Origin of the sequence: Microbacterium gallinarum, assembly GCF_014837165.1 — a bacterium.
GTDB classification, from domain to species: domain Bacteria; phylum Actinomycetota; class Actinomycetes; order Actinomycetales; family Microbacteriaceae; genus Microbacterium; species Microbacterium gallinarum.
In genome coordinates, this window is record NZ_JACSPM010000003.1 from 112714 (window position 1) to 226808 (window position 114095).

At 69.8% G+C, this 114095-nt stretch carries 113 protein-coding genes and 1 pseudogene (2 of these 114 only partly in view); 76 read left to right on the forward strand and 38 right to left on the reverse strand.

Annotated elements, in window-relative coordinates:
- The 5 genes from dnaE to H9622_RS10060 form a co-directional block, all read left to right on the forward strand.
- Positions 1–2045, forward strand: the 3' portion of a protein-coding gene (dnaE, locus tag H9622_RS10040; RefSeq protein WP_191766260.1) for a DNA polymerase III subunit alpha. The gene continues 1474 nt to the left of window position 1, outside the view; 2045 of the gene's 3519 nt are visible here — the last part of the coding sequence; its start codon lies off the left edge, out of view; it ends in the stop codon at positions 2043–2045.
- Positions 2046–2131: 86 nt separating this feature from the next.
- Positions 2132–3229: a hypothetical protein gene (locus H9622_RS10045; RefSeq protein ID WP_318247083.1), complete on the forward strand. Its 1098-nt coding sequence runs from the start codon at positions 2132–2134 to the stop codon at positions 3227–3229.
- Positions 3230–3306: 77 nt separating this feature from the next.
- Positions 3307–4617, forward strand: a complete 1311-nt coding sequence (gene hisD, locus H9622_RS10050; RefSeq protein WP_191766261.1) for a histidinol dehydrogenase — start codon at positions 3307–3309, stop codon at positions 4615–4617.
- Positions 4618–4640: 23 nt separating this feature from the next.
- Positions 4641–5117 carry a transcriptional regulator NrdR gene (gene nrdR, locus H9622_RS10055; RefSeq protein ID WP_191766262.1) on the forward strand — a complete coding sequence of 159 codons (477 nt, stop codon included), beginning with the start codon at positions 4641–4643 and terminating at the stop codon, positions 5115–5117.
- 45 nt (positions 5118–5162) lie between these two features.
- The gene (locus H9622_RS10060) at positions 5163–6188 is read left to right on the forward strand and encodes a quinone-dependent dihydroorotate dehydrogenase (protein ID WP_191766263.1); all 1026 of its coding nucleotides are present in this window, start codon (positions 5163–5165) and stop codon (positions 6186–6188) included.
- A gap of 47 nt (positions 6189–6235) precedes the next feature.
- On the opposite strand, the gene H9622_RS10065 is transcribed toward H9622_RS10060, so the two are convergent.
- Positions 6236–6823 carry a DUF3043 domain-containing protein gene (locus H9622_RS10065; RefSeq protein WP_191766264.1) on the reverse strand — a complete coding sequence of 196 codons (588 nt, stop codon included), beginning with the start codon at positions 6821–6823 and terminating at the stop codon, positions 6236–6238.
- 48 nt (positions 6824–6871) lie between these two features.
- Between H9622_RS10065 and H9622_RS10070 the strand changes: the two genes are divergently transcribed.
- The 6 genes from H9622_RS10070 to H9622_RS10095 all read left to right on the forward strand — a co-directional run bounded on the left by H9622_RS10070 (position 6872) and on the right by H9622_RS10095 (position 12819).
- On the forward strand, positions 6872–8272 hold the full coding sequence (locus tag H9622_RS10070) for a dipeptidase (protein ID WP_191766265.1): 1401 nt from the start codon (positions 6872–6874) through the stop codon (positions 8270–8272).
- Between the two features lie 104 nt (positions 8273–8376).
- Entirely contained in the window at positions 8377–8742 is a 366-nt protein-coding gene (locus H9622_RS10075; RefSeq protein WP_191766266.1) for a HesB/IscA family protein, read from the forward strand.
- Positions 8743–8903: 161 nt separating this feature from the next.
- A complete protein-coding gene (gene ctaC, locus H9622_RS10080; RefSeq protein ID WP_191766267.1) occupies positions 8904–9788 on the forward strand; it encodes an aa3-type cytochrome oxidase subunit II in 885 nt (294 codons plus the stop codon).
- A gap of 2 nt (positions 9789–9790) precedes the next feature.
- The gene (ctaD, locus tag H9622_RS10085) at positions 9791–11554 is read left to right on the forward strand and encodes an aa3-type cytochrome oxidase subunit I (protein ID WP_191766268.1); all 1764 of its coding nucleotides are present in this window, start codon (positions 9791–9793) and stop codon (positions 11552–11554) included.
- The gene (locus H9622_RS10090) at positions 11555–11989 is read left to right on the forward strand and encodes a cytochrome c oxidase subunit 4 (protein ID WP_191766269.1); all 435 of its coding nucleotides are present in this window, start codon (positions 11555–11557) and stop codon (positions 11987–11989) included.
- A gap of 8 nt (positions 11990–11997) precedes the next feature.
- Positions 11998–12819: a PP2C family protein-serine/threonine phosphatase gene (locus H9622_RS10095; RefSeq protein ID WP_191766270.1), complete on the forward strand. Its 822-nt coding sequence runs from the start codon at positions 11998–12000 to the stop codon at positions 12817–12819.
- A 7-nt stretch (positions 12820–12826) separates the two neighbouring features.
- On the opposite strand, the gene H9622_RS10100 is transcribed toward H9622_RS10095, so the two are convergent.
- From H9622_RS10100 to ctaE, 5 genes are all read right to left on the reverse strand, one after another.
- On the reverse strand, positions 12827–13246 hold the full coding sequence (locus H9622_RS10100; protein WP_191766271.1) for a rhodanese-like domain-containing protein: 420 nt from the start codon (positions 13244–13246) through the stop codon (positions 12827–12829).
- Between the two features lie 176 nt (positions 13247–13422).
- Positions 13423–15264 (reverse strand): cytochrome bc1 complex cytochrome b subunit, encoded by a 1842-nt coding sequence (gene qcrB, locus H9622_RS10105; protein ID WP_191766272.1) that lies wholly within the window; start codon positions 15262–15264, stop codon positions 13423–13425.
- Positions 15261–16340, reverse strand: a complete 1080-nt coding sequence (gene qcrA, locus H9622_RS10110; protein WP_191766273.1) for a cytochrome bc1 complex Rieske iron-sulfur subunit — start codon at positions 16338–16340, stop codon at positions 15261–15263. Before qcrA ends, qcrB begins: the two co-directional genes overlap by 4 nt.
- A 34-nt stretch (positions 16341–16374) precedes the next feature.
- Positions 16375–17175 (reverse strand): cytochrome bc1 complex diheme cytochrome c subunit, encoded by an 801-nt coding sequence (gene qcrC, locus H9622_RS10115; RefSeq protein ID WP_191766274.1) that lies wholly within the window; start codon positions 17173–17175, stop codon positions 16375–16377.
- 20 nt (positions 17176–17195) lie between these two features.
- Positions 17196–17837, reverse strand: a complete 642-nt coding sequence (gene ctaE, locus H9622_RS10120; protein WP_191766275.1) for an aa3-type cytochrome oxidase subunit III — start codon at positions 17835–17837, stop codon at positions 17196–17198.
- A 186-nt stretch (positions 17838–18023) separates the two neighbouring features.
- Between ctaE and trpD the strand changes: the two genes are divergently transcribed.
- The 4 genes from trpD (at position 18024) to H9622_RS10140 (ending at position 21230) form a co-directional block, all read left to right on the forward strand.
- Positions 18024–19085: an anthranilate phosphoribosyltransferase gene (gene trpD / locus H9622_RS10125; protein WP_191766276.1), complete on the forward strand. Its 1062-nt coding sequence runs from the start codon at positions 18024–18026 to the stop codon at positions 19083–19085.
- A gap of 88 nt (positions 19086–19173) precedes the next feature.
- A complete protein-coding gene (locus tag H9622_RS10130; protein ID WP_191766277.1) occupies positions 19174–19671 on the forward strand; it encodes an aromatic ring-opening dioxygenase LigA in 498 nt (165 codons plus the stop codon).
- Between the two features lie 25 nt (positions 19672–19696).
- Entirely contained in the window at positions 19697–20692 is a 996-nt protein-coding gene (locus H9622_RS10135; protein ID WP_191766278.1) for a PHP domain-containing protein, read from the forward strand.
- A gap of 31 nt (positions 20693–20723) precedes the next feature.
- On the forward strand, positions 20724–21230 hold the full coding sequence (locus H9622_RS10140; protein ID WP_191766279.1) for a ClbS/DfsB family four-helix bundle protein: 507 nt from the start codon (positions 20724–20726) through the stop codon (positions 21228–21230).
- Between the two features lie 102 nt (positions 21231–21332).
- Here H9622_RS10140 and H9622_RS10145 read toward each other — a convergent pair whose 3' ends face one another.
- From H9622_RS10145 to H9622_RS10155, 3 genes are all read right to left on the reverse strand, one after another.
- Positions 21333–22262: a 5'-3' exonuclease gene (locus tag H9622_RS10145; RefSeq protein WP_191766280.1), complete on the reverse strand. Its 930-nt coding sequence runs from the start codon at positions 22260–22262 to the stop codon at positions 21333–21335.
- A gap of 43 nt (positions 22263–22305) precedes the next feature.
- The gene (locus H9622_RS10150) at positions 22306–22785 is read right to left on the reverse strand and encodes a hypothetical protein (protein ID WP_191766281.1); all 480 of its coding nucleotides are present in this window, start codon (positions 22783–22785) and stop codon (positions 22306–22308) included.
- 293 nt (positions 22786–23078) lie between these two features.
- Positions 23079–23597: a hypothetical protein gene (locus H9622_RS10155; protein ID WP_191766282.1), complete on the reverse strand. Its 519-nt coding sequence runs from the start codon at positions 23595–23597 to the stop codon at positions 23079–23081.
- A gap of 338 nt (positions 23598–23935) precedes the next feature.
- Here H9622_RS10155 and H9622_RS10160 point away from each other — a divergent pair, with 338 nt between their 5' ends.
- From H9622_RS10160 to H9622_RS10170, 3 genes are read left to right on the forward strand one after another with little or no spacing between them, the layout of a single operon-like run.
- Complete coding sequence (locus tag H9622_RS10160) at positions 23936–24328, forward strand: TraR/DksA family transcriptional regulator (RefSeq protein ID WP_191766283.1); 393 nt, start codon at positions 23936–23938, stop codon at positions 24326–24328.
- Position 24329: 1 nt separating this feature from the next.
- The gene (locus H9622_RS10165; protein ID WP_191766284.1) at positions 24330–24767 is read left to right on the forward strand and encodes a YchJ family protein; all 438 of its coding nucleotides are present in this window, start codon (positions 24330–24332) and stop codon (positions 24765–24767) included.
- Positions 24768–24820: 53 nt separating this feature from the next.
- A complete protein-coding gene (locus tag H9622_RS10170; protein ID WP_191766285.1) occupies positions 24821–25597 on the forward strand; it encodes an isocitrate lyase/PEP mutase family protein in 777 nt (258 codons plus the stop codon).
- 4 nt (positions 25598–25601) lie between these two features.
- On the opposite strand, the gene H9622_RS10175 is transcribed toward H9622_RS10170, so the two are convergent.
- On the reverse strand, positions 25602–25769 hold the full coding sequence (locus H9622_RS10175) for a methionine/alanine import family NSS transporter small subunit (protein WP_191766286.1): 168 nt from the start codon (positions 25767–25769) through the stop codon (positions 25602–25604).
- A complete protein-coding gene (locus tag H9622_RS10180) occupies positions 25769–27376 on the reverse strand; it encodes a sodium-dependent transporter (protein WP_191766287.1) in 1608 nt (535 codons plus the stop codon). The genes H9622_RS10175 and H9622_RS10180 overlap by 1 nt, the downstream gene beginning before the upstream one ends.
- A 128-nt stretch (positions 27377–27504) precedes the next feature.
- Between H9622_RS10180 and H9622_RS10185 the strand changes: the two genes are divergently transcribed.
- Complete coding sequence (locus H9622_RS10185; protein WP_191766288.1) at positions 27505–28599, forward strand: NAD(P)-binding domain-containing protein; 1095 nt, start codon at positions 27505–27507, stop codon at positions 28597–28599.
- A 64-nt stretch (positions 28600–28663) separates the two neighbouring features.
- On the opposite strand, the gene H9622_RS10190 is transcribed toward H9622_RS10185, so the two are convergent.
- A complete protein-coding gene (locus H9622_RS10190) occupies positions 28664–29689 on the reverse strand; it encodes a serine hydrolase domain-containing protein (protein ID WP_191766289.1) in 1026 nt (341 codons plus the stop codon).
- 99 nt (positions 29690–29788) lie between these two features.
- Between H9622_RS10190 and H9622_RS10195 the strand changes: the two genes are divergently transcribed.
- Together H9622_RS10195 and H9622_RS10200 are read left to right on the forward strand one after the other, a co-directional pair.
- The gene (locus H9622_RS10195) at positions 29789–31249 is read left to right on the forward strand and encodes an APC family permease (RefSeq protein ID WP_191766290.1); all 1461 of its coding nucleotides are present in this window, start codon (positions 29789–29791) and stop codon (positions 31247–31249) included.
- 62 nt (positions 31250–31311) lie between these two features.
- Entirely contained in the window at positions 31312–31956 is a 645-nt protein-coding gene (locus H9622_RS10200) for an SDR family oxidoreductase (protein WP_191766291.1), read from the forward strand.
- 4 nt (positions 31957–31960) lie between these two features.
- Here H9622_RS10200 and H9622_RS10205 read toward each other — a convergent pair whose 3' ends face one another.
- Positions 31961–32254 carry a DUF503 domain-containing protein gene (locus H9622_RS10205; protein WP_191766292.1) on the reverse strand — a complete coding sequence of 98 codons (294 nt, stop codon included), beginning with the start codon at positions 32252–32254 and terminating at the stop codon, positions 31961–31963.
- A 129-nt stretch (positions 32255–32383) separates the two neighbouring features.
- Positions 32384–32593, reverse strand: a complete 210-nt coding sequence (locus tag H9622_RS10210) for a DUF1653 domain-containing protein (RefSeq protein ID WP_191766293.1) — start codon at positions 32591–32593, stop codon at positions 32384–32386.
- Positions 32594–32646: 53 nt separating this feature from the next.
- Between H9622_RS10210 and H9622_RS10215 the strand changes: the two genes are divergently transcribed.
- From H9622_RS10215 to H9622_RS10255, 9 genes are all read left to right on the forward strand, one after another.
- Positions 32647–33696 (forward strand): zinc-dependent alcohol dehydrogenase family protein, encoded by a 1050-nt coding sequence (locus H9622_RS10215; RefSeq protein WP_191766294.1) that lies wholly within the window; start codon positions 32647–32649, stop codon positions 33694–33696.
- A gap of 125 nt (positions 33697–33821) precedes the next feature.
- The gene (locus H9622_RS10220) at positions 33822–34562 is read left to right on the forward strand and encodes a glucose 1-dehydrogenase (protein WP_191766295.1); all 741 of its coding nucleotides are present in this window, start codon (positions 33822–33824) and stop codon (positions 34560–34562) included.
- A 54-nt stretch (positions 34563–34616) separates the two neighbouring features.
- Complete coding sequence (locus tag H9622_RS10225; protein WP_191766296.1) at positions 34617–35201, forward strand: TetR/AcrR family transcriptional regulator; 585 nt, start codon at positions 34617–34619, stop codon at positions 35199–35201.
- 132 nt (positions 35202–35333) lie between these two features.
- Positions 35334–35501, forward strand: coding sequence for a hypothetical protein (locus H9622_RS10230; RefSeq protein ID WP_191766297.1), 168 nt, complete (start codon positions 35334–35336; stop codon positions 35499–35501).
- On the forward strand, positions 35498–36256 hold the full coding sequence (locus tag H9622_RS10235) for a PH domain-containing protein (RefSeq protein WP_191766298.1): 759 nt from the start codon (positions 35498–35500) through the stop codon (positions 36254–36256). The genes H9622_RS10230 and H9622_RS10235 overlap by 4 nt, the downstream gene beginning before the upstream one ends.
- 252 nt (positions 36257–36508) lie before the next feature.
- Positions 36509–37957 carry a 30S ribosomal protein S1 gene (rpsA, locus tag H9622_RS10240; protein WP_191766299.1) on the forward strand — a complete coding sequence of 483 codons (1449 nt, stop codon included), beginning with the start codon at positions 36509–36511 and terminating at the stop codon, positions 37955–37957.
- 124 nt (positions 37958–38081) lie between these two features.
- Positions 38082–38615, forward strand: a complete 534-nt coding sequence (locus tag H9622_RS10245; RefSeq protein ID WP_191766597.1) for a GIY-YIG nuclease family protein — start codon at positions 38082–38084, stop codon at positions 38613–38615.
- Between the two features lie 102 nt (positions 38616–38717).
- Positions 38718–40409 (forward strand): sensor histidine kinase, encoded by a 1692-nt coding sequence (locus tag H9622_RS10250; protein WP_191766300.1) that lies wholly within the window; start codon positions 38718–38720, stop codon positions 40407–40409.
- A complete protein-coding gene (locus tag H9622_RS10255; protein WP_191766301.1) occupies positions 40406–41572 on the forward strand; it encodes a hypothetical protein in 1167 nt (388 codons plus the stop codon). Before H9622_RS10250 ends, H9622_RS10255 begins: the two co-directional genes overlap by 4 nt.
- A 60-nt stretch (positions 41573–41632) precedes the next feature.
- Here H9622_RS10255 and H9622_RS10260 read toward each other — a convergent pair whose 3' ends face one another.
- Positions 41633–42478 carry a response regulator transcription factor gene (locus tag H9622_RS10260; RefSeq protein WP_191766302.1) on the reverse strand — a complete coding sequence of 282 codons (846 nt, stop codon included), beginning with the start codon at positions 42476–42478 and terminating at the stop codon, positions 41633–41635.
- A 306-nt stretch (positions 42479–42784) separates the two neighbouring features.
- On the opposite strand from H9622_RS10260, the gene coaE reads away from it, so the two are divergent.
- The 3 genes from coaE to uvrB are packed head-to-tail and all read left to right on the forward strand — an operon-like array spanning position 42785 to position 46220.
- Positions 42785–43417 (forward strand): dephospho-CoA kinase, encoded by a 633-nt coding sequence (gene coaE, locus H9622_RS10265; RefSeq protein WP_191766303.1) that lies wholly within the window; start codon positions 42785–42787, stop codon positions 43415–43417.
- A 55-nt stretch (positions 43418–43472) separates the two neighbouring features.
- Entirely contained in the window at positions 43473–44078 is a 606-nt protein-coding gene (locus H9622_RS10270) for a hypothetical protein (RefSeq protein WP_191766304.1), read from the forward strand.
- Positions 44079–44138: 60 nt separating this feature from the next.
- Positions 44139–46220 (forward strand): excinuclease ABC subunit UvrB, encoded by a 2082-nt coding sequence (gene uvrB, locus H9622_RS10275; RefSeq protein WP_191766305.1) that lies wholly within the window; start codon positions 44139–44141, stop codon positions 46218–46220.
- A 33-nt stretch (positions 46221–46253) separates the two neighbouring features.
- On the opposite strand, the gene H9622_RS10280 is transcribed toward uvrB, so the two are convergent.
- Positions 46254–46505 carry a hypothetical protein gene (locus tag H9622_RS10280; RefSeq protein WP_191766306.1) on the reverse strand — a complete coding sequence of 84 codons (252 nt, stop codon included), beginning with the start codon at positions 46503–46505 and terminating at the stop codon, positions 46254–46256.
- A 41-nt stretch (positions 46506–46546) separates the two neighbouring features.
- Between H9622_RS10280 and H9622_RS10285 the strand changes: the two genes are divergently transcribed.
- From H9622_RS10285 to whiA, 6 genes are all read left to right on the forward strand, one after another.
- Complete coding sequence (locus H9622_RS10285; protein WP_318247084.1) at positions 46547–47011, forward strand: MarR family winged helix-turn-helix transcriptional regulator; 465 nt, start codon at positions 46547–46549, stop codon at positions 47009–47011.
- A gap of 133 nt (positions 47012–47144) precedes the next feature.
- Positions 47145–49145, forward strand: a complete 2001-nt coding sequence (locus tag H9622_RS10290; protein WP_191766307.1) for a bifunctional metallophosphatase/5'-nucleotidase — start codon at positions 47145–47147, stop codon at positions 49143–49145.
- A 152-nt stretch (positions 49146–49297) separates the two neighbouring features.
- Positions 49298–52198, forward strand: a complete 2901-nt coding sequence (gene uvrA / locus H9622_RS10295; RefSeq protein WP_191766308.1) for an excinuclease ABC subunit UvrA — start codon at positions 49298–49300, stop codon at positions 52196–52198.
- Between the two features lie 5 nt (positions 52199–52203).
- Positions 52204–54114: an excinuclease ABC subunit UvrC gene (gene uvrC / locus H9622_RS10300; protein ID WP_191766309.1), complete on the forward strand. Its 1911-nt coding sequence runs from the start codon at positions 52204–52206 to the stop codon at positions 54112–54114.
- 25 nt (positions 54115–54139) lie between these two features.
- Positions 54140–55018, forward strand: coding sequence for an RNase adapter RapZ (gene rapZ, locus H9622_RS10305; protein WP_191766310.1), 879 nt, complete (start codon positions 54140–54142; stop codon positions 55016–55018).
- Positions 55019–55089: 71 nt separating this feature from the next.
- Positions 55090–56067, forward strand: a complete 978-nt coding sequence (whiA, locus tag H9622_RS10310; RefSeq protein ID WP_191766311.1) for a DNA-binding protein WhiA — start codon at positions 55090–55092, stop codon at positions 56065–56067.
- Between the two features lie 6 nt (positions 56068–56073).
- On the opposite strand, the gene H9622_RS10315 is transcribed toward whiA, so the two are convergent.
- On the reverse strand, positions 56074–56913 hold the full coding sequence (locus tag H9622_RS10315) for a PhzF family phenazine biosynthesis protein (protein WP_191766312.1): 840 nt from the start codon (positions 56911–56913) through the stop codon (positions 56074–56076).
- A gap of 146 nt (positions 56914–57059) precedes the next feature.
- Here H9622_RS10315 and H9622_RS10320 point away from each other — a divergent pair, with 146 nt between their 5' ends.
- The 6 genes from H9622_RS10320 (at position 57060) to H9622_RS10345 (ending at position 61470) form a co-directional block, all read left to right on the forward strand.
- The gene (locus H9622_RS10320; RefSeq protein ID WP_191766313.1) at positions 57060–57686 is read left to right on the forward strand and encodes a superoxide dismutase; all 627 of its coding nucleotides are present in this window, start codon (positions 57060–57062) and stop codon (positions 57684–57686) included.
- A gap of 103 nt (positions 57687–57789) precedes the next feature.
- On the forward strand, positions 57790–58800 hold the full coding sequence (gene gap / locus H9622_RS10325; RefSeq protein WP_191766314.1) for a type I glyceraldehyde-3-phosphate dehydrogenase: 1011 nt from the start codon (positions 57790–57792) through the stop codon (positions 58798–58800).
- A 9-nt stretch (positions 58801–58809) separates the two neighbouring features.
- Positions 58810–60024, forward strand: a complete 1215-nt coding sequence (locus H9622_RS10330) for a phosphoglycerate kinase (RefSeq protein ID WP_191766315.1) — start codon at positions 58810–58812, stop codon at positions 60022–60024.
- Positions 60015–60806, forward strand: coding sequence for a triose-phosphate isomerase (tpiA, locus tag H9622_RS10335; protein WP_191766316.1), 792 nt, complete (start codon positions 60015–60017; stop codon positions 60804–60806). The genes H9622_RS10330 and tpiA overlap by 10 nt, the downstream gene beginning before the upstream one ends.
- A 59-nt stretch (positions 60807–60865) precedes the next feature.
- Complete coding sequence (secG, locus tag H9622_RS10340) at positions 60866–61114, forward strand: preprotein translocase subunit SecG (RefSeq protein WP_191766317.1); 249 nt, start codon at positions 60866–60868, stop codon at positions 61112–61114.
- On the forward strand, positions 61114–61470 hold the full coding sequence (locus H9622_RS10345) for an RNA polymerase-binding protein RbpA (protein WP_191766318.1): 357 nt from the start codon (positions 61114–61116) through the stop codon (positions 61468–61470). The genes secG and H9622_RS10345 overlap by 1 nt, the downstream gene beginning before the upstream one ends.
- 172 nt (positions 61471–61642) lie before the next feature.
- Here the strand turns inward: H9622_RS10345 and pgl are convergent, their stop codons facing one another.
- Genes pgl through tkt form a run of 6 tightly spaced genes read right to left on the reverse strand, consistent with a single transcriptional unit; the run spans position 61643 to position 69802 of the window.
- On the reverse strand, positions 61643–62422 hold the full coding sequence (gene pgl / locus H9622_RS10350; protein WP_191766319.1) for a 6-phosphogluconolactonase: 780 nt from the start codon (positions 62420–62422) through the stop codon (positions 61643–61645).
- 21 nt (positions 62423–62443) lie between these two features.
- On the reverse strand, positions 62444–63403 hold the full coding sequence (locus tag H9622_RS10355; protein WP_191766320.1) for a glucose-6-phosphate dehydrogenase assembly protein OpcA: 960 nt from the start codon (positions 63401–63403) through the stop codon (positions 62444–62446).
- The gene (gene zwf, locus H9622_RS10360; RefSeq protein ID WP_191766321.1) at positions 63400–64950 is read right to left on the reverse strand and encodes a glucose-6-phosphate dehydrogenase; all 1551 of its coding nucleotides are present in this window, start codon (positions 64948–64950) and stop codon (positions 63400–63402) included. Before zwf ends, H9622_RS10355 begins: the two co-directional genes overlap by 4 nt.
- Before the next feature lie 15 nt (positions 64951–64965).
- Positions 64966–66588 carry a glucose-6-phosphate isomerase gene (locus H9622_RS10365; protein ID WP_191766322.1) on the reverse strand — a complete coding sequence of 541 codons (1623 nt, stop codon included), beginning with the start codon at positions 66586–66588 and terminating at the stop codon, positions 64966–64968.
- Positions 66585–67706, reverse strand: coding sequence for a transaldolase (gene tal, locus H9622_RS10370; protein WP_191766323.1), 1122 nt, complete (start codon positions 67704–67706; stop codon positions 66585–66587). Before tal ends, H9622_RS10365 begins: the two co-directional genes overlap by 4 nt.
- Positions 67703–69802 (reverse strand): transketolase, encoded by a 2100-nt coding sequence (tkt, locus tag H9622_RS10375; RefSeq protein WP_191766324.1) that lies wholly within the window; start codon positions 69800–69802, stop codon positions 67703–67705. Before tkt ends, tal begins: the two co-directional genes overlap by 4 nt.
- Before the next feature lie 317 nt (positions 69803–70119).
- Between tkt and H9622_RS10380 the strand changes: the two genes are divergently transcribed.
- Entirely contained in the window at positions 70120–71061 is a 942-nt protein-coding gene (locus H9622_RS10380; protein ID WP_191766325.1) for a heme o synthase, read from the forward strand.
- Positions 71062–71116: 55 nt separating this feature from the next.
- Positions 71117–72319 (forward strand): glycoside hydrolase family 3 N-terminal domain-containing protein, encoded by a 1203-nt coding sequence (locus tag H9622_RS10385; protein WP_191766326.1) that lies wholly within the window; start codon positions 71117–71119, stop codon positions 72317–72319.
- A 1-nt stretch (position 72320) separates the two neighbouring features.
- Here H9622_RS10385 and H9622_RS10390 read toward each other — a convergent pair whose 3' ends face one another.
- From H9622_RS10390 to H9622_RS10405, 4 genes are all read right to left on the reverse strand, one after another.
- Entirely contained in the window at positions 72321–73202 is an 882-nt protein-coding gene (locus H9622_RS10390) for a 3-methyladenine DNA glycosylase (RefSeq protein ID WP_404802866.1), read from the reverse strand.
- A gap of 65 nt (positions 73203–73267) precedes the next feature.
- Complete coding sequence (locus tag H9622_RS10395; protein ID WP_191766327.1) at positions 73268–73981, reverse strand: SOS response-associated peptidase; 714 nt, start codon at positions 73979–73981, stop codon at positions 73268–73270.
- A 38-nt stretch (positions 73982–74019) separates the two neighbouring features.
- Complete coding sequence (locus tag H9622_RS10400) at positions 74020–75054, reverse strand: App1 family protein (protein WP_191766328.1); 1035 nt, start codon at positions 75052–75054, stop codon at positions 74020–74022.
- 4 nt (positions 75055–75058) lie between these two features.
- Entirely contained in the window at positions 75059–75745 is a 687-nt protein-coding gene (locus H9622_RS10405; RefSeq protein WP_191766329.1) for a DedA family protein, read from the reverse strand.
- 42 nt (positions 75746–75787) lie between these two features.
- Between H9622_RS10405 and pabB the strand changes: the two genes are divergently transcribed.
- The 4 genes from pabB to H9622_RS16170 all read left to right on the forward strand — a co-directional run bounded on the left by pabB (position 75788) and on the right by H9622_RS16170 (position 80862).
- Entirely contained in the window at positions 75788–77092 is a 1305-nt protein-coding gene (pabB, locus tag H9622_RS10410; protein WP_191766330.1) for an aminodeoxychorismate synthase component I, read from the forward strand.
- A 71-nt stretch (positions 77093–77163) separates the two neighbouring features.
- Positions 77164–79755: a leucine--tRNA ligase gene (leuS, locus tag H9622_RS10415; protein ID WP_191766331.1), complete on the forward strand. Its 2592-nt coding sequence runs from the start codon at positions 77164–77166 to the stop codon at positions 79753–79755.
- Positions 79756–80170: 415 nt separating this feature from the next.
- Positions 80171–80677, forward strand: a complete 507-nt coding sequence (locus H9622_RS10420) for a hypothetical protein (RefSeq protein WP_191766626.1) — start codon at positions 80171–80173, stop codon at positions 80675–80677.
- Positions 80599–80862 (forward strand): META domain-containing protein, encoded by a 264-nt coding sequence (locus tag H9622_RS16170; RefSeq protein ID WP_191766332.1) that lies wholly within the window; start codon positions 80599–80601, stop codon positions 80860–80862. Before H9622_RS10420 ends, H9622_RS16170 begins: the two co-directional genes overlap by 79 nt.
- A gap of 158 nt (positions 80863–81020) precedes the next feature.
- Here H9622_RS16170 and H9622_RS10430 read toward each other — a convergent pair whose 3' ends face one another.
- Entirely contained in the window at positions 81021–81464 is a 444-nt protein-coding gene (locus H9622_RS10430; RefSeq protein WP_191766333.1) for a hypothetical protein, read from the reverse strand.
- A gap of 91 nt (positions 81465–81555) precedes the next feature.
- A complete protein-coding gene (locus tag H9622_RS10435) occupies positions 81556–81759 on the reverse strand; it encodes a hypothetical protein (protein ID WP_191766334.1) in 204 nt (67 codons plus the stop codon).
- Positions 81760–82353: 594 nt separating this feature from the next.
- Between H9622_RS10435 and H9622_RS10440 the strand changes: the two are divergent.
- Positions 82354–82857 (forward strand): annotated as a pseudogene (locus tag H9622_RS10440) (DUF1990 family protein).
- A gap of 565 nt (positions 82858–83422) precedes the next feature.
- Here the strand turns inward: H9622_RS10440 and H9622_RS10445 are convergent.
- Entirely contained in the window at positions 83423–84028 is a 606-nt protein-coding gene (locus H9622_RS10445) for a TetR/AcrR family transcriptional regulator (RefSeq protein WP_318247085.1), read from the reverse strand.
- A gap of 110 nt (positions 84029–84138) precedes the next feature.
- Between H9622_RS10445 and H9622_RS10450 the strand changes: the two genes are divergently transcribed.
- Positions 84139–85002, forward strand: a complete 864-nt coding sequence (locus H9622_RS10450; protein ID WP_191766336.1) for an SDR family NAD(P)-dependent oxidoreductase — start codon at positions 84139–84141, stop codon at positions 85000–85002.
- A 47-nt stretch (positions 85003–85049) separates the two neighbouring features.
- Positions 85050–85442, forward strand: coding sequence for a carboxymuconolactone decarboxylase family protein (locus tag H9622_RS10455; protein WP_191766337.1), 393 nt, complete (start codon positions 85050–85052; stop codon positions 85440–85442).
- A 46-nt stretch (positions 85443–85488) separates the two neighbouring features.
- On the opposite strand, the gene H9622_RS10460 is transcribed toward H9622_RS10455, so the two are convergent.
- Positions 85489–85959, reverse strand: coding sequence for a hypothetical protein (locus tag H9622_RS10460; protein ID WP_191766338.1), 471 nt, complete (start codon positions 85957–85959; stop codon positions 85489–85491).
- A 136-nt stretch (positions 85960–86095) separates the two neighbouring features.
- On the opposite strand from H9622_RS10460, the gene H9622_RS10465 reads away from it, so the two are divergent.
- From H9622_RS10465 to holA, 4 genes are all read left to right on the forward strand, one after another.
- Positions 86096–87019 (forward strand): phosphotransferase family protein, encoded by a 924-nt coding sequence (locus H9622_RS10465; RefSeq protein WP_191766339.1) that lies wholly within the window; start codon positions 86096–86098, stop codon positions 87017–87019.
- Between the two features lie 309 nt (positions 87020–87328).
- Positions 87329–87928, forward strand: coding sequence for a ComEA family DNA-binding protein (locus H9622_RS10470; RefSeq protein WP_318247086.1), 600 nt, complete (start codon positions 87329–87331; stop codon positions 87926–87928).
- 1 nt (position 87929) lies between these two features.
- Positions 87930–90266 (forward strand): ComEC/Rec2 family competence protein, encoded by a 2337-nt coding sequence (locus H9622_RS10475; protein WP_318247087.1) that lies wholly within the window; start codon positions 87930–87932, stop codon positions 90264–90266.
- 27 nt (positions 90267–90293) lie between these two features.
- Complete coding sequence (gene holA, locus H9622_RS10480; RefSeq protein ID WP_191766340.1) at positions 90294–91331, forward strand: DNA polymerase III subunit delta; 1038 nt, start codon at positions 90294–90296, stop codon at positions 91329–91331.
- A gap of 93 nt (positions 91332–91424) precedes the next feature.
- On the opposite strand, the gene rpsT is transcribed toward holA, so the two are convergent.
- Together rpsT and H9622_RS10490 are read right to left on the reverse strand one after the other, a co-directional pair.
- Complete coding sequence (gene rpsT / locus H9622_RS10485) at positions 91425–91685, reverse strand: 30S ribosomal protein S20 (protein WP_191766341.1); 261 nt, start codon at positions 91683–91685, stop codon at positions 91425–91427.
- 112 nt (positions 91686–91797) lie between these two features.
- Entirely contained in the window at positions 91798–92517 is a 720-nt protein-coding gene (locus H9622_RS10490; protein WP_191766342.1) for an alpha/beta fold hydrolase, read from the reverse strand.
- Between the two features lie 118 nt (positions 92518–92635).
- Between H9622_RS10490 and lepA the strand changes: the two genes are divergently transcribed.
- From lepA to era, 11 genes are all read left to right on the forward strand, one after another.
- Positions 92636–94486, forward strand: coding sequence for a translation elongation factor 4 (gene lepA / locus H9622_RS10495; RefSeq protein WP_191766343.1), 1851 nt, complete (start codon positions 92636–92638; stop codon positions 94484–94486).
- Between the two features lie 10 nt (positions 94487–94496).
- Complete coding sequence (locus H9622_RS10500) at positions 94497–95147, forward strand: DUF1990 family protein (protein ID WP_191766344.1); 651 nt, start codon at positions 94497–94499, stop codon at positions 95145–95147.
- Positions 95148–95154: 7 nt separating this feature from the next.
- On the forward strand, positions 95155–96372 hold the full coding sequence (gene hemW, locus H9622_RS10505; RefSeq protein ID WP_191766345.1) for a radical SAM family heme chaperone HemW: 1218 nt from the start codon (positions 95155–95157) through the stop codon (positions 96370–96372).
- A 96-nt stretch (positions 96373–96468) separates the two neighbouring features.
- Positions 96469–97509, forward strand: a complete 1041-nt coding sequence (gene hrcA / locus H9622_RS10510; RefSeq protein WP_191766346.1) for a heat-inducible transcriptional repressor HrcA — start codon at positions 96469–96471, stop codon at positions 97507–97509.
- 54 nt (positions 97510–97563) lie between these two features.
- The gene (dnaJ, locus tag H9622_RS10515) at positions 97564–98679 is read left to right on the forward strand and encodes a molecular chaperone DnaJ (RefSeq protein WP_191766347.1); all 1116 of its coding nucleotides are present in this window, start codon (positions 97564–97566) and stop codon (positions 98677–98679) included.
- Positions 98680–98681: 2 nt separating this feature from the next.
- A complete protein-coding gene (locus tag H9622_RS10520) occupies positions 98682–99416 on the forward strand; it encodes a 16S rRNA (uracil(1498)-N(3))-methyltransferase (RefSeq protein ID WP_191766348.1) in 735 nt (244 codons plus the stop codon).
- Between the two features lie 65 nt (positions 99417–99481).
- Positions 99482–99829, forward strand: a complete 348-nt coding sequence (locus tag H9622_RS10525; protein WP_191766349.1) for an HIT domain-containing protein — start codon at positions 99482–99484, stop codon at positions 99827–99829.
- 52 nt (positions 99830–99881) lie between these two features.
- Positions 99882–100910 (forward strand): PhoH family protein, encoded by a 1029-nt coding sequence (locus tag H9622_RS10530; protein WP_225221998.1) that lies wholly within the window; start codon positions 99882–99884, stop codon positions 100908–100910.
- On the forward strand, positions 100907–101377 hold the full coding sequence (gene ybeY / locus H9622_RS10535) for an rRNA maturation RNase YbeY (RefSeq protein ID WP_191766350.1): 471 nt from the start codon (positions 100907–100909) through the stop codon (positions 101375–101377). Before H9622_RS10530 ends, ybeY begins: the two co-directional genes overlap by 4 nt.
- Positions 101374–102735 carry a hemolysin family protein gene (locus H9622_RS10540; protein ID WP_191766351.1) on the forward strand — a complete coding sequence of 454 codons (1362 nt, stop codon included), beginning with the start codon at positions 101374–101376 and terminating at the stop codon, positions 102733–102735. Before ybeY ends, H9622_RS10540 begins: the two co-directional genes overlap by 4 nt.
- Complete coding sequence (gene era / locus H9622_RS10545; RefSeq protein WP_191766352.1) at positions 102732–103628, forward strand: GTPase Era; 897 nt, start codon at positions 102732–102734, stop codon at positions 103626–103628. The genes H9622_RS10540 and era overlap by 4 nt, the downstream gene beginning before the upstream one ends.
- A 25-nt stretch (positions 103629–103653) precedes the next feature.
- Here era and H9622_RS10550 read toward each other — a convergent pair whose 3' ends face one another.
- Complete coding sequence (locus H9622_RS10550; RefSeq protein ID WP_191766353.1) at positions 103654–104301, reverse strand: hypothetical protein; 648 nt, start codon at positions 104299–104301, stop codon at positions 103654–103656.
- A gap of 205 nt (positions 104302–104506) precedes the next feature.
- Here H9622_RS10550 and leuA point away from each other — a divergent pair, with 205 nt between their 5' ends.
- Positions 104507–106267 carry a 2-isopropylmalate synthase gene (gene leuA, locus H9622_RS10555; protein ID WP_191766354.1) on the forward strand — a complete coding sequence of 587 codons (1761 nt, stop codon included), beginning with the start codon at positions 104507–104509 and terminating at the stop codon, positions 106265–106267.
- Positions 106268–106361: 94 nt separating this feature from the next.
- Here the strand turns inward: leuA and H9622_RS10560 are convergent, their stop codons facing one another.
- Genes H9622_RS10560 through H9622_RS10570 form a run of 3 tightly spaced genes read right to left on the reverse strand, consistent with a single transcriptional unit; the run spans position 106362 to position 108177 of the window.
- Complete coding sequence (locus tag H9622_RS10560; RefSeq protein WP_191766355.1) at positions 106362–107048, reverse strand: trimeric intracellular cation channel family protein; 687 nt, start codon at positions 107046–107048, stop codon at positions 106362–106364.
- 20 nt (positions 107049–107068) lie between these two features.
- Positions 107069–107713 carry a hypothetical protein gene (locus H9622_RS10565; protein ID WP_191766356.1) on the reverse strand — a complete coding sequence of 215 codons (645 nt, stop codon included), beginning with the start codon at positions 107711–107713 and terminating at the stop codon, positions 107069–107071.
- Entirely contained in the window at positions 107710–108177 is a 468-nt protein-coding gene (locus H9622_RS10570; RefSeq protein ID WP_191766357.1) for a MarR family winged helix-turn-helix transcriptional regulator, read from the reverse strand. Before H9622_RS10570 ends, H9622_RS10565 begins: the two co-directional genes overlap by 4 nt.
- Positions 108178–108276: 99 nt before the next feature.
- Between H9622_RS10570 and H9622_RS10575 the strand changes: the two genes are divergently transcribed.
- From H9622_RS10575 to H9622_RS10590, 4 genes are read left to right on the forward strand one after another with little or no spacing between them, the layout of a single operon-like run.
- Positions 108277–109464, forward strand: coding sequence for an aminotransferase class I/II-fold pyridoxal phosphate-dependent enzyme (locus H9622_RS10575; protein ID WP_225221951.1), 1188 nt, complete (start codon positions 108277–108279; stop codon positions 109462–109464).
- 51 nt (positions 109465–109515) lie between these two features.
- A complete protein-coding gene (gene recO, locus H9622_RS10580) occupies positions 109516–110256 on the forward strand; it encodes a DNA repair protein RecO (protein ID WP_191766359.1) in 741 nt (246 codons plus the stop codon).
- Positions 110253–111077 (forward strand): isoprenyl transferase, encoded by an 825-nt coding sequence (locus tag H9622_RS10585; RefSeq protein WP_191766360.1) that lies wholly within the window; start codon positions 110253–110255, stop codon positions 111075–111077. Before recO ends, H9622_RS10585 begins: the two co-directional genes overlap by 4 nt.
- Positions 111078–111107: 30 nt before the next feature.
- A complete protein-coding gene (locus tag H9622_RS10590) occupies positions 111108–111788 on the forward strand; it encodes a DsbA family oxidoreductase (protein WP_191766361.1) in 681 nt (226 codons plus the stop codon).
- A gap of 78 nt (positions 111789–111866) precedes the next feature.
- Here the strand turns inward: H9622_RS10590 and H9622_RS10595 are convergent, their stop codons facing one another.
- Positions 111867–112370 (reverse strand): glutathione peroxidase, encoded by a 504-nt coding sequence (locus tag H9622_RS10595; RefSeq protein ID WP_191766362.1) that lies wholly within the window; start codon positions 112368–112370, stop codon positions 111867–111869.
- 52 nt (positions 112371–112422) lie between these two features.
- On the opposite strand from H9622_RS10595, the gene dusB reads away from it, so the two are divergent.
- Together dusB and H9622_RS10605 are read left to right on the forward strand one after the other, a co-directional pair.
- Positions 112423–113598, forward strand: a complete 1176-nt coding sequence (gene dusB, locus H9622_RS10600; RefSeq protein WP_225221952.1) for a tRNA dihydrouridine synthase DusB — start codon at positions 112423–112425, stop codon at positions 113596–113598.
- Positions 113588–114095, forward strand: the beginning of a protein-coding gene (locus H9622_RS10605; RefSeq protein ID WP_191766364.1) for a deoxyguanosinetriphosphate triphosphohydrolase. It continues 833 nt past the right edge of the window; 508 of the gene's 1341 nt are visible here — the first part of the coding sequence; the start codon lies at positions 113588–113590; its stop codon lies beyond the right edge, outside the window. Before dusB ends, H9622_RS10605 begins: the two co-directional genes overlap by 11 nt.

Sequence of the window (114095 nt, forward strand, 5' to 3'; positions counted from 1 at the left end):
ACAAGAGCCATCCGCGCTTCAAAGAGGCCTCCGAGTTCCGCGCGCTGATCGAGACCGATGCCGAGGCCAAGACGGTCTTCGACACTGCGGTCGGGCTCGAGAACCTGAAGCGCCAGTGGGGCGTCCACGCCGCCGGCGTCATCATGTCGTCCGAGCCGCTGATCGACATCATCCCGATCATGAAGCGCGAGCAGGACGGCCAGATCGTCACGCAGTTCGACTACCCCGCGTGCGAGTCCCTCGGCCTGATCAAGATGGACTTCCTGGGGCTGCGCAACCTCACGATCATCAACGACGCGCTCGACAACATCGAGGCGAACCGCGGCCACCCTCTCGTGCTCGAAGACCTCACGCTCGATGACGCCGAGTCGTACGAGCTGCTCTCGCGTGGCGACACCCTCGGCGTCTTCCAGCTCGACGGCGGGCCGATGCGCTCGCTTCTGCGGCTGATGAAGCCAGACAACTTCGAAGACATCTCGGCCGTCATCGCGCTGTACCGTCCCGGCCCCATGGGGGCGAACTCGCACATCAACTACGCCCTGCGAAAGAACGGTCAGCAGGAGATCACGCCGATCCACGAGGAGTTCCGCGAGTCCCTGGCCGACATCCTCGACACCAGCTACGGCCTGATCATCTACCAGGAGCAGGTCATGGCGATCGCGCAGCGCGTCGCCGGCTTCAGCCTCGGTCAGGCCGACATCCTGCGCCGCGCGATGGGCAAGAAGAAGAAGTCCGAGCTCGACAAGCAGTTCGAGGGCTTCCAGGCCGGCATGCACGCGAACGGGTACTCCGACGAGGCGATCCAGAAGCTGTGGGAGATCCTCCTCCCGTTCTCGGACTACGCCTTCAACAAAGCGCACTCGGCCGCGTACGGACTCGTGTCGTACTGGACGGCCTACCTCAAGGCCCACTATCCGGCCGAGTACATGGCCGCGCTGCTGACGAGCGTCGGCGACTCGAAGGACAAGATGGCGGTGTACCTCAATGAGTGCCGCCGCATGGGCATCAAGGTGCTGCCGCCCGACGTCGGGCAGTCGATCCGCTACTTCGCAGCCGTCGGCGAAGACATCCGCTTCGGCCTGGGCGCCGTCCGCAACGTCGGCGCCAACGTGGTCGACGGCATCGTCGCGGCGCGTGCCGACGACGGGTACGTGAGCTTCCACGACTTCCTGACGAAGGTGCCCATCCATGTCGCGAACAAGCGGACGGTCGAGTCGCTCATCAAGGCCGGCGCCTTCGACTCGCTCGGCTCGACCCGCCGGGCCCTCATGGAGATCCACGAGGACGCCACCGAGGCCGCGGTCGAGACCAAGCGCAAGGCGGCGACCGGCGCGATCGGATTCGACTTCGACAGCCTCTACGACGAGGCCGAGGAGGTCGTGCCGGCCAAGGTGCCCGAGCGTCCAGAGTGGACGAAGAAGGACAAGCTCGCGTTCGAGCGCGAGATGCTCGGTCTCTACGTCTCGGACCACCCCCTGGCCGGGCTCGAGATCGCGCTCGCCAAGCATGCGTCGACAAGCATCCACGACCTGCTCTCGTCCGAAGACGTCAACGACGGCGACCAGGTGACCATCGCGGGGCTCGTGACGAGCGTGCAGCACCGCGTGGCCAAGGCCAGCGGCAATCCGTACGGCATGATCACCGTCGAAGACTTCAACGGCGAGGTGACCGTGATGTTCATGGGCAAGACCTACACCGAGTTCAGCTCGATGCTGGTGGCCGACTCGATCCTCGTGGTGCGCGGTCGCGTGTCGCGGCGCGACGACGGTCTCAACCTGCACGCGCAGTCGGCCTTCGCACCGGATCTGGGGGCGATGGACGCCTCGGGGCCGCTCGTGCTCCTGCTGCCCGAGCGCCGGGCGAGCGAGGCGACGATCGGCGAACTCGCGCGGATGCTCGAGCGTCACCGGGGCGAGACCGAGGTGACGATCAAGCTCCACAGCGGGTCGGCGGCCAAGGTGTTCGAGATCCCGCACCAGGTGCAGCTCACCGCCGATCTCTACGGCGAGCTCAAGGGACTTCTCGGTCCGCAGTGCCTCGGCTGAGAGGCATCCCATCTCATTTCCGTCTCATGAGGCGTGAGTAGCATGACAACGACGTATGCCGCCGTGCGCGGCCGGAAGGGAACATCGTGACCGACGATCAGCGTGCTGAGGAATTCGACGTCGCCGCAGGGCAGAACCACCAGGACGAACCGCCTCAGTACGGGGTCGGACCGTTCTCGATCCGCGAGGTCGCCCTCGTCGGCGTGTGGCTGATCGCGTTCGTCGTCTCGTTCTTCTCGATCGACGAAGGACGCTTCAACTCGGTGTGGACGGCGAGCATCCTCTGGATCCTCTCGATCGGTGTGCCGACCGTCGCCGTCTTCCTCATCGTCCTCCGTCGCCTCTCGCCGACCGGCATCCGCCGTGTGGGCTCGCTGGGTATCGACCAGTTCGCATCGGTGGCGTTCTCGGTCGCAGCGATCGTCTGGCTGCAGCTCGTCTGGGAGACGGTCGCGTTCGGGATCGACAGCGGGCGCTGGGTGCGCACGTGGGTGATCTGGGTCGAGCTCGCACTCATGCTCATCGGCGTCGTGCTCACGGTGTTCGCCCCGCTCCTGCCGACGCTCGGCCAGGACTTCCGCGGTCGCGCCGAGGTGCCGGCACACCGCAACGCGCGACCGATCCGCCCTGTCTCACCGCGCCCCGCCGCGCCGCGCGCGGAGGGGCCCGCGGGCGCCGATTTCGCCGAGTACGCACCGCCTGCGGCCGAGGCCACGGCGGCGTACGACACCACGACCGCGTACGACACCACGACCGCGTACGACACCGGCTCGGCCCACGGGACGGAGCATGCCGGTGCCGCTCCGGCAGCCGAGGCTGCACCGCGTGGCGAGGCCGCTCCCGTCACCGAAGCTGCACCGGCCGTCGAGACCCGTGCCGAGCAGGAGCCCGCCGCCGCGACGACGGCGTTCGAGCCCGCGCACACCCGCGACACCTACGAGGCCGTCGAGACGCCGAGCAGCACCGCCGAGCCGGCGGCCGAGTCCTCCTCGCGTCACCAGGCCTTCTGGGCGCTCGTGCCCGAGGAGCGCGACGTCGTCGACGAGATCGGCATCCCGGTGTTCCGCATCGGTCCGACCGCGTGGGCGCTCGTGATCGAGGACCGCGTCGACGTGTTCGTGGTGCGCCATGAGGACGGCCGGATCGGCTACCTGCACGACGTCTCCGGCGTCACACGCGGCTGATCTCGATACACGTCCGCGCTTCGCGGGGTCGCACTCGATCCGGCGGACCGCGACAAGGAACCCGCTACCGTAGAAGGATGCTCCGGACGATCGATCTGCGGGGACGCACGCTGTCTCCGGCCGAACTCCTCGCCACCGTGCCGCGGGCGACCGCTGCACGCGAAGAGGCGCTCTCGACGGCCGCGCGCATCGTCGCCGACGTCGCCTCGCACGGCGAGACGGCACTGCGCGACCAGGCGGAGAAGTTCGACGGCGTGACGGGTCACGCCATCCGGGTTCCGGCGTCGCACCTCGATGAGGCGCTCGAATCGCTCGATCCGGCCGTGCGCGACGCGCTCGAGCAGGCGATCGAGCGCGTGCGAGAGGCATCCGCCGCACAGGTGCCGGCGCCGGTCACCACGCAGCTCGCGCCCGGCGCGCGGGTGATGCAGCGGTGGCAGCCGGTTCGGCGCGTGGGTCTCTACGTTCCGGGCGGAAAGGCGGTTTACCCGTCGAGCGTCGTGATGAACGTCGTGCCGGCGCAGGTCGCCGGTGTGTCTGAGATCGCGGTCGCCTCTCCGCCGCAGCGCGACCAGGGCGGCCGCGTGCACCCGGTGATCCTCGGGGCCGCGAAGCTGCTGGGGGTCGACGAGGTCTACGCGATGGGCGGTGCCGGCGCGATCGGCGCACTCGCGCACGGCGTCGGCGTGCTGGGTCTCGACCCGGTCGACATCGTCACCGGCCCCGGCAACAACTTCGTCGCGGCGGCGAAGCGCGCCGTGGCGGGATTGGTGGGGACGGATGCCGAGGCCGGCGCCACCGAGATCCTCATCGTCGCCGACGACAGCGCCGACGCGCGTCTGGTCGCCGTCGATCTGATCAGCCAGGCCGAGCACGACGAACAGGCATCCGCCGTGCTCGTGACGGACTCCGAGAGCCTCGCCCAGGCTGTCGCGGCCGAGATCGCGCCGCGCGCCGCGGCGACCCGACACGCCGAGCGCGTCCAGGCGGCGCTCGCGGGTCCGCAGTCGGCGATCGTCCTGGTCGACGACCTCGACGCCGCGACCGCCTTCAGCAACGCCTACGCGCCCGAGCACCTCGAGCTCCACCTGCGTGATCCGAAGCCCGAGCAGTTCGTGCACGCGGGCGCCGTCTTCGTCGGCGCCGACTCGCCGGTGAGCCTCGGCGACTACCTCGCGGGCAGCAACCATGTGCTGCCGACCGGCGGGCAGGCCCGCTACTCGGCGGGGCTGTCGGCCTCGACGTTCCTGCGCCCGCAGCAGGTCATCGAATACGACCACACCGCGCTCGAGGCCGTGCGCGACGCGATCGTGGTCCTCGCCGAGGCCGAGGCCCTCCCCGCCCATGGCGAAGCCGTCGTCGCCCGCTTCGAGACGCCGGCCGGCTGACCCGGGCGTAGGCTGTCTCTGCCATGCACTGTCCGTTCTGCCGCCACTCCGACTCGCGCGTCATCGACTCCCGTACCAGCGACGACGGCCTCAGCATCCGTCGCCGTCGTCAGTGCCCCGAGTGCGGAGGCCGCTTCACGACGATCGAGACCGCCAGCCTCAACGTGATCAAGCGCTCGGGCGTCATCGAGCCGTTCAGTCGCGAGAAGGTCATGTCGGGGGTGCGCAAGGCGTGCCAGGGGCGACCGGTGACGGAGGCAGACCTCGCCGTGCTCGCGCAGACCGTAGAGGAGACCGTTCGTCAGACCGGCGCCTCCCAGCTCGACACGAACGAGATCGGACTCGCGATCCTCGGCCCGCTGCGCGAGCTCGACGAGGTGGCCTATCTGCGGTTCGCGAGCGTCTACCAGGCGTTCGATTCGCTCGAGGATTTCGAATCGGCGATCGACCAGCTGCGGGCCGATCACCAGGACCGTCCCGTCCGCGCCGTCGCCGATTAGCTCCCGGGTCCGGGCGCGCCCGGCCGACCGGATAGCCTGGACGGGATGTATCCCCTCCTCTTCCGGACCGTTCTGTCGCGCATGGACCCCGAGACCGCGCACCACGCGGCGATGGCGGTCATCCGGGTGCTCGGCGTTCCGCCCTTCTCGTGGGCGGCCCGCGGCCTGACCCGCCCCGACCCCGGACTCGCGACGCCGGCACTCGGCCTCTCGTTCGACTCGCCGTTCGGCGTGGCCGCGGGCTTCGACAAGGACGTCAAGGGCGCGGCCGGGCTGTTCGCGCTCGGCTTCGGCCACGTCGAGGTGGGCACCCTCACGGCCATCCCGCAGGAGGGCAACCCGCGACCGCGGCTGTTCCGGCTGATTGCCGACCGCGCCGTGATCAACCGCATGGGCTTCAACAATCACGGCGCCGAGGCCGCTGCGCGCCGGCTCGAGAAGCTGCGCCGGCGGAAGCGCCGCGGCGTCATCGGCGTCAACATCGGCAAGAGCCGTGTGGTCGACGTCGACGACGCGACCGCGGACTACGTCCGCAGCGCGACGCTGCTCGCGCCGCTCGCCGACTACCTCGTCGTCAACGTGTCGTCACCGAACACGCCCGGCCTCCGCGGGCTGCAGGCGGTCGAGACGCTCCGCCCGCTGCTGCAAGCGGTGCACGCGGCCGCGGGCGCGACGCCGCTGCTCGTGAAGATCGCCCCCGATCTGCCCGACGACGAGGTCGTCGCCGTCGCACAGCTGGCCGTCGGCCTCGGCCTGGCCGGACTCATCGCGACGAACACCACGATCTCCCGCGAGGGCCTCGTGACCGAGCCCGCCGTCGTCGAGAAGGCCGGCGCCGGGGGACTGTCGGGCGCTCCCCTCAAGGCGCGCGCCCTCGACGTCCTGCGCCTGGTGCGCACCGCGGTGCCCGCGGACTTCTGCGTCATCTCCGTCGGCGGCGTCGAGACCGCCGATGACGTGGAGGAACGATTGGATGCCGGAGCCACGCTGGTGCAGGGATATACCGCGTTCCTCTATCGCGGTCCGCTGTGGGCGCGGCAGATCAACCGCGGACTCGCGCGCGCACGCTGAGGTGCGGCATCCCGCACCGTCTTGTCGGCGCGGGGGGATGACCCGGTTCAGACGGGACGCTGGCCGCGCTTGACCTGCGGCTTGGGCAGCCGCAGGAAGCGCATCTGGACGGTGCGCATCGCCGCGTACCAGCCGAGGCCCTTCTCGATCTTGTCTGCGCCGAACTTGGCCTTGACGGCGCGCTTGGCGTTGATCGACGTCAGGACCATGTCGCCGACGACGAAGAGGATGAAGATCCACAGCGCGACGAACGAGTAGTACTGCACCTCGGGCACCGGGATGAACGTCGCGAGGATCACGACCACCATTGCGGGCATGACTGCCTCGCCGAGGTGCCATCCGGCGTCGACGTAATCGCGCACGAACTTGCGCTGCGCCCCCTGGTCGCGCGCGGGGAGGTAGCGCGGGTCGCCCGCGGCCATGCCGACGCGGGCCTTGTCGCGCTGCGCCTGAAGCTCGGCGCGGGCGCGTGCCTTGGCCTCTTTGGTGTCGGGGACGAGGGGGCGCTTGCGTGCCGCCTCCTGCTCCGCTCGGCTGGGAGTGGCGCGCCCCTTGCCGGTCACCGGCACGCCGTTGAGGACCGTTCCGTCGGAAGGAGCGTCGTTCGACGCGGGTGCTGCGGGGTTCTTGGCCACGATGATCCTCGGAAGTCCGGGTGCGGGGGTGCACTTAAGATTACCCGCATGACGACTGAGCTCTCCCGACAGGATGCTGTGCGTGACGCCGCGGCCTCCGGCATCCCCTCCGCCCTCGCCGACCTCGGTGCGCTCGTGCGTATCCCATCGGTCGCGTTCCCCGGCTTCGACACCGCTCCGGTACAGCGCAGCGCCGAGGCGGTCGCCGATCTCGTGCGTGCCACCGGGCTCTTCGAGACCGTCGAGATCCGCCGGGCCGCGATCCCGGGCACCGACGAACAGGGTCAGCCGGCCGTGCTGGCGACGCGCGCCGCTCGCAACGGGCGCCCGACGATCCTGCTGTACGCGCACCACGACGTCCAGCCCGTCGGCGACGAGGCGCTCTGGGAGTCGGCGCCGTTCGAGCCGACCGTCCGAGGAGGCCGCCTGTACGGCCGCGGCGCCGCCGACGACAAGGCCGGCATCATGGCGCACATCGCGGCCCTCCGCGCTCTGAAGGAGGCCGTCGGCGACGACTTCGACCTCGGCGTGGCGCTGTTCTTCGAGGGCGAGGAGGAGGCGGGCTCGCGGTCCTTCGCGCAGTTCCTGTCCGACAACGCAGACGCGCTGCGCGCCGACGTGATCGTCGTCGCCGACTCGGGCAACTGGGACGACAAGACCCCAGCGCTGACGGTGTCGCTGCGCGGCAACACGCGCTTCACGATGCGCGTGAAGACGCTCGACCACGCGTCGCACTCCGGGATGTTCGGGGGAGCGGTGCCCGACGCGATGATGGCCACGGTGAAGCTGCTCGCCACGCTGTGGGACGCCGACGGGGCGGTCGCGGTCGCGGGACTTACCGAGAGGGAGGCCGAGACCCCCGCCTACAGCGAGGAGACGCTGCGCGACGAGGCCGGCCTGCCCGCCGGCGTCTCGCCGATCGGTCGCGGCACGATCCTGAGCCGGATCTGGAACAAGCCGTCGATCACGGTCACCGGCATCGACGCGCCCAGCGTCGCCAACGCCTCCAACACGCTGAGCCCGGAGATCTCCGTCGTCATCAGCGCCCGCATCCCGCCCGGGCAGCCTGCGCGCGACGCGTATGCCGCGATCGAGGCCCACCTGCGGGCGAACGCGCCGTTCGGAGCGGAGCTGACGTTCACCGATCAGGACTACGGAGACGCCTTCCTGGTCGACACGTCGGGCTGGGCGGTGGAGGCCGCTCGCGAGGCGCTGCATGAGGGCTACGGTGTCGAGTCCGTCGACATCGGCGTGGGCGGGTCGATCCCGTTCATCGCCGACCTCGTGCGCGAATTCCCCGGCGCGCAGATCCTCGTGACCGGCGTCGAAGACCCGCACGCCCGTGCGCACAGCCCCAACGAGTCGCTTCACCTCGAGACGTTCCGCAACGCGGTGCTGTCGGAGGCGCTGCTGCTCGAGAAGCTGGATGCCCGCGGCGACCGCGGCTGACACGCCCCGCTCGGAGCCGGTTCTCGGACTACGGGCGTAGAATCGCAGCATCCCGTCGCCCCGGTACCGATCACCGGATCAGGCGGCCCGTCCGGAGGAGTGCCATGACCGACACTGCGCTGTCGACCGACCAGTCCGTTCGCGAACACGGCGTCGCACTGACCGAAGCCGCTTCGCTCAAGGTGAAGAGCCTCCTGTCGCAGGAGGGTCGCGACGACCTGCGTCTTCGCGTCGCCGTGCAGCCCGGGGGCTGCAGCGGGCTGATCTACCAGCTGTATTTCGACGAGCGGTATCTCGACGGCGACAAGACGGTCGACTTCGACGGCGTCGAGGTGATCGTCGACGACATGAGCGTCCCGTACCTCGACGGCGCGACCATCGACTTCAAGGACACGATCTCGGAGCAGGGGTTCACGATCGACAACCCCAACGCCGCCGGCAGCTGCGCCTGCGGTGACAGCTTCCACTGATCCGAGCCCGATTTCCGCAGGCCCGGAGCGCTCCACGGAGTGCTCCGGGCCTGCGGTTTTTCGCCTTCGCGACACAGTTCAACCTGGGCGGATGGCCTGAATACCCTGGATGCTTGCCCTAGACTGAGGAGAGTCCTGTTCGCGACCCGGAAAGGTGCACCGTGCCCTCGAAACGCCGTATCCGCTGGGCCGTTCTCCCGCTCGGGATCGCAACGGCCGCAGTACTCGCCGGATGCACCCCGACCGAGCTCCACGGCTTCCTGCCGGGCTTCGTCGAGAGCGGGCAGCCGGCCACCGACCGCACCGACATGGTCGCCGGTCTGTGGGTCAACTCCTGGATCGTGCTGCTGGCTGTCGGCGTCATCACCTGGGGCCTCATGGGCTGGGCCGCGATCGCCTATCGCCGTCGCCGGGGTCAGGTCGGCCTCCCCGTGCAGCTGCGCTACAACATGCCGATCGAGATCTTCTACACGGTCGTGCCGCTCATCCTCGTGATCGGCTTCTTCGCGTTCACCGCACGCGACCAGACGATCCTCGAGACGCAGACGGAAGACCCCGACGTCTCGATCGTCGCGATCGGCAAGCAGTGGTCCTGGGACTTCCAGTATGACGGCGAGAGCGACGACGACACCGTGTGGTCCATGGGCGTCCAGGCGCAGACCGACGAGCAGGGCACCGTCACCAGCGAGCTGCCCAAGCTCGTCCTCCCGGTCGACAAGACGGTCAAGATCAAGCTGCAGTCCCGCGACGTGATCCACTCGTTCTGGATCATCGACTTCCTGTACAAGAAGGACATGTACATCGGGAGGGACAACTACTGGTCGTTCACGCCCACCCGCGAGGGGGAGTACGCCGGCAAGTGCGCCGAGCTCTGCGGCGAGTACCACTCGATGATGCTCTTCAACGTCGAGGTTGTGAGCGAAGCCGAGTACGAGGACTATCTCGCGTCCCTTCGCGAGGCCGGCCAGACCGGTGACATCAACGACGAGTACGACCGACTTCAGAATCTGCCCGGCACGGGTGCGAGCTCCGAGGGAGACCACTGATCATGGCGACGACGGTTCCGCTTCAGGGGACGACGCAGGGTCGCCCGACCACCCTGCCGCCTCGCCAGGCCGCACTGCTCAGCGCGTCGCGCGTCGAGCAGAAGGGCAACATCATCGTCAAGTGGATCACCTCCACCGACCACAAGACGATCGGCTACCTCTACCTCATCTCGTCGGTGCTGTTCTTCCTCCTCGGCGGAGTGATGGCGCTGATCATCCGCGCTGAGCTCTTCGAGCCCGGGATGCAGATCATCCCGACGAAGGAGCAGTACAACCAGCTGTTCACGATGCACGGCACGATCATGCTGCTCATGTTCGCGACGCCGCTCTTCGCCGGCTTCGCCAACGCGATCCTGCCGCTGCAGATCGGTGCGCCCGACGTCGCCTTCCCGCGTCTGAACGCCTTCGCGTTCTGGCTGTTCCTGTTCGGTTCGACCATCGCCGTCGCCGGCTTCCTCACCCCGCAGGGCGCGGCCTCGTTCGGCTGGTTCGCCTACCAGCCGCTCGCCAACGCCAGCTTCTCCCCGGGCGCCGGAGGAAACCTCTGGATGCTCGGCCTCGGCATGAGCGGTTTCGGAACGATCCTCGGCGCGGTGAACTTCATCACGACGATCATCACGATGCGCGCGCCGGGCATGACCATGTGGCGCATGCCGATCTTCTCGTGGAACACGCTCATCACGAGCATCCTGATCCTGATGGCGTTCCCGGTGCTCGCCGCCGCCATCCTGGCCGCCGCGGCCGACCGCGTGCTCGGTGCCCACATCTACGACCCGGCCAACGGTGGCGTCCTGCTGTGGCAGCACCTCTTCTGGTTCTTCGGACACCCAGAGGTGTACATCATCGCCCTGCCGTTCTTCGGCATCGTGTCGGAGATCTTCCCGGTCTTCAGCCGCAAGCCGATCTTCGGATACAAGACCCTCGTCTACGCGACGATCGCGATCGCGGCGCTGTCCGTGGCGGTGTGGGCTCACCACATGTACGTCACCGGCGCGGTGCTGCTGCCGTTCTTCGCACTCATGACGATGCTCATCGCGGTGCCGACCGGCGTGAAGATCTTCAACTGGATCGGAACGCTCTGGCGAGGCTCGGTCACGTTCGAGACCCCGATGGTCTTCGCCCTCGGCTTCCTCGTGTCGTTCGTCTTCGGTGGCCTCACCGGAGTCATCCTCGCGTCGCCGCCGCTGGACTTCCACCTCTCCGACTCGTACTTCGTCGTCGCGCACTTCCACTACGTGGTGTTCGGAACCGTCGTCTTCGCGATGTTCGCCGGCTTCTACTTCTGGTGGCCGAAGTGGACCGGGAAGATGCTCAACGAGCGTCTCGGCATGGTGCACTTCTGGTTGCTGTTCATCGGCTTCCACATGACCTTCCTCATCCAGCACTGGCTGGGCGTGGACGGCATGGTGCGCCGCTACGCGGACTACTCGGCGGCCGATGGCTGGACCTGGCAGAACCAGGTCTCGACGGTCGGCGCGATCATCCTCGGCGCCTCGATGATCCCGTTCCTGTTCAACGTGTGGATCACCGCCCGCAAGGCGCCGCGCGTGACCGTCAACGACCCGTGGGGCTATGGCGCATCGCTCGAGTGGGCCACCTCGTGCCCGCCGCCGCGACACAACTTCACGTCGATCCCGCGTATCCGCAGTGAGCGTCCGGCGTTCGACCTCAACCACCCGGAGGCGGGGATCCCCGTCGGCGTCGGCCCTGCGAAGGACGCGCCTGAAGCCCCGGTTGTCGACGCCGCCGACGGAGAGGTGAAGTAAGTGCGCACCAACACCGGACTCTGGTGGCTCCTCACCGTCTTCTTCGCCCTCGTCGGCGTGGTCTACATCGTGTGGAACATCGTCGCCCACCCCGACGTGCCGTGGTATAACGCCATCGAGTGGGTCGGCGCCGTGGCGCTGGTCTTCACCGCGCTGATGGCTGCGCTGATCGCGTTCTACATCAGCCGCGTGCACAACGCGCAGGGCGGCGAGCTTCCCGAAGACATCCTGACGTCCGACATCGACGACGGCGACCCTGAGCTGGGCGAGTTCAGCCCGTGGTCGTGGTGGCCGATCGTCCTCGCCTTCTCGGCTGCTCTCGCGATGATCGGCCTGGCCGTCGGCGCGTGGATGGTGCCGATCGGTGTCGGCGTGTTCGTCATCGCCATCGTCGGCTGGGTCTACGAGTACTACCGCGGGTACTTCGCGCGCTGATCGTGCCGTTGCGGCCTTCCCGCGTGCGGCTGCGTGCCGCCGCCGTCTCCGACACCGGGGCGTACCGATCCGTCAACCAGGACGCCGCGTTCACGGCACCCTGGGGCGGAGCGGTGGCTGACGGTGTCGGCGGCGGTCCGGCCGGCGATCTGGCTTCGGCCGCGTTCGTGCATCGCCTGGCGGCTGGCAGGGTCGGCAGCGTCGATGCTGCCGCGCTGGCTGTCAGTGTGAGAGCTGCCAACTGGGATCTGCGGGCGCACGTCGAGCGCGATCCCGCACTGTCGGGCATGGCGACGACCTTCACCGGCGTCTTCGTGTCCGAGGCCGACACCCTTCTGCTCGCTCACACCGGTGACTCGCGTGCGTACCTGCTGCGCGACGGCGTCATGACGCAGCAGACGCGTGACGATTCGTATGTGCAGGTGCTCGTCGAACGAGGGCTGGTGGCCGAAGCGGATGCCGCGACCCACCCGCGCCGCAACCTCATCACCGCCTCGCTGAGCGGCGGAGAGCGCGACCGCGTCGTCGTGGCCGAGCACGAGGCGCGGCAAGGCGATCGCTGGCTGCTGTGCAGCGACGGCCTGACCGACTACGTGCCGGCGAGTGACATCGCCGCCGTGGTCGCTCGGTGCGACGGCGCCGTCGAGGCCGCGGGTGCCGCAGTCGCCCTCGGCCTCACCGCCGGCACACGCGACAATGTCACGGTGGTGATCTGCGACGTGGAGCTCGGGCCGGCGGAGCCTTTCGGTCTGAGCAGCAGGACATCGTTCTACGGCGCGGCTGCGGCGCGGTTCACCGAAGGCCTCGACGAGGGCCTGGAATCGGCCTGAGCGGCTCTCAGGGCGCCACGGGCGAGCGCACGACCATGACCTGCGCATCGAACACCCGGGGGAGCGGACCCTCGTCGTTCTCGGTGGGCTGACCCTCGCGGATCCAGTACTCATAGCCGCCGATCATCTCGCGCACCTGGAAGCCGAGCTTCGCGAACTGCAGGGCGCCCTTCGCGCCGCCGTTGCAGCCCGGGCTCCAGCAGTAGACGACGACGGGGACGCCTCTGTCGAGCTCGGCGTCGGCGCGCTGTGCGATCTGCTGGTGCGGCATGTGGATGGCGCCGGCTATCCGTCCCTGTGCCCAGGCCTCATCGCCGCGCACGTCGACGAGCACGAACGTCTCTTCGGCCTTCTGCGCCGCATAGACGTCCGAGGCATCCGTCTCGAGGGCGAGCTTGGCCGAGAAGTAATCGAGAGCTGTGGTCATGCATCCACGCTACGGACAGCGGCGTCACGCGCCGCATCGTCGGGCAGTCACGCCTCGCCGGATTCCTGCCGATCGGGCTGCGGGTGGGCACGCGACGGGGGAGTGGGAAGCAGAACGCCCCGGCTGCGAACCCTTGAAGGGTCGTGCCGGGGCGTTCTGACGGAGGAGGACGGACCTCAGCGGTCGGCGTCCTTCTCGCGGTTGCGCGGCTTCTTCTGACCGTCCTCGGGAACGATGACATTCGTCGGACGGACCGCAGTCTCGCTGTTGCGACCATCGTCGAGGGGGACGTGAGGAGCATCCGGCACCCCGGCGCGCTCGTGCGCGGCCTGGATCTCGGCGTCCTCTTCCTCGGCGATGTGGTCGAGAGTGTGGTGCTGGTGCGAGAGGGCCTCGTCGAGCTCCGTCTGAGTGACCGGGGTGAGGCGGTCCTCGAAGAACCAGCGCGAGATGACCGCACGCAGGTTCTCGTGCCACGGAATGCGGCCCTTGGCGTTCGGGCGCACGACGAGCGGCTCGTACGTCACGAAGTCGACCAGCTTGTAGCGCTCGTACTCGTCGACCGGCTGGTGCACCTCGATGTACTCGCCACCGGGGAGGCGGACGATGCGCCCGGACTCGTAGCCGTGCAGAGCGATCTCGCGGTCTTTCTTCTGCAGCGCGATCGCGATGCGCTTCGAGACGAAGTACGCGACGATCGGGCCGATGATGAGCAGCGCCTGGAGGGTGTGGATGACGCCCTCCATCGTGAGCCAGAAGTGAGTCGCGATGATGTCGGACGCCGCCGCTGCCCAGAGGACGGCGTAGAACGTGACACCGGCGGCGCCGATGGCGGTGCGGGTCGGGGCGTTGCGGGGACGCTCGGCGATGTGGTGCTCGCGCTTGTCTCCGGTCACCCACGCCTCGATGAAGGGGTAGATGAGCACGAGGACGATGAACAGACCGAGCACGACGAGCGGCACGAGGATGTTGAGCGACCACGTGCGGTCGAGGAACACGAACTCCCAGCCCGGGGGCACGAGTCGCAGCGCGCCGTCGGCGAAGCCGATGTACCAGTCGGGCTGCGTACCTGCGGAGACGGGCGACGGGTCGTAGGGACCGTAGTTCCAGATCGGGTTGATCGTGAACAGCGCCGCGATGAGCGCGATCACGCCGAACGTGATGAACAGGAAGCCGCCCATCTTCGACATGTAGACCGGCATCATCGGGTAGCCGACCACGTTGCTGTTGGCGCGGCCGGGACCGCCGAACTGCGTGTGCTTGTTGATCACCATCAGCATGAGGTGAAGCACGAGCAGGCCGACGAGGATCGCAGGCAGCAGCAGGATGTGCAACGCGTACAGTCGGCCGACGATCGCGGTGCCCGGGAACTCGCCGCCGAACAGCAGGAACGACGTCCACGTGCCGATGAGCGGGATGCCCTTGACCATGCCGTCGATGATGCGGAGGCCGTTGCCCGACAGGACGTCATCGGGGAGCGAGTAGCCGGTGAAGCCCTCACCCAGCGCGAGGATGAACAGGATGAAGCCGATCACCCAGTTCAGCTCGCGCGGCTTGCGGAACGCGCCGGTGAAGAACACGCGCAGCATGTGCACGCCGATGCCGGCGACGAAGACGAGCGCCGCCCAGTGGTGCATCTGACGCACGAGGAGGCCACCGCGGAGATCGAAGGAGATCTCGAGCGTGGACGCCATGGCCGCCGACATCTCGATGCCGCGCATCGGGAGGTAGGCGCCGGTGTAGTGCGTCTCGACCATGGACGCCTGGAAGAAGAACGTCAGGAACGTGCCGGTGAGCAGCACGACGACGAAGCTCCAGAGGGCGATCTCGCCGAGCATGAACGACCAGTGGTCGGGAAAGATCTTGCGGCCGAGCTCCTTGACGAAGCCCGACAGGCTCGTGCGCTCGTCGATGTAGTTGGACGCGGCGCCGATGAAGCGTCCGCCCAGCGGCTTATCGCGGGGCGTCGTGGCAGGAGGCGCCTCGACGAGGTCCTCGGTTGCGGTTGCGGTACTCAATGACGCTCCCAGAAGCTCGGGCCGACGGGTTCGGTGAAGTCGCTGCGGGCGACCAGGTAGCCCTCGGCGTCGACCGTGATCGGCAGCTGGGGCAGGGGACGAGCGGCCGGCCCGAAGATGACCTTCGCGGCGTCGGTCACGTCGAACTGCGACTGGTGGCACGGGCACAGCAGGTGGTGGGTCTGCTGCTCGTAGAGCGCGACCGGGCAGCCGACGTGCGTGCAGACCTTGGAGTAGGCGACGATGCCGTCGTACGACCAATCGGCGCGCTCCGGGCTCTCGATCAGCTGGTCGGGCAGCAGACGCATGAGGAGGACGATGGCCTTGGCCTTCTCCTCGAGGTAGCCGTCGCTGTGCGAGAGCTCGGCGAGCTCCTCGGGGATGACGTGCACGGCCGAGCCGAGCGTGACGTCCGCGGCGCGGATCGGCTCACCACTCGGGTCGTGGGCGAGGCGCATCCCCTCCTTCCACATGGTGTGCTGGAGGAGGAAGACGGGGTTGCCGCCCTCGGGGTGCTCCGGGGAGTCCTGCGGCGCGAGCCCGCGGAACAGCACGATCGCGGGGGCCACCGAGGCGACGAGCGCGGCGATCATCGAGTTGCGGATCATCGTGCGCCGACCGAAGCCGGAGTCCTCGTTCGCATCGGCGAACGCCTGGATCGCCGCCTCACGCGTCGAGTCGCGGCCACGGGTGGCGTGCCGGGGCTCGACGAACTCGCGGTCGGACATGACCGCCTTCGACCAGTGGATGGCAGCGACGCCGATGGCGAGCAGGGCGAAGGCGATGCCGAGGCCGATGAAGAGGTTGTTGTTGCGGATGTCGGTCATCCGCCCGCTCTCGATCGGGAAGAGCATGTAGGCCGCGATGGCCCAGATGCTGCCGGCGATCGACAGGTAGAACAGCGTGTAGACCGTGCGGACCGCGGCCTTCATGGCCTTCGGGTCCTTGTCGGTCATCCGCTCGCGATGCGGAGGGAACTCCGGGGCGCGCACCGGGTCGTTGACCGCGACGGCGAGCCCGGTGGAGGGCTTCCAGGAAGCCCTCTCGTGCTCGAGCGGGTCGTCCTCGTGTGCCATGCTGCTCCTCGTCAGGTCTTGCGTGTCAGTACGTTCAGTTGGACTTCGCCGTGATCCACACGGTGATGGCGATCAGCGAGCCGATGCCGAAGATCCAGATGAAGAGGCCCTCGGAGACGGGGCCGAGCGATCCGAGCGTGAACCCGCCGGGCGACTGCGTGTCCTGCAGGAACAGCAGGTAGGAGATGACGTCGCGCTTCTCCTCGGTCGTCAGCGTCATGTCGTTGAAGACCGGCATGTTCTGCGGACCGGTGACCATCGCCGCGTACATGTTGAGCGGAGTGGTGTTGTAGAGCGCCGGTGCGTACTTGCCCTCGGTCAGCGCGCCGCCCGCGCCGGCCACGTTGTGGCACATCGCGCAGTTGATGCGGAAGAGCTCGCCGCCCTCGGCGGCGTTGCCCTCGCCGTCGAGCACTTCCTCCGACGGGAAGCTCGGGCCGGGGGCGAGGCTCTGGATGTAGGCGCCCACCGCGGCGATCTGCTCATCGGTGAACTGGGCGGGCTTCTGCGGAGCCTGGGGTCCCTGCATCTGCAGGGGCATGCGGCCGGTGCTCATCTGGAAGTGCACGGCGAGCTCGCCCACGCCGTACAGCGACGGGCCGTCGGGCGTGCCCTGCACGTCGAGGCCGTGGCAGGTGGCGCAGTTCGCCTGGAACAGCAGTTTGCCGTCCTCGACCGTGGTCGCGGTGGCGACCGTGGTCTCGGCCGTGGCGGCCACGGCCGCGGACGCGCCGGCGTACACGCCGCCGGTGATCAGAAGTCCGATGCCGATGAGCGCGGCAGCAGCCCAGGGGCTGCGGCGGCCTTTCGAGCGGCGCGGGGTGTCTCGTGCCATGTCGGGAATCAGCTCCGCTCTTATTTCAGGAAGTAGATGACGAGGAAGAGGGCGATCCAGACGACGTCGACGAAGTGCCAGTAGTACGACACGACGATCGAGGACGTCATCTCTTTGCGCCCGAAGTTCTTGACGGCGTAGGCGCGGCCGATCACCAGGAGGAAGGCGATGAGGCCGCCGGTGACGTGGAGCGCGTGGAAGCCGGTGGTGAGGTAGAACGCCGACGCGTACGAGTTCGCGGTGATCGGCATCCCCTCGGCGACGAGCTGTGCGTACTCCCACACCTGGCCGGACACGAAGATGGCGCCGAGGGCGAAGGTCAGCCAGAACCACTCGACCATGCCCCAGCCGAGCCAGCCGCGCTTGCGCGTCGAATAGGGCTGGAATCGCTCTGCGGCGAAGACGCCCATCTGGCAGGTGACAGACGAGAGCACGAGGATGATCGTGTTCACCGTCGCGTAGGGGATGTTGAGCAGCTGCGTCTCTTCCGCCCACAGGTCGGGGGAGGCGTTGCGCAGGGTGAAGTAGATCGCGAAGAGACCCGCGAAGAACATCACCTCGCTGCCGAGCCACACGATCGTTCCGACGGCGACCGGATCGGGCCGCTTGACGGACCGCATGGCCTGGGCGTAGGTCGCTGAGGAGGTCGTCACGCTCCCCATTATGGCCGATCCTGGGACACGATATTCGCATCACGAGGGATGCAATTGCCCGCGACGGAACTTAGGGTCGCCTAAGAGGCAGCCGCGAGTATGCCGTGAACACGCGATGAAGACGCAGAACCGGCGCCGGCGGGACGCCGTGTCACGAAACGGTTCCGATCTCGCCGCCCGGCTAGGCTCGTGGTCATGGCGGAGCTGTACACCTGGCCGAACGTCCTCACCACGCTTCTGGAGCGGCGCGACCTCAGCGTCTCGGAGTCGACGTGGGCGATGCGGCAGATCATGAACGGCTCCGCGACGCCGTCGCAGCTCGCCGGGTTCCTCGTGGCCCTGCGCGCAAAGGGGGAGACGGTCGACGAGATCGTCGGCTTCCGCGACGCGATCCTCGAGGCCGCCGTGCCGCTGCGCGTCGACCCGGCCGTCCTCGACATCGTGGGCACGGGCGGCGACCGCTTCGGCACCGTCAACGTCTCCACCATGGCTGCGCTCGTGGCCGCGGCATCCGGTGTCCCCGTCGTCAAGCACGGCAACCGCGCGGCCAGCTCGGCGTCGGGCTCTTCCGACGTGCTCGGCGCTCTCGGCGTAGACCTGTCGCTTCCGCCGGAGGCGGTGGCCGAGGCGTTGCCGCAGGCGGGCATCACCTTCGCGTGGGCCGCGGCCTTCCACCCCGGGTTCAAGCACGCCGGGCCGACGCGCAGCGAGCTGGGCGTGCCGACGGTCTTCAACTTCCTCGGTCCGCTCTGCAACCCCGCGCGCGCCGAGGCGAACGCCGTCGGCGTCGCGCAGCTCGACCGCGTGCCGCTCATCACCGGCGTGTTCCGCACCCGCGGCGCGACCGCGCTGGTGTTCCGCGGCGACGACGGGCTCGACGAGCTGACGACCACGGGCCACAGCCGCCTCTGGGAGGTCAGCCGCGGCGACATCCACGAGCACGACCTCGATCCGCGCGACCTCGGCATCCCGCTCGCCGACATCGACGACCTGCTCGGCGGCGACCCCGCCCACAACGCGGCCGTCGTACGGCGCGTGCTCGGTGGCGAAGAGGGTCCGGTGCGCGACATCGTGCTGCTCAATGCCGCCGCCGGCATCGTGGCCTACCGCCTGTTCCAGGACGCGACGCAGGTGCAGCGGCCGATTCTGGAGCGCCTCGCCGAAGCGCGCGACGCCTCCGCCGAGGCGATCGACAGCGGCGCGGCACTGGCGACCCTCGACCGGTGGGTCGAGGTCACCCGGGCGCTCGCCTCCTGACACGACGCCTTTTGCACGGCCGGCGCTCTTCCCTCGCGGTCGGGCGCGCCGATAGCGTGGCCCCACGATCACCGATCAGGAGGACGCCATGAGCCAGGACCTTCCCACGACGACCGCAGACGCCGTCGAACCGCCGGCGAAGAAGGTCGGCCTGGTCAAGGCGGTCGGCGTGCTCGGCATCATCGGGGGCGTCCTGCTGATCGTCGTCGCGATCATCGCGTGGATCGCCGTGACGATGCAGCTGACCGCCGAGAACATCACGATCCCCGACGACGCGGCGGCCTTCCAGGGCCAGCAGGTCACCGGTCCGGTGACGGCGTACGTCCAGGCCGACATCATCAACCACCACGCGCTGCAGGCGTCGGGCGGCAAGACCTACGCCGAGCTCGACCAGGACGACCCGATCCGGGCGACGATGATGCAGGCGTCGTTCCTGCGTGCGTCGCTGTTCACCTCGGTCGTCGCCTACGGCGTCGCACTGTTCGCGGCAGGCATGGGCGTGCTCGCGATCCTGTTCGGATGGGCGATCCACCGGCTCGCGGACGTCCCCGTCATCGTGAAGCGATCGGCTCTGGCCGTCGAATGACCCGCTGCCCGGCGCCGGGCGCGCGATGAATCCGCACGACGCGCTGACCGAGATCGCGACGCTGCTCGAGCGCGAGCGGTCGTCGCGGTACAAGTCGAAGGCGTTCCGCGCGGCGGCCGACGCGATCGCGGGCCTGACCGACGAGCAGCTGCGGGATGCCGCATCCCTCCGCCGACGCAAGGGCATCGGCGACTCGACCTACGCCGTCATCCAGGAAGCGCTCGGCGGAAGCGTGCCCGCCTACCTCGCCGATCTCCGCGAGCGCGCGGGTGTGGTGGTCGCGTCCCAGCTGCGGGGGCTCCTGCGCGGCGACCTGCACGCGCACAGCGACTGGTCGGACGGCCTCACCTCGATCGACCTCATGGTCGACGCGGCGCGCGCGCTCGGCCACGAGTATCTCGCGCTCACCGACCACTCGCCGAGGCTGCGGGTCGCGAACGGGCTGTCGCCCGAGCGTCTGCGCGCCCAGCTGGAGGTCGTCGCCGGCATGAGCGGGGATGGGTTCACTCTGCTGTCGGGCATCGAGGTCGACATCCTCGACGACGGCGCCCTCGATCAGGAGTCCGGCCTGCTCGACGAGCTCGCCATCGTCGTGGCCTCGGCGCACTCGAAGCTCCGGATGGAGCGGGCGCCGATGACGCGACGGCTCGTCGCGGCCGCGTCCAACCCGCACGTCGACGTGCTCGGCCATGTCACCGGACGACTGGTCGAGGGCTCGCGCGGCACCCGGCCGCAGTCGACGTTCGACGCGAAGGCGGTGTTCGAGGCGTGCGCGTCGCACGGCGTCGCGGTCGAGATCAACTCCCGTCCGGAGCGGCAGGACCCGCCCGACGAGCTGATCGCGCTCGCGCTGGAGATCGGATGCCTCTTCTCGATCGACTCCGACGCACATGCGCCCGGGCAGTTGTCGCTGATCGACCACGGCGCGGAGCGCGCCGAACGGCTGGGGGTCCCAGCCGACCGGATCGTCACGACCTGGCCGCTCGATCGCCTGCGGGAGTGGACCGCGCGCGCGCGGTGACCTCGGCGGGCTTCCGGGCTACGGTGGCGTCGTGGACTACACGCACGCAGAGCTCATCGCCCGCAACGACGCCGAGTTCGCCGCGCTGTTCGCGCTGATCGAAGCGCTGCCGGACCAGCGCCTGACCGCGGAGTTCACCGGAGAAGGACGAGACCGCAGTGTGCGCGACGTGATCGCCCACCTGCACGCCTGGCACATCCTGCTGGAGCGGTGGTACTCCGATGGGGAGGCCGGCGGTGCTCCTGCGATCCCCGCGGAGGGGTACACCTGGCGCGAGCTCGCGCAGCTGAACGAGGAGCTGCGGCAGCAGTGGCAGCACACCGGACTCGACGAACTGCTCGCCCTCGTGCGGGCCTCGCACGAGGCGCTGCAGGCGATGGTCGCCCTCCACACCGACGCCGAGCTCGCGGCCCCCGACGCCTTCGCGTGGACGCAGGGATCGCCGCTGGGCGAGTTCGCGTGGGAGTGCGGCGGGAACCACTACATCTGGGCGCGCGGCGTGATCGCGGCGGGGCTCGGCCTCCCTCCGACGACGTAGCGGTACTGATCCCGACCGCCGGGTCTTCGCGTCGCCTGCTCACCTGTCACGACGTGCCGGACGATCCGGCGCGTCGTGACAGGTGAGCGGGTGGGGGCTCGGTCAGGCGCCGACGCGCTCGAGGGCGTCGGTGATGCGCGCCATCGAGGAACCCAGTGCCCACTGCCCGGCGAGGGCGTCGGCCGCCGCCTTGCGCTCGGCGTCGAGCGGGTGGAGTCGCGCGTCGACCTCGGGCAGCGGAAGGTCGCGCACCACCGCGACCACCTTCGGGGCGACCGCCAGGTAGGGCGCGCCGGCCTCGAGCTTGGCGCGGACGCCCGCCGACATGCCCTCGCCCGATTCGGCGGCGGCGAGGATGCCGGGCAGGTCGCCGTGGGCGGCCAGGAGCCCGGCGGCGGTCTTCTCTCCGATGCCCGCGACGCCCGGCAGCCCGTCGGAGGAGTCGCCGCGAAGAGTGGCGAAGTCGGCGTACTGGCTGGGCAGCACGCCGTACTTGGCGACCACGCTCGCGTCGGTCAGCACCTCGAGGTTGCTCATGCCCCGAGCCGTGTAGATGACGCGCACGTCACGGGCGTCGTCGACGAGCTGGAACAGGTCGCGGTCGCCGGTCACGACGTCGACGGGAATGGTGGCCCGCGTCGCGAGCGTTCCGATCACGTCGTCGGCCTCGTGCTCGGCGGCGCCGACGATGCGGATGCCGAGCGCGTCGAGGGTCTCGCGGATGATCGGCACCTGCACCTCGAGCGGGTCGGGGACGACCTCGATGTCGGGACCGACCGCGACCACCTCGGCGACGCGATGGGTCTTGTACGTCGGGATGAGGTCGACGCGCCACTGCGGACGCCAGTCGTCGTCCCAGCACGCGACCAGATGGGTCGGCTGGTAGGTCGTGACCAGGCGCGTGATGATGTCGAGGAAGCCGCGTACCGCGTTCACCGGCGTGCCGTCGGGTGCGCGCACCGTGTCGGGGACGCCGTAGAACGCGCGGAAGTACAGCGAAGCCGAGTCGAGGAGCATGAGGCGGTCGGTCACGCGCTTCATCCTGGCACGGCGCTCCGACGTGCGGGGAGCGTGCTCAGCAACCCGGGCCGGTCGGGTTCTCGCGGCAGGTCTCGTCGACGAGCGCGGTGCGCACCTCGACGACGCGCACGTCGTAGTCGCCGCTCGTCGCCGTCACGAAGCCGTCGACGGGAAGCCAGCGGCCTGTGCCGAAGTCGACGGATGCCGCGTACCGCACGGTCACCGACACCGGATACGTGCCGCGGTCGCCGTACACGTGGCTCGTCGCCGTCGGGGTGAACTGCGCCTGTGCGAGGCGCGCCCAACTCGCGCCGCCGGTCGTCGTGGTCGCCGACGTGCCGTCGCCGTGTGAGAAGACGAATTCGGCCGGAACGAAGCGGACGGTCACGTCCCAGCCGAGGAGGGTTCCCGAGAGGAGCTGCTCGGATGCCGCGCCCACCAGGTTCGTCGGCATGCCCACGACACCGAACCCGGCCGGCTCGCCGGTGAGCACGGGCGTGGCCGGTCGGAACGACGCCAGGTCGGCGAGCGTCACTTCGGGGAGTCCCTCGACGGCGTAGCCACCGCGGCATCCGAGTGGCCCGCACTCCTCGGCCTCGTCGGGCGCCTCCGGGGCAAGGTCGTCGGGGTTCGACGGGTGGTGGGGGCTACCCGGGTTCGCTGGCGGGGAGCCGGGGCGGGATAGGCCCGCGGAAATGTCGACCTGGTCCCCAGAGTTCTCAACTTCTCCGCAGGCGCCAACGGCAATCAAATCTGGGGTACACGCTGGGCCGCTTGACTGGGTGGTCCCGCCAAGGGTGAGAGCCATCGCCAGGGACACAGCCGCGATCAGCATGAATCCTCGTCCATCAAGTCGCTCTCCGAGATGACCAGTCCGTTGTCGAATCGCTCGAGCTGAACTCGCACCCTCGTTTGAGCGGGCCGATCCTGTGGAGTCACGTCCTTGCCCGCGCCGTCGATGACGCGCGTGTCGGTCGAATCCATGCAGACTGCAATCTGTACTTGCGTCAAGTCGGGAGACGTTTCGAGTCCCTCGACATCAACCACAGACGTCGAGCCGACGATCACAAGGTCCGCTTGATCGAGTTGTTGCTGCGTGTCGATGTCGATCTCGAGAGCTTCACCAATGAGGAAGTCCTGGGGATCGGAGGCCGTGGGATCCTCGCGGACCGCGTTCAGCGCGTCGACGTACGCGCGGTACGTCTCCTCGGCCGCGGCGAAGGCCTCCGCCTCGTCGGCGAACGCGCTCGTGGAGGTGGGCGACGGCTCGGAGGCGGGTGCGCAGCCCGCCAGGATGCTGGCGAGCGCCACGGCGACGAGGATCATCGGGGCCGGTCGCGAAGTCACGCCCCCAACGTACCCACGACGGGTTCGCGCCCGACGGACTTATCCACACCGCGGGCACCGCCGCGAAGAACGCGCCCTGGGGAGGAGCCGGCGATCTCGTGGGGGGCCGTGATCGCCGGCTCGGGGCGACTCGCAGAGGCCGCCCCTCGTGCCCCTGGGGGTGGGCACGAGGCGAGGTCCCGTCGAGCGTCGGTTCTCCACGCCATCTGCCGGGCCCGAATCGGGCGCCGCGCGATGTCGTGGGGACACCTCAAGAATCCCACTCCCACCTGGGAGTCGACTGGTGTCGGCTCGTGTTCGCGGCGCCGGTGCGACCGCGGCGCGTACGCTCGTAGACGATGTCCGAGCGCCCCGCCTCCGCCCCGTCCGACGACGCAGCTGCGAGCGGCCGGCGCGACGCAGACCTCGAGGCACTGCGGTCGGCGGCCGCTGCGCGATCGGCGAGCCTCGAGGGCGCGATCGCCCAGCTGCGCTCCGACCGGGGCAGCGACAACGCCGACGACGAGCACGATCCCGAAGGCGTCACCCTGTCGAGCGAGTGGGCGCGCCTCGAGGGTCTGCGCGGCGCCGCGCTGCGCGAGCTCGCCGAGATCGACGACGTCCTCGCGCGACGCCGGTCGGGGAGCGATGGCATCTGCATCGACTGCGGCCGCAGCATCCCGCCGGAAAGACTCGCCGTGCGACCCACCGCGACCCGCTGCGTGGACTGCGCCGAGCGGGCGGGGGTCTGACATGTCGTTCGGTGCGGCCGCCTCGTCCGCTCGCGACGACAGGTTCCCCCGCCCCGCGGCAGGGCGACCGTGCCCGTGCGGGAGCGGTGATCGGTTCGACGGATGCTGCGGACCGCTGCTCGCCGGAGCGGCGACCGCCCCGACGGCCGAACGCCTGATGCGCTCGCGCTACACCGCGTTCGTCACCGGTGACGACCGGTACCTCTTCGACACCTGGCATCCCGGAACCCGTCCCGACTCACTCGACCTCGACCCCGCGCAGCGCTGGACGGGACTCGAGATCCTCGCGACGGAGGGCGGCGGCGAGGAGGACGCACGCGGGATCGTCGAGTTCCGCGCGTCGTGGTCGTTCGGACGCGAGCGTGGCGCCCTGCACGAGCGGAGCAGGTTCGTTCGCCGGAGGGAGCGCTGGTGGTATCTCGACGGCGCGGTGTCGTAGCCGAAGACGAGCTGCCCCGCCCCGTCACCGCTCGATCCCGTTAGCGTGGGAGCATGACCACCCAGATCGACAGAGCCCAGTCCCTCGCCCGTCTCCACGCCGCGCCCGAGATCCTCCGGCTCGTGAACGTGTGGGACGCAGTGTCCGCCAAGACGATCGCGGCGCTCCCCGAGACGCGGGCCATCGCGACGGCGGGGCACTCGATCGCGGCTTCGTACGGGTACGGCGACGGCCAGATCCCGCTCGACCTCATGCTCGACATGGTCGGCCGCATCGTCGAGGCGGTCGGCGACCTGCCGGTGACCGCCGACCTGGACGCCGGTCACGGCGACCCGGGCGAGACGGTGCGCCGTGCGATCGGCAAGGGCGTCGTCGGCGCGAACGTCGAGGACCGGCTCCAGCCGCTCGCGGACTCGGTCGCCGCGGTCGAGGCGATCGTCGCCGCGGGAGAGGCAGAGGGCGTCCCGTTCGTGCTCAACGCCCGCACCGACGCATTCGTGCGCGCGGGTGGCCGGCCGCTCGACGACTCCATCGCCGACGCGATCGAGCGCGGGCGCGCGTACCTGGCGGCAGGCGCCGACCTCGTCTTCGTGCCGGGGATCCTCGACGCCGACGTCACGCGCCGGCTCGTGGAGGGCATCGGCGAGCGCAAGGTCAGCGTGATCGGCCTGCCCGGCGCGCTCACCCCACGCGAGTACGAGGAGCTCGGTGTCGCGCGCATCTCCTACGGCCCTGTCCCGCAGCGCGTCGCCCTGACGGCGCTGCAGGACGTCGCCGCCGACCTCTACGCCGACGGCGTGATCCCGGCGAGCACGCGCGCGCTGAACTGACGCGTCAGGTGTCGTGCTCGATGGGCGCGACATCCTCGCGGTGATCGTCCACCGCGCCCGGCGGATACTCCGCGGGCTCGGGCCGAGACCGCAGATACAGCGCGCTGGCGACGAGCCCACCCCACACGAGGATGACCGACAGGATCAGGAACGTGATGGCGACTCCTGTCATCACGACACCTCCTTCGCGGATGCCTCCGCCGCGGTCCGCGGCGGCGGCGAGTACGGCGGCCAGGCGGTGAACTCGTCCGGCGACGACCGCCAGGGGATGAGTGCCAGCACGATCGCGGCGATGACGATGAACGCGATGGTGCCCCACCCGACGACCAGCAGGTACCAGGGCGGCATCCCTCCGTATCCTTCGATCACGAGCGTGACGATCCGCTGGATCAGCATGTAGCCGAGCACGATCGGTGCAAGGACACCCACGAGCAGCACCCAGATGCGGCCGACCTTGAACGTCGAGACGGCGTTGAGGTGGAAGCGCAGCTCGGGTCCGCGGCGGAGCACCCAGATCACGACGATCGTCATGAGCACCGCGGAGGCGACGATGCCCACGTTGTTCGCCCACTGGTCGGCGACGTCGAGGGCGAGAAGCCCGGTCGTCGTCGAGAAGAGCAGGATCGACAGCACGGCCGAGACCGCTCCGACGCTCACCGCCGCGGTGCGTCGGGTGATGCCGAACTTCTCCTGGACCGCCGCCGACACGACCTGGATGACGGAGATCAGAGACGTGAAGCCGGCCATGACCAGAGAGCCGAAGAAGAGGACTCCGAAGATGGGGCCGCCGGGCATCTGGGACACGATGGCGGGGAAGGTGATGAAGCTCAGCCCGACGCCCGTGAGTCCTTCGAGCTCCGACACCGCGACGCCCTGCTCGAACGCGAAGAACCCGAGGGTCGCGAAGACTCCGATGCCCGCGAGGATCTCGAACGACGAGTTCGCGAAGGCGACGACGAGACCGGGGCCCGTGAGGTTCGACCGCCGGCGCCGGTACGACGCGTAGGTGATCATGATGCCGAAGGCGATCGACAGCGAGAAGAAGATCTGGCTGTAGGCCGCGATCCACACGTTGGGGTTCGCCAGCGCTTCCCAGTTCGGCGTGAACAGGGCGTTCAGACCTTCGACGGCGCCGTCGAGGAAGAGGGCCCGCACGACCAGGATGAGGAAGGCGATCACGAGCAGGGGGAGGAAGATCACGTTCACCCGCTGCAAACCCTTGGCGACGCCCGCCCACAGCACGACGATGGTGGCGATCCACACGAGGGTCAGCGGAATGAGCACCCCGGGGACGAATTCGAGGCTGAAGCCGGGCTCGCCGACCTGCAGGTATTCGCCCGTGAGGAATCCGGCCGGGTCGTCGCCCCACCGCAGGTCGAAGGAGAAGATGAAGTAGCTCAGCGCCCATGCGATGACGGCGGTGTAGTACAGCCCGATCACGAAAGCGATCGACACCTGGAACCAGCCGAGCGACTCGACGGCGCGCTTGCCCCTGCCGGCGAGGCGACGGAATGACGTGGGCGCGGCGCCGCGGGAGCGGTGGCCGATCGCATAGTCGAGGAAGAGGATCGGGATGCCGGCCGTGATCAGCGCCACGAGGTAGGGGATGAGGAACGCGCCGCCGCCGTTCTCGTAGGCCACGCCGGGGAACCGCCAGATGTTGCCCAGCCCCACGGCGGAGCCGATCGCCGCCAGGATGAAGCCGACCTGGCCGGTCCACTCCTCGCGCGGCCGCCCCGCCGCGGCGCGGGCGCCTGCATCGTCTCGGACATTCGTCACGTCATCGTCTCCTTCGTCGATGGCATCTCCGCTTCCGGACGCTACCAGTGGGGTACGAACGCGGAAAGGGCGACGCGCGCAGGGGTGGACGGGGAATCCGACGGCGCCGCCCGCTGTTGGTGCGGAGCATGGAGCCCGCAGCCGTCGACGTCGCCGTGATCGGGGCCGGCCAGGCGGGGCTCTCGGCCGCCTACCACCTGCGTCGTCGCGGGTTCGAGACCGCCGGGCGGGCACGGCCCGGCGACGAGGCCTTCGTGGTGCTCGACGCCGATGCGCAGGCGGGCGGTGCGTGGCAGCATCGCTGGGCATCACTGCGCATGGCGACGGTGAACGGCATCCACGAGCTGCCCGGCTTCCCCGTTCCGCCGGCGGATCCCGCGGCCTCGAGCCGCGACATCCTTCCCGCGTACTTCGCCGAATACGAGCAGCGGTTCGCCCTCGACGTGCAGCGGCCTGTTGCGGTGCGCGCGGTGCGGCGGCAGGACGACGACCCTGACGGTCGCCTGCTCGTCGAGACCGATCATGGTGCCTGGAGTGCGCGCTACGTGATCAACGCCACCGGCACGTGGTCGCGCCCGTTCTGGCCGCACTACCCGGGGAGGGCGCGCTTCCGCGGCCGTCAGCTGCACGTGGCGGACTACGTGTCGCGCGACGAGTTCGCCGGCAAGAAGGTCGTGATCGTGGGGGCGGGCGTGTCGGCCGTGCAGCTGCTCGACGAGATCTCCCACGTCGCCGAGACGTTCTGGGTCACGCGCCGCGAGCCCGAGTGGGTCGAGGAGGACTTCGACATCCCCGCCCGGGTGGCCGCGATCGCCGGGGTGGAGGATCGCGTGCGACGCGGTCTGCCGCCGGGGAGCGTCATCTCGGTCACGGGCATGCACTGGACGCCGTGGGCGCGGGCCGCCGATGCGCGCGGCGTGCTGGTGCGGCATCCGATGTTCACGTCGATCGAGGAGGACGGCGTCAGAATGCCCGACGGCACGTTCGTCGCCGCCGACGTCATCCTGTGGGCGACGGGCTTCCGCGCGGCGATCGACCACCTCGCGCCGTTGCGCCTGCGCACGGCCGAGGGCGGCATCCGCGTCGCTGACGGGCGCTCCATCGACGAGCCGCGGCTGTTCCTCATCGGGTACGGGCCGTCCCAGTCCACGGTCGGCGCCAACCGCGCCGGGCGCGAGGCCGTGCGCGCGATCGTGGGGGAGCGCGCAGCCGCAGCGGCGTAGCCGTGGAGCGCGCAGCCGCAGCGGCGTAGTGGGGGAGCGCGCAGCCGCAGCGGCGTAGCCGGGTTCAGCCCGCGAGCGCGTCGGAGTACGCCGTGATGACGCCCCAGGCGCCCTCGGAGGTGTTGGCCACGATGGTCACCGTGGTGCGTGTCCCGGGATCGAAGCGCGAGCGGATCGACACGCCTGCGTCGTACCCTTCGAGCACGATTCCCGGCCCGTCGAGGTCGAGCCAGAAGCCGAGGCCGTAGCGCAGCCCTTCGGACGCATCGGTGTGACGCGGCCGCCAGAGTTCGGCGACCGAGGACTCGGGCAGCACCGCGCCGTCGGCGAGCGCGCGCCAGAACCGGCTGAGGTCGGGGGCCGTGGTGAAGGCGCCGCCGTCGCCGTTCCCGCGCACCGGCAGATGCAGCACGTTGGAGCGCAGCGAGTCGGGTTCCTCGTACACGTACCCGATCGCGGCGTCGCCGGGCAGCTCGTCGAGCCGGAGGTAGCCGCTGCGCTCCATGCCGGCGGGGACGAGCACGCGCTCGCCGACGAGCTCGTGGAACCCCAGCCCCGACACCCGCTCCGCGATGATCGCGAGCACGATGTAGCCGCCGTTGTTGTACGCGAAGCGCTCGCCGGGGGCGGACTTCTGCGCGTGGCCGTCCACCGCGCGCACGAACGCCTCGGTCTGCGCGAGCTCGTGCACGGGGACCGTGAGCACGTAGTCGTCGACCTCCCAGTCGGCCTCCTCGTCGAGGTAGTCGCCGATTCCCGAGGTGTGCGAGAGGAGGTGCTCGATGGTGACGCCGTCGTCGATCGTGGGCAGATCGCGACCCAGGATGCTGCGCACCGGCGTGTCGAGCTGCAGGGCGCCGTCCTCGACCAGCGCCATCGCGGCGAGCGCGGTGAACGCCTTGCTCGCGCTCGCCATGCCGAAGCGCGTGTCGACCGTGTTCGGCACGACATGCGCGCGGTCGGCGAGTCCGTACGCCTGCGCGAAGACAGGGGCGCCGTCGACATCGATCGACACCACGCCGTTCAGCGCGTCCGCGCGGGCGCGGTCGTCGAGAGCGGCGGCAAGGGCATCGAGGTCGGAATGCGGCATCCTGCCACGCTACGGCCTGGGTGCGCGGCGCACCAGGCGAGTAGCGTGGGGGACGGTTTCCGGACCGCCGCCCCATCCGCGCCACGGGAAGGTAGTCGCATGAGCGCCGCGCGCGAGCTGTTCCGACGCAAGCCGGTGACCGCCCCGGTCGCCTCTCCCGGCGGCCTGGCCCGCCGGATCGGCACCTTCCAGCTGGCGATGCTCGGGGTGGGCGCCACGATCGGAACCGGCGTGTTCTTCGTGATGCACGAGGCCGTGCCGCTCGCGGGACCCGCGGTCGTCCTGGCCTTCGTCGTCGCCGCGATCGCCGCGGGGCTGGCGGCGGTCTGCTACGCCGAGATGGCGTCCGCGGTGCCGGTCTCGGGTTCGACGTACTCGTACGCGTACGCCACCCTCGGCGAGATCGTGGCGATGGCGGTCGCAGCCTGCCTCACGCTCGAGTACGGGGTCTCCACGGCGGCCGTCGCGTCGGGGTGGAGCGGGTACCTCGACCGGCTGGTGGGCGACCTGTTCGGGTGGAGCATCCCGGCCGCGCTGACCGTCGGACCTCTCGAGGGCGGAGTCGTGAACCTGCCGGCGGTCGTGCTGGTCGGCCTGTGCGCCCTGCTGCTCATCCGGGGCACTCGCGAGTCGGCGACGGTCAACACGGTCATGGTGATCATCAAGATCGGGGTGCTGCTGATGTTCGCGGCGATCGCGATCAGCGCCTTCAACGCCGATCACTTCGCCGATTTCGCGCCGCACGGCGCGGCGGGCGTCACCGCCGCAGCCGGGACGATCTTCTTCACCTTCATCGGCCTCGACGCCGTGTCGACCGCCGGTGACGAGGTCCGCGATCCGCAGCGCTCGCTGCCGCGCGCCATCATGATCGCGCTCGCCGTCGTCGTCGCGGTCTACCTCTTCGTCGCGATCGCGGCGGTCGGAGCCCAGCCGGCGCAGGACTTCGAAGAGCCCGAGCAGCAGAGCGCAGGGCTCGCGGTGATCCTGGGCGACGTGCTGGGTGCGTCCTGGCCGGCGACCGTGCTCGCTGCGGGTGCCGTGGTGTCGATCTTCTCCGTTACCCTCGTCACGCTGTTCGGGCAGACCCGCATCCTGTACGCGATCGGCCGCGACGGCCTGCTCCCGTCCGCGTTCGCGCGGGTCGACCCCCGCACCCATACGCCGGTGTTCTCGACGGTCGTCGTCGCGATCGCGGTGTCGCTGCTGGCGGGGCTCATCCCGCTGTCGAGCCTGTGGGACCTGGTCTCGATGGGCACCCTGGTCGCGTTCATCGTCGTGTCACTGGGCGTGATCGTGCTGCGCCGGACGCGCCCCGACTTGCCCCGCGCGTTCCGTGTGCCGGGCTATCCCGTCACGCCGATCCTCGCGATCGCGGCGTGCCTGTACCTCATCGTCGGGCTGGGATGGTCGACCTACCTCTGGTTCGCCGTGTGGGTCCTCGCGGTGCTCGCGTTCTATCTGCTGTGGGGGCGTCGTCACAGCCTGCTGGGGCGGCAACCTGAGGGAGCGGATGCCGCAGACGGCGGCGCGACGGAGGGCCCGGCGCGCGGCGGCTCCTGATCGTTTCGCCCGGTGCGTGCTGTCGCGGCGTAGCGTGGGGGGATGCGATGAAAGGAGGGCCCATGGCCCGCGTCCTGATCTTCGGCGGCCACGGCAAGGTCGCGCTGCTGCTCGAGGCACTGCTGGCCGAGCGTGGTCACGCGGTCACCGCCGTGATCCGCAATCCCGCGCACGAGGCGGAGGTGGCCGCGACCGGGGCGGTGCCGCTCGTCGCCGACGTCGAGACGTCCGACCTCGCTCAGCTGACGAACCTCGTCGCCGGGAACGACATCGTGGTCTGGTCGGCCGGGGCGGGAGGCGGCGACCCGGACCGCACCTACGCCGTCGACCGCGATGCGGCCATCAGATCGATGGATGCGGCGACCGCCGCCGGCGTGCGCCGCTACATCATGGTGTCGTGGATCGGCTCGCGCGCCGACCACGGCGTCCCGCCCGACAACTCCTTCTTCCCGTACGCCGACGCCAAGTGGGCCGCTGATGCGCACCTGCAGGCCTCGGCGCTCGACTGGACGATCCTCGGACCGGGCACGCTGACGCTCGATCCGCCCACCGGACGCATCCAGATCGACCCCGCTGGGCGCGGTGAGGTGAGCAGAGCGGATGTCGCGGCGGTGGTCGCCGCCGTCGTCGACGACCCCGCGACCGCGGGCCGCAGCATCCGCTTCGGGAACGGCGATCAGCCGATCGCCGATGCTCTGGCGAGCTGAGCGGTCAGTCTTCGCTGGAGTGCAGGCCGCGGTGCGCCGAGAGCAGCGTGAACTCGGGGTGATCGGCGACCATGCGCTCGGCACGGTCGAGCACGTCGCGCACGTGGGACGAGCCTGACGCGACGACGGACACACCGATCACCGCGCGCCGGTGCAGGTCGTGCTCGCTGACCTCGGCGACGGCGGCCTCGGTGCGACGGCTGAGTTCTGCGATCAACGGACGCAGGACGCTGCGCTTCTGCTTGAGCGAGTGCACGTCGCCGAGCAGCAGGTCGAACTCGATCCAGCCGATCCACATGGATCCATGGTGGCCCACGACCGCCGAGCTGCCGAACCAGGGGATCCGCGCCGAGGCGGAGTGCGACGTCCCCGGTCTCGGGGAGGATCCCCTGTGTCGCCGACGCGCGGGAGGGGGAGGCGCAGGAGTTCAGACGGTGCGGGTGAACCGCGGGCCGCGGTAGCCGTCGCGCACGACCTGCTCCTCCCACATCGACACGGGGCGCACCCAGAGTCCGCGCTCGCCGTAGAGCGCGCGATAGACGACGTGCTCCTCCTCGGTCTCGCTGTGCCGGGCGACCCCGATCACCTCGTACTCGGCGCCCGTGAAGTGGCGGTAGGTCCCCGGCTCGATCGGCATGCCCTCAGCGTAGAGCGGCCTCCGCGGTGGGCGACCGGTCGTAGGCTCGTCGCATGCGTGCCACCGTCATCCATGCTGCCCGTGACATCCGCGTCGAGGAGGTCCCCGATCCCGTGCTCTCCACCGGAGCCGACGCCATCGTCCGGGTCGTCGCCGCATGCGTGTGCGGGTCCGACCTCTGGCCGTACCGAGGCGTGACGCCCACCGATGAGCCCCAGCGCATCGGACACGAGTTCGTCGGCATCGTCGAGGCCGTCGGTGTCGATGTCCACACGGTCAGGCCCGGCGACTTCGTGATCGCGCCGTTCTACGTGTGCGACGGCACGTGCGCCAACTGCCTCAACGGGGTGAGCACGTCGTGCCTCACCGGCGGCTGGTGGGGGAGCGACGACCGCTTCGGCGGCTTCGCCGACGGGGGTCAGGGCGAGTACGTGCGGGTTCCGCTCGCGGACGGCACGCTCGCCGTCGTGCCGGGTCCGGTGGCCGATGACGAGGTCGCCGGTCTGCTCACGCTCAGCGATGTCATGGGCACCGGGCACCACGCGGCCGTCTCGGCGGGCGTCGGTGCCGGCGACTCGGTCGCCGTCGTCGGCGACGGCGCGGTGGGCCTGTGCGCGATCATCGCCGCGAAGCGCCTCGGCGCCACCACGATCATCGCGATGTCGCGGCACCCCGAGCGCCAGGCGCTCGCACGCGAGTTCGGCGCGACCCACGTCGTCGAGGAGCGCGGCGACGACGGCGTCGCCGCCGTGCGCGAACTCACCGGCGGCATCGGCGCCGACCGCGTGCTCGAGTGCGTCGGCACGAAGGAGTCCATGGACCAGGCGCTGCGCTCGACGCGACCCGGCGGCATGGTCGGCTACGTCGGCGTGCCGAACGGCGGACCCGAGCTGCCGATCCGCCAGATGTTCGGGCGCAACGTCGGCGTCAACGGCGGGGTCGCCCCGGTGCGCGGCTACATCGAGGAGCTGCTGCCCGACGTGCGGTCCGGCGTGATCCAGCCCGGCCGGGTGTTCGACCTGGTGCTTCCCCTGGCCGAGGCGGCCGAGGCCTATGCGGCGATGGATGAGCGTCGCGCGGTCAAGGTGATGCTGCGCCCCTGACGGACGACTTCTCCGATCCGGCCCCACCTCTATTCGACAGTTGTAGAATAGTGGTAGGCGTCGACGACACCTGCCGGCGCCACCGGGTCACGAGCCCGGGTCTCGATACAGAGGAGGGTGCCGACATGGCACGCGTTGCAGGAAAGGTCGCTCTGATCAGCGGAGGAGCCCGGGGCATGGGGGCATCGCACGCCCGTCTGCTCGTCGATGAGGGGGCGAAGGTCGTCATCGGCGACCTGCTCGACGACGAGGGCGAGGCGCTGGCCGCCGAGCTCGGCGACGCGGTGCGCTACGTCCACCTCGACGTCACGCGCTACGAGGACTGGCAGAACGCCGTCGAGGTCGCGCTGAAGGAGTTCGGCCGACTGGACGTGCTCGTCAACAACGCCGGCATCGCCAACTTCGGCCCCATCGAGGAGTACACCCTCGACCAGTGGGACACGATCATCGCCATCAACCTCACCGGAGTCTTCTACGGCATCAAGGCCGCGATCGAGCCGCTGAAGAAGAGCGGCAAGGGCTCGATCATCAACATCTCGTCCACCGCGGGCATCCAGGGCTACGAGGCGCTGCCCGGCTACAACGCCGCGAAGTTCGGCGTCCGCGGACTGACGAAGAACGCCGCCCTCGACCTCGGGCGCTACAACATCCGCGTCAACTCGGTCCACCCCGGCGTGATCCGCACGCCGATGACCGACAGCCTCGACACCCCGCAGAACCACGTGGCCCTGCACCGGGTCGGCGAACCCATCGAGCTGTCGCAGCTCGTGCTCTTCCTGGCGAGCGACGAGTCGAGCTTCTCGACCGGCGCGGAGTTCATCGCCGACGGCGGCGAGACCGCAGGACTGGCCCACTACGAGTCATGATGAGAAGAGCGGATGCCTCGGGCCGAGGCATCCGCTCTCTTCGATCGGAGAGTCATGGGTGAGGACCCCCGGCAGGCGAGGACGCGCGAGTCGCTCGGCGCCGCGCTCGTCCGGCTGCTGGAGTTCGTGCCGCTCGAAGAGGTGAGCGTCGCGCGGCTCTGCCGCGAGGCTGGCGTGCACCGCACGACCTTCTACGGGCACGCCGACAGCGTGGACGCGTTCGCGGTCGCCTGGTTCACTCGCGACCTCGACCAGCTCAGCGCGGTCGACGCCACGTCGGAGTCGTCGCACGGCATCGCGGGGGAGTACCTCGATGCCCTGCGCGCTCTGCTCGCCCACGTCGCCGCCGAGCGCCCCGTCTTCCGCGCGATGTTCGCGTCGTCCTCGCGCGGCGCGTTCCGTGCGGCGCTCGAGGAGCGGCTGCGCTCCCGCGCCGCGACGGCGCTCACCGCGCTCGACGAGCACGGGGCGACCGGCGTTCCCCAGGGCGCGCGCGCCCGTGAGGAGGCGGCGGCGTTCATCGCGGGCGCCCTCGTGGGGGTCGTCGAGGTGTGGGCGCGTGACGGCGACGACGACGTGCGCGCGGCGAGCGCGCGGATCCTCGCGCTCATGCCGCCGTGGTGGCCGCTGCACGGCTGACCCGGCCGGGCGTGCCCGACCGCGTCCGCGACGCGCCCGGCCGGCTCCTGCGGGAACGGCCGTCGGTGGGGTACAACTGGGGAGTTCGCGCTCCGGGGGGATCGCTTTCCATCGACCGAAGGGACCCCCGCCGTGAAGCTCGTCAAGCGCATCGTCATCGGGCTCGTCATCGCGTTCGCCGTCTTCTACCTCGTCACGAGGCCGCAGGATGCCGCGAATGCCGTCCAGGGGGCGTTCGGTGCCGTCTGGGGCGCGGGCGTCGCCGTCACCGACTTCTTCGTGGCGCTCGCGAACGGATGAGCCTCTTCGATCCTCGGATCGACACGCACCTCATCGCCGACCAGGGCGAAGTGGTGATCGACGAGGTGCACAAGCACTGGGCGGCGATCGTCGGCGCGACCCTCGAGCTCTTCGCCGGCAGCGTCCTGCTGCTGCTCGTCTTCTTCGTGCCGCCGCCGGCGTGGTGGGTGCCGGTCCTCATCGGCGGGGCCGTCATGCTGCACGCTGCATGGCGCATCCTGGAGCGCCGCGCCGACGTCTTCGTCATCACCAACATGCGCGTGTTCCGCGTGCACGGCATCCTGTCGCAGAGCATCGCGACCATGCCCCTCGCGCGCATCCTGGACATCTCGGTGCACAAGCCGATCATCGGGCGGATGCTCGGCTACGGCCACTTCGTCTTCGAGTCGGCGGCGCAGGAGCAGGGGCTGCGCGAGATCCGATACGTCGGCGACCCCGACGGGCGCGGCAGCACCATCCAGCGGGTGATCCAGCAGGCGGGTCTGCGCGGCTACGCGGGGCAGCGTTCGTTCGCGCAGGACATGACCGCGCCGGTGCCGCCCGCGATGCCGCCTGCCGTCCCGGCGCCGCCGCCGCGTCCGGCGATCGACGCCGGCACCGCGGCCGCCGTGGGCTGGGACTGGCTCGCGGTGGCCCAGCGCCGCGAGCAGGAGCGTCTCGCGCAGCTGCGCGGCGACCCCGTGCCGGAGCCGGAGCAGCAGCCGCCGTTCGACCCCGATCGCACCAGCACGGCGCCCATCGATCTGCCGCGATGAGCGGCCGCGGCCGGCCCGATGCGCCGGCCGCGGGAACATCGCAGACGGCGTCCGCGTTCTGATACCCTGGACTGTCACTCGTGTGGCTCTATCGCCACGCCCCGGTGTCGGCTCGCGCCGGCTCCGAAGTGACATCGCACCAACACAATCCGCTTCGCCTCGGCACGAGGCATCCGCTCGCCATCACGCGATCGGGAGCCGCGATTCGAGCCCGGGCCCGACACCCCCAACCCAACAAGGACAACCCACTACATGACTATCGCAACGACCGCCCCGGCCACCAAGCAGGTCGCCATCAACGACATCGGATCTGCTGAGGACTTCCTGGCCGCGGTCGAACTGACCATCAAGTCCTTCAACGACGGAGACCTCATCGAAGGCACCGTCGTGAAGGTCGACCGCGACGAGGTCCTCCTCGACGTCGGCTTCAAGACCGAGGGCGTCATCCCCTCGCGCGAACTCTCGATCAAGCACGACGTCGACCCCAACGAGGTCGTCAAGGTCGGCGACGCGGTCGAGGCCCTGGTTCTCCAGAAGGAGGACAAGGAAGGCCGCCTCATCCTGTCGAAGAAGCGCGCGCAGTACGAGCGTGCGTGGGGCGACGTCGAGAAGATCAAGGAGAACGACGGTGTCGTCACCGGCTCCGTGATCGAGGTCGTCAAGGGTGGCCTCATCGTCGACATCGGCCTCCGCGGCTTCCTCCCGGCTTCGCTCATCGAGCTGCGTCGCGTCCGCGACCTCACGCCGTACCTCGGTCAGGAGATCGAGGCGAAGATCCTCGAGCTCGACAAGAACCGCAACAACGTCGTCCTCTCGCGCCGCGCTCTCCTCGAGCAGACGCAGTCCGAGTCGCGCACCACGTTCCTGAACAACCTGCACAAGGGTCAGGTCCGCAAGGGCGTCGTCTCGTCGATCGTCAACTTCGGTGCGTTCGTCGACCTGGGCGGCGTGGACGGCCTCGTGCACGTCTCCGAGCTCTCGTGGAAGCACATCGAGCACGCCTCCGAGGTCGTCGAGGTCGGCCAGGAAGTCACCGTCGAGATCCTCGAGGTCGACCTGGACCGCGAGCGCGTGTCGCTCTCGCTCAAGGCGACCCAGGAGGACCCGTGGCAGGTCTTCGCCCGCACCCACGCCATCGGCCAGGTCGCACCGGGCAAGGTCACCAAGCTCGTTCCGTTCGGTGCGTTCGTCCGCGTCGCCGACGGCATCGAGGGCCTCGTGCACATCTCGGAGCTGTCGGGCAAGCACGTGGAGCTCGCCGAGCAGGTCGTGTCGGTCGGCGAAGAGGTCTTCGTCAAGATCATCGACATCGACCTCGAGCGTCGCCGCATCTCGCTCTCGCTGAAGCAGGCGAACGAGTCGGTCGATCCCAACGGCACCGAGTTCGACCCCGCCCTCTACGGCATGCTCACCGAGTACGACGAGAACGGCGAGTACAAGTACCCCGAGGGCTTCGACTCCGTCAACGGCGTCTGGCTCGACGGCTTCGACGCTCAGCGCGAGAAGTGGGAGCAGGAGTACGCCGCTGCCCAGGGTCGCTGGGAGGCGCACAAGGCCGCCGTCGCGAAGGCTCTCGAGGCCGAGGCCAACGCCCCCGCCGACACCGGCTCGTCGAGCTTCTCCTCGGAGAGCGCCTCGGGCGGCACGCTCGCCGACGACGAGGCTCTCGCCGCACTGCGCGAGAAGCTGTCGGGTCGCTGATCTGATCAGCAGCTGAACCGTCTGGTTCGAAAGGGCCGGGACCTTCGGGTTCCGGCCCTTTCGCTGTGTCCGGGGAGATGTCGGCGCCGGTCCGTACACTCGCCGTGTGCCCCGCAGCTGTCTGATGAAGAGCGGATGCCGCGGCCAGGTGCCGCCCGGCAGTCCGATCGCACTGTGCGAATGGCATCTGGCGGTGGCGACCGAGTGGGGGCAGAGCGGCCACGGAGTCACGGATGTGCTGCCGTCGCCGTGCGCGCTCTGCGGATCGCGTCTCGGGGTGCGCTACCCGTCGGGCTGGCTGTGCGCGGTGTGCGAGTGGCGGTACGGCGAGCTCGTCGACCACGAGCTGCCTCCGCCGCGGGTCGACGTCGTCTACTACATCCGCTACGACGACCGCATCAAGATCGGCACGTCGGCGAGCCCGCGGCAGCGACTGGCGGCCATCTGGCACGACGAGCTGCTCGCGTTCGAGCGCGGCGACCGCACCGTCGAACGCCGACGCCACGAGCAGTTCGCGGTCGATCGCTATCCCCGCACCGAGTGGTTCCACCGGTCGTCCGCCCTCGAGGCGCACATCGCCGAGCTCGCCGCCGGCGTCGACGACCCGTGGCTGCTGCACGCGCGCTGGCTGAGCGAAGCGGCGGCACGCGTGGGCTGAGACGGGGCGGCGAGCCTCGATGGCGGAGATTGCGGGCGTCGGTTCGCGCCTGCGTCGCGAGCCCCGCTCACGCCGGGGCGCGGCATCCGTTAGTTTCGCCATATGGACGCCGCGACAGGTGACGGAGCTCCTCGCGCGTCGCATCCCTCGGCGGCCCACGTCGGGCGGGCGCGGGCGACATGGTTGCGCGCGGACTTCGCCGACCGCACGACGGACCGCGCGGCGACGCTGAACCAGCTGCTGCTGTCGTCGGTGGTGTTCGTGCTCGCCGTGCTCGTCGCCTTCACACCGCCGGACGTCGATCTCGCGCTGTTCTTCCTGGGCGTCGTGGTCGTGTTCGTGGTGACCGGCGCGACACTCGTCGTGCCGTGGAACCGCCTGAGGTTCGGGTGGGTCGCCGTCGTCCCCGCCATCGACATCGTCGCGATCACCTTCATGGTGCTCGCCGCACCCGACACCGCGATGGGGTTGCTCTGGATCTTCCCGACGATGTGGCTGGCGGCTGGTTTCGGCATGCTCGGGCTGTTCGCCGTCATCGTGGCGGTGGCCGCGATCATCGGCGTGCTGACGGCGCTCACGACCCGCGAGCTCACCTTCACCTCGCTGCTGCTGCCGCTCGTGCTGGTCGCCGTCGCCGCCACCAGCCACCTGACCGCCCGGCGATCCGACGCCCAGCGCACCCTCTTGGCGAAGCAGTCGCAGCTGCTGCGCCGCGTGCTGGAGCAGTCGCGTCGGCAGGAGCAGGTCGTCACCGAAGTGCTCGACGCCGTCGACTTCGGCGTGATCCGCATCGACTCCGATGGCAGGATCGCTGTGACCAACGAAGCGAACTCGCGTCTGCAGCAGGCGATCCAGGGCGACGAGCGGGCCGAGACGCCTGTGTTCCGTGACGACGGTGAGACGCGGCTTCCCGCCGACGAGCTGCCCGTCGAGCGCGCGCTGCGGGGCGAGGCGTTCGACGGCCAGGTGGTGTGGTTCGGCGAGGAGCCCGGGCCGCGCCAGGCGCTGAGCATCAGCGCGCGACGCCTGATCGACCCGAGCGGGGAAGACACCGGCGCGGTCGTCATCTCGCGCGACGTCACGTCCGAGCTGGAGGCGCTGCGGGCGCGCGACGAACTGGTCGCCTCGGTGTCGCACGAGCTGCGCACGCCCCTCACCTCGATCCTCGGGTACCTCGACCTCGCGATCGAAGAGCCCGGTCTGCCCGACCATGTGCGATCCAACCTCGACATCGCCGAGCGCAACGCCGAGCGCCTGCTGCGCATCGTGGCCGACATCCTGGCTGCGTCGAGCTCGTCGCCGGCGTCGGTCGAGGCATCTCTCTCCGCGCAGCTGCTGGACGTGCGCGACACCGTCCGCGCCGCCGGCGAGGCCCTGACACCGCGAGCGGCGGGGCGCGCCATCACGATCGACACCTCGGGGCTCGAGCCGGCCCGGGCGTGGGCCGACCCGATGCGCCTGCGCCAGGTCGTGGACAACCTGATCTCGAACGCGATCGCCTACAACAAGGACGGCGGGACGGTGTTCCTCGGCACGACCACCGACGGGACGTCGACCTGGATCCTCGTGCGCGACACCGGGGTCGGCATCACCGAAGCCGACCGCGCACGGCTCTTCCAGCGGTTCTACAAGGCGGGCGCCGAGCGTCGCAGCGGGACGGGGCTGGGTCTGGCCATCACCCGCGACATCGTGCGCGCCCACGGCGGCGAGCTCGGCCTGCACAGCTCGCCCGGCGTCGGCTCGACGTTCATCGTGAAGCTTCCCGCCACGGCTCCGGAAGGAACCCCGCAATGACCCTGCAACTGGTCACCGTCGTGATCATGACGGCGCTCGTCGTCAACGTGAGCGGCATCCTGTTCATCGTCGAGACGCTGCTGCGCCGAGACGAGGGCGCCGGCCGCATCTGGGCGCTCGGCTTCCTCGCGGCCATGCTCACCACCCTCGCGTACACGGTGTGGGCGCAGAGCGTCGGCGGGTGGTGGGCGATCGCCGTCGGCAACGCCGCCTTCGTCGCCGGCACCGGATGCATGTGGCTCGGATGCCGCCGCTTCAACGGGCGGCGGATGACCTGGTCGTCCTGGCTCGTCGCCGTAGGGGTCGTCGGGGCGGGCGCGACGGTGGTGATCCAGGGGCCGGAAGGCGGCGACTGGGCAGGGGCCGTGTGGATGTTCGTGGCGCTGCTGCTCTTCGCCGGCGCGGGAGCGACCGAGTGCGTGCGCGGCGCGCTGCTGGAGTCGCGCACCGCATGGGTGCTGGCGATCGTGCTCGGCATCGAGTCGCTCTACTACGTCTCGCGCACCACGGCGTTCCTCGCCGCCGGTCCCGAGAGCACGCTCTTCGAGAGCGCGTTCGGCACCATCCCGACGAGCTTCCTCACCATCGTGCTCACGATCGTCGCGGTGGTCGTGACATCGGTGCTCCGCGCGACCCGTGCACCGATGCGCGGCTTCCTGCGCCCGGGCACGCTCGTCTCGGCGCAGGGCGGCATCCTGTCACGCGATCTGTTCGACGCCGCGCTGGTCGGCCTGTGCGAGCGGGCCGCCGCACGCTCGGAGCTCGTTGGCGTGATCGCGGTGCGGGTCGACGACCTCGACCAGATCTCGACGGCGTTCGGCAGCGAGGTCGCGCTGGCCGTCACCCAGACCTGGCGCACCGGCGTGCGCCGCCATGCGCCCTCCAATGCGCTCGTCGGCGAAGACGGTGCGACGGGCCTCGTGGTCGGCGTGCTCGTCGACACCGATCTCGACGCGCGTCGTCAGGCCGGCGCGATCTATCGCGGACTGTTCGACGACCTCGGCAAGGTCGGCGGGGGAGTGATCCCGGTCGTCGGCGTCGGCGTCGCGCTGAGCGACGTCACCGGTCACGACGCGCTGGCGCTCCTCCGTGTCGCACGCGAGGCGGCGAGCCGGGCGGCCGCCAGCGTGGAGTCGTCGGTCCTCGTCGGAGAGGCCGACTAGCGGCATCCGCTCCGGGTCACGAGGCCAGGGTCGTGGACCCCGCGTGACGAAGAGGCAGGCTCACGACGCGGTCAGTCGGTACCCGACGCCGCGCACGGTCTCGATCCAGCGCGGGTTCGTGGGCGACTCGCCGAGCTTGCGCCGCAGGTTGGCCACGTGCACCTCGATCGCCCGGGCGTCGCTGTCGCTGACGAACTCGACGCCGGTGAACTGCTCGCCGCGCAGCATGAGCGCGAGGTCGGACTTTCCGCGCACCCGCCGCCCGGCGGCGAGGAGGTCGGCCAGGATGTCGAACTCGCTGCGCGTGAGCTCGAGGTCGTCGCCGTCGACCATGACGATGCGCATGTCGGGGTTGAGCCGGAGTCCCTGGTGCTCGAGCCAGGCTCGGGAGTTGTCGGATGCCTCCACCGCCGGCGCGGCGGCGGCGACATGATGCCTCGGCCGACGCAGCATCGCGTCGATGCGGGCTCGCAGCTCGCGAGGGCGGAACGGCTTGGCGACGTAGTCGTCGGCACCGGCCTCGAGACCCTGGAGAGCGTCGATCTCCTCGGTGCGGGCGCTGAGCATCACGATGTACGTCGTGCTGATGGAGCGGATGCGCTTCGCGGTCTCGAAGCCGTCCATCCCCGGCATGTTCACGTCGAGAGTGGTCACGAGGGGCTGGTGCTCGACGACGAGGTCGAGTCCATCCTGGCCGTTGCCGGCCCCGTGCACCTCGAAACCGGCCTGTGCGAGCACCGCGGACAAGAGCGAGCGGATGTCTTCCTCGTCCTCGATGACGACGGCCACGCGCTGATCTTCCACCGATTCATCCTCCGGTGTCAGCGAGACGAGCGCCGTCTCGCGGACGTCGGTCAGGATATCCCAGAACGCGTGCTGGAACAGGCGCGGCGCGTCGGCGCTCATGATCTGCACCGTGTACTCCGCCGTGCGGCGCGGATGGGGGTGGCGATCGCCCCCACGATCGCCACCCCACCGCACCGAGTCCCGGCCCCGTCACCCCGCCTCATCTCGGAGACGGACAGGTGGGTGGCTGGGCATCGAGCCTGCGTCGCAATGCTGCGTCGGTAGGCCACGTCCCAACCTCCCCAGAGACCCCCACGAAGCCGGTCTTCTTTCGGGTTGCCCTGACGCTACTCGCGTGCGCTCAAGCCACCCTCAGTGCGACCTCAAGAGCGCCCAAGGTTCACGCGCACATGGCATCCTCGTTGCATGCCCCTCATTGCCCTCACCGGCGGGATCGCGTCGGGGAAGTCCACCATCGCGCGACGCCTCGCCGAACTCGGTGCCGTCGTCGTCGACGCCGATCAGATCGTCCGCGACGTCCAGCAGCCGGGCTCGCCGGTGCTCGCAGCGATCGCGGAGGAGTTCGGCGAGGGGGTGCTTCAGCCCGACGGCGCGCTGGATCGCGCGGCGCTCGCGGGCCGGGTGTTCGGCGACGGCGCGGCCGTGACGCGGTTGAACGCGATCGTGCACCCCGCGGTGCGGGCCGAGTCTGCGCACCGTTTCGCCGAGGCGCGCGAGGCCGATCCGTCGGCGGTCGTCGTCTACGACGTCCCGCTGCTCGTCGAGGCGAGGGTGGACGACCCGTGGGAGCTCATCGTGGTCGCCCACGCGCCGGCCGGCATCCGGCAGGACCGGCTGGTCGAGCTGCGCGGCATGAGCGAGGCCGACGCCGCCGCCCGCATCGCCTCGCAGGTGCCCGACGAGACGCGCCTGGCGATCGCCGACGCCGTGATCGACACCACCGGGTCGCTCGAGGACACCGTCCGCCAGGTGGACGAGCTGTGGGCGACGCTGCCCGAGCGCCTCGCCGCGCGCGCGGCTGCGCGGTCGCAGGACTAGGGCCGGCGCCGCCGGCGGCGTACCCTGACACCACACGCGGAGGTGGCTCATGGGCATGCTCTCGAGATTCCGGCGCAAGAGGCGGTACGCGGCGCTGAGCGACGAGGAGCGGATGGGCAGGTACGTGTACCTGCTCAACACGCTGCCGGCGTCCGTCATCGAGAAGGCGCACGCGGCCGCGTTCCGCGATCTTCCGGCCGACGAGCGGCGCGCGATGTTCGAGCAGCTCCGCCCCTTCCTGTCGGATGCGGAGCAGGATGCCGCGACCGACGACCCGACGGTGCTCGCGAGACTGTTCCGCCGAGCGGAGGAGCGCCGCGCCGAGCGCGCACAGAGCGCTGCGTCGGATGCGGAGCGCGACGGCCGCGACGACGTCGACCCGCGGGCGCTGCTGACGAGCAGCGGCGTCGCCGCTGTCGTCTCGCAGAACTTCCTGCTGTCCGCTGTCGTGGTGACCTACTTCTCGTCGGGGGCGGGGTCGCTGGCGATCGCATCGGAACCGTCGTGGGTCGGCGACACCTACGATCCGGGAGCGTCGTCGGCCTCGGACGGCGGGGGCTTCTCGGGCGACTACGGAGGCGGGGGATTCGACGGCGGGGGCTTCGGCGGAGGGTTCGACGGCGGGGGCTTCGGGGGAGGCGACGGCGGCGGAGGATTCTGAGTCGGTCCGCCGGGCGCGAACGCCGGCCCGGGTGTCGGAGGGTCCGCCTACGCTGGAACAGTGCAAGCCACACGTTCCGTGCGCCCATTCGAGGTCATCAGCGAGTATGAGCCGTCCGGCGACCAGCCGCAGGCGATCGCCGACCTCGCCGCCCGCATCAACGCCGGAGAGACCGACGTCGTGCTGCTCGGTGCGACCGGCACCGGCAAGTCGGCGACGACCGCCTGGCTGATCGAGCAGGTGCAGCGGCCCACGCTCGTGCTCGCGCACAACAAGACGCTGGCAGCGCAGCTGGCCAACGAGTTCCGCGAGCTCATGCCGAACAACGCGGTCGAGTACTTCGTCAGCTACTACGACTACTACCAGCCCGAGGCGTACGTCCCGCAGACGGACACCTTCATCGAGAAGGACTCCTCCATCAACGCCGAGGTCGAGCGCCTGCGGCACTCGACGACCAACTCGCTGCTCAGCCGCCGCGACGTGGTCGTGGTCAGCACCGTGTCGTGCATCTACGGACTCGGCTCGCCCGAGGAGTACCTGCGGGCGATGGTGGCCCTGCAGGTGGGCGAGCGCTACGACCGCGACGCGCTCATCCGCAAGTTCATCGCGATGCAGTACAACCGCAACGACGTGGACTTCTCGCGCGGCAACTTCCGTGTGCGCGGCGACACGATCGAGATCATCCCTGTCTACGAGGAGTTCGCCGTTCGCATCGAGCTGTTCGGCGATGAGATCGAGGCGATCTACATGCTGCACCCGCTCACGGGCGACGTCATCCAGCGGCTCGACGCGGTGCCGATCTTTCCGGCGACCCACTATGCGGCGGGCACCGAGACGGTGCAGCGGGCCATCGGAACGATCGAGCACGAGCTCGAGCACCGACTGAAGGAGCTCGAGTCGCAGAACAAGCTCCTCGAAGCCCAGCGCCTGCGCATGCGCACCACGTTCGACCTCGAGATGCTTCAGCAGCTCGGGTTCTGCTCGGGCATCGAGAACTACTCCCGGCACCTCGACGGGCGCCTGCCGGGCGAGCCGCCGCACACGCTGCTCGACTTCTTCCCCGACGACTTCCTCATGGTGATCGACGAGTCGCACGTGACGGTTCCGCAGATCGGGGCGATGTACGAGGGGGATGCCTCACGCAAGCGCACTCTCGTCGAGCATGGGTTCCGGCTTCCGAGCGCGCTCGACAACCGCCCGCTGCGGTTCGACGAGTTCAAGGAGCGCGTGGGCCAGACGGTGTACCTGTCGGCCACGCCCGGTCGCTACGAGATGGGGATCGCCGACGGCGTCGTCGAGCAGATCATCCGCCCGACCGGCCTCGTCGACCCGCACATCGTGGTGAAGCCGTCGAAGGGGCAGATCGACGACCTGCTCGAAGAGATCCGGCAGCGTGCATCGCGAGACGAGCGCGTCCTGGTCACGACGCTGACCAAGAAGATGGCCGAAGAGCTCACCGACTTCCTCGGTGAGCACGGTGTCCGCGTGCGCTACCTGCACTCCGACGTCGACACCCTGCGCCGGGTCGAGCTGCTCAGCGAGCTTCGAGCGGGAGTGTACGACGTGCTCGTGGGCATCAACCTGCTGCGTGAGGGACTCGATCTTCCCGAGGTGTCCCTGGTGTCGATCCTCGACGCCGACAAAGAGGGATTCCTGCGCAGCGGCACGTCGCTCATCCAGACGATCGGGCGTGCGGCGCGCAACGTCTCCGGCGAGGTGCACATGTACGCCGACACGGTGACCGACTCGATGCGCAACGCCATCGAAGAGACCGACCGCCGGCGCGACAAGCAGATCGCGTACAACACCGCGAACGGCATCGATCCGCAGCCGCTGCGCAAGCGGATCGCCGACATCACCGACGCGCTCGCGCGCGAGGCGTCCGACACCGATGCCATGCTGTCGCGCAAGACGTCGGCGAAGCTCAAGTCGGGCAAGGGCAAGGCCCCGACGCCTCAGCTGCGGCGCGAGGGCATCGCGGCCGAAGGAGCCGAGCAGCTCGAGGCGACCATCGCCGACCTCAGCAGTCAGATGCTGTCGGCGGCAGGCGAGCTCAAGTTCGAACTCGCGGCGCGGCTGCGCGACGAGGTGCAAGACCTGAAGAAGGAGCTGCGGGCGATGGAGCGCGCAGGGCACGCGTAGCCGGGGGTGGCCACCGCGGTCGCGTGACCGCGGTCAGGGGCAGTGCATGAGCGGCTTGGGTCCGCTGCGGTCGAAGGTGTGCTGGGTGATCGGCGCGCCGCACAGCGGGCACGCCCGCTCGGCGCGCTCGGCGGCGGACGGCGGGGGAGCGGTCTCGTACGGACCGACGGCAGCAGGACCCGCCAGCCGGATCAGCCTCGTGTTGAGGAAGGAGTACCAGCCGCCGGCCTCGCGCACTCGATCTCGCAGCGGACGTCGTTCGGCCGAGGCATCCGTATCACTCATATGATTAGTGTACTAACGATCTGACCCTGGAGGATCCGGCCGTGACCGAGACCGCATGGAGCGCCGACGAGCTGCTCAAGCTCGACAATCAGGTGTGCTTCGCTCTGGTGACGGCGGCGCGCAATGTGGTGGCGATCTACCGGCCGATCCTCGAGCCTCTCGGGCTCACCCATCCGCAGTACCTCGTGATGCTGACGCTATGGGAGCGGTCACCCCGGTCGCTGCGCGACCTCGCGGACGAACTCGCGCTCGAGCCGGCGACCCTCTCGCCGCTGGTGAAGCGTCTCGAGTCGCAGGGCCTGGTGTCGAAGTCGCGTCGCGACGGCGATGAGCGGGTGCTCGACGTCCGGCTGACGGCAGAGGGGATCGCGCTGCGCGAACGCGCGCTGGCGGTGCCCTCGAAGGTGATGGCGAGAGTGGGAACGGATGCCGCGTCCCTCCTGTCGCTGCGCGATGCCCTCGCGCCGTTCTCGGGCTCGCGGAAACACCACATCACAGATGCGTGAACTTCTTCTCATTCAGATGGTCGGATCGGTCGCTGGGAACTTAGGCTCGGGAACGGCGTCTCGACAGCGGTGAACCTGCGTGCCGCGATGCCGGAGACACTGTTGTTCCGATCCAGCACAGAGGAAACCATCCATGCGCATAAGGTCCCACCAAGACCGGTCTGTCCCGCGGCGCCGAGCTCTCGCCCTCGCGGCGACGGTCGCCACTCTCGCCCTCACCGCCACCGGGGTCGCATCCGCGTCCGCGGCACCGAAGGCCCCTGACACCCCCAAGGGCAAAGCGAACGGCACGTCCGTCGAGATCAACCTGGTCACGGTCAACGACTTCCACGGTCGCATCGAGCAGTCCGGCACCGCTGCCGGCATCGCGCGACTGGCGACGGCGGTGAAGCAGATCCGCGCCGAGAACCCGAACACGGTCTTCGCCGCCGCCGGCGACATGATCGGCGCCTCGACGTTCACCTCCTTCATCCAGGACGACGTCCCGACGATCGAGACGCTGAATGCCGCCGGGCTCGATGTGAGCGCGGTCGGCAATCACGAGTTCGACCAGGGCTTCGCGGACCTGACCGACCGGGTGATGCCGCTCGCCGATTGGGAGTACCTCGGCGCGAACGTGTACGACAAGGAGTCGGGTGACCCCGCCCTGCCCGAGTACTGGATCGCGAAGTTCCAGGGCGTCCGGGTGGGCTTCGTCGGCGCCGTCACCGACGAGCTGCCGTCGCTCGTGAGCCCGTCCGGCATCGAGGACATCACCGTCGGGAGCCCGGTCGACGCGGCGAACCGCGTCGCAGACCAGCTGAGCGATGGCCGCTCCAACAACGGCGAGGCCGACATCGTCGTCATGCTGGTCCACGAAGGCGCGGCGACGACCTCGATCGAGTCCGCGACCGATCCAGACTCTCGATTCGGTCACATCGTGCTCAACGCGAACGACAACATCGACGCGATCGTCTCCGGCCACACGCACCTTCCGTACAACCATGTGATCGACGGCCGGCCCGTGATCTCGAGCGGTCAGTACGGCGAGCGATTCTCCAACATGGAGATCACCTACGACCGCAAGTCGAAGTCGATCACGTCCATGGAGAACACGCTCTACACCATGGCCACCGAGGTCAACTCCTCGGGCGCGGTGACCGCGTGGCTGACCGAGCCCGACCCGGCGATCGTCCCCCTCGTGACGGAGGCGACCGCCGTCGCGAACGAGCTCGGAAGCGTCGAGATCGGTGACACGGCCGGCGCCCTCAACCGCGCACAGCGGCCCGGCGTCGTGAACGGCCAGCCCGCGCTCGTCGAGAACCGCGGCGGCGAGTCCACGCTCGGCAACTTCGTGGCCGACGTGCAGCTCTGGGCGCTCAACGAGGACGGCACCCGCAGCGTCGACATCACGTTCATGAATCCGGGAGGACTCCGCGCCGACATCAACGCCGGTGAGACGACCTATCGCGAGGCCGCGGACGTGCAGTCCTTCGCGAACACCCTCGTGACGCTGGACATGACGGGAGCGCAGATCAAGGCGGTTCTCGAAGAGCAGTGGCAGCCGGCCGGTGCCAGCCGTCCGTTCCTGAAGCTCGGGGTGAACGAGGCGCTCTCGTACACGTACGACCCGACCGCGCCGCAGGGCTCGCACATCGTCGACATCTTCCTCGCCGGAGAGCCGCTCGAGCCCGGCGAGATCTACTCGGTCGGGGCGAACTCGTTCCTCGCGTCGGGCGGCGACAACTTCGTCAGCTTCCGACTCGGCACCAACAAGGCCGACAGCGGCAAGGTCGACCTCGAGGCGATGGTCGACTACTTCACCGAGTTCGGCGGCGCAGCACCCGACTACGCTCAGCGCGCGGTCGGCGTGGACGTCGTGAGCGTCGTGGGCGACCAGGCGACGATCAACCTCTCGTCGCTCGACTTCAGCACGACGGAGCCGAAGGCGGGGTCGGTCACCGTCTCGTTCGACGGCGCGCCGCTGGCGACGGCCACGGTGGACCCGTCGTTCCCCGACCCGTCGACGTTCGACGAGATCGGGCGGGCGACGGTGACGTTCACGATTCCCGCGGGAGCCACCGGGGACTCGGAGTTCGTCATCACCACTCCGACCGGCACGGAAGCCCGGTTCACGCTCGGCGCCGCGCTCTGACGCCTGTGCGATAGCACGCCGGATGCCGCGGGGCACATGCCCCGCGGCATCCGTCGTCCTCCTTACCCGACGGCTCCGGTCGTCGTCTGGCAGGAAGCAGGGAACCGGGGCTCTCCGAGTCCGATGTCGGAGGCCCCGCCTAAACTTGTCTGGTGCCCATCGTTCCTGTCGCCGTGCCCGGAAACACCAGCGGAAAGCTCAGCGTCCGCGGTGCCCGCGTCCACAATCTCAAGAACGTCGACCTCGACATCCCGCGCGACTCCCTCGTCGTGTTCACGGGCCTTTCCGGCTCCGGCAAGTCCAGCCTCGCGTTCGACACCATCTTCGCCGAGGGGCAGCGCCGCTACGTCGAGTCGCTGAGCGCGTACGCCCGTCAGTTCCTCGGTCAGGTCGACCGCCCCGACGTCGACTTCATCGAGGGCCTCAGCCCCGCCGTCTCCATCGACCAGAAGTCGACCAACCGCAACCCGCGCTCGACGGTCGGCACGATCACCGAGATCCACGACTACATGCGTCTGCTGTGGGCGCGCATCGGCGTGCCCCACTGTCCCGAGTGCGGCGAGGTCATCCAGCGCCAGACGGTGCAGCAGATCGCCGACCAGCTGATGGAGCTGCCCGAGCGCACGCGGTACCAGATCGTCGCGCCCGTCGTCACACAGAAGAAGGGCGAGTTCGTCGACCTCTTCAAAGAGCTGTCGGCCAAGGGCTACGCCCGCGCCGTCGTCGACGGCGAGCTGATCCAGCTGGCCGAGCCGCCCGCCCTCAAGAAGAGCTACAAGCACGACATCGCGGTGGTCGTCGACCGCCTCGTGGCGAGCCCCGACATCCTGAGCCGCGTCACCGACTCGGTCGAGACCGCGCTCGGGCTCGCCGGCGGCGTGATGCAGGTGAACTTCGTCGACGGCGAGGGCGACGACGCGTGGCAGTCGTTCTCCGAGAAGCTCGCGTGCCCGAACGGGCACCCGCTGCAGCTCACCGAGATCGAGCCGCGCACGTTCTCGTTCAACGCGCCGTTCGGCGCCTGCCCGGCCTGCTCCGGGCTCGGCACGCGCATGTCGGTCGATGTCGACCTCATGGTCGGCGACGAGGATCTGTCCATCCGTGAGGGTGTGCTGATCCCGTGGACCACGCAGGGCAAGGGTCTCTTCCAGTACTACGAGCGTCTGCTCGAGGGCTTGGCGAACGATCTCGACTTCTCACTCGACACCCCCTGGCGCAAGCTGCGCGCCGAGGTGCGCGAGGCGGTGCTGCGCGGCGAGAACTACAAGGTCACCGTGCGGTGGAAGAACCGCTACGGCCGCGAGATGCGCTACTCGTCGGGCTTCGAAGGCGTGGTGCCCTACATCGAGCGCCAGTACCTCCAGGCCGAGACGGACACGCAGCGCCAGCGGTGGGCCGAGTTCCTCCGCGAGGTGCCGTGCCCGGTGTGCGACGGCGCGCGCCTGAAGCCCGAGGTGCTGTCGGTGCTCGTGCACGGACATTCGATCGCGGATGCCTCGCGCCTCAGCCTGGCCGACGCGCAGGCCTTCTTCGCCGGGCTCGAGCTCACCGACCGTGAGGCGAAGATCGGTGCCCAGGTGCTGCGCGAGATCCGCCTGCGTCTCGACTTCCTCATCCAGGTCGGACTCACCTACCTCAACCTCAGCCGCTCGGCAGGGTCGCTCTCGGGCGGCGAGGCACAGCGCATCCGGCTCGCCACGCAGATCGGCTCGGGCCTCACCGGTGTGCTGTACGTGCTCGACGAGCCGTCGATCGGCCTCCACCAGCGAGACAACCGGCGCCTGATCGAGACGCTCATCACGCTGCGCGATCTGGGCAACACGCTGATCGTCGTCGAGCACGACGAAGAGACCATCCACGCTGCCGACTGGATCGTCGACATCGGCCCCCGCGCCGGCGTCGACGGCGGCGATGTCGTTCACTCCGGTCCGCTCGAGCAGCTGCTCAATGAGAGCGACTCGATCACCGGCGACTACCTCGCGGGCCGTCGCGAGGTTCCGACGCCGAAGAAGCGTCGCAAGGTCGACAAGAGCCGCAAGGTGACGGTCGTCGGCGCGCGCGAGAACAACCTGAAGAACGTGACCGTCGACTTCCCGCTCGGGGTGCTCACCGCGGTGACGGGTGTCAGCGGTTCGGGCAAGTCGTCGCTGGTGAACGACATCCTCTACGAAGTGCTCGCCACCCGCCTCAACGGCGCACGTCGGGTCGCAGGCAAGCACACGCGCGTGACCGGAACCGACGAGCTCGACAAGGTCGTGCACGTCGACCAGGGGCCGATCGGGCGCACGCCGCGCTCGAACCCCGCCACCTACACCGGCGTCTTCGACCGGATCCGCACGCTCTTCAGCGAGACGCCCGAGGCCAAGGCGCGCGGCTACCAGCCCGGGCGCTTCAGCTTCAACGTCAAGGGCGGCCGGTGCGAGGCGTGCTCGGGCGACGGCACGATCAAGATCGAGATGAACTTCCTGCCCGACGTGTACGTCGACTGCGAGGTGTGCCACGGCAAGCGGTACAACCGCGACACGCTCGCCGTGCACTACAAGGGCAAGAACATCGCCGAGGTGCTCGAGATGCCGATCTCCGAGGCGGCCGAGTTCTTCGAGCCGATCCAGGCGATCCACCGCTATCTGCGCACCCTGGTCGACGTGGGCCTCGGCTACGTGCGCCTCGGCCAGTCGGCGACCACCCTGTCGGGCGGCGAGGCGCAGCGCGTCAAGCTCGCGACCGAGCTGCAGCGCCGCTCGAACGGGCGCTCCATCTACGTGCTCGACGAGCCGACCACGGGTCTGCACTTCGAAGACGTTCGTCGTCTCCTCGAGGTGCTCGGCGGGCTCGTCGACAAGGGCAACACGGTCATCGTGATCGAGCACAACCTCGACGTCATCAAGAGCGCCGACTGGATCATCGACCTGGGGCCCGAGGGCGGCTCCGGGGGCGGCGAGATCGTCGCCACGGGCACGCCCGAGCAGGTCGCGCGCGTCGAGGCCAGCCACACCGGTGCGTTCCTCGCCGAGGTCCTGGGCGGGGCGCAGGCGGTCCGCAAGGCCGGCTGACCCCGATGGCACGATCTGCACCCACGGTCGCGTACAAGCCCAAGCCGGGCGAGATCCCGACCAATCCGGGTGTGTACCGCTTCCGCGACGCCGACGGACGCGTGCTGTACGTCGGCAAGGCCAAGAACCTGCGTGCCCGCCTGTCGAACTACTTCGCCCCGCTGCGCACGCTTCACGAGCGCACCCGGCGGATGGTGACCACGGCGGCGTCGGTCGAGTGGACGGTCGTCGCCAGCGACGTCGACTCGTTGCAGCTCGAGTACATGTGGATCAAGGAGTTCGATCCGCCGTTCAACGTGCGCTACCGCGACGACAAGTCCTATCCGTTCATGGCGATCACCCTCGGCGACGAAGCGCCGCGGGTCATCGTGACCCGCAATCGGCGCATCCCCGGCGCGAAGTACTTCGGCCCATACCCGAAGGTGTGGGCCGTCCACGACACGATCGACCTGATGATCAAGGTCTTCCCCATCCGCACGTGCAGCGACTCGTCGTACAAGAAGGCGATGGCTTCCGGGCGGCCCTGCTTCCCGGGGCAGATCGGACGCTGCGGCGGGCCGTGCTCGATGAAGGTGACGATCGAGGAGCACCGCGCGGTCGTGGAGGACTTCGTGGCCTTCATGGCGGGCGGCGACCAGCGGTTCCGCAAGGAGCTCACCGCCCGCATGAAGGAGGCGTCGGCGGCGATGGACTACGAGGCGGCCGCCCTCTACCGCGACCGCCTTCAGGCCATCGATGCGGTGCTCAACAAGAGCGCCCTGGTGCTCGCCGCCGACACCGATGCCGATCTGTTCGGCATCGCGGAAGACGAGCTGGCCGCGACCGTGCAGCACTTCGTCATCCGAGGCGGACGCGTACGCGGCGTGCGGGCCACGACGATCGAGAAGGAGCTCGACATCACCGGCGGCGACCTCGTCGACCAGGTGCTGCAGCGCACGTACGGCAACGCCGACGGCGCCGACATCCCACGGCAGGTGCTCGTGCCTGCGATGCCCGAGGACGCCGACGACCTCGAGCAGTGGCTGCGCGATCGTCGCGGCAAGTCGGTGACGATCCAGGTCGCCCAGCGCGGGCGCAAGGCGGAGCTCATGAAGACGGCGACGCTCAACGCCCAGCAGGCACTCATGCTGCACAAGACCCGCCGCACGAGCGACTACGTCGCCCGCACGCAGGCGCTCACCGACCTGCAGGAGGCGCTCGACCTCGCCGAGGCCCCGCTGCGCATCGAGTGCTTCGACGTCTCGCACCTCGGCGGCACGAACGTCGTGGCGTCGATGGTCGTCTTCGAAGACGGCCTGCCGCGCAAAGACCAGTACCGCTCGTTCAAGGTCGAGGAGACCACGGACGACACCGACTCGCTCTACCAGGTGCTGCGGCGCCGGCTCGCCTACCTCGATCGTCCCGATGACGACGACGTGCCGCCGCCCGCCGATGCCACCGCCGACGGCGAGGTCGTCACCGAGCGGCGACGCGCCCGCTTCGCCTATCGCCCGCAGCTGCTCGTCGTCGACGGCGGCAAGCCGCAGGTCGAGGCAGCGGCCCGCGCGCTGCGAGACGCAGGTCACGAGGAGATCGCACTGTGCGGCATCGCGAAGCGCCTCGAGGAGGTGTGGCTGCCGGGGGAGGAGTATCCCGTGATCCTGCCCCGCACGTCCGAGTCGCTCTACCTCCTGCAGCGGCTGCGAGACGAGGCGCACCGCTTCGCGATCACCCACCAGCGCCGCCGTCGCCGTGGCGACATCCAGAGCGTGCTCGCCGAGGTGCCCGGGCTCGGCGACGCCCGGATCAAGGCGCTCCTCCGTCACTTCGGGTCGGTCGCGGCGCTCAAGGAGGCGACCCCGGAGCAGATCGAGGAGCTCCCCGGGGTCGGCCCGAAGCTGGCCGCGTCGATCCATGCCCACCTCTCCGCTCGATAGGCTGGGGTGGACGACGGGGGTGGTCATGACCGAGGCAGCGCGCCAGGCCGGTGAGGTGCTGATCGTGACCGGCATGTCCGGCGCCGGTCGGTCGACCGCCGCCAACGCCCTGGAAGACCTCGGCTGGTACGTCGTCGACAACCTCCCGCCGCAGATGCTCAGGCCCCTGCTCGACCTGACCGAACTGGCCGCCGGCGTCCTCCCGAAGGTCGCGGTGGTCGTCGACGTCCGCGGTCGCGACCTGTTCTCCGACCTGCCGGATGCGATGCGCGCGCTGCGCGAGCGGCGTCAGATCCGTCTCCTGTTCCTGGATGCCGCCGACGACGTGCTCGTGCGGCGGTTCGAGGCCGTCCGCCGCCCGCACCCGCTGCAGGGCGACGGCACGATCCTCGACGGCATCCGGCACGAGCGTGAGCGCCTGATGGGCGTGCGTGAGAGCGCGGACGTCATCATCGACACCTCGTCGTACAACATCCACCAGCTCGCGACCCAGGTGAACGACCTCTTCACCGACGCCGGCGCCGCCCGCCATATCCTCACGATCCTGAGCTTCGGCTTCAAGTACGGCCTCCCGCCCGACGCCGACCTCGTCGCCGACATGCGCTTCCTGCCGAACCCGTTCTGGAACGAGACGATGCGCCCGCTCACCGGCGAAGACGACGAGGTGCGCGAGTTCGTGCTCGCGCAGACGGGCGCCGAGGAGTTCATCGACGCGTACGCGGCGGCCCTGAAGCCCGTCCTGGCCGGCTATCAGCGCGAGAACAAGCGCCACTCCGTGGTCGCGGTGGGCTGCACCGGCGGCAAGCACCGCTCGGTCGTCATGGCTCGCGAACTCGCCGAACGCCTCGCCGAGGCGCCGGGTGTCGCGGTGCGCGTGAAGCATCGCGACCTCGGGCGAGAGTAAGACCCACCACCAACGGTCCGGCGCGCGGGTAGGCTGGACCGTCGTTCCCCCACCCTGCGAAGAGGAGTCCCGTGTCGCTGACCGCTGACGTGAAGGCCGAGCTGATCAACGTGCGCGACCCGCGCCCCACGGCCCGGGTGGCCGAGCTCACCTCCCTGCTGCGGTTCTCGGGCGGACTGCACTCGATCGCGAATCGGGTCGCGGTCGAGGCGGAGCTCGACTCCGACATCCTCGCCCGCCGCACGGCGCGCGACCTGATGGAGCTGTACGGCGTGCGGCCGGAGCTCGTCCATGTGCAGGGATCGGGCGCGCGCGGCGGCAGCCACTACGCCGTCCGGGTCATCGAGGGCGGCGAGACGCTCGCACGCCAGACCGGGCTCCTCGACCAGCGCCGGCGCCCCGTCCGCGGACTGCCCAACAAGCTCACCACCGGCTCGCGCGGCGACCTCGCAGCCATCTGGCGTGGCGCGTTCCTCGCGGCCGGCTCGCTGTCCGAGCCCGGCCGCTCGGCCGCGCTCGAGATCACCTGCCCCTCTCCCGAGGCGGCGATGGCCCTCGTCGGCGCGGCCCACCGGCTCGGCATCGCCGGCAAGGCCCGCGAGGTGCGCGGCGTGCCGCGCGTCGTCGTGCGCGAGGGGGAGGCCATCCGTGCCGCCCTGGCGGCGATGGGCGCCGAGAAGGCGGCCGCCGAATGGGATCAGCTCCGCCAGCGTCGCGAGGTGCGCGCAGGGGTCAACCGCCTCGTGAACTTCGACGACGCCAACCTTCGGCGCTCCGCCCAGGCGGCGGTGGCCGCGTGCGCCCGCGTGGAGCGTGCGCTCGAGATCCTCGGCGACGAGGTGCCCGACCACCTCCGCGAGGCCGGCGCCCTCCGGCTCGCACACCGCGACGCCAGCCTCGACGAGCTCGGCCACCACGCCGACCCGCCCCTCACGAAGGACGCCGTCGCCGGCCGCATCCGCCGACTGCTCGCGATGGCCGACAAGAAGGCCGACGCCGAGGGTCTCCCGGGCACCGAGTCCGCGGTGCCCGCGGGCATCGAGGACTGACGCGCCTCAGCCGATCGGCACCGCCGTGCCCGACACGGTGATGCCACCCGACTCCGGGATGTCGACGGTCAGCAGGCCGGGTCGCCCGACGTGGCGGCCCTGCTCGATGAGCACGCGTGCCGGCGGCGTCACCGCGCCGATCGCGCGCAGATAGCCGCCGGTCGCGGCGGCCGCGGCGCCGGTCGCGGGGTCCTCGGCGATGACCCCGACCGGGAAGATGTTGCGCGCCTCCCATCGCCCCGCGCCGTGCTCGTGCAGCACGATGATCGTCGCGGGCCAGCCCTCGGCATCCATGAGCGTGCGCGCCTCGCCGGGATCGAACGTCAGGGAGTCGAATGCGCCCAGATCGGCGAGCACGAGGAGCGGATGCCGGTTGCCGGCGAACGCGAGCCGTGGCGGATGCCGCGGGTCGAGGTCGCCGGGGCCGAGGCCGATCAGGGCGAGCAGGGCGCCGAGCGTGGCATCCGGCAGCTCTTCGATCCACGGCTCGACGCTCGTGAACGCCGCCGTGCGGACGCCGGCATCCGTGCGCGTCTCGATGTCGACGCGCCCGACGGGAGTGTCGAAGGCGAAGGGGCCGTCGCCGAGCTCGCCGGCCAGTGCGATCGCCGACGCCACGGTCGCGTGGCCGCAGAAGGGCACTTCCGCCACGGGGGAGAAGTAGCGGATGCCGCGCTCCCGGCCGGACCCCATGACGAACGCCGTCTCGGCGTAGCCGACGTCGGCGGCGATCCGCTGCATGCCGGTCTCGTCGAGGTCGTCGGCGCCGAGGACGACGCCGGCGGGGTTGCCGCCGCCGGGATCGTCGGAGAAGGCCGCCCATCGCTGCACCGTCGCTCGCGTCATGCCGCGATCGTATCGGCGACGTTCGCCGTAGTCCGCGTCATGAAGGGAAGCAACCCCCTCTCCGCCGCGTTGGCCCTCAGTAGGATGAACCCGTCACCCTCGCTGCGCCGGGGAGCCTCGGCGCGCGCCGACAGGAAGAAGAGAACATGGCGAAGTACACCTTGCCCGACCTCCCCTACGACTACGCCGCCCTGGAGCCGCACATCAGCGGCAAGATCATGGAGCTGCACCACAGCAAGCACCACCAGGCGTACGTCACCGGGGCGAACACCGCGCTCGAGCAGCTGGCGGAGGCCCGCGAGACGGGCAACCTCGCGAACGTGAACAAGCTCGAGAAGGACCTCGCGTTCAACCTCGGCGGACACGTCAACCACTCGATCTTCTGGACCAACCTCTCGCCCGAGGGGGGTGGCGAGCCCGAGGGCGAGCTCCGTGCGGCGATCGACGAGTTCTTCGGCGGGTTCGACAAGTTCCAGGCCCACTTCACGGCCGCGGCCACCGGCATCCAGGGCTCCGGCTGGGCGGTGCTGAGCTGGGACCCGATCGGCGAGCAGCTCATCGTCCAGCAGCTCTTCGACCAGCAGAGCAACACCGCGCAGGGCACGATCCCGGTCTTCCAGCTCGACATGTGGGAGCACGCCTTCTACCTCGACTACCTCAACGTCAAGGCCGACTACGTCAAGGCGGCATGGAACATCGTCAACTGGCAGAACGTCGCGCAGCGCCTCGACGCCGCCCGGCAGAAGACCTCGGGCCTGCTGGTACTGTCATAGCAGGCGCGGCGTCCCGTCGGGACCGCCCGCCGGGACGCCGTTGTCCTCTGTCTGCATTTCGCACCAACTGCGCACTCGCGCACGACACCTCAGGAGAAACTCCGTGACTGTCAAGATCGGCATCAACGGCTTCGGCCGCATCGGACGCAACTACCTCCGCGCGGCTCTCGCGCAGGGCGCGGACCTTGAAATCGTGGCGGTGAACGACCTCACCGACAACAAGACCCTTGCGCACCTGCTCAAGTACGACTCGGTGGGCGGCGTGCTGTCCGAGGACGTCTCGTACACCGCGGACTCGATCACCGTGGGCGACAAGACCATCAAGGTCTTCGAAGAGCGCGACCCCGCCAACCTCCCCTGGGGCGACCTGGGCGTCGACATCGTCATCGAGTCGACCGGCCGCTTCACCAAGGCGGAGGACGCCAAGAAGCACATTGCGGGCGGCGCGAAGAAGGTCCTCATCTCGGCTCCGGCCACTGGTGACGACGTGACTGTGGTCATGGGTGTCAACGAAGGCGACTACGACCCCGAGAACCACGTCATCATCTCGAACGCCTCGTGCACCACCAACTGCCTCGCGCCCCTCGCGCAGGTCTTCAACGACGCCTTCGGCATCGAGCGCGGCTTCATGATGACCGCCCACGCGTACACCGCCGACCAGAACCTCCAGGACGGCCCGCACAGCGACCTGCGTCGCGCGCGCGGTGCAGCGATCAACATCGTCCCCGCATCGACCGGCGCCGCGAAGGCCATCGGCCGCGTGCTCCCCGAGCTCAACGGCAAGCTGAGCGGTTCGTCGTACCGCGTGCCGGTTCCCACCGGCTCGATCGTCGACCTCACGATCGTCACGCCCACCGAGGGCCTCACGGCCGAGAAGGTGAACGAGGCGTACAAGGCCGCTGCCGCCGACGGCCGTCTGGCCGGCTACCTGCAGTACACCGAGGACCCGATCGTCTCGAGCGACATCCAGGGCAACCCGCACTCGTCGATCTTCGACGCGGAGCTGACCAACGTCAGCGGCAACCTGGTCAAGGTCTCGGCTTGGTACGACAACGAGTGGGGCTACTCGAACCGTCTCGTCGACCTCACCGAGTACGTCGCCGAGAGCCTCTGACACGCGATCATGGCTCTGCGCACCCTCGACACCCTGGGTTCGCTGGCCGGCAAGCGCGTCATCGTCCGTGCTGACCTCAACGTCCCCCTCAAGGACGCGGTCATCACGGACGATGGCCGTGTGCGGGCCACGCTTCCCACGCTCAACGCCCTCATCAACGCCGGCGCCCGCGTCGTCGTCTGCTCCCACCTGGGTCGCCCTGACGGCGCGCCCGACGCGAAGTACAGCCTCGCCCCGGTCGCCCAGCGGCTGTCCGAGCTGCTCGGCAAGCCGGTCGCGTTCGCGCGCGACACCGTCGGCGAGTCCGCCCACGAGGCCGTCGCGGCCCTCGAGGACGGCGACGTCGCGGTGATCGAGAACCTCCGCTTCAACCCGGGCGAGACCTCCAAAGACGACGCGGAGCGCCGCGAGTTCGCGGGTGAGCTGGCCGAGCTCGGCGACGCGCTGGTGTCGGACGGCTTCGGCGTGGTCCACCGCAAGCAGGCGTCCGTGTACGAGCTCGCGCAGCTCCTGCCCTCGGCGGCCGGCCTGCTGATCGCCGCCGAACTGGACGTGCTCGACCGGCTCACCGAGAGCCCCGAGCGGCCGTACACGGTCGTCCTCGGCGGTTCGAAGGTCAGCGACAAGCTCGGCGTCATCTCCCACCTGCTGCCGCGCGTCGACCGGCTGCTCATCGGCGGCGGCATGCTGTTCACGTTCCTCGCCGCCCAGGGCCACAAGGTGGGCTCGAGCCTGCTCGAGGCCGACCAGCTCGACACCGTCCGCGACTACATGCGCCGCGCCGAGGAGTCGGGCGTCGAGCTCGTGCTGCCCACCGACGTCGTCGTCGCCTCGAAGTTCGGTGCCGACGCGGAGCACGTGGTCACGAGCGCCGCGACCATCGAGGACACCGACTTCGGAGCATCCGGACTCGGTCTCGACATCGGTCCCGAGACGGCGGCACGCTTCGCAGAACTCGTGCGCGACTCGAAGACGGTGTTCTGGAACGGCCCGATGGGCGTGTTCGAGCTCGCACCGTTCGCCGCCGGCACGAAGGCCGTCGCACAGGCGCTCACCGAAGTCGACGGCCTGTCGGTCGTCGGAGGCGGCGACTCCGCCGCCGCCGTGCGTCAGCTCGGCTTCACAGACGACCGCTTCGGCCACATCTCGACGGGCGGAGGCGCCAGCCTCGAGTTCCTCGAGGGCAAGAAGCTCCCCGGACTGGAGGTCCTCGGATGGCAGTGACACCCCGCACCCCGCTCATCGCCGGCAACTGGAAGATGAACCTGGACCACCTCCAGGCCGTCGCGTTCGTCCAGAAGCTGCACTGGACGCTCAAGGACGCCAAGCACGAGGACGGGTCGGTCGAGGTGGCGGTCTTCCCGCCGTTCACCGACCTGCGCACCGTGCAGACGCTCCTCGACGCCGACAAGATCCCGTTCGCCCTCGGCGCGCAGGACATCTCGACGCATGACTCCGGTGCCTACACCGGCGAGGTGTCGGGCGCCTTTCTCGCGAAGCTCGACAACCGGTACGTCATCATCGGCCACTCCGAGCGCCGCGAGTACCACCACGAGGGCGACGAGATCGTCGCGGCCAAGGTGCAGGCCGCCCTCAAGCACGGTCTCGTGCCGGTGATCTGCGTCGGTGAGTCGGCCGACGACCTCGAGAAGTTCGGCGCGAGCGCCGTGCCCGTCGGCCAGCTGAAGGCAGCCCTCGAGGGCGTGAAGGCCGACGCCGACATCGTCGTCGCCTACGAGCCCGTCTGGGCCATCGGCTCCGGCCAGGCGGCGACGCCCGAGCAGGCGCAGGACGTCTGCGCCAAGCTGCGCGACGTCATCGCGGAGAAGCTGGGCGAGGACGCCGCGGCACGCACACGCGTGCTCTACGGCGGATCCGTCAAGGCCGCGAACATCGCGAGCTTCATGCGCGAGCCCGATGTGGACGGTGCGCTGGTCGGCGGAGCGAGCCTCGTCGTCGACGAGTTCGCTGCGATCATCCGGTATCAGAAGCACGTCGGCGTCTGACCGGTATACTCGACCCTTGTGCGATCGGCGACTGATCGCGGCGAAAGGCTTCAACGACTGTGCAGATCCTCGAGTTCGTCCTGCAGGTGCTCCTCGGTATCACGAGCCTCCTGCTGACCCTCCTCATCCTGCTCCACAAGGGGCGCGGCGGCGGCCTGTCCGACATGTTCGGCGGCGGCATGACGTCCGCCCTCGGCTCGTCCGGACTCGCTGAGCGCAACCTCAACCGCTTCACGGTGATCCTCGCCCTGGTGTGGTTCGTGGCCATCGTGGCGCTCGGCCTGATCACGAAGTTCCAGGCGCTCTGATGGCGACCGGAGGCAACGCGATCCGCGGCACCCGCGTCGGTGCCGGGCCGATGGGCGAGCAGGACCACGGGTTCCACGCAGATCGAGTGGCGGTGTCCTACTGGGACGCCCTCGGCAACGAGACCGTCCGGTATTTCGCCGCCGGGATCCCCGACGAGGAGATCCCCGACACGATCGACTCTCCGCACTCCGGTCTGCCGGCCGGCCGCGACAAGGCCAACCCGCCTGCGGTCGCCAAGACCGAGCCGTACAAGACGCACCTCGCGTACGTGAAGGAGCGCCGCACCGAGGAAGAGGCCGACGCCCTCCTCGACGACGCGCTCAAGCAGCTGCGAGAGCGTCGCGGCCAGGACTGACCACGACGGATTCAACAGAAGAGCGGATGCCTCGGCATCCGCTCTTCTGTTCGTTCTGGGGCGAGTCGACCCGGTTTCGCTTGGATCTCGATACACCGTCGCTTCGCGGCGGCACTCGATCCTGACCCGATTCGCATCAACGCGGGCTGCGCTCGCATTGATCCGAATCGCGTCAATACTCGCGGTCGATGAGCTCGGGCGGCACGTTGGCCGCGGCTGCCTGGTCGACGAAGAAGACCGTGCGCTTGCGGCCCTTGGCGCCCGCGGCCGGCACACTGGCATAGCTCGCCCCCGCGAGGGCGAGGCCGAGCGCCGAGGCCTTGTCGGCGCCGGCGATGACCATCCAGACGCGCTTCGAGCTGTTGATGACCGGGCGGGTCATCGTGAGACGCTCCGGCGGGGGCTTGGGGGAGTCGCGCACGCCCAGCACCGAGCGGTCGGTGACGAGGATCTCGGGCCGGTCGGGGAACAGCGAGGCGATGTGGCCGTCCGGCCCGACGCCGAGGAAGCAGACGTCGAACGACGGCCATGGTCCCTCCGATCCGGCGAATCGCGCGAGCTGCTCGGCGTGGACGTCCGCCGCGGCGTCGAGGTCGAGGCCGTCGTCGCTCGCCGGGGCGACGTGCAGGTTCCCCGCGGGGATGTCGAGCGCGTCGAGGAGTGCGGCGCGCGACTGCTTCTCGTTGCGGTCGTCGTGGCCCTGCGGCACCCAGCGCTCGTCGCTCCACCAGAAGTGCACGCCGGACCAGTCGATCTTCTCGATGCGAGGGCTTCGGGCGGCTGCGGCCAGGACGGCCGAGCCCATCGAGCCGCCGGTCAGCGCGACGTGGGCGAGCTTGCCCTCATCCACGCGCTTCGCGACGCGGCTCAGGAACCGTGCGGCGACCGCTTCGGCGAGCGTCGAAGGATCGGGGGAGATGACCACCCGCTTCTCGGCCCAGGCTTCAACCATCGTGGTCACTCACCACACGACTCATGCGTCCTGCGTCTCCTTCGTCGCCGGAGGGTCGAGCAGCTCCCAGCCCTCGGTGATCACTCGACCATACAGGACGTCAGGATCGAGGCGACGGAGTTCCTCGGCCAGGCATTCGCGCAGCGTGCGGCGCGGGAACGCGAGGTCGTGCGTGGGCTGACCCGGCTGGGTCAGGATCGCCACGCCGGGACTTGGGCGCTCGAGGAGCACCTCGCCGCTCGGGCGCACGAGTGCGACGGACTTGATGCCGTGTGGCCACTCCTCGGCGTCGAGGTACGCCCAGTCGACGGGCACGTCGAGCGTGAGCCGCAGCCACGCCGCGAGGAGCGCGGTGGACGGCGAATCGGCTGCGCCGCGCACCCGCACTCCGACGACCGGCTCGTAGGGCGGCTGGTCGAGGATCGCGGCCAGCTGCTCGCGCCAGCGCGTCAGGCGCGTCCACGCGAGGTCGGTGTCGCCGGGCGCGTACTGCTCGCCGAGCCCGGCGACCCAGGCCGAGGGATCGGACTTGGTCGCGGCATCCGTGATCCTGCGCTGCGCGATGCGGCCGATCGAGGTCTTCGAGATGTGGTCGGGCGTCCGGTTGGGCCACCACACGACGACCGGTGCGTCGGGCAGCAGCAGGCCCGTGACCAGGCTCTCCAGGTTCGAGCGGCCGGCGTCGCCGAACGCGCGCAGCGTGACGACCTCGCTCGCGCCGGCGTCGCCGCCGACACGGATCTGTGCGTCGAGGCGGGACTCGCCGTCGTCGCCGTCGGGGATCATGAGCACGATGACGCGCATCGGGTGCTCACGCGACGCGTCGTTCGCGGCCTCGATCACCTCTTCGACGGCGCCCTCGCGCGTCAGGATGACGAGCGTCAGCACGCGTCCGAGCGCGACCGCCCCGCCCTCCTCGCGCACGTTGACGAGTGCACGGGAGATCTTGCTGACGGTGGTGTCGGGAAGGTCGACGATCACGGGCGCCTCCAGGTGCGACCATCGCGGGCGAGCATCTCGTCCGCGGAATCCGGGCCCCACGATCCGGGCGAGTACTGTTCGAGCGGTCCGCCCTGGGCCTCCCAGAACTCCTCGATCGGGTCGAGGATCTTCCACGACAGTTCGACCTCTTCGTGCCGCGGGAACAGCGGCGGGTCGCCGAGGAGCACGTCGAGGATGAGGCGCTCATAGGCCTCGGGGCTCGCCTCGGTGAAGGCGTGGCCGTAGCCGAAGTCCATCGTGACGTCGCGCACCTGGGCTCCGGCGCCGGGCACCTTGGAGCCGAAGCGGATCGTCACGCCCTCATCGGGCTGGACGCGGATCACGAGCGCGTTCTGGCCCTGACCCGAGGTCTGGCTGCGCGAGAACAGCAGCTCGGGGGCGCGCTTGAACACCACGGCGATCTCGGTGACTCGGCGGCCGAGGCGCTTGCCGGTGCGCAGGTAGAACGGCACGCCGGCCCAGCGGCGCGTGTTCACCTCGAGCGTGACGGCGGCGTACGTCTCGGTCGTGGACTGCGGGTTCATGCCGTCTTCCTCGAGGAAGCCGAGCACCTTCTCGCCGCCCTGCCATCCGCCGGCATACTGACCGCGAGCGGTCGAGCGCCCGAGGTCCGACGGGAGGGTGACCGCAGCGAGCACCTTCTCCTTCTCGGCGCGGAGGTCCTTCGCGTCGAACGAGATGGGTTCCTCCATCGCGGTGAGCGCCATGAGCTGCAGAAGGTGGTTCTGGATGACGTCGCGAGCGGCGCCGACACCGTCGTAGTAGCCGGCGCGGCCGCCCACCCCGATGTCCTCCGCCATCGTGATCTGCACGTGGTCGACGTAGTTGCGGTTCCAGATCGGCTCGTACAGCTCGTTCGCGAAGCGCAGCGCCAGGATGTTCTGGACCGTCTCCTTGCCGAGGTAGTGGTCGATGCGGAAGATCGAGTCCGTCGGAAACGCCGAGCGCAGCACGTCGTTCAGAGCGCGTGCCGACTCCTGGTCGTGGCCGAACGGCTTCTCGATGACCACGCGGCGCCAGCGGTCGGGCTGGTCGGCGGTGTCGTCGACGAGGCCCGACGCCTTCAGCTGCTCCGCGACGAGGGGGAACGCCTTCGGCGGGATCGACAGGTAGTACGCGTGGTTGCCCATCGTGCCGCGCTCGGTGTCGAGCTTGTCGACGGTCTCCTTCAGGCGGCGGAAGGCCTCCGGGTCGTCGAACTCGCCGGAGACGAAGCGGATGCCCTGCAGCAGCTGCTGCCACGTCTCATCGCGGAACTCGGTGCGCGCGTGCTGGCGCACCGCGTCGTAGACGACCTTGGCGAAGTCCTGGTCCTCCCAGTCGCGTCGCGCGAAGCCGACGAGCGCGAAGCCGGGAGGCAGCAGCCCGCGGTTGGCGAGGTCGTAGACGGCCGGCATGAGCTTCTTGCGGGAGAGGTCTCCCGTGACCCCGAAGATCACGAGCGCGCTCGGACCGGCGATCCGGTTGAGCCGACGGTCATCCGGGTCGCGCAGCGGATTGCCGCCGCGTGAGATCTCGACTGTCATGTGGGAGCGGGTCTCCTACTGGGCCGCCTCGAAGAGCGAGAGCACTTCGATCCGGGGGTCGGTGAGCGTGAGCGTGACGACGGGGCGGCCGTGGCCATCCGCGAGCACGCTCGCGTCGCCCGCCGCCTGTGCCTGGATGAGCCGCCCGAACGTGAAGGGACGGTCGGGAATCTCGAGGTCGGTGTCGGTGCGCTCGAGGATCTGCAGGAAGACGCCGTTCGCCGGGCCGCCCTTGTGGAACTGACCCGTCGAGTGCAGGAAGCGGGGTCCCCAGCCGAACGTCGTCGGGCGTCCGGAGTCGGCGGCGACGAGCTCGCGCAGCCCGGTGAGCTGATCGAGTTCGAGCCGGTTGACGTAGGCCTGGATCGAGACGTAGCCGTCTGCGGGCAGACGCGACCAGAGCGCGTCGAGCACGCCGGCGACGGTTCCGGAGACCGCGAGCTCGGGGTCGGACACGCGCACCTCGACGCCTTCGGCCGTGAAGGCCGGCTCGGTCGGCTCGGGTCGTGCGTCGAGCAGGCCGCGGGCGGCGATCTTGGCGGACTCCACGTCGGGCTGATCGAACGGGTTGATGCCGAGCATCTTGCCCGCGATCGCCGTGGCGTACTCCCACACGACGAACTGCGCGCCGAGCGAGCCGCTGACGAGGACCTCGCCGTTGTGGTGCTCGAAGAGGTGGAACTTCTTCGCCTCATCGACCAGTCGCACGATCTGCAGGTCGGAAGGGACGCTCTCGACCTCGGGTGAGACCGGGAGCAGGACGACAGGCAGGATGCCGGTGCCCTGCTTGCCCGTCGACTCGGCGACGAGCTGCTCGATCCAGTCCGGAAGGCCCACGATGTGCGTGCCGTCGGTGACCAGGCCGAGCTTGTCGCGACGGGGCTCGCCGCCGGCGATGGCCGCGGCGAGCACGAGCGCAGGGTTGTCGGGGCTGTCGATCGCGACCTCGAGCAGAGTCGCCTCCGCCTCGTCGAGGATCTCCGCGATGTCGACGCCGGCGAGCCCGGCCGGAACCAGCCCGAACGCGGTGAGTGCCGAGTAGCGGCCCCCTACGGTGGGGTCGGCGTTGAAGACGGTGTAGCCGTCGGCGCGCGCCGCCTGGTCGAGCGGCGAACCGGGGTCGGTGACGACCACGATGCGCTCGACGGGGTCGATGCCGAGGTCGCGGAAGGCGGCTTCGAAGGCGCGCTTGGCCGAGTCGGTCTCGACGGTCGAGCCCGACTTCGACGACACGACGAGCACGGTCTTGCTGAGGTCGCCCTGCTGGGCGTCGCCGTCGATGGCGGCCAGGACCTGGCCGGGCGCCGTGGAGTCGAGGATCACGAGCGGCACGCCGGCCGTCTGCGCGATGACCTCGGGCGCGAGCGACGAGCCGCCCATGCCCGCGAGCACAACGCGCGTGACGCCCTTCGCGGCGAGCTCCCGGCGGAGCGCCTCGATCTGCGGCACGAGGGGGCGCGAGACGGTGACCGCCTGCACCCAGCCGAGGCGCTTGGATGCCTCCTCCTCGGCTTCCGGGCCCCACAGCGAGCCGTCACCCGCGGTGATGCCCGACGCGACGAGGCTGGCGACGAGGCCGGGGAGGGTCTCGTCGACGACCGACTTGACGTGGCCGCTGAGGTGGATCTCGAAGCTCATCGTGCGACCTCGGGCGCGTTCTCGAGCGCGGTCTTTACCGTGCCCTGAAGGTCGTGCCACGAGGCGATGAACTTCGAGACGCCCTCGTCTTCCAGCACCTGGGTGACGTCGGCGAAGTCGACGCCCGCGGCCGCGAGGTCGGCGAACACCTTGTGCGCGGCCGCGTAGGTGCCGGTGACGGCGTCGCCGGCGATCTGGCCGTGGTCGAACGTCGCCTCGAGCGTCTTCTCGGGCATCGTGTTCACGGTGCCGGGGGCGACGAGCTCGGTCACGTACAGCGTGTCGGGCAGCGAGGGGTCCTTGACGCCGGTCGACGCCCACAGCGGGCGCTGCGCGTTCGCGCCGGCCTCGAGCAGCGCCGTGGCACGGTCGGTGGCGAACGCCTGCTCGTACAGCTCGTATGCGAGCCGCGCGTTGGCGACGCCGGCGAGCGACTTCAGGGCCTCGGCCTCGTCGGTGCCGATCGCGTCGAGGCGCTTGTCGACCTCGGTGTCGACGCGCGACACGAAGAACGAGGCGACCGAGTGGATCTGCGACACGTCGTGCCCGGCATCCTTCGCCTTCTCGATGCCGGCGAGGTACGCCTCGATGACGTCGGCGTAGCGCTCCAGGCTGAAGATGAGCGTCACGTTCACCGAGATGCCCTCGGCGAGGACAGCGGTGATGGCGGGGAGGCCGGCCTTCGTCGCGGGGATCTTGATGTGGACGTTCGGACGGCCGACGGTCGCCCACAGCTCCTTGGCCTGCGCGATGGTGGCGTCGGTGTCGTGTGCGAGGTCGGGGGAGACCTCGATCGACACGCGGCCGTCCGCGCCCTTCGTTGCGTCGTACACCGGGCGGAAGATGTCGGCCGCGTCGCGGACGTCATCGGTGGTCGCGGCGAAGATCGCCTCGTCGACCGACGCGCCCTTGGCCGCCAGCTGTGCGATCTGGTCGGCGTACGCGTGACCGCCGCCGCCGATGGCGCCCTGGAAGATCGTCGGGTTCGTGGTGACGCCCGTGACGTTGCGCGTCGAGATGAGCTCGGTGAGGTTGCCCGACGTGATGCGCTCGCGCGACAGGTCGTCCAGCCAGATGCTCACGCCGGCGGCGGAGAGCTTTTCGGTGGGGGTGCTCATGCTGCGTTCTCCTTAAGGGATTCGCGTGCCGCCTCGACGACGGCGTCGGCGGTGATGCCGAACTTCTGGAAGAGGGTCTTGTAGTCGGCGGAGGCGCCGAAGTGGTCGATCGCGACCGAGCGGCCCTTGTCGCCGACGATGCCGCGCCAGGTGAGCGCAGAGCCGGCCTCGACCGACACGCGCGCGGTGACCGCTGCCGGCAGAACGGACTCGCGGTAGGCGTCGTCCTGCTCGGCGAACCACTCCAGCGAGGGAGCGGACACGACACGGGCGTTCACGCCTTCGGCGGCGAGGGTCTCGCGCGCGGCGACGGCGAGCTGCACCTCGGAGCCGGTGGCGATGAGGATCACGTCGGGCGTGCCGCCGGGCGCTTCCGCCAGCACGTAGGCACCCTTCGTTGCCAGCTCCGCCGACGCGAAGGTGTCGCCGGATGCCTCGCCCTCACCGCGCGGGAACACCGGGATGTTCTGGCGGGTGAGCGCGATGCCGGCGGGTCCGGCGTTGCGGCGCAGCAGCTCGAGCCATGCGACGGCGGTCTCGTTGGCGTCGGCGGGGCGCACCACGGCGAAGTTCGGGATGGCGCGCAGCGTCGCGAGCTGCTCGACCGGCTGGTGCGTCGGGCCGTCCTCGCCGAGGGCGACGGAGTCGTGGGTCCAGACGAAGATCGACGGGATGTCCATCAGCGCGGCCAGGCGCACGGAGGGGCGCATGTAGTCGCTGAAGATGAGGAACGTGCCGCCGAACGCGCGGGTCGGGCCGTGCAGCACGATGCCGTTGACGATCGCGCCCATCGCGTGCTCGCGGATGCCGAAGTGCAGCACGCGCCCGTACGGGTCGCCCGACCACTCGTGGGTCGACCACTCGGCGGGGATGAAGCTCTTGCCGTCCTTGATGGTGGTCAGGTTCGACTCGGCCAGGTCGGCCGATCCGCCCCACAGCTCAGGGAGCTCCGCGGCGAGTGCGTTGATGACGACGCCCGACGCGGCACGCGTGGAGACGTCCTTGCCCGCCTCGAACGAGGGCAGTGCCGCTGCGATGCCGTCCGGCAGCTCGCGGGCCTGCACACGGTCGAACAGGGCCTTGCGCTCGGGGTTGGCGGCCGCCCAGGCGTCGAAGGACTCCTGCCACGCGGCGCGGGACTCGGCGGCGCGCTCGGCGAGCGAGCGGGTGTGCGCGAGCACATCGTCGGCGACCACGAAGGACTGCTCGGGGTCGAAGCCGAGCACCTTCTTCGTCGCGGCGAGCTCGTCGGCGCCGAGCGCCGAACCGTGGATCTTGCCGGTGTTCTGCTTGCCGGGCGACGGCCAGCCGATGATGGTGCGCAGGATGATCAGCGACGGCTTGGCGTTCTCGCCCTTCGCCGCCTCGATCGCGGCGTACAGCTCGGCGACGTCTTCGACGTACTCGCCGGACTTCTTCCAGTCCACGACCTGCACGTGCCAGCCGTAGGACTCGTACCGCTTCGCGACGTCCTCGGTGAAGGCGACGTTGGTGTCGTCCTCGATCGAGATCTGGTTCGAGTCGTAGATCGCGATGAGGTTGCCCAGCTGCTGGTGGCCGGCGAGGCTCGACGCTTCGGAGGTCACGCCCTCCTGCAGGTCGCCGTCGCCGGCGATGACGTAGATGTGGTGGTCGAAGGGCGACTCGCCCGCCGGGGTCTCGGGGTCGAACAGGCCGCGCTCGTAGCGGGCCGCGTAGGCGAAGCCGACCGACGAGGCGAGGCCCTGGCCGAGCGGGCCGGTGGTGATCTCGACACCCGCCGTGTGCCCGTACTCCGGGTGTCCGGGCGTCTTCGAGCCCCACGTGCGCAGCGACTCGAGGTCGCCGAGCTCGAGGCCGAACCCGCCCAGGTACAGCTGCACGTACTGCGTCAGCGAGGAGTGCCCGGCCGACAGGATGAACCTGTCGCGTCCCACCCAGTGCGTGTCGGCCGGGTCGTGGCGCAGCACCCGCTGATACAGCAGGTACGCGGCAGGCGCCAGGCTCATCGCGGTGCCGGGGTGGCCGTTGCCGACCTTCTCCACAGCGTCCGCAGCCAGCACACGAGCGGTGTCCACCGCGCGCCGATCGATCTCATCCCAACGCAGCTCCGACACGGGACCGCCTCTCTAATGAAGGTGCGCCCGACAGGGGCCGAACCACAGCCTTGTCCCGGGAGTGGGCGAAGGGGGATCGACGCGGGCGCGCGTGTGGTCTCAGCATAGCGAAGGGGCATGCCGCCCCGGCGATGTGAGCCGCTGTGTGACAGAGTCTTGCGGACCGGCCCTTGTTGTGCATGTCGTCGCCGTGTCGCACGCGTGACGTTTCGCTCACGCGACTGCGCGGCCGAATGTGAGCGGTAGCCCGCGGCGGGGGATCCTCGGCGCCATGCCATAGACTTAAGTGATTTCTGCGGGCGGCGATTGCGGGGGAGATGGACATCACGACGACGGCGGGTGCCGAGGCATCCGCTCACGCTCCTCGCGAGTCCCGCCAGCCGCTCGGCCGCACGATCCGCGCCTACATCGCGCTCATGAAGCCTCGCGTGCTCGAGCTGCTGCTCGTCACGACCGTTCCGGTGATGATCCTGGCCCAGGGCGGACTTCCCGACCTGTGGCTCGTGGTCGCCACGGTCATCGGCGGCACAGCCAGCGCCGGGTCGGCGGCGGCGTTCAACATGTACCTCGACCGCGACATCGACGCGCACATGCAGCGCACGGTGAACCGGCCGCTCGTCACGGGCGAGGTCTCACCCCGTGGAGCGTTGGTCTTCGCGTGGACGCTCGCGGTGTTCTCGACCGTGTGGCTGCTGTTCACGACCAACTGGCTCGCGGCCACGCTGTCGGCCGCCGCCATCTTCTTCTACGTCGTGATCTACACGATGATCCTCAAGCGCCGCACCGAGCAGAACATCGTGTGGGGCGGCATCGCCGGCTGCTTCCCGGTGCTGATCGGGTGGACGGCCGTCACCGGCTCGCTGGCCTGGCCGCCCGTCATCCTGTTCGTGCTCGTCTTCCTCTGGACGCCGCCGCACTACTGGCCGCTGTCGATGAAGTACAAGGACCAGTACGAAGAAGTCGACGTGCCCATGCTGGGCGCGACCCGCAACGGCTCGCAGGTCGGCCTGCAGGTCATCCTCTACGCGTGGGCCACCGTGGCGTGCTCGCTCCTGCTCATCCCGGTCGCCGGGATGGGACTGGTCTACACCGTGTCGTCGCTGGTGTTCGGCGGCTGGTTCATCTACGAGTCGCACCGTCTCTACAACCGTGCGGTGCGCGGTACCGAGCCGCGCCCGATGCGGGTCTTCCACGCCTCGATCACCTACCTGACGCTGATCTTCGTCGCGATCGCGGTCGATCCGCTGCTCCCGTTCTGATCGTTCGAGTCTCATCGGCGACGCGCGCAGTCGGCTGCACGCCTAGGCTGACCCCGTGAGAGCACGTCATCGCGCGGCCGGCGCCGTCACGGCGATCGTCGCGGTCCTCGTGCTCGGAAGCGCGGACGGATCGTGGGCGGATGACGCGGCCCCGCCGTCTGCGACGGGATCCGTCGTGGTCGAACCGGCGCCCGCGGACGACCTCGCAGCCGCCGCCGCGCAGCGGGTGGAGGCGATGTCGACGCGCGAGCAGGCCGCCTCCGTGGTGATGGGTCACATCCCGACGACCGACCCCGGGGCGCTGAAGGCCTACATGCAGGCGACAGGGATCGGCGGCTTCATCCTGATGGGGGCCAACGTCCCGGGCGACGAGGCGACGCTCCGGGCCGTGACGGCAGCTCTCACGACCGATGCCGCCTTCCCGCCGGTGCTCGCGATCGACCAGGAGGGCGGCGACGTCTCGCGACTGCCGTGGGACGACTTCCGCTCCTCGGTCGACCTCAAGAACGAGGCACCGGCCGCAGCCGAGATCGCGTTCGCCGGCCGTGGCGCGCTCGTCGGGCGCGCCGGAATCGGCGTGAACTTCGGGATCGTGGCCGACGAGACCGACGATCCCTCGTCGTTCATCTTCCGCCGCGCGCTCGGCACGACCCCTGCGGCCTCGGCCGATCGCGTCGCCGCCGCTGTGGCAGGCGAGAGCAGTGCGGCGCTGTCCACACTCAAGCACTTCCCGGGCCACGGCGCCGCCCCCGGCGACTCGCACCGCGGCATCCCGTCCACGGACATGAGCAAGGACCAGTGGCTCAGCGGCCCGGCGCAGCCGTTCCGGTCCGGGATCGACGCCGGGGCGCCGCTGCTGATGTTCGGCCATCTCGCGTACACCGCGGTGGATGCGCAGCCGGCGACCCTCTCGGCCGAGTGGCACCGCATCGCGCGCGAGGAACTCGGCTTCGACGGCGTGGCGGTCACCGACGATCTCGGCATGCTCGAGGCATCCGGAATCTCGTCCTACTCCGACCCCGTCGCCAACGCCGTCGCGGCACTGGCCGCAGGGAACGACCTGCTGCTGTCGGTGATGTTCACGTCGGCCGAGAGCGCACCGCGCATCGTCGACGGCATCGTCGGGGCGGTCGACGCCGGGACGCTGCCGCCCGATCGCCTGCGCGAGGCGGCGACGCGCGTGGCGCAGCTACGCCTGCAGCTGGCGGCGGACGGCCGCGGACTGCTGCCCTGCGGCGACTGCCAGCCGGTCGGCTGACTCAGACGGCGCAGACGGCGCCGACGGCGCCGAGAAGTCGCTCGCGCAGCGCCTGGCCGCGCTCGGCGAAGCCGCGCTGGGCGCGCACGTACTCCGCCTTGCCCTCGACTGTCTCGATCCGCACGGGCGCGTAGCCCCAGTCGGCAAGGTCGTACGGCGAGGCCTGCATGTCGAGCGTGCGGATGTCGCGGGCCAAGGCGAAGGCGTCGAGCAGGAGGTCGCCGGGAACGAGCGGCCCGAGCTTGACCGCCCACTTGTAGAGATCCATGCCGGCGTGAAGGCACCCGGGCTGCTCGAGGTCGGCCTGGCGCTCGCGCGTGGGCGCGTCTCGATTGAGCGGGACGGCCGCCGGAGTGAAGAATCGGAATGCGTCGAAGTGCGTGCACTTCAGGTCGTGAGCCTCGACGACGGCGTCCGTCGCCTCCTGCCCGAGGCGCAGCGGCACCTCGTGGCGGTGCGTGCGCTCACGGTAGACCATCGCCCATTCGTGCAGGCCGAAGCATCCGAAGCTGCCGGATCGACCCGCGGTGGCGCGAAGGACGCGGCCGATGTTCGCGATGAGAGCGCCGCGTTCGGCGCGCAGCGCGTCCGCGTCGAGGGTCACCGAGCCCGGGGTGTCCCCCGAGGTGTACCAGCGCCAGCCTGCCCGCTCGCCGGCGGCTTCGGCGAGCTCGACGCCCGCGCCCGGGTGCCAGCGCCGCAGCAGCGACGGCTTGTACGAGTAATAGGTGAAGAGGAAATCCTCGACGGGATGCTTCTCGCCACGCGCCGCTCGTCGCCGGTGCGCCGCCGTCAGCTCGTCGGCCCGCGCGATGTGGGCGGCTTCGCGCGCACGCCAGTCGGCCGCGCGGAGCACGGGGCGCTGGGGTGGGGCGATCGTCACCGTTCGAGGATACGCACGACCACCGGGCGTCCGCCGGGAGCCGATCGCGACGAGGACGCGCCGGATCAGTCGTCGACGGGCTCGATCAACGCGGGGGAGTTGTTGCGCACGTTGCCCACGGCCTTCGACACGACATGGTCGTCGAGCGTCTCGGCCAGGGCCGGCGCGGCGTCGATGGCGGCGTCGAGCACGTCGCGCACGTTGTCGGTCGTCGGGTCGAGCCACGCGTCGGCGTGATCGGCGTCGAGGAACAGCGGCATGCGGTCGTGGATGGAGCCGAGGCGGCCGATCGAGTCGCGCGTGAGGATCGTGAAGCTCAGGAGCCAGCGGGACGGATCGTCGTCGCCCTTCGCCTTGTCGCGCCACCACTCGTAGAGGCCGGCCATGAACAGCGGAGACCCGTCGGCGGGGTGGATGTAGTGCGGCGTCTTCACGCCGTCTTCGGTCTTCCACTCGTAGTAGCCCGAGGTCGGCACCACCGCGCGCCGCTTTTCGAGGGCGCTGCGGAACATCGGCTTGGCCTCGAGCTCTTCAGACCGTGCATTGAAGGCCCGCGCGCCGATCTTGGGGTCTTTCGCCCACCCGGGCACGAGGCCCCACCGAGCGCTCTCGAGCCGCCGCGTCGGCAGCTCTTCCTTCAGCGAGTCGAGCACGATCGCGACCTGGGCGGTCGGCGCGACGTTGTACGACGGCTCGGGCAGGTCGTCGCCCTCGACGTCGACCCGCAGCACGCCGACGAGGTCGGAACCGGCACTGGCCACCACGAAGCGTCCGCACATGCGGTCAGCCTACGCGCGGGGTGCGACGTCGGACGGGCTCAGCGCGGAATGACGCCGGCTGCTTCCAGCCGCTCCAGCAGCCCGGCGCCGTCGGAGTCGGTCACCCAGGGTACCGCCGCGGCCGAATGGTCGTTGACCGCGGTGCGACCGCCCGCGAGCACGGCCTCGGCGGGCGACAGGCGACGGATCGCCACGCCGACGACGTTCTGCGGGTGCTCGGCGGTGAAGGTCGTGTACAGCTCGTCGTCGTGCTGGCCGTCGTCGCCGAGCAGCAGCCACCGTACGTGCGGGAACTCCTCGGCCAGACGGCGGAGGTTCGTAAGCTTGTGGGTCTGACCGCTGCGGAACCAGCGGTCGTGCGTGGGTCCCCAGTCGGTCAGCAGCAGCGCGCCGGGAGGGAAGAGGTGACGCGTGAGGAAGCGCATGAGCGTCGGCGCGATGTTCCACGCGCCCGTCGAGAGGTAGATCACCGGGGCGCCGGGATGCTCGCGCACAACGCGCTCCATCAGCACCGCCATGCCGGGCACCGGCTGGCGTGCGTGCTCGTCGACGACGAACGAGTTCCAGGCGGCGAGCAGCGGGCGGGGGAGCGCCGTGACCATGACGGTGTCGTCCACGTCCGACACGACGCCGAACGTCACCTCCGGGCCGACGACGAAGACCCGGGTCTCGACGGGCTCGCCGTCCTCGACCGACATCGTGAAGGTCTGCCAGCCGGCTTCGAGCGTCGCGGGGAGCCGGACGTCGATGACACCGCCGCGATCGGCGACCACGTCATGGCGTACACCGGCGATCGTGACGGTCACCTGCGCATAGCCGATCGGCACGGCCACGAAGCTGCGCCAGCCGCGCACGCTCGCGTACTCGCCGGACTCCGTCTTCTTGACGGGCGGCACGATCATGACCCTGCCGAGCACGCGCACCCACTCGGTTCCGGCGTATCCGGGGAAGGGCGTCACGGTCGGTGTCTGGCCCCGGCGCCGGGCGCGCCGCTCACGCCAGGAGTGGAAGCGGTACTCGAGCCGTGCGAGCCACAGCACCTTGGTGCGAGAGGTCGTCGCTTTCTCGGGCATCCCCTCAGTCTTCCACGTCCTCCTCCACGCGACCTGCACGGGCGGCGGAGTGATCGTGGTCGAGGTGCTTGCGCTCGATCCGCTCGATGACCTTCTTGCTGACGTAGATGAGCACCAGGAACAGCACGATGATGCCGACGAAGATGTAGCCCGCGTAGTGCAGCTGATCCGCGAGCTGGCGGTAGGTGCCGGCGGCCACCGAGGCGACCGAGATGTACAGCCCAGCCCAGATCACGCACGCCGGCAGCGTCCACGCGAGGAACCGGCGGTACGGGTAGCCGCTCATGCCGACGGTGAGCGGCACGAGCGAGTGCAGCACCGGCAGGAAGCGGGAGATGAAGATCGCCGGGCCGCCGCGCCGCAGCAGGTACCGCTCCGACCTCGCCCAGTTCTCGTGGCCGATCTTGCGCCCGAGCCAGGAGTGCTCGATCTTCGGGCCGAGGAAGCGGCCGAGCCAGAAGCCGATGCTCTCGCCGATGAGGGCGCCGACCACGACGGCGACACCGAGCAGGACGCCTTCGAGGGGCGAGGCGACCGCCGTCGCCGCGACGATGACGATCGTGTCGCCGGGGACGACGAGCCCGATCAGCACGCTCGTCTCGAGCATGATCGCGAGGCCTGCCAGCACCGTCCTGAGAACCGGATCGACGCTCTGCACCGCGTCGAGCAGCCACGACAGGAACTCGTTCACGCCACGAGCCTAGGACCACGACCCGCCCTCTAGCCTGGGAACATGTCGGACTCCCTCGTCGCGGTCGAGCTGACGGACTGGGTGGATCCGGCATCCGTCTTCTCGAGCCTCCACTCCCACGACGCGCACGCCTTCTGGCTGGATGCCGGCCCGGACGTCTCCGACGGCTGGAGCTGGGTCGGTGCGGGCGTGCCCGAGTCCGATCCCTCCGCGGTTCGGGCGGTGCCGTGCGCGACGTCGGACGCCGAGCCGTGGAAGGCGGGACGGTTCCGCGGCGGCTGGGTCGGCTGGCTCGGCTACGACGACGCCGCGGAACGCGCCGGTGCTCCGGCCCGATTCGACGACGGGATGCCGCGGCAGCAGTGGCTCAGGGTCGAACGGTTCCTCGCCTTCGACCACGCGGCCCGGCGCGTGTGGGCCGTGGCTCCGGGCGCCGAGGCGGAAACCCTGGCCGCCGCGGTCACGCAGCTCGACACCGCGCCGCCCGTCCCGGCTCCTGCGCCGACGGCGGCGACGGCCCGCTCCCGGCACAGCGCCGAGGAGTACGCCGAGCTGATCGGGCGGTGCCGCGACGCGATCCGCGAGGGCGATGCCTATCAGCTGTGCCTCACGACGCGCTTCGACGTCGACGCGACGGTCGACCCGCTCGAGACGTACCTGCGCCTCCGGGCGGCGACACCCGCCCACCACGGCGGATTGGTGCGGTCCGGCGCGGTCTCCCTGGCGAGCGCCAGCCCCGAGCGGTTCCTCGAGGTCGAGGAAGGCATCGTCCGCACGCGCCCGATCAAGGGGACAAGGCCCCGCAGCGCCGATCCGACGACCGACGCCGCGCTCGCCGACGAGCTGCGCACCGACGTGAAGGAGCGCGCCGAGAACGTCATGATCGTCGACCTCATGCGCAACGACCTCTCGCGGGTGTGCGCCCCCGGCTCGGTGGGCGTCGACGGCCTCCTTCAGGTCGAGTCCTACCCGCACGTGCATCAGCTCGTCAGCACCGTCTCGGGGGCGCTGACGCCTGGCATCACGGTCGGCGGGCTGCTCGATGCCGCGTTCCCCGCCGGCAGCATGACGGGGGCGCCGAAGCTCTCGGCGATGACGATCCTGCACCGTCTGGAGAACGGACCGCGCGGCGTCTTCGCGGGGTGCTTCGGCTGGGTGGGGACCGACGGTGCGCTGGATCTCGCGATGGTGATCCGCTCGATCGTCGTGCACGACGGTGGCGCGTACGTCGGCGCCGGTGGAGGGATCACGTGGCGATCGGATGCCGCGGCCGAGGTCGCCGAGGTGGGGATCAAGGCGCGGGGGCCGCTTGCCGCCCTCGGCGCCTCCCTGCCGCCCGGCTGGTGAGGGCGCCGTTCCGGTAACCTGGAGTTTCGCGCTGCGCGCGCGTCTCCGGCATCCGTTCGATTGGTTCCCTCGTGTCACAGACCCTCCCGCCCGACACCACCGCGCCCTCCGAGGGTGGCGGCTACGACGCGTACGCCATCCAGCAGAAGTGGCAGCAGCGCTGGGCGGAGGCCGACCCGTTCCGCGCGGGCGGTGACGACGACACCCGCCCGCGCAAGTACGTGCTCGGGATGTTCCCGTACCCGTCGGGCGACCTGCACATGGGCCACGCCGAGAACTACGCCTACGTCGACGTCGTCGCGCGCTTCTGGCGTCACCGCGGCTACAACGTCCTGAACCCGATCGGGTGGGACTCGTTCGGGCTCCCGGCCGAGAACGCGGCGATCCAGCGCGGTGCCGACCCGCGCGAGTGGACCTACGCCAACATCGAGCAGCACAAGAAGAGCTTCCGCGAGTACGGCTCGTCGTACGACTGGTCGCGCATCCTGCACACGAGCGACCCCGAGTACTACCGCTGGAACCAGTGGCTGTTCCAGCGCCTGTACGAGCGCGGCCTGGCCTACCGCAAGGAGAGCCCGGTCAACTGGTGCCCCAACGACCAGACCGTGCTGGCCAACGAGCAGGTCATCGACGGCCACTGCGAACGCTGTGGCTACGAGGTCATCAAGAAGAAGCTCACGCAGTGGTACTTCAAGATCACCGATTACGCCGACCGCCTCCTCGACGACCTCAACCAGCTCGAGGGGTTCTGGCCGCAGAAGGTCATCCGCATGCAGCGGAACTGGATCGGCCGTTCGATCGGCGCCGACATCGAGTTCGAGATCGAGGGCCGAGACGAACGCGTCACCGTCTTCTCGACGCGGCCCGACACGCTGCACGGTGCGACGTTCTTCGTCGTGGCGCCCGACAGCGACCTCGCCGCCGAGCTGGCGGCGGGCGCCTCGCCCGAAGTGCGCGTGCGCTTCCAGGATTACCTGGAGCGCGTCCAGCGCGAGACCGACATCGAGCGCCAGAGCACCGACCGCCCGAAGACCGGCGTGTTCCTCGACCGCTACGCGATCAACCCGATCAACGGCGAGCGGCTGCCCATCTGGGCCGCCGACTACGTGCTGGCCGACTACGGTCACGGCGCCGTCATGGCCGTGCCCGCCCACGACCAGCGCGACCTCGACTTCGCACGCGCCTTCGACCTCCCGGTCAAGGTCGTCGTCGACACGACCGCGCCCATCACCGGAGCGATCCCGGTCATCGAGCTCGACGACGACGGCGTTCCGATCGATCCCGGTGCGGACGAGGCATCCCTCGACGATCTCGACCCGGCCAAGACGGGCATCGCGCTCACCGGCGAGGGTCGGATGATCAACTCCGGCGCGCTCGACGGCCTGTCCAAGCGCAATGCGATCGCCCGCATCATCGAGCAGCTCGAAGCAGCGGGTGTGGGTCGCGCGGCGAAGTCGTACCGCCTGCGCGACTGGCTCATCTCGCGCCAGCGCTTCTGGGGTACGCCGATCCCCATGATCCACACCGCCGACGGACGCATCGTGCCGGTGCCCGACGACCAGCTGCCGCTGCAGCTGCCCGACGCCCACGGCCTCGACCTGGCGCCCAAGGGCACGTCGCCGCTCGGCGGCGCGTCGGAGTGGATGCAGACGGTCGACCCCGAGACCGGTGAGCCCGCCCTGCGCGACGCCGACACGATGGACACGTTCGTCGACAGCTCGTGGTACTTCCTGCGCTTCCTCGCCTCGAACGACCCGACGCAGGCGTTCCCGACCCGCGAGGCCGACCGCTGGGCGCCCGTCGACTCCTACATCGGCGGCGTCGAGCACGCGATCCTGCACCTGCTGTACGCGCGCTTCATCACCAAGGTCCTGTACGACATGGGCCTGATCGACTTCACCGAGCCCTTCACGAGCCTGATCAACCAGGGCATGGTGCTGCTCGGCGGCTCGAAGATGTCGAAGAGCAAGGGCAACCTGGTCGAGTTCGCCTCGAGCATGGTCGACCCCGGTGCCGATGCGGTGCGCACCGCGATCGCGTTCGCCGGTCCGGTCGAGGACGACATCAACTGGGAGGACGTCTCGACGACAGGTGCCCAGAAGTTCCTCGCCCGCGCGTGGCGCGTGGCGAAGGACGTCACGAGCGACCCCGACGTGATCTGGGCCGAGGGCGACCCGGCGCTGCGCCGCGTCACGCACCGCCTGCTCGCCGACGCCCCGGGTCTCATCGAGCACAACAAGTTCAACGTAGTGGTCGCCCGCCTGATGGAACTGGTGAATGCGACCCGCAAGGCGATCGACACCGGCGCCGGCCCCGCCGACCCGGCGGTGCGCGAGGCCGCCGAGGTCACCGCGATGATCCTCGACCTCTTCGCGCCGCACACGGCGGAGGAGATGTGGGAGATCCTCGGGTACGACGGGTTCGTCGGGCTCGCCACGTGGCGCTCGGCAGACCCGACGCTGCTGGTCGAGGAGTCCGTGACGTCGGTCGTGCAGATCGACGGCAAGGTGCGCGCAACGCTGCAGGTTCCCGCGCGGATCGACGCCGCCGAGCTCGAGCGGCTCGCTCGCGCCGACGAGCGTGTGCTGCGCTCGCTGGCGGGCCGGGAGATCACGCGTGCCGTCGTGCGTCCGCCGAAGGTCGTCAGCTTCAGCACGCACTAGCGATGGGATCATCAGGCCCGAGTCGCCGGCTCTGGCGCGTCGGCCGCTCGAAGCCCGGTGAGGCTACACGCCGTCCGGCGTCGTCGGTGTGGCGCGAGGGAGATGCCTCGCGCCTCCGGCTCTCTCGGAGCAGTGCGCCGATTCAACGACGGCGCAGAAGCCAGCTCCGTGACGTGAGATCTGGCCACGCAGAATGAGGCCGCGCAGACTCGCAGGGGTCGCCAGAAGCGCTCGAATAGTGCACCTCGCATGGGCAAAGCATCGGCCGGGGTAATCGTGCGCAGGAGGTCCGCGTAGCTGAGATGCCTCGCAAACCCAGCGGCCGCGGGCGGATGGTCTCCCTCGAGATGAGCCCATCAGGACCGACTGTCGGGCTTCGCGGTTCCCCGTCGACTCAGCGTGTACCGTCGGCTCCATGCTCGTCGGGGAGGACAGATCACAGGCTGCCGGTGCACGGCCGCAACGACGCGGTCTGGAACTGTTCCTGTGGCTCTTGCTGCCTGTGATCTTGCTGGCCGCTCACTTCATGCAGATCCTCGAGCAGTTCAGCACGGTCGGGTGCGACGGAGTCTGCGACCTGAACCTCATCTTCGGCGCACGGGCCGCTTACCCATGGATGGTTGCCGCTTCCATCGGCGTGGCGGCCATCCTCGCGGTGATCCTGAGACTGCGCGGCAAACCCACCTATTGGGCTCCGCTGGTCGGCGCTGCACTCGTCTTGTCGTCAGCGATCAGCACCAGCGTCTTGTTCCAGGCCGGGCTGGCTCCGATGTACGAGCGCAACGCCCGGATCACACAGGGGGAAGTGCGCGCTGCGCCGCCGCCACCTGATCCGGTCGGGAGTTGGGTGCGGAAGGGGAGCCGTACCTCAGTTTCGCTCCGGATGGAACGCTCTCGGGCTACGACGGATGCAACGACGTGAATGGCCGGTGGACGCAGGATCCCGACGGTCACATCACATTCAGCGAGGTCAGCCTCACCGCGACTGTCTGCGACGGCGTCGACACCTGGCTGAGCAAGGGACGTTCCGTGACAATCGCAGATGACTTCCTCTACATCAACGGCGCCGCCGGCTCGCCCATCGGTGGTCTGCCACCCTCACCTTGAACGACGCACTCCTCCGTTGCCGAAGCCCGCACACGCCACGGACCGCTCTGACCCACTCGCTTCGAAGGGACGCGCGCATAACGACTGGTTTGAAGGCGTCCCTCGGGTCTCGGGTCTCAGGCTGTGAGTGAAAAACCGACGGAGGACACTCGCCAACGCTACGGCGTGATCTCGTCGCTCGAGTCACGCCGGTACACGAGCCGCAGCTCGACACCGTCTTCCGTGGGTCTGCTGTATACCCACACGGGACGCCAATCCAGGGGGGTCGGGCCGATCTGAGTCGGCTGCTCAGCCAGCCCCATCTCCTCAATGAGTTGATGGGCTTTCTGACCGTCCGCCGGACGGATCGTCACGTATGTCGTTGCCCTGTAGGGCTCGTAACCGATCCGAGGCTCTCCCACGATCGATGCCCCTGCCGGTGCCGTTATGAGCCACGATGGCGGCACCGCGTCCTTCGCGGTCCACACTCCGAGGAGTTGCCAGATGACGTAGCAGCCGACGATGATCAGGGCGATAGTCCACGCGATGATGCGTCGGTCTTTCGCCTTCCGGGGCCGCGGCTGCCCGTCGTCGGCTTTGGCCTTGTCCTCCTGAACTGTCAACGGATTCTCCCTGTAGCAGCACTCGCCAGCAACCGAGTCGTCACCTTTCCTCCATCATCTGGGAGGAGGCCGGAGAGCGCCTCAGTGTCGTTCATGTGCGCAGGTCGCCGACGAACCCGTTGCAGATTCCGCTCTCACTGGCGAGCGCCTGATCGTCGATAGACCCGTCGGTGCGGGTCATGTCGTTGGGGTAGGGGACGTCGGGCATGGTCGCATCCCCGCGTGCGGCGTAGTCCTTGGACGCGATCGGGTCGTCATCGACGAAATACGCGTCCCACGCTGCGTACACCAGCATGCAGTGGTAGATGCCGGCGGCACTGGTGTAGCCGGACCAGTCGCCGTTACCGTGCCATCGTCCAGCGGGCAGACCTGTTATCGACTCCGGCCACGCGAACCCCGGAGGAATCGCCCCAGTCCACGCGGCGACCTCCGCGTCGTACGCGCTGTCACGCGGATCGAGCGGGTGCGTAGGCGTAGGGCTCGGTGATGCTGGTGCGGTAGATGCCGTCGGTGCAGGCATCTCTGCCGTCACCGTGGCATCCGCGGTTCGTTCAGAAGCGGGTTCATCCACGGGCACGGCGCATCCGGTCAGCGAGAGCGCGATGATGACGACGACGGCTCCGAGAACGGCCTCGGCGATGCGATTCACAAGCGAGTACTCGCACACGACCGTGTGGGCATCCGACCGTCGCATCGGCCTCTGGGGAATCGTGGACCGCTGAACGAGACGAGTCGGCTCGCGCTCGCGTGACTAACGGTTCGCGTCGCATCGATCACCTCGACTGCCGCGCGCTCGACGACCGATTCGCGGGCGGCAAGCTGAGCCTGCGATGCCTCACGACGAACCGCTACGAGCGCGGCTCTGACTTATCCGCCTACCGTAGAGCCGATGCTTCCCGTCACCTATCCAGAGATCGGCGCCACCGCGGGCGATTTGCCGGCTGGCTACCACCACCTGCGCGCCGAACGCATCGTCGGGCACGGACGGCAGGCATTCGAGCGAGCGGCCGACGATCTGCTTGCTGGTGAGGTGCAACGTCGAGCCGGTGCAACCGTTCGGCTATCTGAGGCCCCGATACGCGAAGGCACATACGTGCGGATGCGGTTGCGCCTGTGGCCGCTGCGATTCGACATCCCATGCGTCGTCGTGTGGGCCGAGCGCACCGCCAACTAGTGCGGGTTCGCCTACGGCACGCTGCCCGGCCACCCCGAGCGGGGTGAGGAACGCTTCGAGGTATCTCTCACGCCGGCCGGCGATGTGACGTTCAGCATCACCGCGTTCTCTTCACCGGCTCGTTGGTTCACGCGACTCGGCGCGCCGGTAGCTCGACTCGTGCAAGCTCGGATGACCCGCCGCTACCTGCACGCTCTCGACTCGCCTACTCCCCGCTGACCATCCACCCGCTACCCGCCCCTGTGCTGTGCGAAGAGGGACCGGCCGGCGTGCAGGCGGGCGCGGGGTCCCCGCGAAAGGGTGGTCAGTGTTCGTGACGGTCGAACGACGGCTCGAGCGGGCGTGGCGCGAACCGTTCCGGTCGGTCCTACTCGGCCCGTCGGCGGGTACGCGCCAGAGCTCGCAATCGGCCTTCGAAGTAGGCGACGGCTGCGATCGCGTTCACGTGGTTGTGAGTGATTCGCTGACCCTCGATCGGGAGGGCGTATGTGGGATCTTCGTAGGTGGCAGCGATTCGCTGGATCGCGTGGAGGTCCTTCTCTGACATCGTGAGGGCGCGTTCGGCGAGGGTGTCCTCTCCGTAATCCCAGAGGCTTGCCGAGGTCTGGCTAATGGAGAAGTGCACTTTGAAGCGCTTGCGTCCCTTCCCGAACCCCGCAGGTCCACGAAGCGACAGAACGCCCCCTGGTGGGACGTTCGTCCTTTTGTCGTGCGTGGAGCGATTCGAACTCCCAGATAGGTCCCTGCGGCAGAGGCACCGCGCAGCCGTCTGCGCTTCTACCTCTCACGCGAGGGCGAGGCTGCCGTCCAGATAGGCGGTGAGGATGCGTCTGAGCCGCGGCTCGAACTCGATGAGCGCGTGCCCGAGCCGGGGATCGTCGCGATACAGGGCCGCGATCTCCGGGGGCGGCGTCGAAATCTGCCAGAATGTGCCGGCAACCGAGACGGCGACGGCCACGAGGTCGCGGGCTGCGTCGTCGCTCAAGCCGGGGAGCGCTCTGCGTGCCGCCGCCGAGATCACGCCCAGATGCTCGCCGCTGGTGAGCTTGTACGTGCGCACGGCCTCCACGGAGACGTTGCGCTCGAGGTTCATCGGGGTCTGCGCGAAGAGGTCGCACAAGAGACCCCGCGCTCCCAACGTGGTCGCGAATGCGTCCGCGACTTCGGACGGGCGGGATGCGCCGGAAAGCCGCTCGCAGAGAACCGGCGTCCATTCCCGCCACCCGTCGGCCGTGAGCCGTAGGAAGATCTCCTCCCTCGTCTCGAAGTAGCGGAGCAGGGCCGACTTGTGCATCCCGACCTCCTCAGCGATATCGGTCAACGTGATCGCGCGGATGCTCCGTTCGGCGGCCAGCGTGCGGGCGGCGTCCAGGATCGCCCGCTCGCGCACCGCCTTCGCCTCGGAGGAGCGCGCGCGCTGGAACGATGCGGATTCATGCATGACAACAGCGTAGCGCAACAGGGTTGCACTATTTAGCACAATGGTGTTTCATTAACCCCATGAATCAGACATGGTTTGTCACCGGCTCCTCGCGGGGCTTCGGTCGTGCTCTCGTTCTCGCGGCACTGCGTGCGGGCGATCGCGTCGTCGCCACCGCACGCCGGCCCGAGCAACTCGATGACGTGGTTGCCGAGTTCGGCGACAGCATCCTCCCGCTGGCGCTCGACGTCACCGATCCGCGCCGTGTCGCGGTCGCCCTGCACGAGGCGCGCGAGCGCTTCGGGCGCATCGACGTCATTGTGAACAACGCCGGATACGCCAATGTGGCGCCGATCGAGACGGCATCGGAGGGCGATTTCCGGCAGCAGTTCGAGACGAACTTCTGGGGCGTCTACCACGTGTCCCGAGCGGCGATCCCCATGCTTCGCGAACAGGGGAGCGGCCTCATCGTCCAGTTCTCCTCCGTGGGCGGACGCGTCGGCGGCACGCCGGGTCTCGGCTCCTACCAGGCCGCGAAGTTCGCGATCGACGGCTTCAGTCGCTCGCTCCGTGCCGAGATCGCACCGTTCGGCACGAAGGTCCTCGTCGTCGAGCCCAGCGGTTTCCGCACGGACTGGGCGGGGTCGTCGATGGAGGTCCACGATGTGCCGGAAGAGTACGCGAGCACCGTCGGTGCGGCCGGCGGCATGCTGCGGCCCCTCGCGAGCGACGCCCCGGGTGATCCGGCACGTGTGGCCGAGATCCTGGTCGCCCTGGCGAAACAGTCTGAGATCCCGGAGAACCTGCCTGTCGGCGTGAACGCGACCGAGATGAGCGTCGCCCTTGAACGGAATCTCTTGGCCTCGGATCTCCGGTGGGCTGCCGTCAGCCGCTCCGCCGACATCGGCGAACCTTTCCCCGCCCCCTTCCCCGTCACCGCTTGACCCGCGGCGCGCCGGCTCACTTCCCACTCAGACGCAAGGAGATCGCAATGCCCGAATCCACTGACCGCGAGTACGCGACGGCGCTCGATGAGGCCGAAAAGCTCCTGGGCTTCCGCCTCGAGCGCTTCCTCGGGACCGCACCGACGGAGCCGGAGAACGCCGAGGACTTCAAGCGGATCGCCACCATCCAGGCGTTCGGCGATGCCTGGCCGCGCACCGAGCGCCTCGATACCCGCACGCGCGCGCTCGTCTCCGTGACCATCGCGGCGTCTCTCGGCGTGCTCGAGCCACTCCGCGGGCAGCTGCGCATCGCCCTCAACAGCGGAGCCACCAAGGAGGAGCTCGTCGAGGTCTTCATTCAGATCGCTGCCTACGCCGGCGTCGCGCGCGCGTTCGAGGGCTACGGCATCGCGGCCCAGGTCTTCGCAGAGCACGCCTGAGCGCACTCGTGGTCCGGCGCCGAAGCAACCACCTCGACGACTGTCCTCAGTAGACGTTGGATTCGCCCTCTGGGTAGACCATCACGCCCACTTCCTGAAGCGTCTTACTCAAGCGCGCACGCTCCCGGCCCGTCTCATAGGCGTCGATGAATACGACGTTGGGTGCGTCTGCGGAGGTGAGGTGGTTCCTGGCTGCGTGGAGGGCGGCGACCGCGCTGTCGGGGAGCAGGTACGCCTCCACCGATTCGGTGGGGCTTGTCATCCGCAGTGCGGCGCCGCGCGCGTTGAACGAGTCGGGACTTTGACACGATGACCCGACCATCCAGTCATTCGCCGACACGTCAATGCTGCTGATCACGCACAGCTCGCCTGAAGCGCTGAACGCCGTGAATATCGCCGCATTCCCTGTGGTGCCGACAAGTCGCAGCGTTCCCGAGTCAATGTCGTCGTCGTCGCACTCACACGTCACCGCTGCAAGAACCGGCGTCGACTCATCGGGTACCTGCTCCAAGAACAACCAGACGACCGTCTGTCGATCAGCAGGCCCGACCATCGAACTCGGTTCAGTCGGTTGGTCGGTCGTAGCCGAAGCGGCGCACCGGACGCGCCAAAGGGCGCCCGGCCGACTCCGGTGCCTGATCTAGATTTGCGTGATGAACCTCTCGCACCTGGGCGCGCCGATCCGGCCGATCACCCGCGTGGAAGGCGGGTTCGCGAACCGTCTGTACCGGCTCGATACGGAGGAAGGATCGTTTGCGGTCAAGGAGATGAATGTCCTAGACCGCCGGTGGACGTACCACTTCGATGACGTGTTGAGGCTCGAGCGCGCGGCGTTCGCTGCGGGTATCCCCATGCCGGAGCCGATTTCAGCCAGCGAACACACTCTCGTGCACCGGTGGGTCGACGGCGAGAAGGTGCCCGAAGCGCCGGTGTCACCGTCTTATGCGTTCGAGATCGGCGAGATCCTCGCGCGCATTCATGCGCTCGGCATCGAGTGGACCCACCCCCCGATCAAGGCTCAAGTGTCCCGCGACTGGCCCCAACTCGCGGCACGAGCATCGGAGACCGGACAACCGTGGGCAGACGAGCTCGCCTCCCATACCGAGTCCCTCCTCGCGATCGCCGAATTCGTCGACACCTGCCACCTGCCGGGTCCCCTAGTGTTGACCCACAGAGACATCCAGCCCTGGAATTTGCTTTCTCGAGACGGTCGGCCTGTGGTGCTCGACTGGGAACTATCGGGGATGCTGGACCTGTCGGGTGAACTCGGCTCGACTGCGCTGAGTCTTGCCAAGGGACCCGGCTTGGACGACGTCAAGCCCGCCGTCTTCCGCTCGGTCCTCGACGGCTACGTCGCCAACGGCGGAACGCTACCGCCGACGGGGTCCAGCTGGTTCGCCTTCTCGATCAGCGGCTGGCTTGAGCACACCCGGTGGAACGTCGTCCGCTGCCTCGCCGGCACCGAGGCGACCACCGGACCCGGCCTAGCACTATCGCACGAAGCCGTCTGGAACGGGGTACGCGGCCTCCCCGACATCTACCGTCGACTCCCGGACCTCGAGACACTCCTTCCGTAGAGGAGACGAAGTACTGACAGCGAGCGCACCGGTCGCATCCAACTCTGAGCGACCCGCTACTCGTCGACTCCGGCGGAAGTAGCGGGCGGCCCTAGAACAGCGCGCGCGACGGCCGATCAGCGCTCGGCCGGCGTCGGTTCATCTTCAGGTGGGCGATCGCGACCACGCAGCTGCGCTGGTGAGCGGAGGAGCTGAGCGCGGGCCGCGGCCCCCGCCATCGGCTCCTCCACGGCAGGCCCGGGCCGCGACGCGTCCCCAGCTGCCACGCGGGGGAGGCGCCGCTGAGCGGTGCGCTCCTAGCGTGGGCGGGTGACCGCCTCCGAACACCCGTCCCCGGCGTCGCCGAGACGGCGACTCGGGCTGGGCGCGGCCGTCGTGCTGGTCATCGCGGCTCTTGCCGTGACGGTGGCGATCGGCGTCCTGCGCGGCGCGTCAGCGCCCGTCGAGCAGGTCGTCATCGATGAACGCGGATCGGATGCCGCGACCCCGGCCTCGCAGTATGTGCACGTGTCGGGCGCGGTCACGGCTCCCGGGCTCTACGTGCTCGCTGCGGGCGCGCGCGTCGTGGATGCGGTGGCCGCGGCCGGCGGATTCGCGGCTGATGCCGACCAGAGCGCGGTGAACCTCGCCCGGCCGGTTGCCGACGGGGAGCACCTGCATGTCCCCGCGCTGGGGGAGACCCCCGACGCCGGCGGCCCCGCGGCGCAGGCGGGCGACGGGCGGGTCAACCTCAACACGGCCGATGTCGCGGCGCTCGACACGCTTCCGCGTATCGGCGAGGCCATGGCGCAGCGCATCATCGACTGGCGGGAGCAGAACGGGCGCTTCACGTCCGTCGAGGATCTGCTCGCCGTGCCCGGCATCGGCGACAAGATGCTCGAGGCGCTGCGCGATCTCGTGGTGGTCTGACGTGCCGCTGCGGCTGACGCTCCGGCTCGTCCCGGTAGCCGCGGCGGCCTGGGTCGCGGCATCCGTCTGCGTGATCCTTCCTGTGGCGGCCGGAGGCGTGGCCATCGCGTGCTGGGCAGCTGCGCTCGGCGTGATCGCATGGGGCGTCGTTCGGCGACCTGCCGACACGCGGCTCCGACAGACCGTCGTGGTCGCCGCCTTCGCACTCGCCCTGGCGGCAGCCGTCGCGTCGCACGTCGCGCTCGCGCAGCCCGCGCGGGCGGGCGTGACCGAGCTCGCCGTCGACGGCGGGCGTGCGATCGAGGTCCGCGCGACCGTCGTGGGAAAGATCGAGCGCCGGGTCGACGGCAGCCTCGCGTTCGACGCGCTGGCGACGCGGATCGCCGTCGGCGATGTCCCTCACACCGTGCGGGTCGATGTCGTCGTACGGGTCAGCCCGGACGACGTGCATCCGCACGCCCAACTCGACGTCGGCTCCGAAGTCGAGGTGCGGGGCACAGCGCACAGCGGCCGCCCGGGCGAACGAGCGGTGGTGGAGGTGAGCGGCACGCGCGGTGTCGAGGTGATCGGCCCACCGCCGCAGACGTTAGCTGTGACGGCCGCGCTCCGTCGGGGGCTGGTGGCGGCGGTCGCCGACCTGCCAGGCGATGGGGCGGGGCTCGTCCCCGGACTGGCGGTCGGCGATACGTCGATCGTCTCGGCCGAGCTCGACACGGCCATGAAGGAGTCCTCCCTGTCGCACCTCACCGCGGTCTCGGGTGCGAACTGCGCGCTCGTCGTCGGTCTCGCGTTCTTCGGCGCAGCGGCCGCCGGTGCGGTCCGTGCCCTGCGCGTGGTCGCCGGACTCGCCGCACTTGCGGGCTTCGTCGTGCTCGTGACGCCCGAGCCGAGCGTCGTGCGCGCGGGCGTCATGGCGGCGATCGCCATGCTGGCGGTGCTGCTCGGGCGGCCGGGTGCGGGCATGTCGATCCTGTCGCTCGCGGTGGCGGTGCTGCTCGTCGCCGACCCGTGGCTGGCCGTCTCGCTCGGATTCGCGCTCTCCGCCGCAGCCACCGGCTCGCTGCTGCTGTTCGCGCGGCCGCTTGCCCGCGGCCTGGAACGGGCGCTGCCGCGTGCACTGGCCTTGGCCATCGCCGTGCCGCTGGCGGCGCAGCTCGCGTGCGGCCCGCTGCTGGTGCTGATCGCGCCGCAGGTGCCCCTCTACGGCGTCGTCGCGAACCTGCTGGCGGCGCCGGCCGCCCCCGTCGCCACCATCGTGGGGCTCGCCGCCTGCCTGACGGCGCCGGTGCCGTGGCTGCAGGACGGTCTCGCCGCCCTCGCGTGGGTGCCGGCTGCGTGGATCGCCGGTACGGCGACGACGTTCAGCGACCTGCCGGGCAACCTGCTCCCGTGGATCGACGGCGTGCACGGTGCGGTCGCCCTGGCGGCTGTGGGGCTCGCTGCAGGCGTCGTGATCGCGGTGCGGCGCTCCACCCGCCGCGCGCGAGTCACCGTCGCTCTGGCGGCCGTCGTCTTATCGATTGTGACCGGCGTCGTCGCCGGCTCCGGACTGCTCACGTCGGTGGGTGGCCGGTGGACCCTGCCGCAGGACTGGACGGTCCTGGCGTGCGCCGTCGGGCAGGGCGACGCGATCCTGCTGCGCTCGGGCGGCGCGGTGGCGCTGATCGACACCGGCCCCGCACCCGAGTCGCTCACAGCCTGCCTCGACCGCGCCGGGGTGGGGCGCGTCGACCTCCTCGTGCTGACGCACTTCGACCTCGATCACGCCGGCGGCGTCGACGCGGTGGCCGGGCGCGTCGGAACGGTGCTCCACGGCCCCACAGCGTCCGGCGACGACAGGCGCGTGCTGGAGGAGCTCGCGCAAGGGGGTGCGCAGCTGACCGCCGCACGCTCCGGGCTGAGCGGTACCTTCGGTGAGGCGCGGTGGCGCGTGCTGTGGCCGACCGCCCGGAGTCGCGCCTTCCCCTCGGGCAACGACGCCAGCATCGTGCTCGACGTGCGCGGGGGAGGGATCCCGACGATGCTGCTGCTGGGCGACCTCTCCGCGTCCCCGCAGCGCGCGCTCGAAGCATCCGGTGCACTCCAACCGGCCTATGCCGTCGTCAAGGTCGCTCACCACGGCAGCGCGGATCAGGATGTCGCGTTCTACGCCGCGGCGCAGCCAGGCCTCGCCCTCTTCACGGTCGGCGCGGGCAACGACTACGGTCATCCGCGCGCCGAGATCCTCGATGCGCTCACGGGGCTCGGCGCTCGGATCGCCCGCACGGATATCGACGGCATCGTCGCGATGTGGGGGAGTGGCGACGCCGTCTCGGTGTGGCGCGAACGCGGCGGCTGAGTCGGGGGTGCTCGGTAGGCTGGAGACATGGCATCGACTGCGCGACGCGCCCCCTCGAAGGCAGCGCGCAGCGCGATCCCGCAGCTCTCATGGCGGGCACCCCAGCCGGCGCCCATCGTGCTCGTCTCCGGCCCCGAAGACGTCTGCGCCGAGCGGGCGATCGCCGGAGTCCGCGACTACCTCCGCGCCGAAGACCCGAGTCTCGAGGTCTCCGACCTGCGCGCCGACGACTACGCCGCCGGTTCGCTCCTTGGGGTGGCCTCGCCGTCGCTTTTCGGCGAGCCGCGTCTGGTGCGCGTGACAGGCGTCGAGAAGTGCTCCGACGCGTTCCTGGCCGAGGCGATCTCGTACCTCGCGGCGCCGCAGGACGGCGCGACGGTGGTGCTGCGGCACACCGGCGCGAGCGTGCGCGGCAAGAAGCTGCTCGACGCCATCCGCGCCGGCCACGGCGGCGGAGTCGAGGTCGCCTGCCCGGCCATCAAGCGCGACTCCGATCGCTTCGACTTCGCGGCGGGCGAGTTCCAGGCTGCGAAGAAGCGCATCGCGCCCCCCGCGCTCCGAGCGCTCGTGTCGGCGTTCGCCGACGACGTCACCGAGCTCGCCGCCGCGTGCCAGCAGCTCATCGCCGACGTGCCCGGCGACATCACCGAGCAGGTCGTCGAGCGCTACTATGGCGGCCGCGTCGAGACCTCGGCGTTCACCGTCGCCGATACCGCGATCGCAGGTCGCTACGGTGACGCTCTGATCGCCCTCCGCCACGCTCTCGCCTCCGGGGCCGACCCCGTGCCGCTTGTCGCAGCCATCGCGATGAAGCTGCGCACCATGGCCAGGGTCGCCGGCAGTCGTGAGCCCGCCGCCGCCCTCGCCGGCCGGCTCGGACTCAAGGACTGGCAGGTCGACCGCGCCCGTCGCGACCTCTCCGGCTGGAACGAGGCGTCGCTCGGCGGTGCCATCCAGGCCGCCGCGCGAGCCGACGCCGAGGTGAAAGGCGGCTCTCGCGATGCGGTGTTCGCGCTCGAGCGCCTCATCACGGTGATCGCGACGCGCGCGCCCTACGGCGCGTAAGCCGCATCCCGACGCGTCAGCAACCGGGGCCGCCCCCTCAACGCCGAAGGCCCGCCCCCAGAGGGACGGGCCTTCGATCGAATCCGGTGAGGATCAGAGCGCGGCGACCTGCTTCGCGATGGCCGACTTGCGGTTCGCGGCCTGGTTCTCGTGGATGACGCCCTTGCTCACGGCCTTGTCGAGCTTCTTGGTCGCCTTCTGCAGCGCCTTCTCGGCGGCGGCCTTGTCGCCCGCGGCGACGGCCTCGCGGGTGCGACGCACCTCGGTCTTCAGCTCGCTCTTGACGGCCTTGTTGCGCTCGCGCGCCTTCTCGTTGGTCTTGTTGCGCTTGATCTGCGACTTGATGTTCGCCACGGTGAAGTTCTTTCGTGTCTGATGGATGGGATTTGCCGCGTTACGGGTAGAGGGGCCGCTCGCGGCGTCGTGCGGAGGTGGGACCCCGCACGCAAGCCAATCACCGAGTTTATCAGGTCTGCTCGAGCGTCGTGATCGCCAGGTTCAGGAGCGCGTTGAACACCTGCGGTCGCATCACCGTGACGTGGTGGGTCGTGCGCGGCACGACCACGAGCTCGGCGTGCGGAGCCAGCTCGAGGAAGAGCCGCTCGTTGACGCGCAGCTGGTCGTACTGTCCGTTGACGAACCAGAGCGGCACCTCGATGTGCCGCAGCGCGGCGAGGAGGTCGAGCACCGACAGGCTGCGCAGCGCGACGTCCTGTGCGTCCAGCGCGTAGCCGCCGGCGCCGAAGTCGTCGCGCGTCTCGGGGGGCAGGATGCGGTCGAGCATGCGGTTGGTCAGCCACATGCCGCGGTCGGGGAGCGAGTCGAACCCGCGGGCGAGCATGCGGTAGGTCGCGAGGCCCACTCCGCGGGGGATCGCGGTGCACGACGCGGCGATGAAGGCCGCGACCGGTGGCGTGTCCTCCTGGCCGACGTACTCGATCGAGATGAGGCCTCCCATCGAGTGACCCGCCAGCAGCACCGGCCCGCGGGCCGAGGCATCCCGCACCGCGTCATCGATCGTCGCGAGGGCGCCCTCGAGGGTGAACTCCTCCGACATGCGCGACCCGTGGCCGGGCAGGTCGACCGGCGTCACGGGGTTGCCGCGCTCTGCGAGGTACTCGATCTGCGAGCGCCACATGGTCGCGGACGTGCGGATGCCGTGCACCAGCACCACCTGCACGACCATCGCCCCAGGCTAGCGAGCGCGCCCGCGCGCCGCTCGAAGCCTCGGCAGGATGCCCGCCCGCAGGGATCCAGCGACTGCGCAGGGTGGAGGCATCCCTCACCCGTAGAATCGACGGGATATGTCACCGCGCGCCCTGAAGCCTCTCGAGCCGTCCGCGACCCCGCCCGAGCTGATCCGCAACTTCTGCATCATCGCCCACATCGACCACGGAAAGTCGACGCTGGCCGATCGGATGCTGCAGATCACCGGCGTCGTCGCCGACCGCGACATGCGCGCGCAGTACCTCGACCGCATGGACATCGAGCGCGAGCGCGGCATCACGATCAAGTCGCAGGCGGTGCGGATGCCGTGGCAGACGGCCGAGGGCACGTTCGCGCTCAACATGATCGACACGCCCGGCCACGTGGACTTCACCTACGAGGTGAGCCGTTCGCTCGCGGCCTGCGAGGGCGCGATCCTGCTCGTCGACGCCGCTCAGGGCATCGAGGCCCAGACGCTCGCCAACCTCTACCTGGCGCTCGACAACGACCTGCACATCATCCCCGTCCTCAACAAGATCGACCTCCCCGCCGCCGATCCCGACCGTTTCGCCAAGGAGCTCGCGAACCTCATCGGCGGCTCGCCCGACGACGTGCTGCGGGTGAGCGGCAAGACCGGTCAGGGCGTCGAGGAGCTGCTGGACCGCCTGGTCGGCGAGATCCCGGCCCCGAAGGGCGACGCGGATGCCCCGGCCCGGGCCATGATCTTCGACTCGGTGTACGACTCCTACCGCGGCGTCGTGACCTACGTCCGCATGATCGACGGCAAGCTCTCCCCGCGGGAGCGCATCCAGATGATGTCGACCACGGCGACCCACGACCTGCTCGAGATCGGCGTCTCGAGCCCCGAGCCGGTGCCCACCAAGGGCCTCGGCGTGGGTGAGGTGGGCTACCTCATCACCGGTGTGAAGGACGTGCGCCAGTCGAAGGTCGGCGACACGATCACGACCCACCGCAAGCCGGCGACCGACGCACTGCCGGGCTACACCGATCCGAAGCCGATGGTCTTCTCGGGCATCTACCCGATCGACGGCAGTGACTACGGCGACCTCCGTGAGGCACTCGACAAGCTGAAGCTCTCGGATGCCTCGCTCCAGTACGAGCCCGAGACCTCGGTGGCGCTCGGCTTCGGCTTCCGCTGCGGCTTCCTGGGCCTGCTGCACCTCGAGATCATCACCGAGCGCCTCTCGCGCGAGTTCGGCCTCGACCTCATCACGACGGCGCCCAGCGTCGTGTACGAGGTGCTCACCGACACCGGCGAGACCGTGGTCGTCACCAACCCCAGCGAGTACCCCGACGGCCGCGTCGCCTCGGTGAGCGAGCCGATGGTCAAGGCGGCCATCCTGCTGCCCAAGGACTTCGTCGGCACGGTGATGGAGCTCTGCCAGGGGCGGCGCGGCTCGTTGCTGGGCATGGAGTACTTCTCGGAGGAGCGCGTCGAGCTGCGCTACAACATGCCCCTCGGCGAGATCGTCTTCGACTTCTTCGACCAGCTGAAGAGCCGCACGCAGGGCTACGCGAGCCTCGACTACGAGCCGGCAGGCAGCCAGGAGGCCGACCTCGTGAAGGTCGACATCCTGCTGCAGGGTGACAAGGTCGACGCGTTCAGCTCGATCGTGCACCGCGAGAAGGCGTACGCCTACGGCACGATGATGACTGAGCGGCTCCGCAAGCTCATCCCGCGCCAGCAGTTCGAGGTGCCCATCCAGGCCGCCATCGGCGCCCGCATCATCGCCCGCGAGAACATCCGGGCCATGCGCAAGGACGTGCTCGCCAAGTGCTACGGCGGTGACATCACGCGAAAGCGCAAGCTGCTCGAGAAGCAGAAAGAGGGCAAGAAGCGCATGAAGATGGTCGGTCGCGTCGAGGTCCCCCAGGAGGCGTTCATCGCCGCTCTCTCGGGCGACGTCGAGGGGAAGTCGGCGAAGTAGGCTGGTCGTCATGCGTCGAGGGAACTTCCGGGACGACACCGTCGACTACGCCGCCGTCGGGGCGACGCAGGCGGCCGACCTCATGCACTACCCGCCGGAGCGCAGCATTCCGGCGGAGGAGTCGTGGCGCATCGGCAGCGGCGAGGCGCGTTTCCTGGGCGCCGGCGAGGCGCTGATGTCGTGGACCGCGCAGCGCGGTGCCGGCCTCACCGTGAAGGACGTGCGGCCGGCCGCCGGGCCGATGTACTCCGGCGTGAGCTTCGACGGCGAGGGCAACCCCATCGCACCCAGTCGGTCCGAGTCCGACCTCCGCTACGACGCCGACGGCACGCCCTACGTCGGCGCGGGCACGACGATCCGCGTCGATGGTCGCGTGCGAGGACTGCGCGCCGATGCCGAGCTGCGCGTCATCTTCGCGGTCGAAGAGCCGCGGCGCATCGGGTTCGCCCTCGGCACGGTGGGCGACTCCGTCGTGAGCGGCGAGGAGTCGTTCATGCTCGAGTGGCACGACAACGACGAGGTGTGGTTCACCGTGCGCGCCTTCGATGCGCCGTCGTCATTCGTCTACCGTCTGCTGCCCGGCCTGATCCGCCGCCGCCGACGCGAGCTCTTCACGCGGTACCTGCGGGCGATCTCGCCGCTGTACACGACGCCCGCGTGAGCTGCTGATGGGCTCCGCGCTTCCCCTCGGCGAGCCGGTCCCCGCCGACGGCTCCTTCCCGCCGGGCACGACGATCGACGCGGCGACGCCGTTCGGCGTGTACCTGCACGTGCCGTTCTGCCGCGTGCGCTGCGGCTACTGCGACTTCAACACGTACACGTCCGACGAGCTGCGCGGCGCGCGCCAGGACCAGTACGCCGACACCCTGCTGCGCGAGGTCGCCCTGGCGCGCGGAGTGCTGGAGCGCACCGGACCGCTGCGCCCCGCCTCGACCGTCTTCTTCGGCGGCGGCACCCCGACGCTTCTCCCGCCCGGGGACCTCGGCCGCATGCTCGAGGGCGTGCGCGGGGCGTTCGGCATCGCCGAGGGCGCCGAGGTGACGGTCGAGGCCAACCCCGACACGGTCACCGATGCGGTCGCGGCCGAGCTCGCGGCATCCGGAGTCACCCGGCTGTCCATCGGCATGCAGTCGGCCGTTCCCCACGTGCTCGCGGCGCTCGACCGCACGCATGACCCGGCGAACGTGCGCACCGCGGTCGCCGCAGCGCGCGCAGCCGGCCTCGATGTGAGCGTCGACCTCATCTACGGCGCGCCGGGGGAGTCGCTCGACGACTGGCGCGCGTCCCTCGACACCGCGATCAGCCTCGCGCCCGACCACGTGTCGGCGTACGCGCTGATCATCGAGGACGGCACGAAGCTCGCCCGGCAGATCCGCCGTGGCGAGGTGCCTGCGCCCGACGACGACCTGCAGGCGGACATGTATGAGCTCGCCGACGAGCTGCTCGCGGCGGCCGGCTTCGACTGGTACGAGGTGTCGAACTGGTCGCGCGGCGTCCACCAGCGCTCGCAGCACAACCTGGCGTACTGGCAGGGCACCGACTGGTGGGGGTTCGGCCCCGGCGCGCACAGCCACGTCGCCGGCGTGCGGTTCTGGAACGTCAAGCACCCTGCCGCGTACGCGCAGCGCCTCTCGGTGGGGGAGTCCCCGGCCGCCGCGCGCGAGGTGCCCGACGTGGAGGCGCGGACGCTCGAGAACGTGCTGCTGCGCACTCGCATCCGTGAGGGGCTGCCCGTCTCGGAGCTGCTCGGCGAAGGGCGGCGTGCGGTCGCGGCGCTCATCGCGGACGGGCTCGTGGACGGGCCGACGGCGCTCCACGGCCGGATCGTGCTCACGCTGCGCGGTCGCCTGCTCGCCGATGCCGTCGTGCGCGCGCTCACCGAGTAGCGGATCCGCCTGTCACGCTCCCGGCTGCGGGTCGGGGCATCCGGTAGAATTGGCACTCCAGTCATGCGAGTGCCAGCAGCGGCGTGAGGAGGCGGGATGGTCAGCGAGCGAGGGCTCCAGGTGCTGCGCGCGATCGTCGAGGACTACGTCGACACGCGCGAGCCGGTCGGCAGCAAGGCGATCGTCGAGCGCCACGCCTTCGGCGTGTCGGCGGCGACCATCCGCAACGACATGGCCCTGCTCGAGGACGAAGAGCTCATCGCGGCGCCGCACACGTCGTCGGGTCGCGTGCCCACCGACAAGGGCTACCGCGTCTTCGTCGACCACCTCGCCGACGTGCGCCCGCTGTCCACGGCGCAGCGCACGGCGATCACCTCGTTCCTCGAGGGTCCGGGCGATCTCGACGACGTGCTGGCGCGCACCGTCCGCGCACTCACCCAGCTGACCGGTCAGGTCGCGATCGTGCAGTACCCGTCGTTCGCCCGCGCGAACGTGACCCACGTCGAACTCGTGCAGCTCGGCGGCGGGCGGATGCTCGTGATCGTGGTCACCGACACCGGCCGCGTCTCGCAGCGGATGGCCTTCGTGCGCGACGACTTCGACGAGGCCGACCTCGCGCGCATCCGCGCCGAGCTCGGCACGCTGCTGGTCGGCCGCTCGGTCCGCGACGGACTCACCCGCATCGCGGAGCGGCTCGGCAACGCCGCGGTCATGACCGCGCCCCATGAGGCCGCGACGGCCGAGATCGTGCGCGTGGTGGCCGAAGAGCTCGACGAATTCCGCCAGGATCGCCTCGTCATGGCCGGCAGCGCGACGCTCGCCCGCCGCGAAGCCGATTTCCGCGGGAGCATCTATCCCCTCCTGGAGGCGATCGAGGAGCAGGTCACGATCCTGCGGCTGATGGGCGAGATGGTCGCCGACGAGAAGGGCCTCGCCGCCAGCATCGGACGCGAGAACGAGCCCTTCGGCCTGTCGGAGGCCTCGGTCGTCGCCAGCGACTATGACGCGACGGGATCGCGCGCCCGGGTCGGCATCATGGGCCCGACCCGCATGGACTACCCCACCAACCTCGCGGCGGTCAGAGCCGTCGCGCGCTACCTCACGCGGATGCTCGAGGAAGACGAGAGCAGCCGCTGACGCGGACGCGCACACGAACGATCCCCGCGGGCTCCCGCGGGCAGGAAGGCGAATGTGGCTGACCACTACGAGGTCCTCGGCGTCTCGAAGGACGCATCCCTCGACGAGATCAAGAAGGCGTACCGGCGCCTCGCACGGGAGCTGCACCCCGACGTCAATCCGGGCGAAGAGGCATCCGAGCGGTTCAAGCTCGTCACGCACGCCTACGACGTGCTGAGCGACCCCGATCAGCGCGCCCGCTACGACATGGGCGGCAGCGACAGCCCGTTCGGCGGTGCCGGCGGGTTCGGCGGGTTCAACGACATCTTCGAGACGTTCTTCGGCGCGGCGGGCGGGGGCGGCGGGCGAGCGGGTCGACCGCGCTCGCGGCGCGAGCGCGGTCAGGACGCCCTCGTGCGTGTGACCCTCGAGCTCGGCGACGTCGTCTTCGGCGTGCACCGTGACATCGAGGTCGACACGGCGGTGCTGTGCGACACGTGTCAGGGCTCGTGCTGCCAGCCCGGCACGACGCCGGTCACATGCGACATCTGCCACGGCACCGGCCACGTGCAGCGCCAGGTGCGCAGCCTGCTCGGCAACGTGCTCACCAACCAGCCCTGCAACGTCTGCCAGGGCTACGGCACGACCATCCCGTACCCGTGCGCGACATGCCAGGGTCAGGGGCGCGTGCGCGCGCGCCGCACCGTCTCGCTCGACATCCCCGCCGGCGTCGAGACCGGCCTGCGGCTGCAGCTTCCCGGATCCGGCGAGGTCGGCCCCGCCGGCGGCCCCAACGGCGACCTCTACATCGAGGTGAACGTCACGCCGCACGAGGTCTTCAGCCGCGACGGCGACGACCTGCTCGCGACGCTCGAGGTGTCGATGCCCGACGCGATCCTCGGCACGACGACGACGATCCAGTCGCTCGACGGACCGGTCGAGCTCGAGATCCGCCCGGGCGTGCAGGCCGGCGACGTGCTCACGATCAAGAGCCGCGGCATCACGCCGCTGCGCGGCACTCAGCGCGGCGATCTGCGCGTCGGCGTGCACGTGGTCACCCCGACGCGCCTCGACGGCAAGGAGCGCGCCCTCATCGAGGACTTCGCCAAGCGCACGAAGGCACCGCCGCCCCGGCTGTCCGAGTTCCACCAGGGCCTGTTCGCCAAGCTGCGCGACCGGTTCCGGGGCTGACGGTGGCACTGCACTTCGTGCTCGACGAGCCGACCGACGCCGGTCCCGGCGACACCGTCGTGCTCACGGGTGCGGAGGCGCACCACGCCGCGTCGGTGCGCCGCGTGCGCGCCGGCGAGGAGGTCACGGTCGGGGACGGCCTCGGCGCCTGGCTGACGGGCCGGTGCGAGTCGGTGGCGCCACGCGAGGTCGTGGTGAGGATCGAATCGCGGACGGATGCCGCGGCCCCACGTCCGCGCGTCGTGCTCGTGCAGGCGCTCGCCAAGGGCGACCGCGACGAACTCGCCGTGCAGGCGGCGACCGAACTCGGGATCGACGAGATCGTGCCGTGGCAGGCTGCCCGCAGCATCTCGCGATGGGACGCCGCGAAGGCCGAGAAGGGCCGCGCCCGCTGGGCGACGATCGTGCGCGAAGCGGCCAAGCAGGCGCATCGCGCGTGGATCCCCGAGGTCTCGCCGCTGGTGACGACCCGCGAACTGGTGCGCCGGGCCGCGGCATCCCGCACCCTCGTCCTCGAACCGACCGGCGTCGCGCGCCTCACCGGCGTCGACCTCGCCGGCGAGGAATCGGACGTGCTGCTCGTGGTCGGCCCCGAGGGCGGCATCGCGGCGGAGGAGCTCGCCGAGCTCGAGGCCGCAGGGGCCGTGCTCGTCCGTCTCGGCGAGAGCGTGCTGCGCACGTCGACGGCAGGGCCGGCGGCGCTGGCGGTCGTGAGCGCGTCGCTCGGCCGGTGGTGAGCGGGCCTCTCGCCGCGACGATCCGCCCCCGACCCGCGCCGGAGCCTCGTCGGTAGACTTGCGGGATGAGCGAGTCATCGATCTTCACGCGCATCCGCAACGGGGAGATCCCGTCCGAGATCATCGCCGAGACCGAGAACACGTTCGCCATCCGCGACATCGCCCCCAAGGCTCCGGTGCACCTGCTGGTGATCCCCAAGACACAGGAGTACCGCAACGTCGTCGAGCTCGCCGCGGGCGACCCCGAGCTGATGGCCGAGATGATCGGCCTCGCCAACAGCCTGGCGGCCGAGCACTCCGACGGCGACTTCCGTCTGATCTTCAACACCGGTCCGAATGCGGGCCAGACCGTCTTCCACGTGCACGCCCATGTGCTCGCCGGAGGACTCGAGGAAGCGAGCCTTGGTGCCTGACGAACAACCCCATGATCCGGTGATCGACCGGGTGTACGCCGACGGCGTCGCCATGGTGCAGCTGCTGGGACCGCAGGACCGCCTGCTGCGCGTCGTGGAGAAGGAGCATCCCGGCGTCGACGTGCACGTGCGCGGCAACGAGATCACGCTGACGGGGGAGGCGGATGCGGTGGCCGCAGCGCGCTCGCTCGTCGACGAGCTGCTGGCCATGACGAAGGCCGGGCAGGGCCTCGACCCCGCCGACGTGTCGTCGTCGAGCCGCATCCTGCGCACCGAGGGCGGACCGCGCCCGTCCGAGGTGCTCGGCGAGGCGATCCTGTCATCGCGCGGCAAGGTGATCCGCCCGAAGACGCTCGGCCAGAAGGCCTACGTCGACGCGATCGAGGAGAACACGATCGTCTTCGGCATCGGTCCCGCGGGCACCGGCAAGACGTATCTGGCCATGGCCAAGGCCGTCCAGGCACTGCAGCGCAAGGAGGTCAACCGCATCATCCTGACGCGACCGGCCGTCGAAGCCGGCGAGCGCCTCGGGTTCCTCCCGGGCACGCTCACAGACAAGATCGACCCGTACCTGCGCCCGCTCTACGACGCGCTGAACGAGATGATGGACCCCGAGCTCGTTCCCAAGCTCATGGCCACCGGCACGATCGAGGTGGCCCCGCTGGCGTACATGCGCGGTCGCACGCTGAACGACTCGTTCGTCGTGCTCGACGAGGCGCAGAACACGACTCCCGAGCAGATGAAGATGTTCCTCACGCGCCTCGGCTTCGGCACGCGCATGGTGGTCACGGGAGACATCACGCAGATCGACCTGCCCCAGGGCGCGTCGGGGCTGCGACTCGTCACGCGGGTGCTGGGAGAGATCGACGACATCCACTTCTCGTACCTCACCAGCGACGACGTGGTCCGTCATACCCTGGTCGGCCGCATCGTCGACGCCTACAGCGAGTACGACGAGCGCCGCATCGCCGCCCGCCGCGAGCGGGACGAGGCGTCCGAGTTCGCCAACCGCGCCGAGCGGCGCGCCGGCATGCGGCCGCAGAACCCGCGCGACCACCTTCCGAAGCGAGGACGCTCATGACGATCGAGATCAGCAACGAGTCGGGGATCGCGGTCGACGAGACCGTGCTGCTGCGCTTGATGGAGAACAACTTCTCCGAGCTGCATGTGAGCCCCGAGGCCGACGTCGCCATCCTCCTCGTGGACGAGGGGGCGATGGAGGCGCTGCACGTGCAGTGGATGGACGAGCCCGGACCCACCGACGTGCTGAGCTTCCCGATGGACGAGCTGCGCCCCGGCACCGAGGACATGCCGACGCCGGCGGGTCTGCTCGGCGACATCGTGCTCTGCCCGCAGGTGGCCGAGACGCAGGCCGTCGCCGCGAAGCACTCCACGATGGACGAGCTCGTCATGCTGACGACCCACGGGCTGCTGCACCTGCTCGGCTTCGACCACGCCGAGCCCGAGGAGGAGCGCGAGATGTTCGGGCTCCAGCGCGAGCTGATCACGGCGTTCCAGGCCGTGGAACGCCGCCGTAATCGCGCATGACCGCTGGACTCCTCCTCGCCGCCGCCGCCCTGCTGCTGGCGTTCGGCGCCCTCATGGTGGCCATCGACGCCGCCCTGAGCGTGACCTCCCGGGCCGACCTCGCCGAGCTCGGCGCGTCCGGTCGCAACGCGTCCGCGCTGCGGCGGATCGCCGCTGACCCCGAAGCGCACACGAACGCCGTGATCTTCATCCGCGTTCTCGCCGAGACCACCGCCGCCGTGCTCGTCACCGTCGCGTTCACCATCCTGTTCGACAGCATCTGGTGGGCGATGCTCGCCGCCGCGGTGCTGATGACCGGCATCTCGTACGTCGTCGTCGGAGCGAGTCCGCGCAACGTCGGCCGGCAGCACGCCAAGGGGCTGCTGCGGGGCGCCGCACCGGTCATCCGCGGCGTCCGCATCATTCTCGGGCCCCTCGCGCACGGTCTCGTCGCGCTCGGCACGCGCATCACGCCCGGAGCATCCCGCGGGGCATCCTTCGCTTCGGAGGAGCAGCTGCTCAGCATCATCGACGAGGCCGCCGAGAACGAGCTGATCGAGCAGGACGACCGCGAACTGATCCACTCGGTCTTCGATTTCACCGACACGTTCGTGCGGGCCGTCATGGTGCCGAGAACAGACATGGTCACCGTGGATGCCACGGCTTCGACGCGCGAGGCGATGTCGATCTTCCTCGACAAGGGCATCTCGCGCATCCCGATCGTCGACGACGAGGCGGACGACGTGGTCGGCGTGCTGTACCTCAAGGACCTCGTGCAGTTCGGCTTCCGCGACGAGTCCGGCTGGCGCGACGCGCCCGTCACGCGCATCGCGCGACCGGCGGTCTTCGTGCCGGAGTCGATGAAGGCCGAGACGCTCCTGCAGCAGATGAAGCGCGACGCCGTCCACGTGTGCCTCGTCATCGACGAGTACGGCGGCGTGTCGGGCCTCGTCACGCTCGAGGACCTTATCGAGGAACTCGTCGGCGAGATCGCCGACGAGTACGACCCGCGCTCCGACGAGGTGACCGAGATCGAGCCGGGGCACTACCGTGTCAGCGCGCGGCTCGGCCTCGACGAGGTGGGCGACCTGTTCGGCATCGACCTCGAGGACGAGGACGTCGACTCCATCGGGGGACTGCTCGGCAAGGCCCTCGGTCGCGTGCCGCAGCCGGGCGCGACCGCCGAGTACGGCGGGCTGGTCATGACCGGCGGCGCCTCGCGCGGTCGCGGCCGCGGCATCTCCACCGTCTTCGTCGAGCGCGGGGAGTCCGCCGACCCGGACGAGCAGAACGGTCGCGTGCCCCGCACCGCCGAGATCCACATCGTGTCGACCCGCACCGGCGAGGTGCGCGTCCAGAGGAGAGGCGACCGCCCATGACCGAGACGACCCGCTCCGGCTTCGTCACCTTCGTCGGACGACCGAACGTCGGCAAGTCGACGCTGACCAACGCCCTCGTCGGCGAGAAGGTCGCCATCACCAGCGACAAGCCGCAGACGACCCGCCGCGCGATCCGCGGCATCGTCAACCGGCCGGCCGGCCAGCTCGTGATCGTCGACACCCCCGGCATCCACAAGCCGCGCACGCTGCTCGGCGAGCGGCTGAACAGCCTCGTGGAGCAGGTGCTCGGCGACGTCGACGTGATCGGGTTCTGCGTGCCCGCGACCGAGAAGGTCGGGCCCGGTGACCGTCGTATCGCGGAGTCGCTCGACGGCTACCCCCGGGCGAAGAAGGTCGCGATCGTGACCAAGACCGACGCGGCCACCCGTGACCAGATCACCGAGCGCCTCATGGAGGTCGATTCCCTGCGCGAGGACTGGGCCGCGGTCATCCCGCTGTCCGCGCTCACCCGGGAGCAGCTGGACGTGCTCACCGACGAGCTGCTCGTCCTCATGCCCGAGGGGCCGGCGCTCTACGAGGCGGACGTCGTGACCGATGAGTCCATGGAGGATCGCGTCGCCGAGATCATCCGCGAAGCCGCGCTCGAGGGCGTGCGCGACGAGCTGCCGCACTCGATCGCCGTCACCATCGAAGACATGGGGCCGCGCGAGGACTCCGACCTGACCGACATCTACGCGAACATCGTCGTCGAGCGCGACAGCCAGAAGGCCATCATCATCGGCCGCAAGGGGTCGCGTCTGGCCGATGTGGGCAAGCGCGCCCGCGCCGGCATCGAACCGCTCGTCGGCACCCGCGTGTTCCTCTCGCTCCATGTGCGCGTCGCCAAGGAGTGGCAGCGCGACCCGAAGCAGCTGGGCCGGCTCGGCTTCTGACGGTTCTGACGGTTCTGACGCCGGATCAGCCGTCGATCGGACGCATCGCCGACCGGACGATGACCGTGTCGTCGCCGTAGTCGTCGTCGGCAGCCTTCTGCCACGTGCCGTCGTCCCACACGACGTCGATGAAGAGCCAGCCGTTCTCGACCGACGACCCGAGGTACGCCTCCTGCAGGATCTCGGGGAGCTCGTCCTGGATCTCGGCGAGCGTGGCCTCGTCGCCCTGACCGGGCTCGCCGCCCGTCGGATCGTCCGGCATCATCGGGTCGTACAGCGCCAGCATGACGGGCGGCTGCGAGAGGGAGAACTCCTCGCCGTCGTACGTGCCCTGCACCGCGTACGCGCCCCACGTGGTGTCGCCCGAGGACTCCGAGCCGTCGACGCCCTCCCACGTCCAGCCGGCGATCGGGATGCCACTGCACTGCGGGGGGTAGGACTCCGCAATCGGGCCGAGACACAGCTCGGCCTCGCCGCCGACGTCCATCACGGTGCCCTGCGCGATCACATCGCCCTGCGGGGGAGCGGGCCACAGCGAGCCGAGCGAGGCGCCCACGGGCGCGTCGCTCGCCGCCGAGGGCGCAGCTGAGCCCGCGGGGGTCGCGCAGCCGGCCAGGGCGAGGACGGACGCCGCGCCCAGCGTGACGAGGAGAGGTCGACGGTGACGTGTCATATCCGTCGAGTGTCGCGGACGGCGGGATCGTCTCACGCGATTGTGACGCGAGGTTCGCATGCCCGTCGGGGACGGGTGTAGCCTGGGGTCATGCGTGCAGGCTCGCTTCTCCTTAGCTGCCGCGACGAGGCCTCGATCTAGGGCCCCCCTCGTCGCGGAGCTTGTCGTCGGCCCGCCATTCGACGAGAGAACGAAAGCGACGATCATGCAGAACACTCAGAAGCCCTCGGGCATGCCGGTGCACAAGTACCGCCCGTACCACGAGCAGATCGCGGTCGACCTGCCCGACCGCACCTGGCCCGCACAGCGCATCACGACGGCACCGCGGTGGTGCGCGGTCGACCTTCGCGACGGCAACCAGGCGCTCATCGACCCGATGAGCCCCGAGCGCAAGCGCATCATGTTCGACCTCCTGGTGCGGATGGGCTACAAGGAGATCGAGGTCGGCTTCCCGTCGGCCAGCCAGACGGACTTCGACTTCGTCCGGCAGCTGATCGAAGAAGACCTGATCCCCGACGACGTCACGATCCAGGTGCTGACGCAGGCGCGCGAGCACCTGATCGCGCGCACGTACGAGTCGATCGCGGGTGCCAAGCAGGCGATCGTCCATCTGTACAACTCGACGAGCGTCCTGCAGCGGGAGGTCGTGTTCCGCACGGACCGCCAGGGCATCATCGACATCGCCCTCGAGGGCGCCCGGCTGTGCCGTGAGTTCGAGAAGCGGGTCCCCGAGACGAAGGTGTTCTACGAGTACTCGCCCGAGAGCTACACCGGCACCGAGCTCGAGTTCGCGCTGGAGGTCTGCAACCAGGTCATCGAGATCTTCGAGCCGACCCCTGAGCGCAAGGTGATCATCAACCTGCCCGCCACCGTCGAGATGGCCACGCCGAACGTGTACGCCGACTCGATCGAGTGGATGAGCCGCCGCCTGGCCCACCGCGAGAACGTGATCCTCTCGCTGCACCCGCACAACGACCGCGGCACGGCGGTCGCCGCCGCCGAGCTGGGCTACCTGGCCGGCGCGGATCGCATCGAGGGATGCCTGTTCGGCAACGGCGAGCGCACCGGCAACGTCGACCTGGTCGCGCTGGGCGTCAACCTCTTCACCCAGGGCATCGACCCGCAGATCGACTTCAGCGACATCGACCAGGTCAAGCGCACGGTCGAGTACTGCAACCAGCTCCCCGTCCCCGAGCGCAGCCCGTGGGCCGGCGACCTCGTCTTCACCGCATTCAGCGGCTCGCACCAGGACGCCATCAAGAAGGGCTTCGAGGCGATGGAGGCGCGCGCCGCCGCCACGGGCGTGACGGTCGACGAGATCGAGTGGGCCGTGCCGTACCTGCCGATCGATCCGAAGGACCTGGGTCGCTCGTACGAGGCCGTCATCCGCGTGAACTCGCAGTCGGGCAAGGGCGGCGTCGCCTACCTCCTGAAGACGGATCACGCGATCGACCTGCCGCGCCGCCTGCAGATCGAGTTCTCGGGGGTCGTTCAGGCCAAGACCGACGCCGAGGGTGGCGAGGTGACCAGCGACCAGATCTGGGCGATCTTCACCGACGAGTACCTGCCCTCGCAGATCAGCGATGACCGCTGGGGCCGCTTCGAGCTGCTGGCCACCAGCACCCGCAGTGACATGTCGGGCGACGTGTCGCTCGATGTCACCCTGCGCGACGGCGAGGAGCGGTATGACGCGACCGGGCACGGCAATGGACCGGTCGCGGCATTCCTCGAGATCGTGCGTGCGCAGGGCTTCGACGTGACGCTGTACGACTACGTCGAGCACGCGCTCAGCGCGGGCGGCGACGCTCAGGCCGCGGCGTACGTCGAGCTGCAGGTCGACGGCGAGCGTCTGTGGGGCGTCGGGATCGACAGTGACATCTCGACAGCCTCGCTCAAGGCGATCGTGTCGGGTGTCAACCGTGCGATCCGCACCCGTGAGCGCTCCGGAGCACTCGCCGGCGTCTGACGTCGTTCGCCGTCGAAACCGGGGATCGACCTCGACCCCAGGGGCATCGCCCCCGGTCTCGACGCTGATCCCCGGTCTGGGCGGCGGGTGGGCCTCAGGACTTGACGATCGGGATGGTCGACGTCTCGACGGCGACCTTCCGGCGGTAGAGCGCGCGCTGCTCGGGCAGCGAGATGTCGAAGGTCACGGCGAGCAGCCGGATGATCGCGGTCACCGCGATGCCGATCGCAGCGGCGATGACGAGATCGAGCCCGAGCGTGTGCGCGACCGCCAGGACGAGGCACCCCGCTCCCGCGGCGACCGCATAGAGCGAGCCGACGTGCATGATCGCCACCGGAAGCCCCATGATCATGTCGCGCAGGATGCCGCCGCCCACCGCTGCGCACACGCCGACGAAGACGGCGGGGACGAGCGGAAGGCCGAGTGCCAGCGCCTTGCTCGTGCCGAAGGCGCCGAAGAGTCCGATCACCAGCGCGTCGAGTCCGACGATGACGGCATTGAGGCGCTGGAAGACGCCGGCGAGCAGCATCCCGAACAGAGCGGCCCCCGTCGCGGTCAGCAGATACCAGTTGCTCTGCAGCGTCACCGGCGTGACGTTGAGCAGCAGGTCGCGGATGAGACCGCCGCCCATGCCGACGACGATCCCGATGATCGCGACGCCGAGCAGGTCGAGCCGGCGCTGGCCGCGGAAGCCCGACGCGAACAGGGCCCCCTGGATGCCGCCCAGTCCGACGGCGATGAGGTCCGCCCACAGCGGGATCACGAAGATCGGCTCGTCCACCCCTCTATTGTCGGGGCGGCTCAGGGGATGTGCGTGCGCACCGCCGTCATGAAGCCCTCCAGGTCGTCCACCCACAGCCGCACAGCCTCGACCTCGCCCTCCTGGTCGCCGAGCCGGACGGTCACCGGACGCTCGAGGAGCACGAGGACGTTCGTCTCGTCCTGCATCCGCAGGGCGAGGGTGCGCCCGTGCGGCTCGTCGGCGATCTTGGGCGCCTTGTCACGCACGTCGCGGGACTTCTCGACGCTCGCGACGGCCTCCCACGGCAGGTCGAGGTCGAGGTCGGCGCCGGATCGGGCGCGGATCCCGGCGGGTCCGACCGCGTGCGGGCGGGTGATGAAGCCGAGCATCAGGCCGATCATCCACGTCACACCCCAGATGCCGAGGGCGAGAAGCGGGATGCGCACCCACGGCCAGTCGTGGACGATGAGGTCGATGACCGGGATCTCGATCGCCGACAGGACGATGAAGATCACGAGGATCGTGCGGACGGGGGAGTGGTACGTGAAGGCAGAGGCTCCCCGCGGCACTCTCGGCCGGCGCAGCAGCCACCGGTAGAGGCTCTGCCACACCCCGACCTCGGCGCGCCACGCCGCGCGCGCGAGCGCCGCCGCGCGGTCGATCGGCCGTCGCCGCGGCTCGGTGGCGGGAGCGATGCCGGTCATGCGGTGTCCTCGCGCTCCCGCTGGGCGCGCTCGTGAGCGGCGATCAGCTCTTCGAGCCGGCCGCGCACGTGGTCGAGACCGCGGGTCAGTGCCTCGACCGTGTCAGGGTCGAGGCCGGCGACGAGCGCCGCACCGAGCTCGTCGTGCTCCGCGTCCATCGCCTGCATCAGCGTCGTGCCGCGTTCGGTGAGGTGCACGAGGACAGCGCGCCGGTCGGTGGGATGCGGTTCACGTCGGGCCAGCCCGGTGGCGTCGAGGGCGTCGACGAGCGTCGTGATGTGTCGAGGGGTGACACCGAGCGCCTCCGACAGCTGCACCTGCGTCGCGGGCCCGCCGTGGAAGAGCACCCACAGCAGGTGCGTGCGCGGGACGGTGAGTCCGCGTCGGTCGAGTTCGCGCTCCTGGTCGGCCTGCAGAACCTGCGTCAGCGCCAGGAGAGAGTCGAGGACGTGTGTACCGGACATAGTGAATAGAGTACACGATACCTGCACGGGTGGTTGACCGGCCGCGGCGGTGCTGGGATCCTGTGCTGGGGTTCACCGGCACTGGGGAAGGTGATGGCGATGACGATCTCCGATCGCGCAGCGCGGGCGAGGGCGGCCGTCGACGTCGTGACCGCGTTCTTCGCACAGATCCAGGCGGCGGCCGGCGATCCTGACGCGCTCGACTTCACCTTCGGCAATCCGCACGAGCTCGCCCTGCCGGGCCTGACGAGCGCCATGCAGGCGCAGATCGAGCCGCGGTCGGTCGAGTGGTACGCGTATAAGACGAGCGAGCGCCTGGCGCAGGAGACGGTGGCCGTGGGGCTGCGGACCGACCTGGGACTCGACTTCGAGCCCGAGGACATCGCGATGACGCAGGGTGCGTTCGGCGCGCTGTCGCTGGCGTTCGCGCTGCTCGCCGATGCCGGCGACGAGGTGGTCATCCCCGTGCCGGGCTGGTTCTGCTACGAGCCGATGCTCTACGCGGCAGACCTCGTTCCGATGCGCGCGGCCCTCGACCCCGAGACGTTCGACCTCGACCTCGATGCGATCGAGAACGCCATCACGCCGCGCACGAGGATCGTCGTCGTCAACTCGCCCGCCAATCCGACCGGTCGCGTGTACTCCGAAGCCACGTGGCGATCGCTGGCGGACCTTCTCGAGAGCGCGTCGCGCCGGTACGGGCGGCGCATCTGGCTGGTGTCCGACGAACCGTACCGTCGCATCCGCTTCGACGGCATCGACTTCGTCAGCCCGGCCGCCGTGTACCCGTGGACGGTGATCGACTACAGCTACGGCAAGGTGCTCCTGGCGCCCGGCCAGCGGCTCGGCTACCTTGCGCTGTCGCCGCTCATCCCGAACGCCGAGCGGGACGAGCTGCGCGAAGCGCTCTTCCCGATCGGCCTCGCGATCGGCTGGGGCTTCCCGGACGCCGTCATGCAGTACTCGGTCCCCGCGCTCGAGAGCGTCTCGCTCGACCTCGACGAGCTCGCTCGCAAGCGCGATCGGCTGTTCGGCGCGCTCGACGCGGCCGGCGTGCGTCTCACGCGCCCCGAGGGCACGTTCTACCTGTGGGGGGAGGCTCCCGGCGGCGACGCAGCTGCGTTCTGCGCCGCCCTCGCCGAGCGCGGCGTGCACGTGATGCCCGGCACGCTGTTCGCCCAGCCGCATCACTTCCGGATGTCGCTCACCGCGACGATGGACATGATCGATCGCGCGCTGCCCCACCTCACCGACGTCGCGGCATCGCTGGGTGCGACGGCGCGCTGATCGGCGGCCCGTCGAGGCCCGTGGGCCGGAAGTGGCATCCATAATTGACGGGTGCCCACGTACCGCGATGAAGTCGTGGTCCTGCGCACCCACAAGCTGGGTGAGGCCGACAGGATCGTGACCATGCTCAGCCGCCGTCATGGCAAGCTGCGCGCCGTCGCCAAAGGGGTGCGCCGCACCTCTTCGCGGTTCGGCGCGCGGCTCGAGCCGTTCATGGTGGCCGACGTGCAGCTCTACCAGGGACGCTCGCTCGACATCGTGCAGCAGGCCGAGACGCTCGGGTCGTACGGCGCCGACATCGCCGCGCACTACGACCGGTACACGTCGGCCCACGCGATGGTCGAGGCGGCTGACCGGCTCAACGAGGCAGAGGCGACGCCGCAGCAGTACCTGCTCCTGGTGGGCGGCCTCCGGGCGCTCGCGCGGGGCGAGCACGCGTCGCGCAGCGTGCTGGACTCCTACCTCCTGCGTGCGATGGCGCTGTCGGGCTGGGCGCCCGGGCTGAGCGAGTGCGCCCGTTGCGGCCGCGCGGGCCCGCATGACACCTTCGTCGCCCAGCTCGGCGGCATGGTGTGCCGCGACTGCGCCCCGACCGGTGCGGCGCGCGTGCATCCCGAAACGGCCGCGCTGCTCGACTCCCTCATGGCCGGCGAGTGGGGGCGGGTGGATGCCGCGTCTCCCGGCTCCGGAGCCGCCGCATCGGGTCTGATCGCGGCCTACGCCCAGTGGCACCTCGAGCGCGGCATCCGCTCGCTCTCTCATGTCGCCGCCGACCCCGGAGGCGATCGATGACCCCGAAGCCGTTCACGCACCGTGACGCCGTCCCCTATCGCCCCGTGGACTGGACGGGCCTGTACCCGCCGGCGTTCCCCGCCGGGTCGGTCCCGGCCCACGTGGCGATCGTCATGGACGGCAACGGCCGCTGGGCGAACCGTCGCGGGCTCACCCGCGTCGAGGGGCACAGGGCGGGGGAGGCCGCGCTGCTCGACGTCGTGGCCGGCGCGATCCAGGCGGGCGTCACGCACCTGTCGGTGTACGCGTTCTCCACCGAGAACTGGTCGCGGTCGCCCGACGAAGTGCGCTTCCTGATGGGCTTCAACCGCGATGTGCTGCACCGCCGTCGCGACCAGCTCAACGAATGGGGCGTGCGCGTGCGGTGGGCCGGGCGGAAGCCCCGCCTGTGGTCGAGCGTGATCAAGGAGCTCCAGTTCGCCGAGCGACTGACTGCGGGGAACGACACCCTGACCCTCACGATGTGCGTCAACTACGGCGGCCGGGTCGAGCTCGTCGACGCGATGCGCTCGATCGGCGACGACATCGCGGCGGGACGCCTGCGCCCGTCGGCTGTGACGGAGAAGCTCATCCAGAAGCGGCTGTACCTGCCCGACATGCCCGATGTCGACCTGTTCATCCGCTCGAGCGGCGAGCAGCGCACGTCGAACTTCCTCCTATGGGAGTCGGCATATGCCGAGTTCGTCTTCCTCGACACGCTGTGGCCCGACTTCTCCCGCACCGACCTGTGGCACGCGATCGGCCTGTACCTCGACCGCGACCGCCGGTTCGGAGGTGCCGTCGACTCGCCGGACGGGCGTATGACGCATCCGCCGGAATAGATCTCCGGGCGGCGGCGGTTGTGACTCATTATGACGGACGCCATAAAGATCGACGTGTGGAGCGACATCGCCTGCCCCTGGTGCTACATCGGCAAGCGCAATCTCGAGAAGGGGCTGGCCGCGGCATCCACCGCGGACGACAGCCCTGAGGTGGAGGTCGTCTACCACTCGTTCGAGCTGTCGCCCGACACCCCGACCGACTTCGAGGGCGGCGAAGCCGATTACCTCGCTCAGCACAAGGGCATCTCGCCCGCCCAGGCCCAGCAGATGCTCGACCGCGTCACGGACGTGGCCGCCGAGGCGGGGCTGGAGTACCGCTTCGACCTGCTCAAGCACACCAACACCGTCAAGGCGCACGAACTGCTGCACTTCGCGAAGGAGCAGGGGCGGCAGCACGAGATGGCCGAGCGCCTCATGTCGGCCTACTTCACCGAAGGCCGACACCTCGGCCAGGTGGACGAGCTCGTCGCGCTCGCCGCGGAAGCCGGCCTGGACGCCGCCGCTGCGCGCGACGCGCTGCAGTCCGGCCGCTTCGTCGACGCCGTCCGGGCCGACCAGGCGCAGGCGAGCGCATACGGCATCAACGGCGTGCCGTTCTTCGTGATCGACGGCAAGTACGGCGTCTCGGGCGCGCAGCCCGCCGAGGCCTTCACCGACATCGTCCGCCAGGTCTGGGCTGAGCACCGCGAGGATGCTCCGGCCGTCGCCTGACCTCGCTCCGATCCCCTACGACGAGACCCGCCGTGCGATCGCGCGGCGAGTCTCGTCATGTCCGCGGGCGGGAGTGGTTCAGCGCGACAGGTTCGCCTCGATCACGCTGACGACAGCCGGGTCGTCGGGCTTCACGTTCGGGCGGAAGCGGTGCACCTCTCCGCCGGGCGTGAGCACGAACTTCTCGAAGTTCCACTGGATGCGCCCGCTGTTTCCCTGCGCATCGTCCGCGTCCTTCAGCGCCTTGTAGATCGGGGCCGCCTTGCCGCCGTTCACCTTGACCTTGTCGAACACCGGAAACGAGACGCCCCACGTCGTCGAGCAGTACTCGAGGATCTCGTCCATCGAGCCGGGTTCCTGTCCCATGAACTGGTTGCACGGGAAGCCGAGCACGGTGAAGCCGCGATCGGCGTACGCGCGCTGCAGCGCCTCGAGCTGCTCGTACTGCGGGGTGAGACCGCACTTCGACGCCACGTTGACGACGAGGAGGACCTGATCGCCGTAGTCAGCAAGCGTGGCGGTGCCGCCGTCGGCGGTCTGGAACGGGATGCTGCGGAGATCGGTCGCGGTAGCCTCGGTCATGCTCCCAGGCTAAGGCCTGGATATCAGCGAAGGCCCGGATTCCTCTGGGAGAATGGACGACGTGACCACTGCCTACGCTCCCGCGCGCACGTTGCGCATCGGGCCCATCGAACTCGATGCGCCCGTCGTGCTCGCGCCCATGGCGGGAATCACCAACACGGCGTTCCGGCGCCTGTGCCGCGAGTACGGCGCCGGGCTGTACGTGAGCGAGATGATCACGACGCGTGCGCTCGTCGAGCGCAACGCCACGACGATGCGACTCATCACGCACCACGACTCCGAGAAGCCGCGATCGATCCAGCTCTACGGCGTCGACCCGGCCACCACCGAGGCCGCTGTGCGCCTGCTCGTCGAAGAGGATCGCGCCGACCACATCGACCTCAACTTCGGCTGCCCCGTGCCCAAGGTGACCCGCAAGGGCGGCGGCGCCGCCCTGCCGTGGAAGCTCGGGCTGTTCCGCGACATCGTCACGCGGGCCGCCCGCGCCGCCGGAGACATCCCCCTCACCGTCAAGATGCGCAAGGGCATCGACTCCGATCACCTGACCTACCTCGACGCCGGTCGCATCGCCGAAGATGCCGGCGTCGCCGCCGTCGCACTCCACGCACGCACCGCCGCCGAGTTCTACTCGGGCGAGGCGGACTGGTCGGCGATCGCCAGGCTGAAGGAGGCCGTGACGAGCATCCCGGTGCTCGGCAACGGCGACATCTGGTCGGCGGACGACGCGGTGCGAATGATGGACGAGACCGGCTGCGACGGCGTGGTGGTGGGCCGCGGATGCCTCGGCCGCCCGTGGCTGTTCGGAGATCTCGCCCGTGCCCTGGGCGGGCCGGAAGCGGCATCCGGTGATCCCGTCGACGCCACCCTGGGCTTCGTCGCCCACGCGTTCCGCCGCCACGCGGAACTGCTGGTGGACTTCTTCGAGGACGAGGGGCGCGGCTGCCGCGACATCCGCAAGCACGTCGCGTGGTATTTCAAGGGCTACCCGGTCGGCGGCGACACGCGCGCCCGGCTCGCGACCGTGTCGAGCCTCGCCGAGATCGACGAACTCCTCGCGACGCTCGAGCTGGACGCACCGTATCCCGGCGCAGCCGCCGAGGGTCAGCGTGGACGCGCCGGCACACCCAAGCGCCCGGCGCTGCCCGAGTTCTGGCTCGACTCCCGCGACCTGGGTGCCGAGGCATCCTGCGCCCTCGCCGACGCGGAGCTCGACCACAGTGGCGGCTGAGCGCGACGGCGGGGCGGCACTCGCGTCGGAGCGACCGCCGGGCTATGACGACGCCGACGCCGAGCGCTTCCACTCCGAGCGCCACCGCTCACTCCGGGACGACTTCGCGCGCGACCGCGCGCGCGTGCTGCACTCCGCGGCTCTGCGCCGGCTCGCGGCGAAGACCCAGGTGCTGAGCCCCGCGAGCCCGGCCGACTTCGCGCGAAACCGGCTCACGCACTCCCTCGAGGTCGCCCAGGTCGGCCGCGAGCTGGCCACGGCACTCCGCCTCGCCGCCGACGTGGTCGACACCGCGTGCCTGAGCCACGACCTCGGGCACCCGCCGTTCGGTCACAACGGCGAGCGCGCGATGAACGAGTGGGCCGAGGACATCGGCGGGTTCGAGGGCAACGCCCAGACCCTCCGCATCATCAGCCGTCTGGAGCCCAAGGTCGTCGACGAGGACGGGCGCACCTTCGGCCTGAACCTCACGCGCGCGAGCCTCGACGCCACGTGCA

What these genes read in the sequence shown, in the direction of transcription:
- hisD (WP_191766261.1), top strand. Translation starts at nt 3,307, where the DNA reads ATGCTCCGGACGATCGATCTGCGGGGACGCACGCTGTCTCCGGCCGAA.
- nrdR (WP_191766262.1), top strand. Translation starts at nt 4,641, where the DNA reads ATGCACTGTCCGTTCTGCCGCCACTCCGACTCGCGCGTCATCGACTCC.
- H9622_RS10060 (WP_191766263.1), top strand. Translation starts at nt 5,163, where the DNA reads ATGTATCCCCTCCTCTTCCGGACCGTTCTGTCGCGCATGGACCCCGAG.
- H9622_RS10070 (WP_191766265.1), top strand. Translation starts at nt 6,872, where the DNA reads ATGACGACTGAGCTCTCCCGACAGGATGCTGTGCGTGACGCCGCGGCC.
- H9622_RS10075 (WP_191766266.1), top strand. Translation starts at nt 8,377, where the DNA reads ATGACCGACACTGCGCTGTCGACCGACCAGTCCGTTCGCGAACACGGC.
- ctaD (WP_191766268.1), top strand. Translation starts at nt 9,791, where the DNA reads ATGGCGACGACGGTTCCGCTTCAGGGGACGACGCAGGGTCGCCCGACC.
- H9622_RS10100 (WP_191766271.1), bottom strand. Translation starts at nt 13,246, where the DNA reads ATGACCACAGCTCTCGATTACTTCTCGGCCAAGCTCGCCCTCGAGACG.
- qcrA (WP_191766273.1), bottom strand. Translation starts at nt 16,340, where the DNA reads ATGGCACACGAGGACGACCCGCTCGAGCACGAGAGGGCTTCCTGGAAG.
- qcrC (WP_191766274.1), bottom strand. Translation starts at nt 17,175, where the DNA reads ATGGCACGAGACACCCCGCGCCGCTCGAAAGGCCGCCGCAGCCCCTGG.
- ctaE (WP_191766275.1), bottom strand. Translation starts at nt 17,837, where the DNA reads ATGGGGAGCGTGACGACCTCCTCAGCGACCTACGCCCAGGCCATGCGG.
- trpD (WP_191766276.1), top strand. Translation starts at nt 18,024, where the DNA reads ATGGCGGAGCTGTACACCTGGCCGAACGTCCTCACCACGCTTCTGGAG.
- H9622_RS10130 (WP_191766277.1), top strand. Translation starts at nt 19,174, where the DNA reads ATGAGCCAGGACCTTCCCACGACGACCGCAGACGCCGTCGAACCGCCG.
- H9622_RS10135 (WP_191766278.1), top strand. Translation starts at nt 19,697, where the DNA reads ATGAATCCGCACGACGCGCTGACCGAGATCGCGACGCTGCTCGAGCGC.
- H9622_RS10160 (WP_191766283.1), top strand. Translation starts at nt 23,936, where the DNA reads ATGTCCGAGCGCCCCGCCTCCGCCCCGTCCGACGACGCAGCTGCGAGC.
- H9622_RS10165 (WP_191766284.1), top strand. Translation starts at nt 24,330, where the DNA reads ATGTCGTTCGGTGCGGCCGCCTCGTCCGCTCGCGACGACAGGTTCCCC.
- H9622_RS10170 (WP_191766285.1), top strand. Translation starts at nt 24,821, where the DNA reads ATGACCACCCAGATCGACAGAGCCCAGTCCCTCGCCCGTCTCCACGCC.
- H9622_RS10175 (WP_191766286.1), bottom strand. Translation starts at nt 25,769, where the DNA reads ATGACAGGAGTCGCCATCACGTTCCTGATCCTGTCGGTCATCCTCGTG.
- H9622_RS10185 (WP_191766288.1), top strand. Translation starts at nt 27,505, where the DNA reads ATGGAGCCCGCAGCCGTCGACGTCGCCGTGATCGGGGCCGGCCAGGCG.
- H9622_RS10190 (WP_191766289.1), bottom strand. Translation starts at nt 29,689, where the DNA reads ATGCCGCATTCCGACCTCGATGCCCTTGCCGCCGCTCTCGACGACCGC.
- H9622_RS10195 (WP_191766290.1), top strand. Translation starts at nt 29,789, where the DNA reads ATGAGCGCCGCGCGCGAGCTGTTCCGACGCAAGCCGGTGACCGCCCCG.
- H9622_RS10200 (WP_191766291.1), top strand. Translation starts at nt 31,312, where the DNA reads ATGGCCCGCGTCCTGATCTTCGGCGGCCACGGCAAGGTCGCGCTGCTG.
- H9622_RS10205 (WP_191766292.1), bottom strand. Translation starts at nt 32,254, where the DNA reads ATGTGGATCGGCTGGATCGAGTTCGACCTGCTGCTCGGCGACGTGCAC.
- H9622_RS10210 (WP_191766293.1), bottom strand. Translation starts at nt 32,593, where the DNA reads ATGCCGATCGAGCCGGGGACCTACCGCCACTTCACGGGCGCCGAGTAC.
- H9622_RS10215 (WP_191766294.1), top strand. Translation starts at nt 32,647, where the DNA reads ATGCGTGCCACCGTCATCCATGCTGCCCGTGACATCCGCGTCGAGGAG.
- H9622_RS10220 (WP_191766295.1), top strand. Translation starts at nt 33,822, where the DNA reads ATGGCACGCGTTGCAGGAAAGGTCGCTCTGATCAGCGGAGGAGCCCGG.
- H9622_RS10225 (WP_191766296.1), top strand. Translation starts at nt 34,617, where the DNA reads ATGGGTGAGGACCCCCGGCAGGCGAGGACGCGCGAGTCGCTCGGCGCC.
- H9622_RS10235 (WP_191766298.1), top strand. Translation starts at nt 35,498, where the DNA reads ATGAGCCTCTTCGATCCTCGGATCGACACGCACCTCATCGCCGACCAG.
- rpsA (WP_191766299.1), top strand. Translation starts at nt 36,509, where the DNA reads ATGACTATCGCAACGACCGCCCCGGCCACCAAGCAGGTCGCCATCAAC.
- H9622_RS10245 (WP_191766597.1), top strand. Translation starts at nt 38,082, where the DNA reads ATGAAGAGCGGATGCCGCGGCCAGGTGCCGCCCGGCAGTCCGATCGCA.
- H9622_RS10250 (WP_191766300.1), top strand. Translation starts at nt 38,718, where the DNA reads ATGGACGCCGCGACAGGTGACGGAGCTCCTCGCGCGTCGCATCCCTCG.
- H9622_RS10255 (WP_191766301.1), top strand. Translation starts at nt 40,406, where the DNA reads ATGACCCTGCAACTGGTCACCGTCGTGATCATGACGGCGCTCGTCGTC.
- H9622_RS10260 (WP_191766302.1), bottom strand. Translation starts at nt 42,478, where the DNA reads ATGAGCGCCGACGCGCCGCGCCTGTTCCAGCACGCGTTCTGGGATATC.
- coaE (WP_191766303.1), top strand. Translation starts at nt 42,785, where the DNA reads ATGCCCCTCATTGCCCTCACCGGCGGGATCGCGTCGGGGAAGTCCACC.
- H9622_RS10270 (WP_191766304.1), top strand. Translation starts at nt 43,473, where the DNA reads ATGCTCTCGAGATTCCGGCGCAAGAGGCGGTACGCGGCGCTGAGCGAC.
- H9622_RS10280 (WP_191766306.1), bottom strand. Translation starts at nt 46,505, where the DNA reads ATGAGTGATACGGATGCCTCGGCCGAACGACGTCCGCTGCGAGATCGA.
- H9622_RS10290 (WP_191766307.1), top strand. Translation starts at nt 47,145, where the DNA reads ATGCGCATAAGGTCCCACCAAGACCGGTCTGTCCCGCGGCGCCGAGCT.
- uvrC (WP_191766309.1), top strand. Translation starts at nt 52,204, where the DNA reads ATGGCACGATCTGCACCCACGGTCGCGTACAAGCCCAAGCCGGGCGAG.
- rapZ (WP_191766310.1), top strand. Translation starts at nt 54,140, where the DNA reads ATGACCGAGGCAGCGCGCCAGGCCGGTGAGGTGCTGATCGTGACCGGC.
- H9622_RS10315 (WP_191766312.1), bottom strand. Translation starts at nt 56,913, where the DNA reads ATGACGCGAGCGACGGTGCAGCGATGGGCGGCCTTCTCCGACGATCCC.
- H9622_RS10320 (WP_191766313.1), top strand. Translation starts at nt 57,060, where the DNA reads ATGGCGAAGTACACCTTGCCCGACCTCCCCTACGACTACGCCGCCCTG.
- H9622_RS10330 (WP_191766315.1), top strand. Translation starts at nt 58,810, where the DNA reads ATGGCTCTGCGCACCCTCGACACCCTGGGTTCGCTGGCCGGCAAGCGC.
- tpiA (WP_191766316.1), top strand. Translation starts at nt 60,015, where the DNA reads ATGGCAGTGACACCCCGCACCCCGCTCATCGCCGGCAACTGGAAGATG.
- H9622_RS10345 (WP_191766318.1), top strand. Translation starts at nt 61,114, where the DNA reads ATGGCGACCGGAGGCAACGCGATCCGCGGCACCCGCGTCGGTGCCGGG.
- pgl (WP_191766319.1), bottom strand. Translation starts at nt 62,422, where the DNA reads ATGGTTGAAGCCTGGGCCGAGAAGCGGGTGGTCATCTCCCCCGATCCT.
- zwf (WP_191766321.1), bottom strand. Translation starts at nt 64,950, where the DNA reads ATGACAGTCGAGATCTCACGCGGCGGCAATCCGCTGCGCGACCCGGAT.
- H9622_RS10365 (WP_191766322.1), bottom strand. Translation starts at nt 66,588, where the DNA reads ATGAGCTTCGAGATCCACCTCAGCGGCCACGTCAAGTCGGTCGTCGAC.
- tal (WP_191766323.1), bottom strand. Translation starts at nt 67,706, where the DNA reads ATGAGCACCCCCACCGAAAAGCTCTCCGCCGCCGGCGTGAGCATCTGG.
- H9622_RS10380 (WP_191766325.1), top strand. Translation starts at nt 70,120, where the DNA reads ATGGACATCACGACGACGGCGGGTGCCGAGGCATCCGCTCACGCTCCT.
- H9622_RS10395 (WP_191766327.1), bottom strand. Translation starts at nt 73,981, where the DNA reads ATGTGCGGACGCTTCGTGGTGGCCAGTGCCGGTTCCGACCTCGTCGGC.
- H9622_RS10400 (WP_191766328.1), bottom strand. Translation starts at nt 75,054, where the DNA reads ATGCCCGAGAAAGCGACGACCTCTCGCACCAAGGTGCTGTGGCTCGCA.
- pabB (WP_191766330.1), top strand. Translation starts at nt 75,788, where the DNA reads ATGTCGGACTCCCTCGTCGCGGTCGAGCTGACGGACTGGGTGGATCCG.
- H9622_RS10420 (WP_191766626.1), top strand. Translation starts at nt 80,171, where the DNA reads ATGCTCGTCGGGGAGGACAGATCACAGGCTGCCGGTGCACGGCCGCAA.
- H9622_RS10435 (WP_191766334.1), bottom strand. Translation starts at nt 81,759, where the DNA reads ATGCTGGTGTACGCAGCGTGGGACGCGTATTTCGTCGATGACGACCCG.
- H9622_RS10450 (WP_191766336.1), top strand. Translation starts at nt 84,139, where the DNA reads ATGAATCAGACATGGTTTGTCACCGGCTCCTCGCGGGGCTTCGGTCGT.
- H9622_RS10455 (WP_191766337.1), top strand. Translation starts at nt 85,050, where the DNA reads ATGCCCGAATCCACTGACCGCGAGTACGCGACGGCGCTCGATGAGGCC.
- H9622_RS10465 (WP_191766339.1), top strand. Translation starts at nt 86,096, where the DNA reads ATGAACCTCTCGCACCTGGGCGCGCCGATCCGGCCGATCACCCGCGTG.
- holA (WP_191766340.1), top strand. Translation starts at nt 90,294, where the DNA reads ATGGCATCGACTGCGCGACGCGCCCCCTCGAAGGCAGCGCGCAGCGCG.
- H9622_RS10490 (WP_191766342.1), bottom strand. Translation starts at nt 92,517, where the DNA reads ATGGTCGTGCAGGTGGTGCTGGTGCACGGCATCCGCACGTCCGCGACC.
- lepA (WP_191766343.1), top strand. Translation starts at nt 92,636, where the DNA reads ATGTCACCGCGCGCCCTGAAGCCTCTCGAGCCGTCCGCGACCCCGCCC.
- H9622_RS10500 (WP_191766344.1), top strand. Translation starts at nt 94,497, where the DNA reads ATGCGTCGAGGGAACTTCCGGGACGACACCGTCGACTACGCCGCCGTC.
- hemW (WP_191766345.1), top strand. Translation starts at nt 95,155, where the DNA reads ATGGGCTCCGCGCTTCCCCTCGGCGAGCCGGTCCCCGCCGACGGCTCC.
- hrcA (WP_191766346.1), top strand. Translation starts at nt 96,469, where the DNA reads ATGGTCAGCGAGCGAGGGCTCCAGGTGCTGCGCGCGATCGTCGAGGAC.
- H9622_RS10525 (WP_191766349.1), top strand. Translation starts at nt 99,482, where the DNA reads ATGAGCGAGTCATCGATCTTCACGCGCATCCGCAACGGGGAGATCCCG.
- H9622_RS10530 (WP_225221998.1), top strand. Translation starts at nt 99,882, where the DNA reads ATGGTGCAGCTGCTGGGACCGCAGGACCGCCTGCTGCGCGTCGTGGAG.
- ybeY (WP_191766350.1), top strand. Translation starts at nt 100,907, where the DNA reads ATGACGATCGAGATCAGCAACGAGTCGGGGATCGCGGTCGACGAGACC.
- H9622_RS10540 (WP_191766351.1), top strand. Translation starts at nt 101,374, where the DNA reads ATGACCGCTGGACTCCTCCTCGCCGCCGCCGCCCTGCTGCTGGCGTTC.
- era (WP_191766352.1), top strand. Translation starts at nt 102,732, where the DNA reads ATGACCGAGACGACCCGCTCCGGCTTCGTCACCTTCGTCGGACGACCG.
- H9622_RS10550 (WP_191766353.1), bottom strand. Translation starts at nt 104,301, where the DNA reads ATGACACGTCACCGTCGACCTCTCCTCGTCACGCTGGGCGCGGCGTCC.
- leuA (WP_191766354.1), top strand. Translation starts at nt 104,507, where the DNA reads ATGCAGAACACTCAGAAGCCCTCGGGCATGCCGGTGCACAAGTACCGC.
- H9622_RS10565 (WP_191766356.1), bottom strand. Translation starts at nt 107,713, where the DNA reads ATGACCGGCATCGCTCCCGCCACCGAGCCGCGGCGACGGCCGATCGAC.
- H9622_RS10570 (WP_191766357.1), bottom strand. Translation starts at nt 108,177, where the DNA reads ATGTCCGGTACACACGTCCTCGACTCTCTCCTGGCGCTGACGCAGGTT.
- H9622_RS10575 (WP_225221951.1), top strand. Translation starts at nt 108,277, where the DNA reads ATGACGATCTCCGATCGCGCAGCGCGGGCGAGGGCGGCCGTCGACGTC.
- H9622_RS10585 (WP_191766360.1), top strand. Translation starts at nt 110,253, where the DNA reads ATGACCCCGAAGCCGTTCACGCACCGTGACGCCGTCCCCTATCGCCCC.
- H9622_RS10590 (WP_191766361.1), top strand. Translation starts at nt 111,108, where the DNA reads ATGACGGACGCCATAAAGATCGACGTGTGGAGCGACATCGCCTGCCCC.
- H9622_RS10595 (WP_191766362.1), bottom strand. Translation starts at nt 112,370, where the DNA reads ATGACCGAGGCTACCGCGACCGATCTCCGCAGCATCCCGTTCCAGACC.
- dusB (WP_225221952.1), top strand. Translation starts at nt 112,423, where the DNA reads ATGGACGACGTGACCACTGCCTACGCTCCCGCGCGCACGTTGCGCATC.